This window comes from Streptomyces sp. NBC_01267, from assembly GCF_036241575.1.
Classification (GTDB): domain Bacteria; phylum Actinomycetota; class Actinomycetes; order Streptomycetales; family Streptomycetaceae; genus Streptomyces.
The window spans coordinates 339,602-454,944 of the sequence record NZ_CP108455.1 but is presented as its reverse complement, the minus strand read 5'-3'; the positions used below and the strand labels follow the sequence as shown (position 1 = coordinate 454,944).

95 protein-coding genes and 2 pseudogenes (2 of these 97 running past the window's edge) are annotated in these 115,343 nt (G+C 70.2%); 64 read left to right on the top strand and 33 right to left on the bottom strand.

From position 1 onward, the window contains the following. On the bottom strand, positions 1 to 527 hold the 5' portion of the coding sequence (locus OG709_RS02235; protein WP_250300009.1) for a LacI family DNA-binding transcriptional regulator. It extends 526 nt beyond the left edge of the window; the window shows 527 of its 1,053 coding nt (coding positions 1–527); the start codon lies at positions 525 to 527; its stop codon lies beyond the left edge, outside the window. Between the two features lie 174 nt (positions 528 to 701). Between OG709_RS02235 and OG709_RS02230 the strand changes: the two genes are divergently transcribed. The 8 genes from OG709_RS02230 to OG709_RS02195 all read left to right on the top strand — a co-directional run bounded on the left by OG709_RS02230 (position 702) and on the right by OG709_RS02195 (position 12,362). After that, positions 702 to 2,891, top strand: coding sequence for a glycogen debranching N-terminal domain-containing protein (locus OG709_RS02230; RefSeq protein ID WP_266644509.1), 2,190 nt, complete (start codon positions 702 to 704; stop codon positions 2,889 to 2,891). Further along, a complete protein-coding gene (locus OG709_RS02225; protein WP_266644511.1) occupies positions 2,882 to 3,892 on the top strand; it encodes an acetylxylan esterase in 1,011 nt (336 codons plus the stop codon). The genes OG709_RS02230 and OG709_RS02225 overlap by 10 nt, the downstream gene beginning before the upstream one ends. A gap of 195 nt (positions 3,893 to 4,087) precedes the next feature. Then, entirely contained in the window at positions 4,088 to 5,596 is a 1,509-nt protein-coding gene (locus OG709_RS02220; protein ID WP_329164569.1) for an aldehyde dehydrogenase family protein, read from the top strand. A gap of 71 nt (positions 5,597 to 5,667) precedes the next feature. Then, on the top strand, positions 5,668 to 7,227 hold the full coding sequence (locus OG709_RS02215; RefSeq protein ID WP_266644519.1) for a GMC family oxidoreductase: 1,560 nt from the start codon (positions 5,668 to 5,670) through the stop codon (positions 7,225 to 7,227). Then, a complete protein-coding gene (locus OG709_RS02210; RefSeq protein ID WP_266644521.1) occupies positions 7,227 to 8,309 on the top strand; it encodes a quaternary amine ABC transporter ATP-binding protein in 1,083 nt (360 codons plus the stop codon). The genes OG709_RS02215 and OG709_RS02210 overlap by 1 nt, the downstream gene beginning before the upstream one ends. Positions 8,310 to 8,367: 58 nt before the next feature. Next, complete coding sequence (locus OG709_RS02205) at positions 8,368 to 10,362, top strand: ABC transporter permease (protein ID WP_329164566.1); 1,995 nt, start codon at positions 8,368 to 8,370, stop codon at positions 10,360 to 10,362. 3 nt (positions 10,363 to 10,365) lie between these two features. After that, the gene (locus OG709_RS02200; protein WP_266644524.1) at positions 10,366 to 11,373 is read left to right on the top strand and encodes an ABC transporter substrate-binding protein; all 1,008 of its coding nucleotides are present in this window, start codon (positions 10,366 to 10,368) and stop codon (positions 11,371 to 11,373) included. A gap of 188 nt (positions 11,374 to 11,561) precedes the next feature. Continuing rightward, positions 11,562 to 12,362 carry a VOC family protein gene (locus tag OG709_RS02195; RefSeq protein WP_250299986.1) on the top strand — a complete coding sequence of 267 codons (801 nt, stop codon included), beginning with the start codon at positions 11,562 to 11,564 and terminating at the stop codon, positions 12,360 to 12,362. 49 nt (positions 12,363 to 12,411) lie between these two features. Here the strand turns inward: OG709_RS02195 and OG709_RS02190 are convergent, their stop codons facing one another. Then, on the bottom strand, positions 12,412 to 13,821 hold the full coding sequence (locus OG709_RS02190; protein ID WP_329164564.1) for a glycoside hydrolase family 76 protein: 1,410 nt from the start codon (positions 13,819 to 13,821) through the stop codon (positions 12,412 to 12,414). A 214-nt stretch (positions 13,822 to 14,035) separates the two neighbouring features. After that, positions 14,036 to 14,770 carry an SDR family NAD(P)-dependent oxidoreductase gene (locus OG709_RS02185; RefSeq protein WP_250299976.1) on the bottom strand — a complete coding sequence of 245 codons (735 nt, stop codon included), beginning with the start codon at positions 14,768 to 14,770 and terminating at the stop codon, positions 14,036 to 14,038. A gap of 304 nt (positions 14,771 to 15,074) precedes the next feature. Between OG709_RS02185 and OG709_RS02180 the strand changes: the two genes are divergently transcribed. From OG709_RS02180 to OG709_RS02135, 10 genes are all read left to right on the top strand, one after another. Further along, entirely contained in the window at positions 15,075 to 16,829 is a 1,755-nt protein-coding gene (locus tag OG709_RS02180) for a ricin-type beta-trefoil lectin domain protein (protein WP_250299973.1), read from the top strand. A gap of 256 nt (positions 16,830 to 17,085) precedes the next feature. Further along, on the top strand, positions 17,086 to 17,949 hold the full coding sequence (locus OG709_RS02175) for a universal stress protein (RefSeq protein WP_250299968.1): 864 nt from the start codon (positions 17,086 to 17,088) through the stop codon (positions 17,947 to 17,949). 116 nt (positions 17,950 to 18,065) lie between these two features. Continuing rightward, complete coding sequence (locus OG709_RS02170) at positions 18,066 to 20,465, top strand: phosphoketolase family protein (protein WP_329164561.1); 2,400 nt, start codon at positions 18,066 to 18,068, stop codon at positions 20,463 to 20,465. A 366-nt stretch (positions 20,466 to 20,831) separates the two neighbouring features. Continuing rightward, a complete protein-coding gene (locus tag OG709_RS02165; RefSeq protein ID WP_266644530.1) occupies positions 20,832 to 22,460 on the top strand; it encodes an ATP-binding protein in 1,629 nt (542 codons plus the stop codon). Positions 22,461 to 22,462: 2 nt separating this feature from the next. Beyond that, the gene (locus tag OG709_RS02160; protein WP_250299957.1) at positions 22,463 to 22,873 is read left to right on the top strand and encodes a roadblock/LC7 domain-containing protein; all 411 of its coding nucleotides are present in this window, start codon (positions 22,463 to 22,465) and stop codon (positions 22,871 to 22,873) included. Then, positions 22,870 to 23,235 carry a DUF742 domain-containing protein gene (locus tag OG709_RS02155; RefSeq protein ID WP_250299952.1) on the top strand — a complete coding sequence of 122 codons (366 nt, stop codon included), beginning with the start codon at positions 22,870 to 22,872 and terminating at the stop codon, positions 23,233 to 23,235. Before OG709_RS02160 ends, OG709_RS02155 begins: the two co-directional genes overlap by 4 nt. After that, positions 23,213 to 23,818: a GTP-binding protein gene (locus OG709_RS02150; protein WP_250299946.1), complete on the top strand. Its 606-nt coding sequence runs from the start codon at positions 23,213 to 23,215 to the stop codon at positions 23,816 to 23,818. Before OG709_RS02155 ends, OG709_RS02150 begins: the two co-directional genes overlap by 23 nt. Next, the gene (locus OG709_RS02145) at positions 23,818 to 25,095 is read left to right on the top strand and encodes a cytochrome P450 (protein ID WP_250299942.1); all 1,278 of its coding nucleotides are present in this window, start codon (positions 23,818 to 23,820) and stop codon (positions 25,093 to 25,095) included. Before OG709_RS02150 ends, OG709_RS02145 begins: the two co-directional genes overlap by 1 nt. A gap of 37 nt (positions 25,096 to 25,132) precedes the next feature. Beyond that, entirely contained in the window at positions 25,133 to 26,389 is a 1,257-nt protein-coding gene (locus OG709_RS02140) for a cytochrome P450 family protein (protein WP_250299938.1), read from the top strand. 168 nt (positions 26,390 to 26,557) lie between these two features. Further along, positions 26,558 to 28,216 carry an adenosine deaminase family protein gene (locus OG709_RS02135; RefSeq protein ID WP_250299934.1) on the top strand — a complete coding sequence of 553 codons (1,659 nt, stop codon included), beginning with the start codon at positions 26,558 to 26,560 and terminating at the stop codon, positions 28,214 to 28,216. Positions 28,217 to 28,277: 61 nt separating this feature from the next. Here OG709_RS02135 and OG709_RS02130 read toward each other — a convergent pair whose 3' ends face one another. Further along, complete coding sequence (locus OG709_RS02130) at positions 28,278 to 28,907, bottom strand: fibronectin type III domain-containing protein (RefSeq protein ID WP_329164557.1); 630 nt, start codon at positions 28,905 to 28,907, stop codon at positions 28,278 to 28,280. A gap of 209 nt (positions 28,908 to 29,116) precedes the next feature. Further along, positions 29,117 to 29,722 carry a hypothetical protein gene (locus OG709_RS02125; protein ID WP_250299927.1) on the bottom strand — a complete coding sequence of 202 codons (606 nt, stop codon included), beginning with the start codon at positions 29,720 to 29,722 and terminating at the stop codon, positions 29,117 to 29,119. 303 nt (positions 29,723 to 30,025) lie between these two features. Here OG709_RS02125 and OG709_RS02120 point away from each other — a divergent pair, with 303 nt between their 5' ends. The 13 genes from OG709_RS02120 to OG709_RS02060 all read left to right on the top strand — a co-directional run bounded on the left by OG709_RS02120 (position 30,026) and on the right by OG709_RS02060 (position 50,379). After that, entirely contained in the window at positions 30,026 to 30,730 is a 705-nt protein-coding gene (locus OG709_RS02120) for a TetR/AcrR family transcriptional regulator (RefSeq protein ID WP_329164554.1), read from the top strand. A 34-nt stretch (positions 30,731 to 30,764) separates the two neighbouring features. After that, on the top strand, positions 30,765 to 31,922 hold the full coding sequence (locus OG709_RS02115) for an FAD-dependent oxidoreductase (protein ID WP_329164552.1): 1,158 nt from the start codon (positions 30,765 to 30,767) through the stop codon (positions 31,920 to 31,922). Between the two features lie 666 nt (positions 31,923 to 32,588). After that, positions 32,589 to 34,976 (top strand): Ig domain-containing protein, encoded by a 2,388-nt coding sequence (locus tag OG709_RS02110; protein ID WP_326695416.1) that lies wholly within the window; start codon positions 32,589 to 32,591, stop codon positions 34,974 to 34,976. Between the two features lie 691 nt (positions 34,977 to 35,667). Then, on the top strand, positions 35,668 to 36,747 hold the full coding sequence (locus tag OG709_RS02105; protein WP_250299914.1) for an ABC transporter permease: 1,080 nt from the start codon (positions 35,668 to 35,670) through the stop codon (positions 36,745 to 36,747). Then, positions 36,744 to 37,664 (top strand): ABC transporter permease, encoded by a 921-nt coding sequence (locus OG709_RS02100; RefSeq protein WP_266644542.1) that lies wholly within the window; start codon positions 36,744 to 36,746, stop codon positions 37,662 to 37,664. The genes OG709_RS02105 and OG709_RS02100 overlap by 4 nt, the downstream gene beginning before the upstream one ends. A gap of 50 nt (positions 37,665 to 37,714) precedes the next feature. Further along, a complete protein-coding gene (locus OG709_RS02095; RefSeq protein ID WP_401275050.1) occupies positions 37,715 to 38,728 on the top strand; it encodes an ABC transporter ATP-binding protein in 1,014 nt (337 codons plus the stop codon). After that, positions 38,725 to 39,777, top strand: coding sequence for an ABC transporter ATP-binding protein (locus OG709_RS02090; RefSeq protein WP_401274331.1), 1,053 nt, complete (start codon positions 38,725 to 38,727; stop codon positions 39,775 to 39,777). Before OG709_RS02095 ends, OG709_RS02090 begins: the two co-directional genes overlap by 4 nt. Next, positions 39,774 to 41,420 carry an ABC transporter substrate-binding protein gene (locus tag OG709_RS02085; protein ID WP_266644547.1) on the top strand — a complete coding sequence of 549 codons (1,647 nt, stop codon included), beginning with the start codon at positions 39,774 to 39,776 and terminating at the stop codon, positions 41,418 to 41,420. Before OG709_RS02090 ends, OG709_RS02085 begins: the two co-directional genes overlap by 4 nt. A 94-nt stretch (positions 41,421 to 41,514) precedes the next feature. After that, positions 41,515 to 43,284, top strand: a complete 1,770-nt coding sequence (locus OG709_RS02080; RefSeq protein ID WP_329164546.1) for a glycoside hydrolase family 35 protein — start codon at positions 41,515 to 41,517, stop codon at positions 43,282 to 43,284. Positions 43,285 to 43,397: 113 nt separating this feature from the next. After that, positions 43,398 to 44,309 (top strand): TIGR03619 family F420-dependent LLM class oxidoreductase, encoded by a 912-nt coding sequence (locus tag OG709_RS02075; protein WP_266644550.1) that lies wholly within the window; start codon positions 43,398 to 43,400, stop codon positions 44,307 to 44,309. A 385-nt stretch (positions 44,310 to 44,694) separates the two neighbouring features. Next, complete coding sequence (locus tag OG709_RS02070; protein WP_329164544.1) at positions 44,695 to 45,588, top strand: serine hydrolase; 894 nt, start codon at positions 44,695 to 44,697, stop codon at positions 45,586 to 45,588. A gap of 126 nt (positions 45,589 to 45,714) precedes the next feature. Further along, entirely contained in the window at positions 45,715 to 47,313 is a 1,599-nt protein-coding gene (proP, locus tag OG709_RS02065) for a glycine betaine/L-proline transporter ProP (protein WP_374211245.1), read from the top strand. Between the two features lie 258 nt (positions 47,314 to 47,571). After that, positions 47,572 to 50,379 carry a right-handed parallel beta-helix repeat-containing protein gene (locus tag OG709_RS02060; RefSeq protein WP_266644554.1) on the top strand — a complete coding sequence of 936 codons (2,808 nt, stop codon included), beginning with the start codon at positions 47,572 to 47,574 and terminating at the stop codon, positions 50,377 to 50,379. Between the two features lie 181 nt (positions 50,380 to 50,560). On the opposite strand, the gene OG709_RS02055 is transcribed toward OG709_RS02060, so the two are convergent. Together OG709_RS02055 and OG709_RS02050 are read right to left on the bottom strand one after the other, a co-directional pair. Next, the gene (locus tag OG709_RS02055) at positions 50,561 to 54,379 is read right to left on the bottom strand and encodes a kelch repeat-containing protein (protein ID WP_329164542.1); all 3,819 of its coding nucleotides are present in this window, start codon (positions 54,377 to 54,379) and stop codon (positions 50,561 to 50,563) included. Between the two features lie 406 nt (positions 54,380 to 54,785). After that, positions 54,786 to 57,791, bottom strand: coding sequence for a helix-turn-helix transcriptional regulator (locus tag OG709_RS02050; protein WP_329164540.1), 3,006 nt, complete (start codon positions 57,789 to 57,791; stop codon positions 54,786 to 54,788). A 357-nt stretch (positions 57,792 to 58,148) separates the two neighbouring features. Here OG709_RS02050 and OG709_RS02045 point away from each other — a divergent pair, with 357 nt between their 5' ends. Continuing rightward, complete coding sequence (locus tag OG709_RS02045) at positions 58,149 to 58,880, top strand: chitinase (RefSeq protein WP_250299898.1); 732 nt, start codon at positions 58,149 to 58,151, stop codon at positions 58,878 to 58,880. A gap of 81 nt (positions 58,881 to 58,961) precedes the next feature. Here the strand turns inward: OG709_RS02045 and OG709_RS02040 are convergent, their stop codons facing one another. Both OG709_RS02040 and OG709_RS02035 read right to left on the bottom strand, forming a co-directional pair. After that, positions 58,962 to 60,017 (bottom strand): chitinase, encoded by a 1,056-nt coding sequence (locus tag OG709_RS02040; protein ID WP_401274315.1) that lies wholly within the window; start codon positions 60,015 to 60,017, stop codon positions 58,962 to 58,964. 210 nt (positions 60,018 to 60,227) lie between these two features. Next, positions 60,228 to 61,730 carry an FAD-dependent oxidoreductase gene (locus OG709_RS02035; protein ID WP_266644564.1) on the bottom strand — a complete coding sequence of 501 codons (1,503 nt, stop codon included), beginning with the start codon at positions 61,728 to 61,730 and terminating at the stop codon, positions 60,228 to 60,230. A gap of 188 nt (positions 61,731 to 61,918) precedes the next feature. Here OG709_RS02035 and OG709_RS02030 point away from each other — a divergent pair, with 188 nt between their 5' ends. The 5 genes and pseudogenes from OG709_RS02030 (at position 61,919) to OG709_RS02010 (ending at position 65,739) form a co-directional block, all read left to right on the top strand. After that, a complete protein-coding gene (locus OG709_RS02030; protein WP_250299894.1) occupies positions 61,919 to 62,788 on the top strand; it encodes an LLM class flavin-dependent oxidoreductase in 870 nt (289 codons plus the stop codon). A gap of 116 nt (positions 62,789 to 62,904) precedes the next feature. Continuing rightward, positions 62,905 to 63,501 (top strand): isochorismatase family protein, encoded by a 597-nt coding sequence (locus OG709_RS02025; protein WP_266644565.1) that lies wholly within the window; start codon positions 62,905 to 62,907, stop codon positions 63,499 to 63,501. A gap of 106 nt (positions 63,502 to 63,607) precedes the next feature. Further along, a pseudogene (locus OG709_RS02020) lies at positions 63,608 to 63,975 on the top strand (transposase); the annotation flags it as partial. A gap of 180 nt (positions 63,976 to 64,155) precedes the next feature. Next, a complete protein-coding gene (locus OG709_RS02015) occupies positions 64,156 to 64,707 on the top strand; it encodes an SMI1/KNR4 family protein (protein WP_329164533.1) in 552 nt (183 codons plus the stop codon). 441 nt (positions 64,708 to 65,148) lie between these two features. After that, a complete protein-coding gene (locus OG709_RS02010; protein ID WP_329164531.1) occupies positions 65,149 to 65,739 on the top strand; it encodes an immunity 21 family protein in 591 nt (196 codons plus the stop codon). 69 nt (positions 65,740 to 65,808) lie between these two features. Here OG709_RS02010 and OG709_RS02005 read toward each other — a convergent pair whose 3' ends face one another. The 6 genes from OG709_RS02005 to OG709_RS01980 form a co-directional block, all read right to left on the bottom strand. After that, positions 65,809 to 66,351: a DUF6882 domain-containing protein gene (locus tag OG709_RS02005; RefSeq protein ID WP_329164529.1), complete on the bottom strand. Its 543-nt coding sequence runs from the start codon at positions 66,349 to 66,351 to the stop codon at positions 65,809 to 65,811. A 13-nt stretch (positions 66,352 to 66,364) separates the two neighbouring features. Then, positions 66,365 to 66,706, bottom strand: a complete 342-nt coding sequence (locus tag OG709_RS02000; RefSeq protein ID WP_266644566.1) for a hypothetical protein — start codon at positions 66,704 to 66,706, stop codon at positions 66,365 to 66,367. Next, entirely contained in the window at positions 66,706 to 67,017 is a 312-nt protein-coding gene (locus OG709_RS01995) for a hypothetical protein (protein ID WP_250304892.1), read from the bottom strand. The genes OG709_RS02000 and OG709_RS01995 overlap by 1 nt, the downstream gene beginning before the upstream one ends. Before the next feature lie 67 nt (positions 67,018 to 67,084). Next, positions 67,085 to 67,507 carry a DUF6262 family protein gene (locus OG709_RS01990; protein WP_266644568.1) on the bottom strand — a complete coding sequence of 141 codons (423 nt, stop codon included), beginning with the start codon at positions 67,505 to 67,507 and terminating at the stop codon, positions 67,085 to 67,087. Beyond that, the gene (locus OG709_RS01985; RefSeq protein WP_250304894.1) at positions 67,497 to 67,901 is read right to left on the bottom strand and encodes a hypothetical protein; all 405 of its coding nucleotides are present in this window, start codon (positions 67,899 to 67,901) and stop codon (positions 67,497 to 67,499) included. Before OG709_RS01985 ends, OG709_RS01990 begins: the two co-directional genes overlap by 11 nt. Next, entirely contained in the window at positions 67,898 to 68,263 is a 366-nt protein-coding gene (locus OG709_RS01980) for an Lsr2 family DNA-binding protein (RefSeq protein WP_329164525.1), read from the bottom strand. Before OG709_RS01980 ends, OG709_RS01985 begins: the two co-directional genes overlap by 4 nt. A gap of 635 nt (positions 68,264 to 68,898) precedes the next feature. Here OG709_RS01980 and OG709_RS36020 point away from each other — a divergent pair. Together OG709_RS36020 and OG709_RS01975 are read left to right on the top strand one after the other, a co-directional pair. Beyond that, a pseudogene (locus OG709_RS36020) lies at positions 68,899 to 69,126 on the top strand (recombinase family protein); the annotation flags it as partial. A gap of 203 nt (positions 69,127 to 69,329) precedes the next feature. Next, positions 69,330 to 69,614, top strand: coding sequence for a hypothetical protein (locus OG709_RS01975; protein ID WP_329164523.1), 285 nt, complete (start codon positions 69,330 to 69,332; stop codon positions 69,612 to 69,614). 75 nt (positions 69,615 to 69,689) lie between these two features. Here the strand turns inward: OG709_RS01975 and bla are convergent, their stop codons facing one another. The 3 genes from bla to OG709_RS01960 form a co-directional block, all read right to left on the bottom strand. Continuing rightward, positions 69,690 to 70,634 carry a class A beta-lactamase gene (gene bla / locus OG709_RS01970; protein ID WP_250304897.1) on the bottom strand — a complete coding sequence of 315 codons (945 nt, stop codon included), beginning with the start codon at positions 70,632 to 70,634 and terminating at the stop codon, positions 69,690 to 69,692. A gap of 201 nt (positions 70,635 to 70,835) precedes the next feature. Then, positions 70,836 to 72,191, bottom strand: coding sequence for a carboxyl transferase domain-containing protein (locus OG709_RS01965; RefSeq protein ID WP_250304898.1), 1,356 nt, complete (start codon positions 72,189 to 72,191; stop codon positions 70,836 to 70,838). Then, the gene (locus OG709_RS01960) at positions 72,184 to 73,626 is read right to left on the bottom strand and encodes an acyl-CoA synthetase (RefSeq protein WP_266644576.1); all 1,443 of its coding nucleotides are present in this window, start codon (positions 73,624 to 73,626) and stop codon (positions 72,184 to 72,186) included. Before OG709_RS01960 ends, OG709_RS01965 begins: the two co-directional genes overlap by 8 nt. 339 nt (positions 73,627 to 73,965) lie before the next feature. Here OG709_RS01960 and OG709_RS01955 point away from each other — a divergent pair, with 339 nt between their 5' ends. Together OG709_RS01955 and OG709_RS01950 are read left to right on the top strand one after the other, a co-directional pair. Further along, a complete protein-coding gene (locus tag OG709_RS01955; RefSeq protein WP_250304900.1) occupies positions 73,966 to 74,565 on the top strand; it encodes a hypothetical protein in 600 nt (199 codons plus the stop codon). Then, positions 74,565 to 78,005, top strand: coding sequence for a GH116 family glycosyl-hydrolase (locus OG709_RS01950; protein ID WP_329164520.1), 3,441 nt, complete (start codon positions 74,565 to 74,567; stop codon positions 78,003 to 78,005). Before OG709_RS01955 ends, OG709_RS01950 begins: the two co-directional genes overlap by 1 nt. A 133-nt stretch (positions 78,006 to 78,138) precedes the next feature. Here OG709_RS01950 and OG709_RS01945 read toward each other — a convergent pair whose 3' ends face one another. Further along, positions 78,139 to 80,064, bottom strand: a complete 1,926-nt coding sequence (locus tag OG709_RS01945) for an N-acetylmuramoyl-L-alanine amidase (protein ID WP_329164518.1) — start codon at positions 80,062 to 80,064, stop codon at positions 78,139 to 78,141. A 360-nt stretch (positions 80,065 to 80,424) separates the two neighbouring features. Between OG709_RS01945 and OG709_RS01940 the strand changes: the two genes are divergently transcribed. Then, on the top strand, positions 80,425 to 81,528 hold the full coding sequence (locus OG709_RS01940) for a protein kinase family protein (protein WP_329164517.1): 1,104 nt from the start codon (positions 80,425 to 80,427) through the stop codon (positions 81,526 to 81,528). Positions 81,529 to 81,609: 81 nt separating this feature from the next. Here OG709_RS01940 and OG709_RS01935 read toward each other — a convergent pair whose 3' ends face one another. Genes OG709_RS01935 through OG709_RS01925 form a run of 3 tightly spaced genes read right to left on the bottom strand, consistent with a single transcriptional unit; the run spans position 81,610 to position 84,373 of the window. Next, positions 81,610 to 82,518 (bottom strand): alpha/beta hydrolase, encoded by a 909-nt coding sequence (locus tag OG709_RS01935; protein ID WP_329164516.1) that lies wholly within the window; start codon positions 82,516 to 82,518, stop codon positions 81,610 to 81,612. Continuing rightward, positions 82,515 to 83,243, bottom strand: a complete 729-nt coding sequence (locus OG709_RS01930) for a glucose 1-dehydrogenase (protein ID WP_250304905.1) — start codon at positions 83,241 to 83,243, stop codon at positions 82,515 to 82,517. The genes OG709_RS01935 and OG709_RS01930 overlap by 4 nt, the downstream gene beginning before the upstream one ends. Next, positions 83,240 to 84,373, bottom strand: a complete 1,134-nt coding sequence (locus OG709_RS01925) for an LLM class flavin-dependent oxidoreductase (RefSeq protein ID WP_329164514.1) — start codon at positions 84,371 to 84,373, stop codon at positions 83,240 to 83,242. The genes OG709_RS01930 and OG709_RS01925 overlap by 4 nt, the downstream gene beginning before the upstream one ends. 101 nt (positions 84,374 to 84,474) lie before the next feature. Between OG709_RS01925 and OG709_RS01920 the strand changes: the two genes are divergently transcribed. Then, entirely contained in the window at positions 84,475 to 85,065 is a 591-nt protein-coding gene (locus OG709_RS01920; protein ID WP_250304907.1) for a helix-turn-helix transcriptional regulator, read from the top strand. Here OG709_RS01920 and OG709_RS01915 read toward each other — a convergent pair. Beyond that, positions 84,993 to 85,550 carry a flavin reductase family protein gene (locus OG709_RS01915; protein ID WP_329164511.1) on the bottom strand — a complete coding sequence of 186 codons (558 nt, stop codon included), beginning with the start codon at positions 85,548 to 85,550 and terminating at the stop codon, positions 84,993 to 84,995. The two genes, OG709_RS01920 and OG709_RS01915, sit on opposite strands and share 73 nt — an antisense overlap. A gap of 110 nt (positions 85,551 to 85,660) precedes the next feature. Then, entirely contained in the window at positions 85,661 to 86,440 is a 780-nt protein-coding gene (locus tag OG709_RS01910) for an SDR family oxidoreductase (protein WP_266644588.1), read from the bottom strand. Positions 86,441 to 86,572: 132 nt separating this feature from the next. Here OG709_RS01910 and OG709_RS01905 point away from each other — a divergent pair, with 132 nt between their 5' ends. The 3 genes from OG709_RS01905 (at position 86,573) to OG709_RS01895 (ending at position 90,518) form a co-directional block, all read left to right on the top strand. Next, positions 86,573 to 88,183, top strand: a complete 1,611-nt coding sequence (locus tag OG709_RS01905) for a FadD3 family acyl-CoA ligase (protein WP_250304910.1) — start codon at positions 86,573 to 86,575, stop codon at positions 88,181 to 88,183. Then, positions 88,180 to 89,229 (top strand): acyl-CoA dehydrogenase family protein, encoded by a 1,050-nt coding sequence (locus OG709_RS01900; protein ID WP_250304911.1) that lies wholly within the window; start codon positions 88,180 to 88,182, stop codon positions 89,227 to 89,229. The genes OG709_RS01905 and OG709_RS01900 overlap by 4 nt, the downstream gene beginning before the upstream one ends. 86 nt (positions 89,230 to 89,315) lie before the next feature. Further along, on the top strand, positions 89,316 to 90,518 hold the full coding sequence (locus tag OG709_RS01895; protein ID WP_329164507.1) for an acyl-CoA dehydrogenase family protein: 1,203 nt from the start codon (positions 89,316 to 89,318) through the stop codon (positions 90,516 to 90,518). A gap of 10 nt (positions 90,519 to 90,528) precedes the next feature. Here the strand turns inward: OG709_RS01895 and OG709_RS01890 are convergent, their stop codons facing one another. Next, a complete protein-coding gene (locus OG709_RS01890) occupies positions 90,529 to 91,218 on the bottom strand; it encodes a TetR/AcrR family transcriptional regulator (protein ID WP_374211355.1) in 690 nt (229 codons plus the stop codon). 73 nt (positions 91,219 to 91,291) lie between these two features. On the opposite strand from OG709_RS01890, the gene OG709_RS01885 reads away from it, so the two are divergent. Then, on the top strand, positions 91,292 to 92,062 hold the full coding sequence (locus tag OG709_RS01885) for an SDR family NAD(P)-dependent oxidoreductase (RefSeq protein WP_250304914.1): 771 nt from the start codon (positions 91,292 to 91,294) through the stop codon (positions 92,060 to 92,062). Positions 92,063 to 92,071: 9 nt separating this feature from the next. Here the strand turns inward: OG709_RS01885 and OG709_RS01880 are convergent, their stop codons facing one another. Next, entirely contained in the window at positions 92,072 to 93,010 is a 939-nt protein-coding gene (locus OG709_RS01880; protein WP_266644589.1) for a tyrosine-protein phosphatase, read from the bottom strand. 338 nt (positions 93,011 to 93,348) lie between these two features. On the opposite strand from OG709_RS01880, the gene OG709_RS01875 reads away from it, so the two are divergent. The 6 genes from OG709_RS01875 to OG709_RS01850 are packed head-to-tail and all read left to right on the top strand — an operon-like array spanning position 93,349 to position 98,524. After that, positions 93,349 to 94,131: a 2-keto-4-pentenoate hydratase gene (locus OG709_RS01875; protein ID WP_266644591.1), complete on the top strand. Its 783-nt coding sequence runs from the start codon at positions 93,349 to 93,351 to the stop codon at positions 94,129 to 94,131. Between the two features lie 7 nt (positions 94,132 to 94,138). Then, positions 94,139 to 95,098 carry an acetaldehyde dehydrogenase (acetylating) gene (locus OG709_RS01870; protein ID WP_326695440.1) on the top strand — a complete coding sequence of 320 codons (960 nt, stop codon included), beginning with the start codon at positions 94,139 to 94,141 and terminating at the stop codon, positions 95,096 to 95,098. After that, on the top strand, positions 95,095 to 96,174 hold the full coding sequence (gene dmpG / locus OG709_RS01865) for a 4-hydroxy-2-oxovalerate aldolase (RefSeq protein ID WP_250304917.1): 1,080 nt from the start codon (positions 95,095 to 95,097) through the stop codon (positions 96,172 to 96,174). The genes OG709_RS01870 and dmpG overlap by 4 nt, the downstream gene beginning before the upstream one ends. Continuing rightward, positions 96,171 to 97,310 carry a Rieske 2Fe-2S domain-containing protein gene (locus OG709_RS01860; protein ID WP_250304918.1) on the top strand — a complete coding sequence of 380 codons (1,140 nt, stop codon included), beginning with the start codon at positions 96,171 to 96,173 and terminating at the stop codon, positions 97,308 to 97,310. The genes dmpG and OG709_RS01860 overlap by 4 nt, the downstream gene beginning before the upstream one ends. Position 97,311: 1 nt before the next feature. Continuing rightward, positions 97,312 to 97,539, top strand: a complete 228-nt coding sequence (locus OG709_RS01855) for a hypothetical protein (protein WP_250304919.1) — start codon at positions 97,312 to 97,314, stop codon at positions 97,537 to 97,539. Then, positions 97,532 to 98,524, top strand: a complete 993-nt coding sequence (locus OG709_RS01850) for a ferredoxin--NADP reductase (protein ID WP_329164500.1) — start codon at positions 97,532 to 97,534, stop codon at positions 98,522 to 98,524. Before OG709_RS01855 ends, OG709_RS01850 begins: the two co-directional genes overlap by 8 nt. A 63-nt stretch (positions 98,525 to 98,587) precedes the next feature. On the opposite strand, the gene OG709_RS01845 is transcribed toward OG709_RS01850, so the two are convergent. Further along, complete coding sequence (locus OG709_RS01845) at positions 98,588 to 99,508, bottom strand: IclR family transcriptional regulator (RefSeq protein ID WP_326695442.1); 921 nt, start codon at positions 99,506 to 99,508, stop codon at positions 98,588 to 98,590. 172 nt (positions 99,509 to 99,680) lie between these two features. Between OG709_RS01845 and hsaA the strand changes: the two genes are divergently transcribed. From hsaA to OG709_RS01820, 5 genes are read left to right on the top strand one after another with little or no spacing between them, the layout of a single operon-like run. Beyond that, a complete protein-coding gene (gene hsaA, locus OG709_RS01840) occupies positions 99,681 to 100,850 on the top strand; it encodes a 3-hydroxy-9,10-secoandrosta-1,3,5(10)-triene-9,17-dione monooxygenase oxygenase subunit (protein ID WP_266644594.1) in 1,170 nt (389 codons plus the stop codon). After that, on the top strand, positions 100,847 to 101,719 hold the full coding sequence (gene hsaD, locus OG709_RS01835; RefSeq protein ID WP_250304923.1) for a 4,5:9,10-diseco-3-hydroxy-5,9,17-trioxoandrosta-1(10),2-diene-4-oate hydrolase: 873 nt from the start codon (positions 100,847 to 100,849) through the stop codon (positions 101,717 to 101,719). The genes hsaA and hsaD overlap by 4 nt, the downstream gene beginning before the upstream one ends. Before the next feature lie 37 nt (positions 101,720 to 101,756). Then, positions 101,757 to 102,653, top strand: coding sequence for a VOC family protein (locus OG709_RS01830; RefSeq protein ID WP_250304924.1), 897 nt, complete (start codon positions 101,757 to 101,759; stop codon positions 102,651 to 102,653). Then, positions 102,641 to 103,126: a flavin reductase family protein gene (locus tag OG709_RS01825; RefSeq protein ID WP_329164498.1), complete on the top strand. Its 486-nt coding sequence runs from the start codon at positions 102,641 to 102,643 to the stop codon at positions 103,124 to 103,126. The genes OG709_RS01830 and OG709_RS01825 overlap by 13 nt, the downstream gene beginning before the upstream one ends. A gap of 36 nt (positions 103,127 to 103,162) precedes the next feature. Continuing rightward, positions 103,163 to 104,836 (top strand): FAD-dependent oxidoreductase, encoded by a 1,674-nt coding sequence (locus tag OG709_RS01820; protein ID WP_326695443.1) that lies wholly within the window; start codon positions 103,163 to 103,165, stop codon positions 104,834 to 104,836. Between the two features lie 128 nt (positions 104,837 to 104,964). On the opposite strand, the gene galE is transcribed toward OG709_RS01820, so the two are convergent. Continuing rightward, complete coding sequence (gene galE / locus OG709_RS01815) at positions 104,965 to 105,957, bottom strand: UDP-glucose 4-epimerase GalE (RefSeq protein WP_250304927.1); 993 nt, start codon at positions 105,955 to 105,957, stop codon at positions 104,965 to 104,967. A 113-nt stretch (positions 105,958 to 106,070) separates the two neighbouring features. After that, the gene (locus OG709_RS01810; protein WP_250304928.1) at positions 106,071 to 106,583 is read right to left on the bottom strand and encodes a hypothetical protein; all 513 of its coding nucleotides are present in this window, start codon (positions 106,581 to 106,583) and stop codon (positions 106,071 to 106,073) included. Positions 106,584 to 106,937: 354 nt separating this feature from the next. On the opposite strand from OG709_RS01810, the gene OG709_RS01805 reads away from it, so the two are divergent. The 3 genes from OG709_RS01805 (at position 106,938) to OG709_RS01795 (ending at position 108,886) form a co-directional block, all read left to right on the top strand. Further along, on the top strand, positions 106,938 to 107,249 hold the full coding sequence (locus tag OG709_RS01805; protein WP_250304929.1) for a chaplin family protein: 312 nt from the start codon (positions 106,938 to 106,940) through the stop codon (positions 107,247 to 107,249). Between the two features lie 9 nt (positions 107,250 to 107,258). After that, positions 107,259 to 108,458 (top strand): hypothetical protein, encoded by a 1,200-nt coding sequence (locus OG709_RS01800; protein WP_329164497.1) that lies wholly within the window; start codon positions 107,259 to 107,261, stop codon positions 108,456 to 108,458. Positions 108,459 to 108,553: 95 nt separating this feature from the next. Then, the gene (locus OG709_RS01795; protein ID WP_266644603.1) at positions 108,554 to 108,886 is read left to right on the top strand and encodes a DUF6191 domain-containing protein; all 333 of its coding nucleotides are present in this window, start codon (positions 108,554 to 108,556) and stop codon (positions 108,884 to 108,886) included. A gap of 156 nt (positions 108,887 to 109,042) precedes the next feature. On the opposite strand, the gene OG709_RS01790 is transcribed toward OG709_RS01795, so the two are convergent. Both OG709_RS01790 and OG709_RS01785 read right to left on the bottom strand, forming a co-directional pair. Continuing rightward, positions 109,043 to 111,214 carry a hypothetical protein gene (locus tag OG709_RS01790; RefSeq protein WP_329164494.1) on the bottom strand — a complete coding sequence of 724 codons (2,172 nt, stop codon included), beginning with the start codon at positions 111,212 to 111,214 and terminating at the stop codon, positions 109,043 to 109,045. A 64-nt stretch (positions 111,215 to 111,278) separates the two neighbouring features. After that, positions 111,279 to 111,407: a hypothetical protein gene (locus tag OG709_RS01785; RefSeq protein ID WP_284349619.1), complete on the bottom strand. Its 129-nt coding sequence runs from the start codon at positions 111,405 to 111,407 to the stop codon at positions 111,279 to 111,281. Positions 111,408 to 111,645: 238 nt separating this feature from the next. Here OG709_RS01785 and pip point away from each other — a divergent pair, with 238 nt between their 5' ends. Continuing rightward, positions 111,646 to 112,605: a prolyl aminopeptidase gene (pip, locus tag OG709_RS01780; protein ID WP_250304933.1), complete on the top strand. Its 960-nt coding sequence runs from the start codon at positions 111,646 to 111,648 to the stop codon at positions 112,603 to 112,605. Positions 112,606 to 112,608: 3 nt separating this feature from the next. On the opposite strand, the gene OG709_RS01775 is transcribed toward pip, so the two are convergent. Continuing rightward, positions 112,609 to 112,980 (bottom strand): hypothetical protein, encoded by a 372-nt coding sequence (locus OG709_RS01775; protein WP_266644608.1) that lies wholly within the window; start codon positions 112,978 to 112,980, stop codon positions 112,609 to 112,611. A 102-nt stretch (positions 112,981 to 113,082) separates the two neighbouring features. Here OG709_RS01775 and sigJ point away from each other — a divergent pair, with 102 nt between their 5' ends. Continuing rightward, a complete protein-coding gene (gene sigJ, locus OG709_RS01770) occupies positions 113,083 to 113,982 on the top strand; it encodes an RNA polymerase sigma factor SigJ (RefSeq protein ID WP_329164492.1) in 900 nt (299 codons plus the stop codon). Between the two features lie 61 nt (positions 113,983 to 114,043). Here sigJ and OG709_RS01765 read toward each other — a convergent pair whose 3' ends face one another. Further along, positions 114,044 to 114,847, bottom strand: a complete 804-nt coding sequence (locus OG709_RS01765; RefSeq protein ID WP_266644610.1) for a sulfite exporter TauE/SafE family protein — start codon at positions 114,845 to 114,847, stop codon at positions 114,044 to 114,046. Between the two features lie 85 nt (positions 114,848 to 114,932). Between OG709_RS01765 and OG709_RS01760 the strand changes: the two genes are divergently transcribed. Continuing rightward, positions 114,933 to 115,343, top strand: partial view of an AraC family transcriptional regulator gene (locus OG709_RS01760; protein ID WP_250304937.1) — the 5' portion only. It continues 372 nt past the right edge of the window; 411 of the gene's 783 nt are visible here — the first part of the coding sequence; it begins with the start codon at positions 114,933 to 114,935; the stop codon falls past the right edge of the window.

Genomic DNA, 115,343 nt, shown 5'->3' with positions numbered 1-115,343 from the left:
TCCACCCAGTCACTGATGTCGCGAGCGGCCCAGGTCCGGCCGAACGCGACGAAGGGAACGCCGTGTTTGTGCAACCAGGCGTGCCGGCGGTCGCCGCGGTAGGTGTTGCTGAGCACAAAGGCGTCGACCGAGTGTTCCCGCAGCAGATCGTCGTAACGCTCGGTCTCGTCGTCCCCGCCGATGGGGGCGGCGAACAGCAGCATGCGGTACCCGGCCTTGTCCGCCGAGTCCGACAGTGCGTGCAGGAAGTGATCGTGCACGGGCGTCGACAGACCCGGTGGCGTCGGCTGGATGCCGTATCCGATCAGCCGGCTCGAACGGGTGCGCAGCGAGCGGGCGGCCTGGTGCGGACGGTAGTCCAGCTCGGTGATCGCGGCCCGGACCCGCTCCAGTGTCCTCGGTGCCAGCAGCTCGGGGGAGTTGAGCGCGTTGGAGACCGTCTGCGTGGACACTCCCGCGCGCTGGGCTACCAGAGCCAGCGTGACCGGCGCGTTTCCGCGCCCGCCACCAGGGGTTGTACGTGCCACCAACAGCCTCCGTCATCCGTACGCCGCCCACTCGAAATGCGGCGCTGCATCTGCGATGGATCGATAAAACTCTCTTCAACACCAGCTTGGCAAGGGCTAGGGTGAATTTTGATCGATCCAAAATCCGCGGTCCGCAACCGCGATCCCATGAACGAGAGGCGCCACCCAGTGAACATGGCCGTCCAGGGACACCCCGCCGGGGGCCCTCCGCCCACGGACGTCGTCACCGAGGGTCTGCAGCCCTTCCTGCATGACACCTGCACCACGCTCTACGCCCCCAGCCTGGTGCTCTCCAGGTCGCACGGGGACTTCGCGGGCGGAGCCGACGGGTTCTTCCACGGCGATCGCCGGATGCTCGCGACGCTGTCCCTCCAGGTCCGGAACATCCCGCTGGCACCGGTCGGCACCGTGCTGATATCCGCCGAGCAGACCGTCTTCCGGGCAGTTCTGCGCGGTGTGGGTGAGCACACCGCCGACCCCGCGGTCACCCTCCTGCGCCGCCGCTCGGTCGACCCGGGCACCCTGCGCGAGGACGTGGAGATCACCAACGCCGGGCTCCAGGAGGTCCGGTTCGCGATGACCCTCACCGCGGGGACCGATCTGGCGCGGATGGCCGACGTCAAGGCAGGCCGGCCCCGTCCCGCGCTGCCCGCCCGTGCCGAGGGCGACGGCCTGGCCTGGAGCGACGGGGAGGTCACCGTCCGGCTGCGCCCCGCTTCCGGGTCCCCGCGGATCGAGCCCGCCGACGGCGCGCTGCACTACCAGGTGACGATTCCTTCCGGCGGTACCTGGCGGACGTCCGTCGAGTGCACCGTCGTCGACGCGGAGCCGGACCAGTTCCCGGCCGTGGCCCGTGACGCCGTACCGTGGTCGCCCGTCGAACTGCGCAGCGCCGACCGGCGCCTGGACCGGCTGCTCGCCCGGTCCGTGGACGATCTGGGGCGGCTGCTGCTGTCCGACCCGCTCGACCCGGGTGACCGCTTCCTCGCGGCCGGCTCCCCGTGGTTCCTCACGCTCTTCGGGCGGGACTCCCTCTGGGCCGCGCGGATGCTGCTGCCGCTCGGCACCGAACTGGCCGCGGGCACCCTGCGCACCCTCGCCCGGCGGCAGGGCGCGGTCACCGACCCGGACACCGAGGAACAGCCCGGCAAGATCCTGCACGAAGTCCGCCGCGACGAACGCGACTTGGCAGAGGGACCCGTTCTGCCGCCGGTCTACTACGGAACCGTGGACGCCACCCCCCTCTGGGTGATCCTGCTGCACGACGCCTGGCGCTGGGGTCTGGATCCCGAGCAGGTACGGGACTTGCTGCCGCACATGGAGGCCGCCCTGGAATGGCTCGCCACCCACGGCGACGCCGACGGGGACGGTCTGCTCGAATACATCGACACCACCGGCCACGGCCTCGCCAACCAGGGCTGGAAGGACTCCGGCGACTCCATCCGCTGGCGGGACGGCCGCCTCGCCGAGGCCCCCATCGCGCTGTGCGAGGTGCAGGCGTACGGCTACGAGGCCGCGCTCGCCGGGGCCGCGCTGCTCCGTGCCTTCGACCGGCCGGGCGCCGAACGCTGGGAGGAGTGGGCCGCCCGGCTGCGGGTCCGCTTCCGGGAGAGCTTCTGGGTCGAGGACGCGTCGGGCCGCTACCCGGCGGTGGCGCTGGACGCCGACAAGCGCCCGGTGGACGCGGTCACTTCGGGCTTCGGCCATCTCCTGGGCACCGGGCTGCTCGACCCGGAGGAGAGCGCCCTGCTCGCCGCCCGCCTCGCCGGACCCGAGCTGGACTCCGGCTTCGGACTGCGGACCCTCAGCACCGACTCCACCGGGTTCAACCCCTTCGGCTACCACATCGGTTCCATCTGGCCGCACGACACCGCCATCGCGGTGCACGGCCTGGTCAGGGCCGGATTCCCGCGCGAGGCCGCCTCGTTGGCCGCCGGACTGGTCGAGGCCTCCGCGGCCTTCGACGCCCGGCTCCCCGAACTGTTCGCGGGCCACGGATCCGCCGTCGACAGTTCCCCCGCGCCCTACCCGGCGTCCTGCCGCCCGCAGGCCTGGTCGGCGGCCTCGGTCGTACTGCTGCTCCAAGCGGCCCTCGGCCTGGAGGCGGACGTGCCCGGCGGCACGCTGCGCCTGGCCCCGCACGCCTCGGACGGCCTGGGCCCGCTGGACCTGAGCGGCTTCCAGGTCGCCGGCGCCCCCCTGTCCGTATCGCTCGACGCGGCGGGCCGGGCCCGGGTGGACGCACCGGACCAGCTCACCGTCCGGGGCGCCGAGCGCGGGGCGCACCCGAATCCGCCCCCGCACGACCCGGCCCGTCCGGAACACACCACCCCCGGAACCGGGGAGCTGCCCCCGTGCCGCTGATGGACAAACCCCTGGAGGAGCTGCGGAGTTACCTCCCGGACCGGGAGGAACCCGAGGACTTCGACGCCTTCTGGACCGAAACCCTCGCCGAGGCCCGCCGTCACGACCGGCCCGCGGTCTTCACCCCGTACGACGCCTGCCTGACCGAGGTGAACGTCTTCGACGTGAGCTTCCCCGGCTTCGGGGGCGACCCGGTGGCCGGCTGGCTGCTGGTCCCCGCCTCCGCCACCGGACCACTGCCCTGCGTGGTCGGCTTCCTCGGCTACGGCGGCGGGCGCGGCTTCCCGTACGAGTGGCTGACCTGGCCGTCCGCCGGGTACGCCCATCTGCTGATGGACACCCGCGGCCAGGGCGGCTCACTGCAGCCCGGTGCCACCGGCGACCCGCACGGCAGCGCCGGTTCGTCGTCGCCCGGCATGGTCACCCGCGGGATCCAGGACCCGGCCGACTACTACTACCGCCGGGTCTTCACCGACGCGGTACGCGCCGTGGACGCCGCCCGCAGCCACCCGTCGGTCGACCCCGAGCGCATCGTCATCGCCGGCGGCAGCCAGGGCGGCGGCATCGCGCTCGCCGCATCGGCACTGGCCGACGGGGTGACCGCCGCCCTGGTCGACCAGCCGTCCCTGTGCCACTTCCGACGGGCACTCGACGTGGTGGAAGGCAACGCCTACCGCGAGATCTGGACGTATCTGCGGACCCACCGCGACTCCGCGGAACAGGTCTTCCGGACCCTGTCCTACTTCGACGGGGTCAACTTCGCCGCGCGGGCGCACGTTCCCGCGCTGTTCTCGGTGGCGCTGATGGACGACATCTGCCCGCCGTCGACGGTCTTCGCCGCGTACAACCACTGGGCGGGGCCGCGCAGCATCCGGGTGTGGCCCTGGAACCGGCACGAAGGAGGGGGCTACTTCCAGGACCTGGAGCAGCTGCGGTTCCTGCGGGCACTGCGGTCGGACGGCCCCACGGGGCTCGACAACGGGCCGCTGTACACGGCCTGACGACGGAGCAGGTCAGGCCCGCCGGCCACGCACCAGTGCGTTCGCCGGGGCGGGCCGGACCGGTTCCGTACGTTCTTTCGGTGAGCCGGATCACTTTCCGGTGACATTCAGGAATAGGTAAAGAGCAATCGGGGAGGTGACCAAGTCGCTGGTCGGAACCAGTGGCAAGTGCTGGGTAAGGAAAGGCAGAACAACGTGTCGGCAGCAGAGACCATTCATGTAGACGGGGTGTGGCGAGCCGCCGCATCCGGCGCCGTACGGGAGGTTCTCGACCCCGCCGATGCCCGGCCGTTCCGTACCGTGGCGGAGGGCGGCGCGGCGGACGCCGACGCCGCGGTCCTGGCAGCGCACCGCGCCTTCGACGGCGGACAGGGCACCTGGCCGCGCACCCCGGTGGCCGAACGCGCCGCCCTGCTCCGCCGGGTCGCCGGACTGCTGCAGCGGGACCGTGAGGAGCTCGCGCTCATCGAGAGCCGCGACACCGGCAAGACCCTGGAAGAGGGCCGGGTGGACGTCGACGACGTCACGAACGCCTTCGGTTACTTCGCCGATCTGGTGACGAACGAGAGCGGCGGCCGGGTCGTGGACGCCGGATCGCCCGATGTGCACAGCGTGGTCGTGCACGAGCCGGTCGGCGTCTGCGCCCTCATCACGCCCTGGAACTACCCCCTGCTGCAGGCCAGCTGGAAGATCGCACCGGCTCTCGCGGCGGGCAACACCTTCGTCGTCAAGCCCAGCGAGGTCACCCCGCTGTCCACCGTGCACCTGGTGAAGCTGCTGGTGGAGGCCGGTCTGCCCGCCGGAGTGGCGAACATCGTCACCGGACCGGGCGTCCCCGTCGGCGCCCGGCTGGCCGAACACCCGCAGGTCGACCTGTTCTCCTTCACCGGCGGACTGGCCAGCGGCACCAGGGCCGCACAGTCCGCGGTCGCCGGGGCGAAGCGGATCGCACTGGAGCTGGGCGGCAAGAACCCCAATGTGGTCTTCGCCGACGCCTGCGCCACCGAGGACGGCTTCGACACCGCCGTCGACCAGGCCCTGAACGCCGCCTTCATCCACAGCGGCCAGGTCTGCTCGGCAGGCGCCCGGCTCATCGTCGAGGAGTCCGTCAAGGACCGCTTCGTCACCGAACTCGCCCACCGCGCCGAGAAGATCAGGCTCGGCCGGGGCACCGCCGACGGCGTCGAGTGCGGACCGCTGGTCTCCCAGCAGCAGCTCGACAAGGTCGAGGCGTACGTCGCCTCCGCGCTGGCCGAGGGCGCGAAGCTGCGCTGCGGCGGACAGCGCCCGGAACCGTCCGAACTGCGGCCCGCCACCGGCTACTTCTACCTGCCCACCGTCCTGGACGGCTGCCACCGCGAGATGAAGGTCGTCCGTGAGGAGACCTTCGGCCCCATCCTGACCGTGGAGTCCTTCCGCGACGAGGAGGAGGCCGTGGCCCTCGCCAACGACACCGAGTACGGACTGGCGGGCGCCGTCTGGTCGGGCGACACCGCCCGCGCCCGGCGCGTCGCCGCCCGGCTGCGGCACGGCACCGTCTGGATCAACGACTACCACCCCTACCTCCCGCAGGCGGAGTGGGGCGGCTTCGGCAAGTCGGGCATCGGCCGGGAACTGGGCCTCTCGGGCCTCGACGAGTACCGCGAGTCGAAGCACATCTACGAGAACCTGCGGCCCGCACCGGTCCGCTGGTTCGCGGGCTGAGCCCCTCTCTGTTCACCGCGTCACGTCTTCAGCGCGCCAGCACTTCGCAGAAGCAGAAGGAGCCACGCCTCATGCCCTCCGAGATATCCACGCTCACCGCCGACTACGTCGTCGTCGGCGGCGGCACCGCGGGTTCGGTGATCGCCTCCCGGCTCACCGAGGACCCCGGTGTCAGCGTCGTCGTCGTCGAAGGCGGCCCGACCGACATCGACCGCGACGACGTCCTCACCCTCCGGCGCTGGCTCGGCCTGCTGGGCGGCGACCTCGACTACGCGTACCCCACCACCGAGCAGCCGCGCGGCAATTCGCACATCCTGCACAGCCGCGCCCGGGTGCTCGGCGGCTGCTCGTCGCACAACACGCTGATCTCCTTCAAGCCGCTGCCCGGCGACTGGGACGAGTGGTCCGAGCGGGGCGCCGCCGGCTGGGACGCGAAGTCCATGGACCCCTACTTCGACAGGCTCCGCAACAACATCGTCGCCGTGGACGAGAAGGACCGGAACGCCATCGCCCGGGACTTCGTGGCGGCGGCCCAGCAGGCCGCGGACGTCCCGCGGGTCGAGGGGTTCAACAAGGAGCCCTTCCACGAGGGCGTCGGCTTCTTCGACCTCGCCTACCACCCGGAGAACAACAAGCGGTCCTCCGCGTCGGTGGCCTATCTCCACCCGCACATCGAGGCCGGGGACCGCCCCAACCTCCGCATCATGCTGGAGACCTGGGCCCACAAACTGGAACTGGCGGACAACCGGGTCACCGGCGTGCACGTCCGTACCAAGGACGGTGAGGAGATCCTCCTGCGGGCCGGGCGCGAAGTGCTCGTCTGCGCGGGCGCGGTGGACACGCCGCGGCTGCTGATGCTGTCCGGCATAGGCCCACAGCAGGACCTGGAAGCCCTGGGCATACCCGTCGTGCACGACCTGCCGGGCGTCGGCGAGAACCTCCTCGACCACCCCGAGTCGGTCATCGTCTGGGAGACCGACGGACCCATCCCGGAGAACTCCGCGATGGACTCGGACGCCGGGCTCTTCGTACGGCGTGACCCCGGATCCCGCGGGCCCGACCTGATGTTCCACTTCTACCAGATCCCGTTCACCGACAACCCCGAACGTCTCGGCTACGAGAAGCCCGAGCACGGAGTGTCGATGACACCCAACATCCCCAAGCCGCGCAGCCGCGGACGGCTCTACCTCACCAGCTCCGACCCCGAGGCCAAACCGGCCCTGGACTTCCGGTACTTCACCGACGAGGACGACTACGACGGCCGGACACTGGTCGACGGCATCCGCCTCGCCCGCGAGATCGCGAAGACCGAACCGCTGGCCCACTGGCTGAAGCGCGAGGTCTGCCCCGGCCCCGAGGTCACCTCCGACGAGGACCTCAGCGAGTACGCCCGCAAGGTCGCCCACACCGTCTACCACCCGGCGGGCACCTGCCGCATCGGCGCGGCCGACGACGCCCTGGCCGTGGTCGACCCCGAACTGCGGGTCCGCGGCCTGTCGGGCATCCGCATCGCCGACGCGTCGGTCTTCCCGACGATGCCCGCGGTCAACCCGATGATCGGCGTCCTCATGGTGGGCGAGAAGTGCGCCGAACTGCTGGCCGCGGCCCCGAAACCGGGAGGTGACGTCTGATGGCGACCACCGCACCCGCCCCCGAGCCCGCGACGGACCCCCGCGCACTCGTCTTCTCCGTCCGTAATCTGTGGAAGGTCTTCGGACCCAGGGCCGACCGGATCCCCGGCGACGCCTCGCTCACCGGACTGTCCGCCGAGGAACTGCGCGAGCGCACCGGATGCACCGCGGCCGTCCGCGATGTCTCCTTCGACGTCCACGAGGGCGAGGTCTTCGTGGTGATGGGGCTCTCCGGCTCCGGCAAGTCCACCCTGGTCCGCTGCCTGACCCGGCTCATCGAGCCCACCAGCGGCAGCCTCGGCATGGACGGCGAGGACGTCCGGGCCATGGACAAGGCCCAACTGCGAGAACTGCGCAGGCACCGGGCCGCCATGGTCTTCCAGCACTTCGGTCTGCTTCCGCACCGCACGGTCCTGGACAACGTCGGCTACGGGCTGGAGATCCAGGGGGTGGGCCGGGCCGAACGACGCGCCAGAGCAGCCGAGTTCATCCGGAAGGTCGGCCTCACGGGCCTGGAACAGCGACGGCCCAGCGAACTCTCCGGAGGCCAGCAGCAACGCGTCGGCCTTGCCCGCGCCCTGGCCGTGGACCCCGAAGTCCTGCTGTTCGACGAGCCGTTCAGCGCACTGGACCCGCTCATCCGGCGCGACATGCAGGAAGAGGTCGTCCGGCTGCATAAGGAAGAAGGCCGCACCATGGTCTTCATCACCCACGACCTGTCCGAGGCACTGACACTCGGCGACCGCATCGCCCTCATGCGCGACGGAAGGATCGTGCAACTCGGCACCCCCGAGGAGATCGTCGGATCCCCGGCCGACGACTACGTACGGGACTTCGTCCGTGACGTGCCGCGCGAACAGGTCCTCACCGTTCGCCGCGCCATGCGCCCGGCAGTCGGCGCGGAGGGCGACGAGGACGAGAGCCTCGACCCCACCGCGCTCATCAGTGACGCCATCGACGTCGTCGTCCGCGCGGGCCGTCCCGTCCGCGTCGTCCAGGACGGACGCTGCCTGGGCGTCGTGGACCACGCCTGTCTGCTCTCCGTCGTGTCCCGGCTGGACAGGGCGGAGGTGGCCGCCTGATGCGCCCGCATCCGACTCCGGGCACCACCCCCGCCCGTACCGTGCGGCGGAGGCGGGCATGACGGCCACCACCGCCGACTCCGCCGGCACCGGCACCCCGCGGTCCGCGAAGGACGGCGCGGAGCGGCTCCGGGCCGCGCTGCTCCACCGATGGCCGGGCAAACTCCTGGTACTCGCCGTCGTCGCGGCCGTCCTCGTGCCGGTCGCGAACGCCCACTGGGGCAGTGGACTGTGGCCCGGCGCGCTGACCGTGGACGTCTCCCGGCCCCTGGGAGATGTCAGTGACTGGATCATCGACAACCGCGACACCCACCCGCTGTTCCTGTACTTCCTCGGCTACCTCAGCAATGCCGTGATCATCGCCGTGCGAGCCGTGTACCTGCTGCTCCTCGCCCTGGGCTGGACCGGCGTCACCGCCGCCGCCACACTCGTGGCCTGGCGGGTCGCCGGACCGCGCATCGCCCTCACCGCGCTGATCTCGTTCCTGGTCAGCGGCCTGCTGGGCATGTGGGTGCCGACCATGCAGACACTCGCGCTGATGGTGGTGGCCGTCGTCGTCTCCGCCGTCGTAGGCGCTGTCCTGGGACTGGCGGGCGGTCTGTCCGACCGGCTCTTCCGGCTGCTGCGCCCTGTCCTGGACACCATGCAGGTGCTGCCCGCCTTCGCCTATCTGCTGCCGGTGGTCCTCGTCTTCGGCATCGGCGTGCCGGCCGCTCTGCTGGCCACCGTCGTTTACGCGGCCCCGCCGATGGCCCGGCTCACCGCGCTCGGACTGCGCGGCGCCGACGCCGGAGTGCTGGAGGCCGTCACCTCACTGGGCTCCACCGCCCGGCAGCGGCTCATCACCGCGCGGCTGCCGCTGGCCCGCAAGGAAATCCTGCTCGGGCTCAACCAGACCATCATGATGGCGCTCTCGATGGCCGTCATCGCCTCACTCATCGGCGCCGCGGGCCTCGGCGACCGTGTCTACCAGGCCCTGGCCTCCGTGGACGTCGGCGGCGCCCTGGCCGCCGCCGTCCCGATCGTGCTGCTGGCCGTCGTCATGGACCGCACCACCGCCGCCGCGGGCGCCCGGCTGGGCAGCGAACCCAGCGGTCCCCGGGCCGTACGCGGCCGGCGCGGCTGGGCCCTCGCGGTCGCCGTCACGGCCGTTGTGGCGGTCGCGGGCAGGCTGGCCGGATCCACGCTCTGGCCGAACGGCGCCACGATCGCCATCGCCCGGCCCGTCAACGACTTCAAGGGCTGGATGGTCGACCACCTCTACTCCGGTGTCCCGGTGGTCGGTGGCACCGCCGACTGGGCCGCGCACTTCACGTCCTGGGTCCTGGACCCGCTGCGGGACGGACTGACCGGCCTGCCCTGGTGGGGCGCGCTGCTGATCGTCGCCGCCCTGGCCTGGCTCATCGGCACCTGGCAGACGGCCCTCACCGCGGTGCTCGCGCTCTGCGCCATCGGCGTCCTCGGCATGTGGAAGCCCTCGATGGACACCCTCTCCCAGGTCCTGGCGGCCCTGGCGGTCACCCTCGTCGTCGGCTTCGGCATCGGGGTGCTCGCCGCGGGCAGTCGCCGGACCGAAGCCGTACTGCGGCCCGTCCTCGACGTCATGCAGACCATGCCGCAGTTCGTGTATCTCATCCCGGTCGTCGCGCTCTTCGCCGTGGGCCGCGCACCCGCCGCGGCGGCAGCAGTCGTCTACGCGCTGCCCGCCGTCATCCGCATCACCACCCAGGGTCTGCGACAGGTCGACCCCGCGGCGGTGGAGGCCGCCCGGTCGCTCGGTGCCACCCGCTGGCAGACGCTGCGCCAGGTCCAACTCCCGCTCGCCCGCCCGGCTCTGCTGCTCGCCGTCAACCAGGGCGTGGTCCTGGTGCTCGCCGTGGTCATCATCGGCGGCCTGGTGGGCGGCGGCGCCCTCGGCTACGACGTGGTCACCGGACTGGCGACGGGTGACCTCGCGGTCGGACTCGTCGCGGGCGTGGCCATCGTCTGCCTGGGGCTGATGCTCGACCGCGTCACCCAGCCCACCGAACGCCGTACCAGGAAGGGAGCCTGAGCCATGACCGGTACCCGCATCACAGACAGCCGTCGGGCCACGATCGCCGCGACGGCCCTGGCAGTGGGCGCCCTGCTGGTCGCGCTCAGCGGCTGCGGCGCGGCCGACATGACCAAGCAGTCCTCGCCGTTCGCCGCGGCCAAGGGCGCCAAGTCCGTGACGCTCTCGGTGCAGAGCTGGGTCGGGGCCCAGGCGAACGTCGCCGTGGCCACGTACCTGCTCGAACACGAGATGGACTACCGCGTCGACACCGTCCAGGTGGACGAGATCCCCGCCTGGGACGCGCTCAGCCAGGGCCGCGTCGACGCGATCCTGGAGGACTGGGGCCACGCGGACCAGGAGAAGCGGTACGTCGAGGAGAAGAAGACGATCACCGCCGGCGGAGATCTCGGAGTCACCGGCCACATCGGCTGGTTCGTGCCGAAGTACTGGGCGGACGCGCACCCCGACGTCACCGACTGGAAGAACCTCAACAAGTACGCCGGTCAGCTGCGTACGGCGGAGAGCGGCGGCAAGGGCCAGCTGATGGACGGCTCGCCGTCCTACGTCACCAACGACAAGGCGCTGGTGAAGAACCTCAAGCTGAACTTCGATGTGGTCTTCGCCGGGTCGGAGGCCGCGCAGATCACCCAGATCCAGCAGTTCGCCAAGGCGAGGAAGCCCTTCCTCACGTACTGGTACGAGCCGCAGTGGCTGTTCAACGAGGTACCGATGAAGGAGGTCGCACTCCCCGCCTACACCGCGAAGTGCGGGGACAAGGGGATCGAGGACCCGAAGTCCGTCGACTGCGCCTACCCGTCGACTCCGTTGCAGAAGTACTTCAACACGGAGTTCACCAGGACCGGTGGTGACGCCGCGACGTTCCTGAAGAACTTCAGGTGGACGAAGGACGATCAGAACAAGGTCTCCGCGATGATCGCCTCGCAGGGCCTGACCGCCGACGAGGCGGCCGAGCGCTGGGTGAAGCAGAATCCGGACATCTGGAAGAAGTGGCTTCCCGGCAGGAAGTGACCGTCGGGCCGTACGGGTGAGGATGGAGGTCCGTCCGCAGGCCCCGGACCCGCTTCCCGTTTCGGCAGGGGCGTGCGGCCGGTAACCATCGGACAAGAGCCGATGGCTGCCGTGCCCGTCGAGGAAGAGGCATTTCCGGGCCGCGGGCGGCGGGCGCCACCACCACCCGTACGACGGAGGATCTCCCCATGCTGACGACCGACTACGTCCCGGGCGCACCGAACTGGCTCGATCTCGGGTCCCCGGACACCGACGCCGCTGTCGCCTTCTACACCGCCGTGTTCGGCTGGACCTTCGAGCCCGCGGGTCCGGACGCGGGCGGCTACGGCTTCTTCCAGCGGGACGGCAAGGTGGTCGCGGCCGTCGGCCCGTTGACGGAGAAGGGGGCGGCATCCGCCTGGACCGTCTACTTCCACACGCCGGACGCCGACAGCACCCGCAACGCCGTCGAGCAGGGGGGAGGCAAGGTCCGCGTCCCCCCGACGGACGTCTTCACCGCGGGGCGGATGGCGGCGTTCACGGATCCGACGGGCGGTGAGTTCGGAGTGTGGCAGCCGGGCGAGAACGCTGGCCTTCAGACGGTCATGGAACCCAACTCGCTCTGCTGGACCGAGCTGCACACCACCGACGCGCAGGCGGCGAAGGGCTTCTACCGGTCGGTCTTCTCCTGGCAGTACGAGGACATGCCCATGGGCGACGGAATGGTCTACACCGTCGTGTCCGCGGCGGGCGGCGGCAAGGACGACGACACGTCACAGGGCGGCATCATGGCCCTCCCCAAGGAGAACGTCCGGGCCGGCTCGACATCGGAGTGGCACCCGTACTTCGGGGTCGAGGACTGCGACGCCACCTTCGCGGCGGCCACCGAGCGAGGTGCCACGACCCTGATGCCGCCGAGCAACGCGCCGGGCGTCGGACGGCTGGCGCTGCTGAAGGACCCCGCCGGGGCGGTCTTCGCGCTGATCAAGGGCGACCCGTCGATGACCTGACCGGATACGCGGGGGCAGTCGAGTGCCCCCGCGCGGTCGGCCCGTCGGCTCAGCCCGCGGGAGCCGCGTCGAGCAGATCGAGCGTGCTCTGCTGGCAGCCGTAGTCGGGCGTACCGGCCCACGGCCCGTTCCAGTGCGGCCCGTACATGTCGAGGGCGTTGCGGTCCTTGTCGTGGGCGGCGTTCGCCCACCGGGCCAGCGGCGTGTCGTAGGGGTGGCCGGTCAGCTCGCCGTTGAGCTTGCCGAGACCGCGGACGTAGGCGCCCTTGAAGGAGGGGCCGTCACCGGTGCAGTCGTCGGACTCACCGGGCTCGCGCAGCACCCCGTCGGTCTCCAGCCGGGTGGTGGAGGCGTCGGCCAGGGTGCGCGCGGTGTCCAGCAGGGTGTTGTCCCCGGTGGCCCGGTGCAGTTCGGCCAGCCCGCCGAGGATCACGCCCTGGTTGTACGTCCAGGTCTGCTGCCCGTTGTTCGAACAGCCGTCGTCCAGGCCGTCGTTGATCATGTGGTCGGAGTTGATCATGCCGCTCGCGCTGAACCACGACCACTCCTTCTCGGCGCGGTCCAGATAGGCCGAGTCGCCGGGGATGCGGTTGTGCAGTGCGGCGTTGAGCTGGAGGAACAGCTCGTTGGTGATGGCGTTCTTGTAGGTCTTGTTCTCGTTCCAGAGAACACCGCCTCCGCAGGCGCCCGTCCAGTTGGCGAACATGTGGTCGGCGTCGGCCCGCGCGGTGTCGAGGTACCGGCTGTCGCCGGTCAGGTCGTACGCGGCCACCCAGGCCAGCCCCCACCACCCGGTGTCGTCGAGATAGTCGTTGGTGAAGTTGCCGCCCTGCGCGTCGATGTTCTTGTCGTAGGTGCTGGAGACGGCGTACGTGTAGCTGGGCATCCCGCTGACGCGGATGTTGTCGATGACCGCCGTCAGCGCGTTGGCGCTCGTCCACCAGCCGTTTCCCCCGAACAGGCCGGAGTTGCGGTCGAAGGACATCATCAGTGCGGTCGCGGCGGCGGTGCTCCTGCTTCCGGCGTTCCAGTCGACACGCGCCCACCCGGTACAGGCGATCTCCGGGCGGTCCCCGGCCTTGCCGCAGGCCCGGAGCGCGCCCACCCCCGCGGTGTTCCAGTCGTCGACGTTGTACATCTGGGAGCGCCAACCCCCCGATCCCTGGGGTGTCCTGGTGTCACCCAGTTTGCTGCCGGAGGCCCAGGTCCGGCCGCCGTCGAAGGAGCGGTCCAGCCAGACCTCGTCCCCGGGGTTGCCGTTGTCGATCGAGGCCCATCCCATGACATCGTTGTCGGAGAGGTGCAGTTGGATGCTGCGCGAGTAGATGGTGGTGTTCACCGGGACCCGGTCGGACGAGGCCGCCGAGGGGTCGCGGGCGTCGCAGTACTTGTTGCAGAGGGCGGACCGGGCGTCGGCGGACGCCACGGACGGGAGCGAACCGAGCAGCAGGCACGACATCACTGCCAACAGTGCGCTGCGTCTACGTGGTGAGGGCATGTGAGCCTTTCCGGGTCGGTGGGCTGACCGGGGCCTCGCGCGAAAGGGCGGGGCCGGCGAGGGCGTGCCCGGGACGGAACGGGCGATCAAAATATCAGGAACATGTCAATCTTGGGGGTGCCGGTCCCCGGCCGGGCGCGGGGCGGGGAGCGGCCGGGCGCCCGGCCGGATCGGACTACCGGCCTCCGGCCACCCGCAGGACGGCCCCCGTGGTGTACGAGGCGTCGTCCGACAGGAGCCACGAGACGGCGCCGGCGATCTCGTCCGGGTTGCCCGCCCGCCCCAGGGGTACGGTCGAGGCCAGTTTGTCGGGGCGCTCGGGGTCTTCGTGGAATTCGGTCCGGACGAGGCCGGGCGCCACGGCGTTCACCCGGATCCCGGCAGCCGCGACCTCCTTCGAGAGGCCGACGGTCAGCGCGTCGACGGCGGCTTTGGCCGCGGCGTAGTGGACGTACTCTCCCGGGCTGCCGAGGGTCGCCGCGGCGGACGAGATGTTCACGACGGCCCCGCCGCCGGTCCGGGTCAGGTCGCGGACGGCCCGGCGGGCGCAGAGCAGGTATCCCATGACGTTGACGTCCAGGGCGTGGCGGATGCCGGCCGCGTCCGCTTCGGCGAGCGGACCGAGCGGACCGCCGACTCCGGCGTTGTTCACCAGGCCGGTGACCGGGCCGAGTTCGGAGGCCGCGGTCTCGAAGATCCGGTCGACCGCGGCCTCGTCGGTGGTGTCGACGCGTACGGTCACGCAACGGCGGCCCGTCTCGCGCACCGAGGCGGCCACGGTCTCGGCCGCTGCGGCGTCGGAGCGGTATCCGAGAGCGACATGGTGACCGTCGTCGGCCAGCCGCCTGCAGATGGCCGCGCCGATGCCGCGGCTGCCGCCTGTGACCACAGTGACCAACTGCCGGCTCATGGGATACCTCTGGCTTTCGTGCGGATGACGTGACGGACCGGGGCCGGCGCGGGGTTCGCGCCGGGGCTTCCACCCTACGGAGCGGCTGTGGACCGCTGTCGGCGGGACGCGGAAGCGCGCCCGGTGCGACTGTGCGGCCTTCTCCCGGTCGCGACGATCGCAGCTCGGTCTGAGCTGAAAATGATCGGTACTGCTCGAAGTGGCGGAGTTTCAATCACCTATTGACGTAGGGCCGTTGGTGCGTTGCACTGATGGCCATCTGATTCGTTGTCATGCACGCGTATCAATGTCAGGAGTCGAAACCATGAGGAGCCGACATCAGTCGCGGCGCCCGAGACGTGTCGCCTTGACGGCGACGGTGGCAGCGGCACTGGTGGGCGCGCTGCTGGCCCCCGCGGCAGAAGCGTCCACGACCGCCACCAGTCCGCAGGGCCACGCGCTGGCGGTGACCCCACCGATGGGCTTCAACAACTGGGCCCGGTTCGGCTGCGGGCCCGACGCCCCCAATCCCGGTGACACCGGCCCCACCGAGAGCCTGATCCTCGGTCAGGCCCGCGCTCTGGTGGACAACGGGCTTGCGGCCAAGGGCTACCGGACCGTCACGGTCGACGACTGCTGGATGACCCACGCACGCGACGCGCAGGGCGCCCTGGTCACCGACACCGGCAAGTTCCCCCGGGGCATGGCCGACCTGGGCCGCCGACTGCACGACATGGGGCTGAAGTTCGGCATCTACGAGGACATCGGCACGTACACCTGCGGTGGTTTCCCCGGCAGTTGGAACCACTTCCAGCAGGACGCCGACCAGTTCGCCGCCTGGGGCGTGGACTACATCAAGCTCGACGGCTGCAACATGCCGTCGGAGGCGGACAGCGCGAGCGGTTACATCAAGGCGTACAAGGACTTCGGCGCCGCGATGAAGGCCAACTCCTCCAAGCGGGACATGGTGTTCTCGGAGTCGTCGCCCGCGTACTTCTCCATCGGCGTCTCCGACCTGTCCGACTGGTACACGGTCATCGACGGAGCCTCGCAGAGCGGGCAGCTGTGGCGCGAGGGCAATGACGTCAAGATGTTGCACATGGGCGGCTCGGCCTGGGACAAGACGTCCAACGGCAGCGGAGTGATGACCCAGTACGGGTACAACTCGCTGCTCGCGCGGTACTCGGGGCCGGGTGACTGGAACGACCCGGACTTCCTGATCACCGGGGACGGGCTGACCGACGCCGAGTCGCGGACCCAGGTGTCGCTCTGGGCGATGATGGCCTCGCCGCTGATCCTCAGCACCGATGTCGCAGCGCTGTCCGCGCCGTCGCTGAAGACCCTCGGCAACAAGGACGTCATCGCGGTCGACCAGGACGGTCTGGGGCGGCAGGCGGGTGTCGTCTCGCGTGACGGCACGGTGGACGTCCTCGCACGGCCGCTCGCCAACGGCGACCGGGCCGTCGCACTCCTCAACCGCGGTACCACCGCGGTCCCCGCGAGCACCACGCTGGCCGGGGTCGGATTCACCGGAAGCCAGTGCCGGGCCAAGGTCAAGGACCTCTGGACGGGCGCCACTTCGACCACCGACGGAACCATCGGCGCCACCCTCGACGCCCACAGCACCGCCGTCTTCCGGGTCACTCCCGGAGCGGGCTGCACCGGTCAGCAGCCCACCGGCCAGCTCACCGGGATCGGCGGCAAGTGCGTCGACGACAGCGGTTCGGGCACCGCGGCCGGCAATCCGGTGGTCCTCCACAACTGCGACGCGGGCACCAACCAGCGGTGGACGCTGCCCGGCGACGGCACGGTGCGCACCCTCGGCCAGTGCCTGGACGCCTCGTACCGGAACGACGACAGCAGGTACACCGGCTACTGGGCGGTACTGGAGCCCTGCGACGGCCGTGCCACCCAGAAGTGGTCCTACCAGCGCAACGGTTTCCTCCAGAACACCGGCCTGACCGGCCTGTGCCTGGACGATTACGCCTCTCTCACCGCCGACGACAACCCGCTCATCGTCGGCGACTGCGGCACCTCCCGGCCGAACCAGCAGAATCAGATCTGGGCCCTGCCCACCTGATCCGCGCCGCACAGGTCAAAGATCGAGCGAGCCGGAAACGGGGCCGGGACGGCGCATCCGCTGTCCCGGCCCTCCGCTGTCCCGGCCCTACGGCGTCGGGGCGTCCGGCGTGAGGCTCCGGACACCGGCACCCGGAGCCGGAGCGAGAGGCGGTTCGTCCCGGTGCGGTGCAGAATGTGAGGCGGCTGCCCGCGGTCGAAACGGCGGATCCACCGGAGCGTCGACGAGGCGGACCCGCCGGGAACGGAGCATCGACATGACGCCGATCGTCACCGTCGGCCTGGACAGCACGTCCGAGGCGTTGTCCGCCGCCCACTGGGCGGCCCAGGAAGCAGAGTCGCGCCACGCGACCCTGCGCGTGCTGCACGCGTGGGTACCGGTACCCGAGGACCCGGCCCGGCAGGCCGTGGAGGGCGACCGGAACGACTGGCCCCAGTGGATCGTGGACCGGGCGCGCCGCGTCATCGAGGAGCGCTACCCGGGCCTGTCCGTCATGGAGGACCTGATCGCCGAGGACCCGGCGCACGCGCTGCTGGAAGCCGCCGGGGAGTCGGAGCTGCTGGTCCTCGGCTCGCGGGACATGGCGCCGCTGGCCAGCTACTTCCTCGGCGACATCGGTCTGCACGTGGTGGCACGGGCCGGGTGCCCGACCGTTCTCGTCCGTGCGCGCCGGGACACCGGGCCCGTGGCCCAGGACGGTGACGTGGTGGTGGGGCTGGGTCTGCACGGCCCGTACGACGCCGTGTTCGAGTTCGCCTTCGAGGCCGCGGCCAGACGGGGCGTCGCACTGCGCGCCGTGCACGGCAGAAGCCTCCCGGCACCCGCCTACACCCGTGACGGGATCGACCCCTTCGTGTCGGGTGAGGTCGCCAAGGAAGCCCAGCGGGAACTCACCGAGGCGCTGCGCCCCTGGCGGGCGAAGTTCCCCGGAGTGCGCACGGTCGACCGGGTGCTGATGGAGAGCCCCGCGAGCGCCGTCGTACGGGGCGCCGCGGGCGGCGGACTGCTGGTCGTCGGCCGCCGCAGGAACCGTCCCACCTGGTCGTCCCCGGTGGGACACGTCCTGTCGGCAGCCGTGCACCACGCGCCCTGCCCGGTGGCGGTCGTCCCGCACGGATGAGCCGGTACGGGCGCCCGGCCGTTCCGGCCCGGTGGCCCGGACGGTCCCGGCGGGTCGCGGGCGCCGCCCGCTCGGCGTAAGGCTGGCAAGGACATCCACCGCAGCGGAGGAATGCCATGGGCGACACCGGCACGGAAGCACGCGCATCGGTCGGCGACGAGGAGCTGGCCTCGCTGATCGCCCACTGGCGCGCCGCGAACTACCTGGCGGTCGGCCAGATCTACCTCATGAGCAATCCGCTGCTCACCGAGGAGCTGCGGCCCGAACACATCAAACCCCGCCTGCTCGGTCACTGGGGCACTTCTCCCGGGCTGAACCTGGTCCACACCCACCTCAACCGTGTCGTCAAGGCGCGCGGACAGGACGCGGTCTGCGTCTGGGGTCCCGGACACGGCGGCCCGGCCGTGCTGGCCAACTCCTGGCTGGAGGGCAGCTACTCCGAGACGTATCCGGACATCGGCCGGGACGGCGACGGCATGGCCCGGCTCTTCCGCCAGTTCTCCTTCCCCGGAGGAGTCCCCAGCCATGTCGCACCCGAGACACCGGGATCGATCCACGAGGGCGGCGAGCTGGGCTACTCCCTCTCCCACGCCTACGGAGCCGCGCTCGACCATCCGGACCTGCTGGTCGCGTGTGTGATCGGTGACGGCGAGGCGGAGACCGGCCCGCTCGCCGCGTCCTGGCACTCCAACAAGTTCCTCGACCCGGTGCACGACGGCGCCGTGCTGCCGATCCTGCACCTCAACGGCTACAAGATCGCCAATCCGACCGTGCTCGCCCGCGTCCCCGAGGCGGAACTGGACGAGCTGCTCCGCGGCTACGGCCACGACGTACTCCATGTCACCGGCGACGACCCCGAATCGGTCCACCGTGCCATGGCCGCGGCCATGGACACCGCGCTGGACCGCATCGCACGGATCCAGCGCGCCGCCCGGGAGGCCGGGGCCACCGTGCGTCCGCGCTGGCCCATGATCGTCCTGAGCACGCCCAAGGGCTGGACCGGGCCGGTGAGCGTCGACGGGCTGCCGGTCGAAGGCACCTGGCGCGCCCACCAGGTGCCGCTGCCGAACGTACGCGAAAACCCGCAACACCTCCGGCAGTTGGAGGACTGGCTGCGTTCGTACCGGCCCGCGGAACTGTTCGACGACAACGGCAGCCCCCGCCCGCAGGTCCTGGCCTGCGTCCCTGACGGCGCCCGTCGGCTCGGCGCCACCCCGTACGCCAACGGCGGACTGCTGCTCCGCCGGCTCCCCGTGCCGCCCCTGGACGGGTACGCCGTGCGGGTCGACCGGCCGGGCGCGACCTTCCACGAACCGACCCGGGTCCTGGGGGAGTTGCTGGAAGCGGTCATGGACGCCACGAAGGAGCGCCGCGACTTCCGTGTCGTCGGCCCGGACGAGACGGCCTCCAACCGGCTCCAGGCCCTGTACGGGGCCACCGGAAAGGCCTGGCAGGCCCGGACCAGCGACGTCGACGAGAACCTCGACCGGCACGGCCGCGTGATGGAGATCCTGTCCGAACACACCTGCCAGGGCTGGCTGGAGGGCTATCTCCTCACCGGCAGGCACGGGCTCTTCTCCTGCTACGAAGCCTTCGTGCACATCGTCGACTCCATGGTGAACCAGCACATCAAGTGGCTGAAGGTGTCCCGCACGCTGCCCTGGCGCCGCCCGATCGCCTCCCTCAACTACCTGCTCACCTCGCACGTATGGCGCCAGGACCACAACGGCTTCTCCCACCAGGACCCCGGCTTCGTCGACCACGTGCTCAACAAGGCGCCCGAGGTCGTACGGGTGTACCTGCCGCCGGACACCAACACGCTGCTCTCGGTGGCCGAACACGTCCTGCACAGCCGTGACTACGTCAATGTGGTCATCGCCGGGAAGCAGCCGACCTTCGACTGGCTCACGCTGGACGAGGCACGGGCCCACTGCGCGCGGGGGGCGGGCGTCTGGGAGTGGGCCGGTACCGAGCGGGAGGGCGAGGAACCCGATGTCGTGCTGGCCTGCGCGGGTGACGTCCCGACCCAGGAGGTTCTGGCAGCCGCCCTGTTGCTCCGCCGTCATCTGCCGCAGCTCGCCGTCCGCGTCGTCAATGTCGTCGACCTCGCCCGGCTGCTCCCCGAGTCGGAGCACCCGCACGGACTGTCCGCCAGGCAGTACGACGCGCTGTTCACCCGCGACAAGCCGGTGATCTTCGCCTACCACGGCTACCCGTGGCTCATCCACCGCCTCGCCTACCGCCAGGCCGGACACCGGAACCTGCACGTGCGGGGGTACAAGGAATCGGGGACGACCACCACGCCCTTCGACATGGTGGTACGCAACGACCTGGACCGCTACCGGCTCGTTCTGGACGTCATCGACCGGGTGCCGGGCCTCGCGGTCCGCGCGACGCACACCCGGCAGGTGATGGAGGACGCCCGGCTGCGGCACCACTCCTGGATCCGGGAACACGGCACCGACCTGCCCGAGGTGGCCGACTGGACCTGGCAGCCGCTGCCTCTGGAGACCTGAGGTGTGTTCCGGCGGCACTTCTCACGGCGCGGCCCGCAAGCTGTAACTGCCGGAGAGCCGGGGGCCGGACGGGTGCGCCGTCGCCTCCCGCGTCCCAAGGTGACCGAAGGACCGAAGAGTGGCTGAAAAGCGCTCTGGGGATATGCAAGGCGACTATACGATCTCGCTAAGCCGTCCGGTAGACGGACAGATGAGCCGTAGTGCGGGGTGAAAGCTTGTCAGAGTGCCGACGGGGCAGGCCCGTACCAGGTCTGTTCCTGATGGATGCGTCGGCGCCGTAGCGTTGTAGTGCCCCCGTGGGGGCCGTTGTTCTCCCCAACTGAGCAGCGGTTCCCAGCCAATTCGAAGCCGATTCAAAGGTTCTTCATGGCCCGTTCCTCCGCGTCCGTACCCCCACCACGCCGGACGCAGTACCTCTGGCCGACGGCTCTGGTCCTCACGTTCCTCGTGTTCGCGGCGCCGCTGGTGTCCGGCACGACCAGCGGTCCCGTAGCCGTCGTGATCTACGTAGTGGTCGCCCTGTCGGATCTCGCGCTCCTGGTCGGACTGCGCGGGCAGTACGGAAAGGCCCGGTCCGAGGCGGCGAGCCATCTGCGCGACGCCGGGGAGCGCGCGGACGACACGGCCCGCCTCGACGCCGAATGGCGCCGCAGGTCCCAGCAGCAGAACAGCCTGATCCAGGCCGAGGTCGAGCACGTCGTCAAGGAGCGGCTGCCCGCCGCGCTCGACGGCAGGCAGGACCCGGGCCCGCTGTCCGGCGGGTGGCCGCTGGACGAGACCGTGGCCGGACTCCTGGACCGGCTGCTGGCCGAGGTGCACGAAGCCGTCGAACACCGCGAGGAGTCGCAGCGACTGGCCCTGGTCGAACTGGCCAGCCGCGTCCAGACGTCGGCCCACCGGATCCAGGCCGCCGTGACGGGGCTGGCGGACCGGTATCCGACCGACGCCGAACTGCTCGAATCCACCATGCAGGTGGACCACGCGGCCACCCAGCAGGCCCGTCACGCCCAGAGCCTCAAGGTGCTGTGCGGTGAGTGGCCCGGCCAGCAGTGGCAGATGCCGCTGGCCCTGGTGGACGCGGTACGGGCCGCCTCCGGACGGATCGTCGCCTACACCCGCATCGAGGTGTCCGGCGACCCGGACGTGGGCATCGCCGCACCCGTCGTCGAGCCGCTGATCCATCTGATGGCGGAGCTGCTCGCCAATGCGACCGAGTACTCCCCGCCGAGCACCGCGGTCCCGGTGACGGTGCGGACCGTGCAGCGCGGCGCCGTCATCGAGGTGGACGACGGCGGCCTGGGTCTGGACGAGTACCGGCTCGCCGAAGCACGCGAAGTCGCCTCGGGCCGCAGGCTGCTGGGTGTCGGTGACGTCGGTGAGATTCCGCAGACCGGCTTCGCGGTGGTCGGCCGGTTCGCCCAACGCCACGGCTTCCACGTCGACTTGGGCCCCTCACCCTACGGAGGTGTTCGCGGCGTCGTACTGATCCCCACGGACGTCCTGGAGACGATCGCCCCGGCCGGCAGCTCCGCCGACCGCTCCCTCGTCGTACCGCCGCCCGCATCACCGCCCGGGGCCACGGCAGGAACGACGGAGGGAACAGGCCCGGCGCCGACCGTACCGGGTCAGGCCTCCCGTACACCGGCGACGGTGTACGGCGAGGAGCACGCCCCCCGGCCCGCCCCGGACACCACCGCCCCCGGGCCCGGGGCGGACGACGCCCCCGGCCACGCCCGGCACGCCGCGCCGGACCCTTCGCGGGCCGGCCGGCTCCCGCGCCGGCGTTCGCGCCGCGACGAGTTCCGTCCCGGGACCGGAACGGCCGGAGAAACCGCTGCCCCCGCCATGTCGTCGGCGACACCCGACGAGGCGGGTGACTGGATGGAGGCCTTCTTCGAAGGCGGCCGTTCGGTGCCCGACCCCCGCTCCGGACCGCACGTCGGCGAGGACGGATCTTCCCCCCACACCCCCGATTCCATAGAAGGACAGGCGTGAGCATGAGTTACGTGGAGAACCCGGAGCAGCGAGGCTGGATGATCTCGGAGGTCGCCGCCGTGCCGGGCGTGCGACAGGCGATCGTCTTCAGCGCCGACGGCCTGCTTCTGGTCAGCTCCGAGGGCATGGACCGGGACTCCGCCGACCGGCTGTCGGCGAACTGCTCGGGTCTGCAGTCCCTGGGCCGCAGCCTCGGCCGGGAGTTCGGGGAGGAGGGCGGCGCCGTGCACCAGCAGATGGTCGAGTTCAACGGCGGCTTCCTGTTCATGCGCAGCGCCGACAACGTCCATCTCGCCGTGGTGACCGGCCCGGTGGTGGACCCGAAGCTCGTCGCCCGGCAGATGCAGGCCCAGGTGATGAGGATCGGCGCCGCCAATCTGAGCAGCCCGCCGAGGCCGGGCTCCGTTCTGTGAGCGACCCGGAGGGGGAGTACGCGGACCGGGCGTTACGTCCCTATGTGATCAGCAAGGGGCGTTCCCGTCCCACCCGTAACACCATCGGTATCGAGACACTTCTCATCGCCGTCGACCCTCCACGCGACCTGCCCGTCTCCGCCACCCGGGAAGAACGCGCCCTCATGCGGATGTGCCGGCGGCTGCTCTCCCTGGTGGAGGCGGCCGCCCACCTCCAACTGCCGGTCAGCCTGGTCAAGGTGCTGGTGTCCGATCTCGTCGACAGCGGTCATCTGTCGGCGCGCTCCGGTGTCCCACAGGCCGTTCCGCCCGACAGACAACTGCTCCAGGAGGTACTCGATGGTCTCCGCCGACTCCGCTGACCGCTATTTGGCCAACACCGTCCAGCAGGCCGTCAAGATCCTCGTCGTCGGCGCCTTCGGCGTCGGGAAGACCACCCTGGTCGGATCGGTCAGCGAGATCGAGCCGCTGCGCACCGAGGAGGTGATGACCCAGGCGAGCATCGGGGTGGACGACCTCGCCGGAATGGGAACGAAGACCACCACGACCGTCGCGATGGACTTCGGGCGGATCACCGTCACCTCCCGGCTGGTCCTCTATCTTTTCGGGACCCCCGGCCAGCGCCGGTTCTGGGACCTGTGGGAGGGACTGGCCGAAGGGGCCATCGGGGTGCTCGTGCTCGTCGACACCCGCAGGATCGAGGACAGCTTCGACGTACTGGAGCAACTGGAGATCCGCGGGCTGCCGTTCGCCGTCGCGGTCAACCAGTTCCCCGACAGCGAGTACTACTCCACCGAAGAGCTGCGGACGGCCCTCGATCTGCTGCCGGACACCCCCGTGGTGATCTGCGACGCACGCGAGCGGACCTCGTCACTCGACGCCCTGATCAGCCTGGTCCACTACGTGATGAGCGCCGACACGGCGCGTGTGACGGAGAACGTCTGATGAGCCACCCCCTTCCTCCGGCGACGTGTCCGGCACACGGCCTCACGACCGGCCTGCTCCCGCTGGCCGAAGCGGTCGGCTCCAAGGATCCACAGGGTGCCTACCGCCGGCTGCGTGAGCAGTGGGGGAGCGTCGCCAAGGTGGAACTGGAGCCCGGCGTCCCCGCCTGGCTCGTCATGGGCTACCGCGAGTTGCTGACGATCACCCGCCAGGAACAGGTCTACTCCCGGGACGCCCGGAACTGGCGCGACCTCGACGACGGTGTGGTCTCGCCGGACTCGGGCCTGCTCCCGATGATGGCCTGGCGGGCCAATGTCATCGGGGCCGACGGCCCCGAACACCGCAGACTGCGCCAGCCGCTCGACGACGGAGTCGCCCGGATCGACCAGCGCAGAACACGGCGCCAGGTCGAGGCCATGTGCGCCAAACTCATCGGCGAGTTCTCCGGGCGCGGCCACGCGGACCTGGTGAACGAGTACGCCACGATCATCCCGATGCTCTCCCTGGCCTCCCTGTTCGGACTGGACAGCGGTGAAGGACGCGAACTGCTGCGCGCGCTCATCGCGCTGTTCGGCAGCGCCGACGACTCACAGGTCGGCAACCGTCACTTCGAGGAGATCCTCGCGGACACCCTGCGGGCCCGCCGTGACGAGCCGAAGGACGATCTGACGACCGCTCTGCTCCGTCACCCGAACCTGCGGGACGAGGCCGAACACCTCCAGTCGATGGTGGTGATGATCTCCGCGGGCAACGAGACGGTCACCGCCTGGATCTCCCACACCCTGCGGCTGATGCTCACCGATCCGCGCTTCGCGGCCCGGATGCACGGTGGCCGGCTGGGAGTGGACGACGCGCTGGACGAGGCGCTGTGGCGTGACCCGCCGATGAACAACATGCCGGCCCGCTACGCGCTGCGCGACACCGAGCTCGGCGGCCAGCAGATCAGACGCGGCGACGTCCTCATCCTCGGGATCGGAGCGGCCAACGACGACCCCGCGGTCCGGTCGGCCACCGGCGGCGTGGAGCCCGGCAACCGCGCGCATCTGGCGTTCTCCTCAGGTGCGCACGTATGCCCCGCCCAGGTACCCGCCCGGCTGATCACCCGTACCGCGGTCAACACCGTGCTGCACCTGCTGCCCGACATGCGGCTCAGCATCCCCGCCGAGGACGTGGCCTGGCGCCCCTCGCCCTGGACACGCGTCCCCGTCTCGCTGCCCGTCGACTTCTCCGCGCAGTACGGAGCGGTTGCCGAGGCAGGCGCCGAGACATCCCAGTGACCGGACACCCATCCCTCGCGTCAGCTTGGAGAGACACATGACCTCGCACTCGGTGCCCCCGTCCCCGGAGGTCCCGGTCATCACCCTGGACCCGCACGGAACCGATCACCATGCGGAGGCGGCGCTGCTCCGTGAGAGCGGTCCTGTCGTACGGGTGCGGCTGCCCGGAGACGTCCTGGCCTGGTCGGTCACCGATCACGGCCTGCTGAACGACCTGGTCGCGGACCCCCGTTTCAGTAAGGACTGGCACCACTGGAACGCCGTCCTGCGCGGCGAGATATCGGACGACTGGCCGCTCATAGGCATGGTGAAGGTCACCAACATGGTGACCGCGGACGGCCAGGAGCACCGCAGGCTGCGCAGGCTGGTGACCGAGACCTTCACCCCCCGCCGGGTGCAGGAACTGCGGCCCCGCATCGAGAAGATCGTGCAGGACCTGCTGGACGCGCTGCCCTCGCAGGCCGGCCCGGACGGCACCGTCGATCTGCGTCTGCACTTCGCCCATCCGGTGCCCATGCAGGTCATCTGTGAACTGTTCGGCGTCCCGGAGCACGAACGGCCGCGCCTGCGTGAACTGATGGACAACATCTTCCGCTCGGACCTCTCCCCGGAGGAGGTCGGAGCGAGCCAGATCGAGCAGTACCAGCTCCTCGCCCGGGTGGTCGAAACGCGGCGGAAGCAGCCCGGCGACGACCTGACGAGCGCCCTCGTGGCCGCCCGCGAGGCGGACCCCGACGCGCTGAGCGAGGAAGAGCTCGTGGGCACGCTGCTGGTGATGCTCTCCGCAGGGCAGGAGACCACACTCAGCCTCATCACCAATGCGGTACGTGCGCTGCTGACCCACCCCGAACAGCGGGCGTTCGCCGAGCAGGGCGACGCGTCGGTCTGGGCGAACGTGGTGGAGGAGACCCTCCGCTGGGACGCCCCGATCGGGAACTTCCCCTTCAGGTACCCGCTGGAGGACGTCGAGATCGCCGGGGTCCGGATCCCCAAGGGGGAGGCGATCATGGCCCCGTACAGTGCGGTGGGCCGGGACGAGCAGCACCACGGCGAGGACGCCACGAGCTTCGACATCACCCGGGAGCAGCGCAAGCACCTGGCCTTCGGCCACGGCCCGCACTTCTGCCTCGGCGCCCCGCTGGCCAGGCTGGAGGCCGCGGTGGCGCTGCCGGCCGTCTTCGCCCGGTACCCGGGCCTGACCCTCGCCGCGGACCCGGAGCGGCTGCCCCCCGTCCCGTCGCTGTTCTCGAACAGCACCGCCACGCTCCCGGTGCGGCTGACCCCGCAGGACTGACGCCGCTGCACACTGCCGCCGTACACCCCGGCACGGAGGGGAGTACGGCGGCAGCCGCGTTCCGGAAACCGAACGGTCCAGCCGGACAGGCGGGTTCATCATCACTCTTATCGGGGGGCACGGGCCTGTTCCACCGGAATGTGGATCAAGATCGGGTATTCCTTGCGCATGAACACAAGAGGACCCCTCCGATCCGTCTCGGCGCGCACCGCCAGAGCTGCCCAACGGGCCCGCACCCGGGCCGCTTTCCGCGTCGGCGCGTCGCTCCTCGCCGCCGCCACGGCCGCTCTGGTGGCCGCCGTGCCCAGTGCGTCGGCAACCGTCCTCCCGGCGAACAAGCCTGCCGCGGACCGCACTTGGGCGGACGGCGCTTGGGCGGACGGCGCCACCGGAACGCAGCGGTACCTGGACAGGGTGCGGGACAACCCCGAGCGGCTCCGGGACTTCCTGCGCCCGATGCCCAAGGGCGGAGACCTCCACACGCATCTCTCCGGCGCCGTACCCGCCGAGGCCCTGATCCGCTTCGCCGCGGACGACGGGCTGTGCATCGACGCGACCACCTTCACCGCGGTCGCGGCGCCTTGCGCCGCCGGCACCCGCCCGGCCCGCGACGCCGTCTCCGACCACGACTTCAGGCAGAGCGTGATCCGCGCCTGGACCATGGAGGACTTCAAGGAGTCCGCCACCGAGAGCGGCCACGACCACTTCTTCGCCACCTTCGGCAAGTTCAAGGCCGTCACCGGGTCGCACCGCGGCAGGCTGGTCGCCGAGGTCGCCAAGGTGGCCGCCGAGAACCACCAGGACTACGTGGAACCGCTCTTCACCCCGCAGGGCGGCGCCCTGTGGGATCTCGGAGCGGACGTGAAGTGGAGCCCCGACTTCGCCGCCGTACGCGCCTCGCTGCTGGCGGACGGCAAGTTGAGCCGCATCCTCGGTGACGCGAAGGCGGAGACCGACAGGGAGCTCGCCGAGGAGCGCGACGTGCTCGGCTGCGGAACGGCCGATCCGCAGCGGGCCTGCGGCGTGCAGGTGCGATTCGACTTCCAGGTCGGCCGCGCCGCCGATCCGCAGTACGTGTTCACCCAGCTCCTCGCCGGGTTCGAGATGGCCGAGCAGGACCCCCGCTACGTGGGCGTGAACCTGGTCCAGGCCGAGGACGCGCCGATCGCCCTGCGCGACTACCGGCTGCAGATGCGCATGATCAAGTACCTGCGCTCCGTCTACGGCAAGGCCCATGTCACGCTCCACGCGGGCGAACTGACCAGCAAGGTCGCCCCGCGTGAGGATCTGCGCTTCCATGTCCGGGACGCCATCGAGACGGCCGGAGCCGAACGCATCGGCCACGGCGTGGACATCATGAGCGAGGACCGGCCGCAGGAACTGCTGCGCACCATGGCCCGCAGGCACATCGCCGTCGAGGTTCCGCTGACGAGCAACTGCCAGATCCTGGAAGTGTGCGGTGACGACCACCCGTTGAGGCGTTACCTGGCCGCCGGGGTTCCCGTCGCCCTGTCCACGGACGACCAGGGGGTGTCCCGTACCGACATCACCCTTGAGTACGCGCGAGCCGTCACCGACCACCACCTGTCGTACCGGCAGCTGCGGGACAGCGCCCGCACCTCGCTGGAGCACGCGTTCATCCAGGGCCGCAGCCTGTGGCGCGCCGTGGGTGACCACCGTCCCGCCAGGGCCTGCGCGACGAGCGATCCGCGCACCGGCAGGGTCACCGCGAGCTGCCGTGCGCTGCTGAACGCCAGCCCGAAGGCGTCCCTGCAGTGGCGGTACGAGGTCGAGCGGGCCGAGTTCGAGGCCAGTCACCAGGCGTGAGCCGAACCGGGCCCTGCCCGTCCGGGCCGTGGCGAGCAGCCGTGGTCCGGCCGGGCAGGGCCTACTGCCCGTCCGGGGCCCTGCCGGTCGTCACGTGCACCGTGCGGGAACGCTTGCCGTAGTAGAACGCCCGGACCCGGTACGAGGCGTGCTTCTCGTCCGGCAGGGTGCTCAGTCCGAAGGAGTCGATGTCGGGGGCGAGTACGGCGACGACCCGGTAGCGGGCACTGCCTCGTGCCCTGTCCTCCAGCAGGTACCCCTGCTCGTCCCGGGCATGGTCGGTCCAGGTGAACTTGATGCCGTTCGCCTGCATCACGGTTGCCGTGAGACCCGTCGGGGCGCCCTCGCCGGGCACGTGCAGCGACCGGGTGGACACCTTGCTCCTGCCGTGCACCGTCCGGGGTTCGGCCCAGACGTTGTCGTCCCTCTTGTCCTGCTTGCCGGGTCCGCCCGCCGGCAGGTCGACGTCCACCGCCCGCGAGGCCGGTCCGTAGTACGGGCGGAGCCGGTAGTAGAAGGGGGTCTGCGGCATCAGGTCGGGGTGGTGGTAGGTGTGCTGCCCGGCCGGTACGTAACTCAGCAGTGTGTAGGGGCCGCCGGGAGCGGTCGCGAACTCCACCGCCTGCCCGGCGACGCCCCGGCCGCCGTCCGTCCAGGTGAGAGTCGTGTCGACCGGCGATGTGAGTGTCACGTGGAGAGTCCCCGCGACCGGTACCGCGGCGGGAGCTGTTCGGCCCCCGTCCCGGGCCGAACAGCTCACCAGCCCCCCGCAGACGAGCAGCGCGGCAAGGGCGGGGAGCAGAGAGCGGAATCGGCGGTTCAAGGCAGGGACCTCGCAGGCACTCGGTGGCCGGGGGAGTGGCCGCCTCCGGAGCGGACCGAACCGGGGGCGGCCCGTGCTCACTTGCTCCAGAACTTCACATTGCTCCACGTGACAGTGATCGGCCCGTTCCCGCTGCTGGTGCGGTAGGCGCCGATCTTGTCGTAGTAACTGCCGGACGGGCTGGCCACCGTGTTGACCAGTGATCCGTTGATGTACGTCCGATGTGTCTTGCCGACCTCGTTGACGGTGTTGACGCGAACCGTGGCCCCGACCGTGCCCGCATCGGACAGGGTGGTGCCCCCCTCCACGCTGTACAGACGCCCACCGTTCTCCACGGCCATCAGGAAGTACGGCCCCTGGTTGCCGCTGGTGTCCCGGAAGGTCTGCTTGAGGCTGATGCGGCTGCCGCCCATGCTGGAGATGCGGAAGTAGCCCTCGAACTGGTGCGTACCGCCGGTGTAGGTGGCGTACCGCCGCTCACCGCGCTGCTCGCCGCTCGTGTCGCCGCACGTCAGGGTGAAGGTCAGTCCGTCGACCTGACCGCAACCCCTCTCCTGGACGGTGAAGGACGGGGACTGAGCGGTCCAGCCCCCCGGTTCGACCTCGGCATTCGCCTGCGGTGCGGCCAAGAGCAGCCCGCACGTGGCCGCGAGACCGGCGGCCAGTCGGTACCTTTTCAACATCACTCACTCCCACTTTCCGACTTCATGGCAGATGGAGCGGAACGTCAGCCGGTTGAGGCTGCGCACAGCGTAGGAGTGTCGCCATGACGCGACAAGGCTTTGCGACGAATGTGAAATCGGTTCCGGTACTTGAACGTGTATTCCTTGCGAAGTGAATGAAGCAGACTTTTCTGCGTTCTGTTTCGACGGAAGTGTTCATCAGGTTGAACGTGCTGGGTGACTTGCGACGGGATTCCGCAGGAGTGTGACGAACATGTTCGTCAGAAACTTGTACGTAACGAACATGTTCGTTACGGTCGAGGCATGACAGCCCGCACCCCAGCACCCCGCAGTCGCCGCGAGCGGCCGGCGAAGCCGGCCCTGACCCGGGACGGCATCATCGCGACCGCTGTCGAACTGCTGCGTGCCGAAGGCATGCAGCGGGTCACCATGCGCCGCCTGGCGCAGGAGCTCGACACCGGACCGGCATCGCTGTACGTCTACGTCCGCAACACCGCCGAACTGCACGCGGCGGTCCTCGACGAGCTGCTCGGCGAGGTCGACCTCGGCCCGGCCACGGCGGCGGGGGACTGGCAGGAACGGCTGGTGCAGGTCCTCACGTCGTACACATCCGTCCTGCTCGAACACCCCAGCCTCGCCAGATCGGCGCTGGTGGCCCGCCCTTCAGGGGAGCGCTATCTGAATCTGCTGGAGGCGCTGCTGTCGCTGCTCGACCAGGGGGGCGTACCGACCGGCCGGGCGGCCTGGGGCGTGGACGTCCTGCTCCAGTACGCGACCGCGACAGCGGCCGAGCAGGCCGACAGGGGCCGGAACCCCGACTCCCGGGACGAATGGAACGCGCTCGTAGGGGCGGTGCGGGGCGTCTCCGACGAGACGCACCCCCACCTTGCCGCCCTCGGCGCCGAACTGTTCTCCGGGTCGGGGCAGGCCCGTCTCGCCTGGGGATTCCACATGTTGATCAACGGAACGCTGCACACGCCCACCCCCGAAAGCCCCGAGGGCCGCTGAACGTTCGCGGCCCCCTCCCGGAAGAGGTAGCAGAATGTCGGCCGAAACGCCCCACCACCCCATCGCCGTGATCGGTGCGGGACTCGCCGGACTCACGTTCGCCCGCGTCCTGCACACCCATGGGATCGATGCGACCGTGCACGACCTCGACGCGTCGCCCACCACCCGCGCGCAGGGCGGCATGCTGGACATCCATGAGGACTCGGGCCAGACCGCGTTGCGCGCTGCCGGGCTCTACGAGGAGTTCCTCCGGATCGTCCATCCCGGGGGCGAGGCGATGCGCATCCTCGACAAGCAGGCCCGGGTCCGGCTGGCGGACGAAGGCGGAGGCGACCGGCCCGAGGTGCACCGGAGCGCCCTGCGCGATCTGCTCCTCGCCGGCCTGCCCGCGGGGACGGTCCGGTGGGGCGCCAAGTGCACCGGAGCCCGCCCGCTCGGCGACGGCCGTCACGAGGTGACACTCGCCGACGGCTCCGCCTTCACCACCGATCTGCTGATCGGCGCCGACGGAGCCTGGTCGAAGGTGCGCCCGCTGGTCTCCGACGCCGTACCCGTGTACACCGGGATCACCTTCGTCGAGGCGCACCTGGACGACGTCGACACCCGCCACCCGGAGAGCGCGGCCCTGGTCGGGGGTGGCTCCCTGTTCGCCCTCGCGGAGGAGAAGGGGCTCGTCGGCCACCGCGACAGCGACGGCCGGGTGCACTTCTACATCGCGCTGAAGGTGCCTGCCGACTGGGCGTCCTCCGGCGGGATCGACTTCGGCGACACCGAGGTGGCCAGGACGGAACTGCTCAAGCACTTCGACGGCTGGGACGCGAAGTTGCGCGCGCTCGTCGAGGGCGCCGACGGTGCTTTCGTTCCACGGCCGCTCCACGTCCTGCCGGCCGGTCACAGCTGGACCTGGGTTCCCGGGGTGACTCTGCTCGGCGACGCGGCGCACCTGATGTCTCCGTTCGCGGGCGAGGGCGCCAATCTCGCGATGCTCGACGGCGCCGAACTGGCGGCTGCCGTCGTGGCGCACCCCGGCGACACGGAATCGGCACTTGCCGTGTACGAACAGGCGTTGTTCCCGCGCAGTGAGCCCTCCGCCGAGGTGTCCGCGGCCAACCTGCAGATCTCCTTCCGTCCGGACGCGCCGCAGGGGCTGCTCGATCTGATGGACTCGTACCGCGGCCCGGAACGGTCTTAGCACCTGTCCGGTCGGTCGTCTCCTCCTCGGTGACCTGACCACCGCTACCAGGTCGCAGGTCTATGTGATGTGCGCTCTCAAGATGTATCGGATCTATTGTTCATCGCTTCTTGACGTGCTCGCGATTAAACCGCACACTTTTTCTGGGTCACGGGCGCTTGAAGGCGGGGTGCCGGGCGCGAGAGCGTCATCCAGGCCTGTACGGCAATCAAAAGAGTCTAAACAATATGGACTCTCCTCGATCGATTGTTCAAGTCATCTGCCCCGTCGTCTCGGGAGGATGCTCCACCGGTCCCGCACCGGCCCCCGCTCGGAACGCGCACGAACCTCCAGGAACGAGCCCTTCGAGAACGCTTGGAGCCCGCCATAAGATCCCGCCCCGAGACGCTCCGGGTGTCTGCTCTCCCCGCGTCCACCCCCGTCAACGCCACGCTCACGGTGGGACCTGTCCTCCGGAAGTGGCGGGGCGGTGCCGGCTCCTTGGGTCTGCGCCGGTACAGCCGCATCGTGCTGCGCCGTACGCCGCGGGGGCCTCCGCGACGTACGCACATCGTCCTTCGGCTGCTCGTTCTCCGGCGATTCGAGGCCCGGGTCACGAGTCCGTGACAGCACCTGCACCTGCACCTGCACTGGCACCTGCACTGATCACTACCACCAGGAGGAATCATGGACAGGCGGAGTTTCCTGATCGCGGGCGGGGCGAGTTCGCTGGCGGCGGTTGCCCTCCCGGCGCTGGCCGAACCGGCCTTCGCGGCACAGGAGTCCAGCGGATCCAGTCGATCCGGCGGATCCGGCGCACTGCGTATCAGGGCGGGCTTTCTGTCGATAGGCCTTGACCGGACGGGCCGAGTGGCCGGCCTCGTGGACCTGCGCAACGGCACCGACTACGTGGCGGCGGACAGAACGGGCCCCTTGGTCTCCGTCGTCCTGGCGGACGGGACGCACGAAGTCCCTGCCCGGGTGCAGGCGTCGCGACGAGATCCGCGGGTGCTGGTGTTCAGCAGCGACAAGGTGACCGTGGAGGTCAAGGCCGTCTCGCACGCGGCCTACTCGACGCTGGAGGTCGTGGGTCTCGACGCCGCGTCGGGCGTCGAGGTGCAGACGCTGCTGTGGGGGCCGCTCGCGTCACGCGTCAACCAGACGGTGGGCGAGAGCGTCGGCGCCGTCGGCGACAGCAGTTTCGTGCTCGGCATCCACCCCCTCAACGACAAGACTGTCGGTGCCTGGCCCAAGGAGTTCGCCGAGTTCGGATTCGGCGCGGACGTCGAGGCCAATCCGTACGGGCAGAGCGGGACCCAGAACGACTGGAGCGCCGGCGCCAGGACGTCCTGGGGCAGCATCCTGCGCGCCTACACCTACGACTACACCAGGACCAGGATCAGGGACGGACAGATCCCGACCGGCCCGCTCTCCGGATCCGAAGCGAAGATCGTCGGGTCGAAGCTCGCGGTCTACGGCAGCGCACCGGATCTCGTGCTCACCGTGCTCAGCCAGGTCGCGCAGGACGCGGACCTGCCGTACCCGACCATCGACGGGCAGTGGCAGAAGGTGGCCGAGGCGACCCGGCAGCCGTTCCTCGTGCTGCACGACCTGAGCACCACCAACCTGGCTGCCGCCGTTGCGTTCGCCCAGCAGGCAGGCATCAAGAACGTCTACTCCGTCGAGGGGGCCGCAGGGCCCTGGAAGTCGACCGGCCACTACCAGTTCAACGGCAATTTCGGCGGCTCGGACGCCACCGCGACCCAGATGGCGACGACGGCCGCCGCGAGCGGTGTGCGGGTCGGTGTGCACACCTTGTCCAACTTCATTGCCTCCAACGACACGTACATCGTCCCGGCGCCGGCCGACAAGCGGTTCACGGCCGGCCGGACGGTGCAGCTGACGCGCCCTCTCGCCGCCGCCGACACGACCCTGTACGCCGACGGTGACTCGGGCGGTGGCGGGTACGTCCTCGGTGCCCGCCTGCGCCTCGGCGACGAGTTCGTCACCTTCTCCAGCGTGTCCCAAGTCGGCTCAGGAGAATGGCAGTTCACCGGTGTCAAGCGCGCCCAGTGGGGCTCGGTCGCGGCGTCCTACGCGCAGGGGACCAACGCCGTCCGGATCTCCGAGAACCAGTACGGCGGAGCACGGGGCGACCTGCCGGTCGTCGATGAGATCGCCACCCGCCTCGCCACGGCATGCAACACCACCGGCATCAGGAACATCTCGTTCGACGGGCTCGAAGAGGTGGCCTGGAGCGGCTGGAGCGGACAGGGCTTCGCACACATGCTCAACGGCTTCCACCGTCAGCTGAAGTCCCAGGACAACTTCATCTCCGAAGCCTCCAACCCGTCGTCCAACTCCTGGCAGGCCCAGTCACGGGTCAGCTGGGGCGGCATCGGCTGGTCCGACTCCAACTACGACCAGGTGTCCAGGAACGTCAACTTCTACCGTGCCAACTACCTTCCCCTGATGGGTGGTTCGCTCCCGATCGACGGCGGGTCGAAGACGCTCGACATCGAGACCAACCTGGCGCGGGGCGCGTCCCTCGGAGTGAACTTCGGCTGGTTCGAGACGAGCATGGGCAGCCTGTCCCAGGGGGGCAACACCACAGCGGTCCTCGCTGTCATCAAGACCTGGAACGCCGCGATCGCGGCCGGTGCCTTCACCTCCGCTCAGCAGCAGCTCATGGCGGACAAGAGCAAGTACTGGCACCTGGGCGAGGAGAGCGCCGGCAGCCGCTGGTCGCTGCAGGAGATGGACACGGACAACAACCCGGTCGGCGCCCCGCAGGTGGTGCAGGCGCCGCGGCCCGGCTTCACCACGCCCGCGCCTCCCGGGGCCAAGGTCGGTGAGCTGTACACGTTCAAGGTCACCTCGAACACGCCCCGGACGGTGCGCTACGAGATCACGTCCGGCGCCCTGCCGGCCGGGCTGACCCTCAACAAGGACACCGGCGGGATCACCGGAGTACCCACCCGTTCCGGCACCAGGGCCTTCGCCATCACGGCCCGCAACGGAGGCGGAGTGCCCGACGCATCCGTGAACCACCGGATCAAGGTCACGGTGAATTAGGCGAGTTGGCGGTTGTCCGGCGATGGCGGAAGACCGCTCTCTCGTTACGGAGAGAGCGGTCTTCGCCTGCGGTCACCCGTGTGCGGGCGGGGGTACCCCCGCCCGCACACGGGTCCAGCGAACAGCCGGAGAACGCCGGCGAGTACGTCCGGGCGGGGTTGCCGGTGAAGGTGATCGCGCGCCGGTACCCGAGGCGGTCCCGAAGGCTGTGGTGCCCAGGAAGCCGCGCGTGCTGCCCGATCCTGTGACCGCGGACGTCTGTCCGCCCATGCCCGTTGTCCGGCTTGCCGTCCTGGCCCGGACGCCCTCAATGTCTCCTATACATGGGCCGATCGAGACTCGGTGAATCACATCCAAACCCTTGACGCCGGGACTCGATAACTCCAGACTCTTCCCGTCCCGGTCGGGTTGCTCTGTAAGGGAGTTGACGTGAAGGGCGCCCCGCGGTGACCGCTGTCGAACCTTCCGTACCTGTGACGATCAGCCCCTCAGGTCGACGTACTCCGCCTCGCGGAGTGAAATGCATCAGATCTATCTGTCTTCAGTTCCTGCGCTCATGACCGCCCAAGCGCTCCTGTTCCGTCCGCGCCGAGGTGGCCTCGGGGATCACCGTGCCGGGCGCAGGCCGCTGATCCCCGAGGCCGCGGCACCGACCGGTTCCACCACTGCACCACCGACGAAAGGAGCGGGGATGGCTGCGACACGCGCCGCGCCCGTGCCGGCGCCGACACCGCGGGGCAAGTCCCGTGGCCCACGCACCGGGTCGCACGCCGGCTGGACCTTCCTGCTGCGCCGCCTGGGGTTCTACCTGGTCACCGCGTGGGCCGCGATCACACTGAACTTCCTGATCCCGCGCTTCATGCCGGGCGACCCCGCGGTCGCGCTGTTGAAGAACCTCCAGCAGACCACCGGCGCTGCGCCGAACACGGCGGCGGTGCGGGCGGTGCGGATGTTCTACGGCGATCCGACGCGCAACCTCCTCCAGCAGTACCTGGACTACTGGAACAACCTCGCGCACTTCGACTTCGGACTCTCGGTGAGCCACTACCCGACCCCGGTCTCCGGCATCGTGCTCGACGCACTGCCGTGGACCGTGCTCCTCGCCGGTACCACCACCGTGATCGGCTGGCTGCTCGGCACCCTGCTGGGCGCCTTCGTCGGGTGGAAGCCGGGCGGCCGGGCCGACTCGCTGCTGACCCCGATCACCGCCTTCCTCTACTCGTTGCCGCCGTTCTGGCTTGCGCTCCTGGCGGTCTACGTATTCGGCTTCACCCTCGGCTGGTTCCCGATCTCCGGCGGCTACGACCCGGATGTCCCGTTCCAGCTGAACAACCTGTGGTTCCTGCTCAGCGTGTTGCGCTACGGCGCGCTCCCGGCCTTCACGCTGATCTTCATCGGGATCAACGGCTGGATGTTCGCCATGCGCAACGTCATGGCCGGCACCGTCAGCGAGGACTACGTGCTGCTCGCCCACGCCAAGGGCCTGCGCCCGCGCCGCGTGATGCTGCGGTACGCCGCACGCAACGCGCTCCTGCCCAACGTCAGCGGCCTCGCCCTGGCCCTCGGCAGCATCTTCGGCGGCGTCGTCTTCGCCGAGATCGTCTTCACCTACCCCGGGCTGGGCTACGTACTGTTCCAGGCCGTCAGCAGCCACGACTACCCGTTGATGCAGACGATCTTTCTGCTGATCACGCTGGGTGTGCTGGCCGCCAACCTGATTGCCGACTCGACCTACGTGCTGCTCGACCCACGCACCCGGGAGGAGCGATGAGGCAGTTCCTGACCAACGGCAAGGTCCGCGTCGGGCTGGTGATCCTCGGTGGCTTCCTGCTGCTCGCTCTCGTCGGGCCGTGGCTGGTGAGTTCCGTCCTGGGCACGGACCCGCACCGGATCGACTACGACGCCCTGGGGGTGGGGCCCGGCGCGGACCATCTGCTCGGCACCACCAGCTCGGGTCAGGACGTACTGGCTCAGTTGCTCACCGGGTGCCGGGGGTCGGTCGAGGTGGGCCTGCTCTCCGGCGTCCTGGCCGTCGGGGTGGCCGCCCTCATCGGCGTGACCGGCGGCTTCCTCGGCGGGCGCACCGACCAACTGCTCACCGCGGTCACCAACATCTTCGCCACCCTGCCCAGCTTGCCGCTGATGCTGATCGTGGCCGGATACATGACCCGGGTGGATTCGGTCGTCATCGCCCTGCTGATCGGCCTGTTCGAGTGGCCGGTCTGCGCCCGCTATCTACGTGCCCAGACCCTTTCGCTGCGCGGGCGGGACTTCGTCCAGGCCCTGCGCATGGTCGGCGAGAGCCGCTGGCGGATGGTGCTCGTGGAGATCATGCCGCACCTGAGCGGCGTCCTCTCCTCGCTGTTCCTGCGGGCCGTGGTGACCGGGGTGTTCGCCGAAGCGGGGCTGCGCTTCCTGGGTATCGGCGGCGGTGACAGCGTCACCTGGGGAACCATGATCGCCTTCGCTCAGCAGCAGGACGGCGTGCTGCGGGGCATGTGGTGGTGGTTCGTGCCGCCGGGCCTGTTCATCGCGCTGCTCGGGACGGCCACCGCACTGGTCAACTTCGGCCTCGACGAGATCGGCAATCCGGTGCTGCGACACAGCGGACGAGCCGCGATACGGCGCGCCCGCGCACACCTGGCCGCACGCCGGGACCGTACGAACACCGTAGAGGTGACCTCATGACTGCCCGCCCCCTCGACACCACCCGGCCGACGAGCACACCTCCCTCTCCGCTGCGCGGCGAGCCGCTCCTCGACGTGTCGCGGCTGACGGTGGAGTACGTCACCGAGCGCGGGGAGGTACCGGCCTGCAACGAGGTGTCCTTCACCCTGCGACGCGGCGAGATCCTCGGCCTGGCGGGGGAGTCAGGCTCCGGGAAGAGCAGCCTGATCACCGCGTTGGCCAGACTTCAGCGGCCACCCGCGCTGACCACCGGCGGCGAGATCCGCTATCACACCCGCGACGGGCACGTGCTCGACCTGGTCACCCTGGACGAACGCCGGATGCGCGCACTGCGCTGGACCGACCTGGCGATCGTGCTGCAGAGCGCGATGGCCGCGCTCAACCCGGTGATGCGGCTTCAGGCACAGTTCGCCGACGTGATGGCCGAGCACCAGCCCGGCATCACCCGCGACGAGGTGGCCGAGCGGACCGGCCGACTGCTGCGCATGGTGGGCATCGCGCCCGAACGCAAGCGCTCCTACCCGCACGAACTGTCCGGCGGGATGCGCCAGCGAGCCCTCATCGCGCTCGCCCTGGCCTGCGAACCCGAGCTCGTCCTCATGGACGAACCCACCACCGCCGTCGATGTGGTGATGCAACGTCAGATCATGGGCCAGATCCTGCGCCTGCAGCGCCGACTGGGCTTCGCCGTGGTCTTCGTGACCCACGACCTGTCCTTGCTGATGGAGATCGCCGACCGGATCGCCATCATGTACGCCGGCCGGATCGTGGAGGTCGGCGCGCCCGACCAGCTCTACGCTGATCCGCTGCACCCGTACACCCGCGGGCTGCGCGACGCCTTCCCGCCCCTGCACGCACCGCTCAGACACCTCACCGGCATCCCGGGAAGCCCGCCCGACCTGCGCGACCTCCCGCCCGGCTGTGCCTTCCACCCCCGTTGCGGCCGGCGCCTGCCGGAGTGCGCGCAGGTCGTGCCGCGTCTGCATCAGGTCCCGTCGCACGGCGGCGAGCGGCAGGCGGCGTGTCTGCTGCACGACACCACCGACCCCGAGGGCGCCCGATGACATCGATGTCCCGAACCTCCGACACGTTCGACGAGCCCGCGCTGCTGGCGGCGGTGGACGTCAGCAAACACTTCACCGTGCGCGACCAGTTGGGCCGCAAGGCCACCGTGCGCGCCGTCGAGCACGCCTCGGTGGCGCTGCACCGAGGCCGCGTGGTGGCCCTGGTCGGCGAGAGCGGCAGTGGGAAGACCACGTTGGCCCGGATGCTGGCCCAGTTCCACCCGGTCAGCTCCGGGGAGATCCGACTGGCAGGGCAGCCGGCACCGCCCGCCGGGCGCGACTACTTCCGCCAGGTGCAGCTGATCTTCCAGGACCCCTTCTCCTCGTTGAACACCCTCCATCCGGTGCGGCACATCCTCGGGCGGGTTCTGCGCCTCCACGGCCACGCTCGCACCCGCGCCGAGGCGGACGAGCAGGTCCTCGCCCTGTTGAACCGCGTCAACCTCACCCCCGCCGAGGAGTTCATCGACAAGCGTCCGCGCGAGATGTCCGGGGGCCAGCTGCAACGTGTGGCCATCGCCCGAGCACTGGCGGTACGCCCGACCGTGCTCCTCGGCGACGAGCCGATCAGCATGCTCGACGTCTCCATCCGCCTCGACGTGCTCAACCTGCTGGCCCGGCTGCGCGACGAGGAGGGCCTGGCACTGCTCTACATCACCCACGACATCGCCGGCGCGCGCTATCTGTGCGACGAGGTGCAGGTGATGTACGCCGGGCAGACGGTGGAGGGCGGGCCCAAGGAAGCGGTGATCCAGTCGCCCAAGCACCCGTACACCCGCCTGCTGATCGACTCCTCGCCCGACCCCGGCCGGACCGGACGCGGCCTGGGCGACCAGGACGACGCCGAGGACCTGGGGGAGCCGCCCAACCTGACCGCGCCGCCCGGTGGCTGCCGCTTCCACCCCCGCTGCCCGTTCGTCATGGACGACTGCCGGCGCGCCTTCCCCGACCGCACCACCTTCGCCGACGGCCAGTGGGCGCACTGCTGGCTGCACCAGCACGGCCGCACGGCCGAGCTCGACAGAACACCCGCAAAGGAGCTTCCATGAAGCGCTCGACGGCCGCAGCCGCCGCGGTACTGGCCACCGCCGGTCTGCTGACCGGCTGCAGCACTGCCAAGTCGGACGGATCCGGTTCCGGGGCCACGAGCACCGTGCGCCTCACCACCCACCCGACGCAGGCCTTCCAGGCCGGGTGGAACCCGTTCGCGGCCCAGCCAAACGCCGGAGTTTCCTTCTTCTACGAGCCGCTGATACGGGTCAACCCCCAGAAGCCCTCGCCACAGCCGTGGCTGGCGGATTCCTGGAAGTTCAGCGACGGCGGCAGGACCCTCACCTTCCGCCTGCACCCCGGAGTGAAGTGGTCGGACGGCAAACCACTCACTGCCGAGGACGTCAAGTACAGCTTGGACGTGCCTCTGGAACACCGCGAGTTGAACCTCTCGGGCGTGCCCTACACCTCGGTCGACGCACCCGACGGGACCACGGTGGTAGTGCACTACCCGAAGGTCGGCTACAGCGACCTCGGGGCCTTCAAGAACCGCAACATCTACCCCCGGCACATCTGGAGCGGCAGGAATCTGAAGACGGATCAGAATCTCGAACCGGTCGGCAGCGGCCCGGTCACCCTGGACTCCTTCAGCCCGCAGCAGATCACCCTGAAGATCCGCAAGGACTACTGGAACGGTTCGTTCCCGGCCGTCAGGAAGGTCGCCATCGTCGCGGCGCAGGAGTCCAGCACACGCAGCCTGCTCCTGAAGGACAAGCTGGACTGGAGCACCATGTCCTGGCAGGGCGCGGACAAGAACTACGTGGCTGCGGACCCCGAGCACCACAAGTACCAGGTCTATCCGCTGCTGGGGTCCGAGGGCGTGCTGTTCAACACGGCGAAGGGCCCGACCGCCGATGTGCACGTCCGCCGCGCCCTGACCAAGGCAGTCGACGTGACCAGGGTGCTCAAGGTGATGGGGACGGGGCAACCCGCGGTCAACCCGGCCGGGCTGAACAACAAGGTCGGTGCCGCCTGGCTGCCCGCCGACCTGGCCGGCCGGACCCTGAAGCAGGACGCCGCCGGTGCCCGCGCCGAACTCGCCGCCGGCGGCTGGACCGTACGGCACGGAGAACTCAGCAAGGACGGGAAGAGCCACCCGCTGACGCTGAACGTCTTCCAGCCCTACGCGAACTGGGTCGACATGGGCACCGCCCTGAAGGACCAGTGGAAAACGGTCCTGGGCCTGGACGTCACGGTCGACAACATGCCGGAGGCCACCTTCACGCAGAAGGAGCCGGTCGGTGACTTCTCGATGGAGACCGCGTTCACCCCGCCCTCCGGTGACGGCAGCATCTTCGGAGCCCTGAACGCCTTCAGCGGCGACTACTACACCCCGCTCGACAAGCCGGCCGTCAATAACTTCGGCCGCTTCAACGACCCGGACTACAATGCCCAGTTGAAGAAAATGGCTACCGTCGACCCTGCCGACTCCGCCCGGCTCAAGCAACTGGCCGACCCGGCGGTGAGAATCCTCGCCCAGCAGGCGCCGTTCATCCCGATCGGCGGCTCGGCCTCGTTCGTCGACATCAACTCCAGCCGCTTCACCGGCTGGCCGACCCCGGAAACCGCCACGTACACGCCGTACACCTCCGCCGGTCCGGACACCACGCTGACCTTGCAGAATCTGCGCCCGGCCTCCTGAAGGCCCGGTGGGGCGGGCGGCGCAGAGGCCGTCGCCCGCCCCACCGCCACGACGACTGTCAGCACCTGAAACCACTCGACCACAGGGAGTAGTTGTGGCCCGTCTTCGCCCTGACGCCGAACTGACCACGACCGACCACGGGTTCCTGCGCGGTGGCCGCCCCCACCAGATCATCTCCGCCGCCATCCACTACTTCCGGGTCCACCCCGAGCTGTGGGAGGACCGGCTGCGCCGACTGCGCGCCATGGGCGTCAACACCATCGAGACCTACATCGCCTGGAACCTGCACCAGCCGACCCCCGACCGGACCGACTTCTCCGGTCAGGCCGACATCACCCGCTTCATCCGCACCGCCGCACACCTCGACCTGGACGTGATCGTGCGGCCCGGCCCCTACATCTGCGCCGAGTGGGAGTTCGGCGGCCTGCCGGCCTGGCTCCTCGCCGATCCCACGCTGCGCCTGCGCCGCAGCGACCCGCGCTATCTGGCCGCCGTGGACGCCTGGTTCGACCAGCTGGTCCCCGTTCTGCGCCCGCTCCTCGCCGGCCGGGGTGGGCGAGTGGTCGCCGTCCAGATCGAGAACGAGTACGGCAGTTACGGCACCGACACCGCCTACCTCGACCACCTGCGGCAGGGCTTGCGCCAACGCGGTGTGGACTGCCTGCTGTTCACGGCCGACGGTCCCACCGATGGAGTGCTGCGCGGTGGCATCCTGCCCGGTACCTTGGCCACCGCGACGTTCGGCTCGCAGCCGGAGGAGGCGCTCGACACCCTGCGCCGCCACCAGCCGGCCGGCCCGCTGATGTGCTCCGAGTACTGGCACGGGTGGTTCGACCACTGGGGCGAGCACCACCACGTCCGCGACCCGCGCGAGGCCGGCGCGGAACTTGACCGGATGCTGTCCCGGGGCGCCTCGGTCAACCTCTACATGGGCCACGGCGGCACCAACTTCGGCTGGTGGAACGGCGCCAACCGCGACGAATCCGACTACCGGTCCACCTGCACGAGCTACGACTACGACGCTCCGGTCGGGGAGGCGGGGGAGCTGACCGAGAAGTTCCACGTCTTCCGCGAGGTCATCGAGCGGTACCGCGGCCCGATCGGGCACGAGGCGCCCGCGCAGCCGGCCCGGCTCGCCCCGCAAACGGTCGGCCCGAGCGGGACGGTGGCGCTGCTGAACTGCCTGGACGAGCTGTCCACCCCGCACCACCGGCTCTCGCCCGAGCCGATGGAGGCGCTGGGCCAGTCACTCGGCCTGATCCACTACCGCACCCGACTGCGCGGGCCGTTCCCCGAATCGACCCTGCGCGTGCACGGCCTGGCCGACCGGGCCCAGGTGTTCCTGGACGGAGAGCCGATCGGTCTCCTGGAGCGTGACGGGCCACTGGACGCGCTGGCGATCAGCGTTCCCGGGACCGGAGCCCAGCTCGACCTGCTGGTGGAGAACATGGGGCGGGTCAACTACGGCCCCTGGCTGGAGGATCGCAAGGGCATCAGCGGCGGGGTCCGGATCGACACCCAGTACCAGTCCGGCTGGGAGATCCGCCCTCTCCCGCTGACCGATCCGAGCGCCCTGCGGTTCGGGGCACCCGAAGCCGTCGAAGGCCCGGCCTTCCACCGGGCAGAGGTGGAGATCCCGGCTCCGGCCGATGGTTTCCTCGCCCTGCCGGGCTGGACCAAGGGCCAGGTCTGGCTCAACGGTTTCGCCCTGGGCCGCTATTGGGACCGCGGCCCCCAGCGCACGCTCTACGCCCCCGCGCCGGTGTGGCGGGCCGGCCGCAACGAGCTCGTGATCCTCGAACTGCACCGGCCGGGCGAGCGGATCGAGATCCTCGACACGGCAGATCTGGGCCCCCAGGGCTGAACCGCCGGCCGTCCCACCGGCACCGGTCCGTTCCCTCCACGGGCCGGGGCCATGCGGGACTGTCGGATCAGGCGAGACCGCGAGGGCGGAGGCCGGGTTGTTAGGCTCTGCGGATGAAATTCGGCGTGAACATTCTCAACTTCGGCCCCGGTACCGTTCCTGCCACACTCCTGCAACAGGCAGTGGACGCAAGGGAATTGGGGTATTCGTTCGCGATGATCTCCGACCACGTCGCGGTGACCGCCGATGTGCAAGAGGCGTACCCGGCCCCGTTCTACGACCAGTTCGTGCTCGCGTCCCACATCGCGGGACGGGTGCCCGGACTCACACTCGGGACCACGGTGACCGTGATCCCCTACCGGCACCCGCTGCACACCGCCCGGCTGGCCGCCAACATCGACTGCCTGAACGCCGACGGGTTCATCCTCGGCGCGGGCGTCGGCTGGTCGCGGGCCGAATACGCCGCTCTGGGCGTGCCGTTCGCCGAGCGGGGCCGCATCACGGACGAGTACCTGACCGCGATCCGCGCCGCCTGGTCCGAAGACCCCACCACCTTCCGGGGCGAGTACGTCTCGTACGAGGGGGTGCGCACCGCTCCGGCCCCCGCGACCGCGCCGCGGCTGCCGGTCTGGGTGGGCGGCAACTCGGCGACGGCGCTCGGGCGTGCCGCCCGGCTCGGCGAGGGCTGGCACCCCTATCTGGCGACCCTGTCCGCGATGCGCGCGGCGCTCCCGGTGCTCGCGGAGCAGGCGGAACGCGCGGAGCGGCCGACGCCCGCGCTCGTACCCCGGCTCCAGGTGCGGATCACCGAGGCGCGGCTCGACGGGGAGCACCCGGTCGGGCACGGCACGGTCGACCAGATCCGCGAGGACCTCACCGCCCTCGCCGAGCTGGGCGCCACCCACCTGCTTCTCGACACCAACCCGGACTCGCCCGGCCTGCGCGGTACGGCGGCCGACGACCGCCGCCTCCTGGAACTCCTCACGGAGAAGGTCCTGGACCCGGCAACGGGAACCATCCGCTGAGCCCGCCACGCCTCCGGCGCTGTTCCCCTGCGCGGACAGCGCCGGAGGCCCGGGTGCACGCGCCGACCCGACGGCCGCGCGGGTTGATGAACATCACGTAGCGACATACTTCTCATTTCGGACAAATAGCCCGAATTTCTCGCTGTGTCCGTCCGGGCTGCCCGTACGGTTGTCCTGACCCATGAACGGGACCCGAGCCGAGCTGCACGGCGGATCGGCCTCCCGGATCGGCGACCTCCTCCACGGGCCCCGCGACGCCGGACGGCCCGTTCGGCCCCCTTGCCGGGCGTGACTCCGGCAGGACAGCGGCAGACCGGCGCTCCAGCCGGCCGTGCGAGGTCCGGCCGTACGGCCCCCGACCCACAGCGGGACAGGACACACGCTCATGCACCGATCACGTATATCGCGCTGCGCACGGCGCGGACTGGCCGCTTCCCTGGCCGCCGGGGCAGTGCTCACCGCGCTCACCGCCGCGGCCCCGGCCCCTGCCGCGAGTACCTCCGTGGGGGGCTCGCCGGTCGTATGCACCTCGAAGGTGCCGGGTCTGGCCCCCGAACTGTCGCGTGACATCGCCCACGCGCTCAAGGGACGCCAAGGCGCATCGGCGCTGGCCGTCTATGACCGGAGCACCGGCACCAGCTGTGAGCTCAGGGCGGACACGCATTTCGACTCGGCCAGTGTGGTGAAGGTCACGGTGCTCGGCGCGCTGCTGCGGCAGGCCGGGGAGGCGCACCGCGATCTCACACCGCGCGAGGTGAAACTGACCACCGCGATGATCACCGAGTCGGACAACGACTCGACCTCCGCCCTGTGGCGCCAGATCGGGCCGAAGGGCATCCAGCACTTCCTGGACCTGGCCAAGATGCGGGACACGGTCCCGGGCGCGGGCGGATCGTGGGGCCTCACCCAGATCACCGCCGCCGACCAGGTCACCCTGATGCGGCTGCTGACCACGGAGAACGCGGTGCTCGACACATCGGCACGCAACTACGCCCTCGGGCTGATGAGCCATGTCGCCGCCGACCAGCGCTGGGGCGTCCCCGCGGGATCTCCCGCCTCGGCCACGGCCCACGTCAAGAACGGCTGGCTGTCGCGGACGACCGACGACGCATGGCGGGTCCACAGCGTCGGCGCATTCACCGGGAGCGGCCACGACTACGGCATGGCCGTGCTGTCGAGCGGCAACAAGACCATGAAGTACGGCGTCGGCACCATCGAGACGGCATCCCGCGTCATCCACCAGGACCTGAACGGAGCGTCCGCGACAGCGAACCGCTGATCCCGCAGTTCAGTCGTACCCGAAGGCGCGCCGCCGCGCGGATTCCCGCGGTTCTCCGCTGAAACTGGTCGGAGGGGGACCGGAGCGAGGACGAACGCGGCGAAGCCGCCCGACGGACGGGATCACATGAGCACGGGACGCCCCCGACGAGGCACACGCCCGGCCGGTCGAGCCGGTTCCGCGAACGACCGGCTGCTTCGCATCCTGCTGCGGCGGCGCAAGAGGTCGCTGAGCGCCGGGGACGTGACGGTCACCGACAAGCCTGAGGTGCGCCGGGCCGTGTCGGCGTCCGCGCTCGGCAACATGATGGAGTGGTTCGACTTCGGGGTGTACGCCTATCTGGCGGGCATCCTGGGTGAAGTGTTCTTCCCGTCGAGCTCGCCGGGGACCCAGGTGGTCTCCACCTTCGCGACCTTCGCCGCGGCCTTCCTCGTCCGGCCCCTGGGCGGTTTGGTGTTCGGTCCGCTCGGCGACCGGATCGGCCGCAAACGGGTACTCGCCGCCACCATGATCATGATGGCGATCAGCACGTTCGCCGTCGCCTTCCTGCCGAGTTACGACTCGATCGGGTTCACCGCACCGATCCTGCTGCTCGTCTGCCGACTCGTCCAGGGCTTCTCCACGGGCGGTGAATACGCAGGCGCCACCACCTACATCGCCGAGTACTCACCGGACAAGAGGCGCGGATTCCTGGGCAGTTGGCTGGACTTCGGCACGTTCGTCGGCTACTCGCTCGGCTCCGGCATCGTCACGGTACTCACCGCCGCCCTCGGCCACGACGGGATGGTGCACTGGGGCTGGCGGCTGCCCTTCCTGATCGCCGGACCACTCGGGCTGATCGGCCTGTACATGCGGCTGCGGCTGGAGGAGACCCCGGCCTTCAAGCAGCAGGCGGAGGAGAACGCCGCCCAGTACGCGCGCGAACCCCACCCGGAGGGCGACGAGGACCCCGTGGAGGTGGCCCGGCAGTCCGGCAAGGGGCGGCTGAAGGAGATCTTCACCCAGCACTGGCAGGCGGTACTCGTCTGCATGGGGCTGGTCCTGCTCTACAACGTCACCAACTACATGGTGACCTCGTACCTGCCGACCTTCATGACGGAGACGCTCGGTCAGGACGCCCTCACCGCCCAGCTGCTGGTGCTCGGCACCATGATCGTGGTGGTGCTCACCATCACCACCGTGGGCCGTACCTCCGACCGCTGGGGGCGCCGGCCCGTCTTCATGGCGGGCAGCATCGCACTGATCGTCCTGGCGTTCCCGGCGATGCTCCTGATCCGCGAGGGCGGCATTCTGCTGCCCGCGTTCGGCTGCCTCATCCTGGGGCTGCTGCTGGTGTGCTTCGCCGGTACCTCGGCGTCCACGCTCCCCGCGCTCTTCCCGACCCGGCTGCGCTACGGGGCCCTGTCGATCTCGTTCAACGTATCGGTCTCCCTCTTCGGCGGTACGACGCCCCTGGTCGCCTCGGCGCTGGTGGAGGCGACCGGGAACGACATGGTTCCTGCTTACTACTTGATGGTCGCGGGCGTCGTCGGACTCGTCTCCACCTACTTCCTGCACGAGACGGCGGGCAAGCCGCTGCTGGGATCCGGCCCCATGGTGGAGAGCGTCGACCAGGCGCGCTCGCTCGTCGCGGCCAGCCGCACCGAGGCCGGACGGCGGGCCCGGGACGTCTGGATCCACCTGCGGCACCCATGGGCCCGGCACAACGGTACGAAGCACGAGTAGAGCGGCAGTGACGTATCCCTGACCGGTAGTCATCGGAGCACTGGCCGAGCATTGCCGTGATCATCCTGGATTTGGGGCGATATCCCGCATGCAACGTCGGATCTATTGACACTCAATGGCGACGGAGAGCAGAGTTCCGCACCATCGCGTCCGTACGGCGACGCGGAGTTCGGCCTACCTTGTCAGGGAGTGTCAGACGTGCACCGCAGCTCAACTCGCAGACCAGGAGGCAGAGCCGCCCCGAAGCGGCTTGCCGCAGTGGCGGTACTCGCGGCCGTGGCGCTGGGCGCCCCCGCGCTCACCGCGACCGACGCGTGGGCGGCCCACGGGCCGTCAGGGACCAGCCTCTACGTGTCTACCAGCGGCAACGACCACAACTCCGGGTCCCTGCACAAGCCGTTCCGGACCCTGGCGGCTGCCCGGACCGCCGCACGGAAGGCAACCAGGAAGGGCCGAGCGGTCCACGTATGGGTCCGCGGCGGCACCTACCACCTCGCCGGCACGCTGACGTTCGACGAAGCGGACTCCGGCACGGCGTCCGCCCCCGTGACGTACTCCTCCTACCCGGGCGAGAAGGCCGTACTGAGCGGAGGGCGGCGGGTGACGGCCGCATGGTCGGCCGACCCGCACAACTCCGCGGTCCAGGTCGCGAAGGTCGGCGCCGGCCTGAAGATCGACGGGCTGTTCGTGGGCGGAACCCAGCAGGTGCTCGCCCGGTTCCCGAACTTCGACCCCAACACCGCGGTGCTGGGCGGCTCCACCACCATGGCCACCCTGAACGCACGCTCCGCGGCCTGGAAGAACCCCACCACCGGCGACATCCGCGGACTGCACTCGTCCGACTGGGGCGGCAACGACTACACGATCACCGGGCGCAGCAACTCCGCCCTGCAGACCAAGTGGGTCGGCGACAACAACCGCGGTGGCGACGTGGACACCAACCACGTCGTGGCGGAAGGCATCTTCGAGGAACTCGACGCGCCCGGCGAGTGGTTCTACGACAAGGCTGCCGGGAAGCTGTACGTGATACCCCCGGCCGGGACCGATCTCTCCTCGGCCACCGTGGAAACGGCGGAACTGGACGAACTCGTCCGTGTCGAAGGCTCGTCCGCCGCGAAGCCGGTGCACGACCTCACGTTCGACGGCTTCACCTACACCGAGACACACCGGACACTGTTCGACACCCCCTACGAGCCGCTGCAACTCGGCGACTGGGCCATAGCGCGGGCCGGCGCCGTCCATCTCAAGAACGCCAGGAACATCACCGTCTCCCGCTCCGCCTTCGCCCAGGTCGGCGGCAACGGCGTCTTTGTCGACGGGTACAACAAGGGCGACGTCATCACCAGGAACCGCTTCACCGGCTCCGGTGCCAGCGACGTCCAGGTCGTCGGCTCCACCGAGGCGGTGCGCAATCCCTCGACCTGGGCGCACATGGTCGATCCGCCCACCGACCTGACCCCCGGTCCGAGAACCGAGGACTACCCCCGCGACATCACTGTCAGCTACAACAGCATGGCCGACATGGGCCGCTTCGAGAAGCAGAGCGCCGGCGTCAACATCTCGATGAGCAGCCGGGTCACGGTCGCCCACAACACCATTCACGGCAGTCCCCGGTCGGGCGTCAACATCAACGACGGCACCTGGGGCGGCCACCGGATCCAGTACAACGACATCTTCGACTGCGTGAAGGAGACCTCGGACCACGGGCCGATCAACGCCTGGGGCCGGGACAGGTACTGGCCCATCGCCGGTCCGAGCATCAACCCCAGCGCGGAGTCGGACGCCCTGCAGAAGAGCTATGCACTGCTCGATGTCGTCCAGCCGATCACCATCAGCAACAACCGCATCTGGCACAACAGCGAATGGGCCATCGACCTGGACGACGGCTCCAGCAACTACATCGTGAAGAACAACCTCCTGCTCAACGCCGGCATCAAACTGCGTGACGGTTTCCGCCGGACGGTCAGCAACAACATCCTGGTCAACGGATCGGTCTACGAGCAGATCTCGCACCGCGACAACGACGACTCCCTCACCAGGAACGTCATCCTGACCGGCTCGCCCTACTCGCTCACCGGGAGCGATCCGGCCGCCGCGAAGTACACCGTGGACAAGAACCTGTTCTGGGACAACGACCGGCCGGTCGCACTGCCCGACGTGTGGAGCGCCGCCAAGCTGGACGCCCATTCCGTCACCGCGGACCCGCAGTTCACCCACGGATCTCCCTGGGACTCTCCCGGGATGACGGACTACACCCTCGCGTCCGGCTCTCCCGCGGTGGCCCTCGGCTTCGTCAACTTCCCCATGGACCGGTTCGGCACCGGAACCGCCGGAGAGGCGACACCTCCCGCGGTCACCTGGCCGGCCGCTCCCGTACCCGACACCGTGATCCAGACGCAGCCCGAACCGCTCATGGGAGCCACTGTCCGGCAGGTCTACGACAAGGCCACCCAGTCCGCCGTCGGGCTCGGCGACTTCGACGGTCTCTACCTGCAGGCCGTGCCCTCCACCTCGTACGCCTACGGGCAGGGACTGCGGCCCCTCGACGTGATCCGGGAGGTGAACGGGACCGCGGTGACGGACCGCGACAGCTTCTGGACGGTCTACAACCGGCTCGCCCCCGGCAGCACCGTCACCGCGCTGATCTGGCGCGCCCAGTCCGCGACCACCGTCACCTTCGTCAAGCCCACCGGCGCCCAGCAGTACAACAACACAGCCGGTGTCACCTACACGGGGGCCGGCTGGGGATGGAGGGGCGCACGGGCGGGCGGTCTGAACTCCTTCCAGGACGACATCGACGCGACCACCGCCGTGGGCGATTCCTTCTCCTTCACCTTCAACGGGACCGGAGCGGACCTCCTCACCGAGCTCAACGCGGACGAGGGGACCATCGACATCTCCGTCGACGGGGTCTTCCGGAAGACCGTCGACGCCACCAGCGATACGCGCGAGTACCAGAAGACGCTCTACTCGGTCAGCGGGCTCTCCCCGGGCGTGCACACCCTCACGGGCGTGATGAAGAGCGGCCAGTACATGATCGTCGACGGCTTCACCGTACGGAGCTGACCGAAGCTTCCTGCCCGCCGGCGCCGTCGAGCCGCCGGGCGAACGACGGACCGCCCGCCGGAACCCCGCCGCCGCCCCGGAGAAGGGGCGACGGAACGAGGAACTCCCGGCGGGCGGTCAGGGCTGTGCAGGGGCCTGTGCAGGGGGCTGTGCTGGGGGTTGTGCAGGGCCCTTCACGGGGTCAGTGGTGATGTCCCTTCGCCGGGTCGGCCTGCAGGACGACCGCAATGGTCTGGCCGGTGTACGGGGAGTCGGTGCCGACGGTCAGTTCCGCCTTGTACCGGCCGGGCGAGGCGACCGCTCCGGCGTCCGCGGTCACGCGGACCTCGACCGAGTGACCGGGGGCGATGGTGAACCGGGTGCGGTTCTCCGACAGCCAGGACACGTCGTCGCCCTCGCACTGGTCGTAACCGGGAAGCAACTGGGCGCCCGTGGTGCCCACGTTGGTGGACTTGCCGCTCCCGCCACCGCCGATCCGGTACAGGCCGCAAGCCGAGGCGGCGCGCCATGACGCCTGGCCGGTGGCGGGCATCCGGGTCCAGCGGTTGGACACCGGGTCGTACTCGGCCGCGTCCCTGAGGGACGCGCCCACCTCGTAGCCGCCCATGACCTGCAGCCTGCCGTTGGCACCCACGACGGACGCCGCAGCCGCGGTGAACGGTGCGTCGGGCAGCCTGGTCCAGGTGTTGGTCCGCGGGTGGTAGGAGTATCCCGCCGCCGTGGCGCCCTCCGAACCGTAGCCACCGACGCAGTCGATCGCGTCGGAGACACCGGCGCAGCCCGCCCAGTCGATGGCCAGCGGACGGTCGGCCAGACGGGTCCAGTGGTCGGCGGCCGGGTCGTAGCGGTAGAGCGACGCGAGCGGGGTGGCGCAGCTCTCCCCGGTGCAGCCGCCCACGACGTAGAGCTTGCCGTCGATGACCGCGGAGCCCGCCGTCGCGACGGCCGTCGGCAGGTCGGCGGCCCTGGTCCAGCTGTTGCTCGGCGGGTGGTAGGCGTACACCGCTGACCGCGGCTGCTGTTCGTCCCCGCCGATGCCGCCCGCCACGTACAGCGTGCCGTCGAGGAAGCCCCCGGCCGTCGCGGACAGCGGCTCCGGCAGGTCGGCGATCCTGCTCCAGGAGTCGGATGCCGGGTCGTGGACGTAACCGTGCCGGGTGATGGTCGCTCCGACGACCCGGTTGATCCCGCCTACGGAGTAGAGCTTGCCCTGGTAGGTGCCGCCGATGTTGTCCATGACCGGCTCGGGGTAGTCGGCGATCGTGCGCCAGGCGCTCGGGGCCGCCGAACCCGCGCTCGGCGCGGTGGTCTGCTCGCCGAGAGCGACCCGTACCGGCGCCCTGCCGGTGTTGGTGAGGGTGACGGTCCTGGTCGCCCGGCGGCCCTGTTCGGCGTCGAGGGACACCCGGGAGGTGGCGACCACGTGACCGGTCTGCAAGGGCAGTTCCACCTGGGCCAGTTGGTCGGTACCGGCCTTGACCGTACGGGTCGACGTCGCGTACCGGGCCGCGGCGGTGGCGAGGGTGTGCCGGCCGGTGCCGGGGACGAAGAGTGTGTAGCGGCCGTCCGCGGTGGCCTGGTCGTCCGGGGTGGCCGTGCTGACGGCGGGGGCGTCGGAAGCGGCCTTGTCGGTCACGGTCGCACCGTTGACGGGCTTACCGGTGTTGGCGTCCGAGACGGTTCCGGTGAGCAATGCGCCGGGGGTGGCCGTGCACGAACCGATGTGGATGTCGTCGATCTGCCACAGGGTCGTCCCGCTCCCCTTGTAGTGGAAGCGGACCTGGACACGGGACCGGTCGGCGGCGTGCGGCAGCGGGACGGTGAGATGACCGCCCGCGCTCTCCGCGCCGTGCCACTCGGTGGTCCACGTCCGGCCGCCGTCAGTGGTCACATCGATGTCCGCGGAGCTGGTGTCGGACATCAGGTAAGCGGTGTCGAGCTGGAGCTCCGGTGTCCGGCCGCGCAGATCCACGACCGGCGACACCAGGGTGGTGTCCTCGCTGCCGGAGTCGTACGCGAGGGGGGCCGCAGCCGCGAAGTTGCCGTCGCCCCCCGTGAGGTTCGGCAGGTTCCCCGGGGCGTCGAACTCCCAGCCGTGAGCCGCTCCGCCGCCCGTCACGCTCCAGCCCTTGCCCGCCTCGGTGCCGGTCCAGCCCTCGAAGTCGGCGCTGCCCGCGAAGGAGTAGCCGGGTGCCACACACGTTGACCTGTCCACCACGGCCTTGACGTCGCTCCGTACGTCCGCCGTGTCGACGGGGACGCTGAGATCGGTGCGCTCGTACCCGGGTGAGACCGGAGTGACGTGCAGCCGGTAGGTGGCGCCGTCCGGCAGATCGACTGAGTACTTGCCGGTGGCCGGGTCGGTGAAGACCGTGCCGTAGGGGTAGCCGTCCACGGTGATGCCCGCGTACAGCGGCCAGCCGTGGCCGGAGTTGTCGGTCACCTTGCCGGTGACCCGGTGGCGGGGTGTCCTGGACAGGGCGAGGTCCGTGCCGGTCGAGGTGTCCTTGGTGACCTCGACGCCCGACTGCACGGACCGTCCGTAGCCGAACACGGAAGCTGTCACGTCGTAGGTGCCTACCGCGGCGGGCAGGGTGTACCGGCCGTCCGGGCCGGTGAGTGTGTGGTAGCTGCGGCCGTCGGCCTTGTCCTCGGCGAGCACGGTGGCGCCGGCGACCGGGTCACCGGACGCCTTGTCGGTGATGCGTCCGGTGAGCGTCCCGCTGACGCCGAACGTCAGCGCGCGCAGACCGTCCGGGGTGCCCAGACCGGTGGGGCCGTCGTAGCCGTCCCCCGCGGTGCAGGTGATGTCCTCGCAGGTGCCGTCGGAGTCGTTGCCGCCCTTGGTGACATCGTTGAGCCCGGTGCCGTTCAGATACGGGTAGGTCACCGGGTAGGTACCCGGCTCGGGGTCACCGGCCAGCGCGTACATGGCGGCGACCAGCGGCGAGGAGAGGCTGGTGCCCCCCACCTGCAACCAGCCGTCGCTGCCGAGGGTGTCGTAGATGCCGAGGCCGGACGCGGGGTCGGCGTCGGCGGAGATGTCCGCCGTCGACCGGGTGTCGCACCCGGTGACCAGGTTCTGCTGGTACGCCGGTTCGGCCTCGTAGAGCGAGCAGCCGGAGCCGCCGGACGCCCACGCGGACTCGTCCCAACCGCGGTCACTGCCCGGCTCCCGGACCAGTGTGGTGCCGCCGACGGAGACGACCCGCGGATTCACCGCGGGCCAGTTCTGCACATGGCCGGTGTCTCCGGTGGAAGCGGTGATGGCGACGCCGGGATGGTCGTAGTGCTGGTCGTACGTGGCCTCTTCGGGGGTCTCGCCCGCGATGCCGTACGAGTTCGACACGTACTTGGCGCCGAGCCGGACAGCGGTGTCGACCCCGGCGCCGAGATCGTTCACATCGGCCGAATCGCCCTGCACCAGAAGGATCTTGCAGGCCGGGCAGGCGGCGGAGACCGCGTCGATGTCGAGCGCGGTCTCGGTGGCCCAGCCGGTGTCGTCGGCGGGGTAGTCCGTGCCGCCGTTCTGGTCGACCTTGCGGAAGCAGCCGTTGGCGGTGGTGCACGCGGGGAGCCCGTAGTGCTTCCGGAAGGCGGCCAGGTCGTCCTCGGCGTGGGAGTCACCGAAGGCGTCGACGATCGCCACCGTCCGGCCCTCGCCGCCGTCGGGCAGGTGGTAGGCGGCCTTGATGTCGGCCGGGCCGAGGGCGGTGGCCGGCGGACCCGAGACGGCCGACCTGATCGCGTGGTTCGAGCCGGTCCTCACCATGGCGAAGCAGCGGGCCACGCCCTGTGCGACATCGGGGGAGTTGCAGCCGGCGGGTGCGTAGTCGGGCCGGTCCAGTCCGCCGGCCGGGGCCTCGGGGGCGGTCGGGGCGGAGCCGGAGCGGGTGGCCGGGTCGGCCGAGGCCGGTCCGGCGGACAGGACGGCGAAGCCGAGACATCCGGCCAGCAGCAGGCACGTTCGGGCGCGTATGCGCCCTCGACTGGGTCTCAAGGCGAGCAGCCTTTCAGCACGGGGAAGAACACGGGGGGAGAACACGGAGGGGAAGTCGGTGGGGAAGTGGCGGCCGTTCAGAGCGGTTCGTAGCCGCCGTCCGTGGCTGCGGACGGCGGCTGCTGCCGGGGACCGGAAGCGTCGGACGGCTCCACCGCGGGGGCCTCGGCGGAATCGCTCGGATCGGGGAGTGGTTCGGGACGAGGGTCCTGACCGTCGGTGCGACGGGAGGCGTCGCCTGGGGTGCTCACAGGATCGGTTTCGCTCTCGCGGGGGAGTTGGGGACAGGTGGTCCGCACAGGAGTATGGGCGGCGCGGCACGGGCTTTGCGATGCGGCGGATGACCCAAAAAACCTTCCGCGAGGCCGGTCGGCGGTTCGTCCTGTCGCCGGTCCCGCCCCGGCCGCTACGAGATGTCCGGGTCCGCCGGAGTCACTCCGGCGCGCGCCGCTCCCAGGGCCAACGCCGTCCGCGAGGTCACCCCGTGCTTGCGCATCGCCGAATTCAGCTGCGTCGCGACGGTCTTGGGCGAGCGGCACAGCACGGCCGCGATCTCACGATTGGTCAGGCCGTTGAGCAGCAGCCTGACCACCTCCGTCTCGCGCGGCGAGAGCCGGTCACCGTACCCCCGTCGGCCGCCACGCCACACCGGCCGGGGTTCTCTGCCGTGTTCCCGGAGTGTGCCGGCGATCCGCTCGGCGTCACCACGCGCCCCCAGAGTGACCAACTGGCCGTGCAGTGAGCTCAGTTGATCCAAGCAGTCCGCGCTGCTTTCCGGGCTGCCGTTCGCGCTGCTATCGGCGCTGCCCTCGGTGCTGCCGTTCGCCGTGAGCCGGCAGAGCGCCGCCCGTTCCGAGGCGAGCAGCGCATCGTACGGGCGGGGGAGTGCCCGCCACGCCGCAGCAGCGCTCTCCCATGCTTCGGCGGCCTCACGGTGGCGCCCCGGGCCTTCGGTGAGCAGCGCCCGGCAGACGGCGAGCGCCGCTGCGGGCGCCGCCGCATCACAGTCCAGCAGCCCGCGTGCGAAACCCTCCGCGATCCGCTCGGCCTCCTCGGACCGGCCCGCGGCCAGCAGCCCCTGGACGCGCACCGGCAGTACCTCGGTGCCCCACAGCCAGATCTCCTTGCCCACCACGACCCGCACCGCGTTGTCGGTGAGCGCGAGCGCCTGGTCGGTGTCGCCGCGGGCGAGGGCTATACCGGCGAGTGCGGCGGCCGGTTCGAGCTGCATCTCGATGACGTCGCGCCGCAGACCCTCCTGGAACACCTCGTCGAGGTTCTCCTCCGCGGCCCGCAGGTCGCCGTCGGCGCGGCTCCGCAGACCGGTCAGGAGCATTCCCTCCAGCCGGACCCGCGGCTCCGAGCCGACATCGGCCAGCGCCGCCGCGCGTCCGGCCAGGCCGTCCCAGCGGCCGGTGAACCAGTCCAGGTGGACCCGGGTCGCCCTGATCAGATCGTGCAGTCCCTGGAAGTGGTGGCGCTCGGCACGGTCGAGTGCGTCGTCGAGCCACCGGCCGGCCTGTTCGTAGCGGCCCCAGTGCATGGCGGCGTCGCCCGCGTTGAGCTTGCTGCGGTCCAGGTGCAGTACGTGGTCGGCGTCAGCGGAGTCCTCGGGGAGCGCAGCGAGACCGGCCCAGCCGTCGGACTGTCCGAGACTGAGCAGCGCGTTGGAGTGGTCGACCAGGAACGGCAGGCGCGCGGCGGGCGGGACCTCACGTTCGACGAGCTCCGCGGCGCGGTCGAGCCAGCGCCGGTGGTGGGCGGCGGGCACCGGGGAACCGGTGGGTACCCCGAGCACGGTCATGGCGCGGGCCACGACGAGTGGTTCGTCGGACAGGCCGGGCAGCGCCCGTTCGAGTTCGGCTGTCCCGGCCCCGTACTCCCCGGCGTCGATCAGCAGCCGGCCGAGCTGGGCACGGACCTCCGCGCTGTCGCGCGGGGACAGGGCGCCGCTGCCGAGGAAGGCGCGCAGCGTACGGATCAACGCGGCCCGGTCGGGAAAGCCGCCGATGGCGAGCAGCGGGATCTTCTGTACGAGGCGCGTGACGGCCGGGGCGGGCAGACCGGGGCGGGCCAGCAGGTCCTTGAGGAAGGCGACGGCGGTGGCGTGGTCACCCGCGGCGAGGGCCAGATCGGCGGCCTGTTCGCCGTACCTCCCCCATCGTCCGGTGTCGCCCGCCTCACGGAAGTGCCGGGCCAGCCGGGAAGCGGACGGCTGCCCGACGGTCTCCAGCGCGTCCCCGGCCCTGCGGTGCAGCCGGCGCCGGTCGGTCGCGGTCAGGCCGTCGTATACCGCCCGCACGGCGAGCACGTGCCGGAAGGCGACCCGGCCGAAGTCGTCGTCGGTCAGCAGCCCGCTGCGGATCGCCGCCTCGACGGCGGAGCGGGCGCGTTCCTCCGGCAGGCCGCTCACGCTGAACAGCACGGACTCCTCGGCGGGTTCGCCGATCACGGCGGCAGCCTGGAGGAGACGTCCGGCATCGGGCCCCAGCCGGGCGGCGCGCTCGCTGACCGCGTCGCGGATGGTCGGCGGGACGGCGATGTCCGCGAGCGCGTGACGTACCCACTCGTCGTCGCGTCGGACCAGGTCGGCACGGTCGCGCAGCAGCCGGACCGATTCCTCCAGCGCGAGCGGGATGCCGTCGGTGCGCTCCCGCAGGAAGGCGGAGAAGGCCTCGGAGACCCGCTCGTCGTCAAGCATGGAGGAGACCAGCTCGGCGGTGCGCGACACGTCGAGCGGACCGAGGGTGATGCGGGTCTGGCGGACGCCCGCGCTCGGCCGGGACGTCAGGCGGGGCAGCAGCGAGTCGGAGGGGACGTCCTCGGGGCGGTAGGTGAGGACGAGGCCGAGGTCGCGAGTGGGACTGGAGGTGAGGAAGAGCAGGAAGTCGAGGGTGGCGTCGTCCGCCCAGTGGACATCTTCGATCACGAGAGGGGAGACGCCGAGGCGGTCGAGGAGTTCGGCGAGTGCCCGTAACAGGCGGTGCCGGGCCGCGCCCGCGTCGGCAGCCGGTTCGGGCGCGGCCGGGAGGTCGTCGGCCCACTCGGGCAGGAGGGGCCGCAGCGCGCCCGCGAGGGGAGTCAGCGCGAGGCCCGCGACCCCGTCGGGACAGGCGTCCCGGACCGCGTCCACCAGGGGGCCGAGGGTGAGAGCTTCGCGGAACGGCGGACATACGGCGATCAGCGGGCGCCCCGTGCCGCAGTGCCCGGCGAGCGCCTCGCGCACCAGGCGGCTCTTGCCGATCCCGGCTTCCCCCTCGACCAGTACCACGGCCGGTGGCTGCGCCAACGCGTCGGTGAAGGAACGGAGTTCGTCCTCGCGGCCGACGAGCCTGGGCGGGCGCAGCACGGGGAGGAGGCCGGACGGGTCGCCTGCTGCGCTGTGTCTGTCCGCCTGCGCCCTGGCGCGCATAGCTCGTGCCTCCGTACCGCCGTGTGCGCCGGACGGCCCGGCAGCCACATTCTCACCTTGCCGAATACATATGCGCCAGAGGGGGCGGGGCCGTGGCCGTCGCGAGGCGTGCGGGCGGCCGGAGACGGGTGGGCGGCGATGCGCGCGGCGCCGGAGAGGATCGGGTCCCGGTCAACCGGGCGCGGAACACGGCTGGTTGGCGCCGTGCCCGGCAACTCACCCAAGAGAGTGGTTCATTTCTTTTGCCCTTGATGTCTGGAAGATCTGCGGACGATCATCGGGTGTCTCGCTCCGGGACCCGGAGAAATCCGATCGATCGGCTTCGGCGGCTCATCCAGCCGCGCAAGGAGTATGAAAATGTCCGTACGCCGTATCACTGCCTTGATGGCCTCCGCTGCCCTCGCCGGTTCGCTCACTCTGGTCGGGCAGCTGACTGCCTCGGCTGCCACCGGATCCGAGAGCGTCCGCGCCGGGTTCGTGGTCAGCGAGGGCCAGTTCAACCAGATGTTCCCGGGCCGCAATTCCTTCTACACGTACCAGGGGCTCACCGCCGCCCTGGGGGCCTACCCCGGCTTCGCCAATACCGGTGACGAGACGACCAAGAAGCGTGAGGCGGCGGCCTTCCTCGCGAACGTCAGCCATGAGACCGGCGGTCTGAAGTATGTCGTCGAGCAGAACAAGGCCAACTACAGCCACTACTGCGACGCCTCGCAGCCGTACGGCTGTCCGGCCGGGCAGAGCGCCTACTACGGGCGCGGCCCGCTGCAGCTGAGCTGGAACTTCAACTACAAGGCTGCCGGTGACGCGCTGCACATCGACCTGCTGCACGACCCGTACAAGGTGGAGCGGGACGCCGCGGTCTCGTGGAAGACCGGTCTGTGGTTCTGGAACAGCCAGAAGGGCGCGGGCAGCATGACCGCGCACGACGCGATGGTCCACAACAAGGGCTTCGGCGAGACGATCCGCAGCATCAACGGCGCCCTGGAGTGCAACGGCAAGAACCCGGGCGAGCGCCAGGACCGCATCAACCTCTATCAGAAGTTCGTCGGGGTCCTCGGCACGAGTGCGGGCGGTAACTTGTCCTGCTGATCGGCCGCCGCCGTAGCGGTGGTGGGTGCGGCCGACCTCCGCACCCACCGCGCCGTCACGGGCCGATCCTTGTACTGGATATCAACGCCCCTGCAGGGACTTGACGTTGTCGCCGAATGTCCAGTTCGCCGACCCGTCCCAGTTGAGCGACCAGGTCATGAGCCCCTTGAGGCCGTTGTTGTAGTTGCCCCAGGCCTGGGCGACCTGGCCGGTCGACATGTAGCCGCCACCGGCGCCGGGTTGGGCGGGGAGTCCCGGCACCTGCTTGTCGTAGGGAACCTTGATCGTGGTGCCCTGGACGACGAGCCCCTTGTCGAGGCAGTCCGTCTGCGCGGTGAAGCCCTCCACCGTTCCGGCCGAGTACGAGTCGCCGGAGCAGCCGTACATGCTGCCGTTGTAGTACTGCATGTTCAGCCACCAGAGCCGGCCGTTGTCCGCGTACTTCTTCACGATGGGCAGGTACGCGCCCCAGATCGAGCCGTACGTCACGCTGCCCCCGGTGACGTAGGCGGTCTCGGGTGCCATCGTGAGGCCGAAGTTCGAGGGCATCTGGGCGAGCACGCCGTCGATGATGCGGATGAGGTTGGCCTGCGAGGCCGACAGTTCGTTGATGTTGCCGCTGCCGGTGAGGCCGGTCTCGATGTCGATGTCGATGCCGTCGAAGTTGTACTTCTTCAGGATCGGTACCACCGTCGCGACGAACCGGTCGGCGACAGCGCTGGAGCTGAGGTCGATACCGGCTGTCGCCCCGCCGATGGACATCAGGGTCGTGAGGCCGGACGCCTTGGCCTGGCACATCTCCGTCGGCGTCGGGACCTTCACGGTCGAGTCCATGCCGTCCTCCCACAGCACGGTGCCGTCGGAACGGATGACCGGGAAGGCCGCGTTGATCACGTTGTAGCCGTGGTCGGTGATGCGGGAATCGGTGACCGGGATCCAGCCCAGCGGCGGGTGCACACCGTTGGACGCGCCGTCCCAGTTCTCCCAGTACCCCTGGAGCACCTTGCCGGCGGGCCTCGACTTGACCGCGCAGGTGTCGTCGCTCGGGGTGGAGCGGGGCGCTGCTGCGACGAGCATCTGCACGGCGGCGGCCGTCGCGAGGCCGACCCCCAGGAGGCGTGTCGTACGACGGATCATGTCGTGTCCCTTCGTGAACCGGAAACAAGAAATGGCGTGGACCTGACAAATGGACGCGAGGGCTCCGCGATCCACTCAACGTAAAGTGGTCCAGACCTGCCGTCAATAGGTCTGGACCAGCTTGGCCGGGGTCGGCCCAGGGGCTTCGCTCCCGACCGTCCGGACCACGGAGAACGCCGCGAAAGCCACCGGGAACGCGGCGACCCGGGATCAGCCGTCCACGGACTCGGGCCGCAAGGGCGGTTCCGTCAGCGCGGGGCGGAGCGCGCCGAAGAGGGTCGCGCGCACCACGGCGGGTGCGAAGAGTGCGCTGGTCGGTTCGGCCAGCGCACAGACGCCACGGAACGCCGTGCCGATCACCGGGTTGTTCGGAGCCCGCTCGACCACCCGGGCCATGTACCAGACCGCGGGCCGTTCGACCGCACGTCCGGCGCGTACGTTGCCCCGGGCGGCCGGCAGGTTCTTGTCGGCGCCGGCCGCGATGTCCCATGCCTGCCGCGAGGCCTGGAGCAGCGCCTTCTGGACGCGCCGTGTGGTAGGCGTCCGACGTCGGTCGGCCAGAGCGTCCCGCAGTGCGAGCGCACCGAACGCGGCAACCGTCATACCTTGCCCGTACACCGGGTTGAAGGCGCACAGCGCGTCCCCGGTGGCGAGGAATCCGGCCGGGCGGCGGCCTGGACGGTCGTAGCGGCGCCGGACATTGGCCGTCGAGCGGAAGGAATGTACGGCGGACTCGGGCCGGGCCTTCGACAGCCACTCGTACAGCACCGGATGGGCGAGCCGCGCGGTGAATTCGGTGAAGGCGTCCTCGTCCGAAGGCGGCTCACACCCACGGAGCCCCGACAGGGTGACGAGATATCTGCCGTCCTCGAACGGCAGGGCGACCGCGCCCCGTTCGGTTCCGCCACCGGGGATGAAGTAGTAGCCGGCGGTCTCCACTCCCTCCGCGTCCTCGGGGCTCCGGTAGATCCTGGTCGCGTAGGACAGGCCCGTGTCGATCCGCTCCTCGTGTGCGGGATCGGCGCCGATGGCAGCCAGCCACTGCGGGGCGCGCGACCCGCGACCCGAGGCGTCCACGACCAGATCGGCGGTCAGTGACCGTACATCGGTACGGGTGCGCGCGCCGCGCTCACGCAGTTGGACGCCCCGTACGCGAGCCGCGTCGCCGAGCAGTCCCACGACCTCCGTGCCCTCCATCACGGTGATCCGCGGATCGGCCAGGACGCGTCGCCGGACCAGCCACTCCAGCAAGGGGCGGGAGCCGGTGAGGAGATCGGCCGTCGTGGTGGTACGGCGGTAGAAGCGTCCGGCCTGCCACTGCACGAGGTCCCGGGGCATTCCGACCCGGGGTGCGCCGTGCTCGCTCAACTCGGCGACGATGCCGGGCAGTAGTTCCTCCATGGCCCGTGCGCCGCCCTCCAGCAGGACATGGATGTGCCTGCCCTGCGGCACACCCGCACGTTGCCCGGGACCGTCCGGGAAGCGGTCACGTTCGACGACGGTCACCCGGTCGGCATGCCCGACCAGTGCCCGAGCGGTCAGCAGGGCCGCGATACTTCCGCCGACGACCACCGCATGGCGCTGCCGGTGCCCTGGCGAACGGGTGGCCGTGCCGCTGGTGAACACGGCACGGCTGCCGCCCTTTTCGCCGCCGCCGAGGTGGTCGTTCCCGCCGTCGTGGGCGGCTGATCGCGCAGCTGCTGGGTCCGCCATGCTCGTACCTCCGGCCGGTGTCGCCAACGCCCCTGTCGGCCCTGGCTGCCCCTGATGTCACAGTATTCAGGTGACACGGTGTCTTCTTCACGATCACTGTGCGCCAATTCCGGCCCGGTGGACGGGGCGTGGCGGCATTACGCCCTCAACCGATTGCCGTGACCGTCGCGGCGGAGCAGTATGCAGGAATGCGCTTCTCGATCAACATTCCGAACTTCGGGGACTTCGCCGACGCCAGGACGGTGGCGAAGGTGGCGGTCGCGGCCGAACAGGCGGGCTGGGACGGGCTGTTCGTCTGGGACCACGTCGTGCACGACAAACGCATGCACCAGGGCCGGGCCTTCGGGGACCCCTGGATGTTGCTGACCGCCGCGGCGTTGGCGACGTCCCGAATCAGGCTGGGCACTCTGGTCACACCGGTAGCCCGTCGGCGCCCGCATCAACTCGCCCGCCAGGTCGCCACCTTGGACGGCCTCAGTAACGGGAGAGTGATCTTCGCCGCGGGTCTCGGCGGCCCGATCGAGGACGAGTACGGAAGCTTCGGCGAGACCACCGACCCCGCCGTACTCGCGGAACGCCTGGACGAGGGCCTGGACCTGCTGCAACGCTACTGGTCGGGTGAGGCGGTGAACCACCACGGACGGCACTACCAGGTCCGGGACGTGACACTGCTGCCCGCTTCGGTGCAGCGCCCCCGTCCCCCTGTCTGGATCGCCGGATTCTGGCCGAACCGCCCGCCGATGCGCCGAGCGGCCCGCTGGGACGGCGCGGTCCCGCTGTTCACCTCCGCCAGGCACGGGCAGGTTCCGCCGGCCGATCAGGTCCGGGATCTGGTGGCGTACGTCGGGCAGCACCGCGACGCCCAGGACGACCGGCCCTTCGAGGTGGTTCTCGGTGGTGTCAGCCCCGCGGCCCCGGCCAAGGCGCACGACCTGATCGGGCCGCTGATCGATGCCGGTGCCACCTGGTGGGACGAACGGCAGCTGCAGAGCGGCGACGACCTCGACCGGCTCGCACCCGTGCTGCACCGCATCGAGCAAGGCCCACCGGTCTTCTAGAGCAGCGGCCCTGGACTGCGCGGTCGTCGGCGTGCGGGATGAGCCCGAGAGCGTGGGCCGCCGGGGATGATCCGAAATCACTGGAAGGGCGCGGCGCCCGCGTTCATGATGACGCCATGGACCATCGCGCGCTTCCCGCTGATGCATTGATCGTTGATGCCCTGATCGTGGTGGATGTCCAGTCGGCCGCTGTCTCCGGGGCCAGGGCGGTTCCCGGGGCGGCCCGGCTCCTGGACCGGACGACGGACCTGATCAGGCGGGCGCGAAGCAGCGGGGCGCTCGTCGTCCACGTGCAGAACGACGGGCGGCCCGGAGCGGACGACGAGCCACACACGCCCGGCTGGGCACTCCACCACCCCGTCGAGCCCGGCCTCACGGAGGCCGTGATCCGCAAGACCAGGGACGACGGCTTCGAAGGGACGTCACTGGGTGGCCTGTTGGCCGAATCGGGCGTACGGTCGCTCGCCGTCTGCGGCACGATGTCGGAGATGTGCGTCCAGGCGACGGCCCGCACGGCCCTGGCCCGGGGGTACCGCGTCGTCCTGCCGTACGACGCCCACGCGACACACGACGTCCCGGCAGCGCCCGGGATCAGTGAGGAGATCCCGGCCGCTGCGGTCTCACGGGTCGCCGCATGGGCCCTGGGCAGCGAGGCCGAGGTCACCGTTCGGGCCGCGGACGTCACGTTCGCGGCCCCGGCTTCGTGGTCCTGACACGGCGTTGGGGACCAGCGGTACAGCCGTTGGCGCTAAGGACTTGATCTTGGTCGCCTGGGCCGTGTATCGAAAATGGATCTTGAGTAATGGATGATCCCGGTTCATGGGGCGTGGAGATCTCACGGACGAGCAGTGGACGGTGCTGGAGCCGTTGTGCCTCGCGCACGCGATCGGGACGGCCACGTGTCCGCCCCGATCGCGTGCGCGCTGACAAGGCGTACGCCGCCCGCGCGAACCGCGCCTACCTATGCCGCCGCGGCATCCGCTGCACCATCCCTGACAAGGCCGACCAGGCGCGCAACCGAAGAATAGGCGGCTCCCGTGGCGGCCGGCCGCCACGTTTCGACCCGGTCGACTACCGTGAGCGCCACGCTGTCGAGTGCGGTATCAAACCGCCTCAAGAGACACCGAGCTGTGGCCACGAGGTACGACAAGCTCGCGGTCCGCTACGAGGCGACCGTCCTCATCTCGCGGCCGTCAACGAGTGGCTGTGACCCTCGGCTGTCATGCGGTGGGATCCAGGTTTCATGCCGCAGAACACACAGCCGAAGTCGCCCTCGCGCACGACGTTGCGCTCCTGGGGTGCTTCGCTGCTGGGCCGTAGGGTGCGCCGTCAGGCCGTGAGGTAGACGTTCAGAGGAAGGAATGACCATGGGGGACGTGCAGTTGGCGTGGCAGCGATTGGTGGACTGGCTGGAGACGAATGCACCGACGACTGCGTCGTCGATCCTTGCTCCCGCTCCGCCGGCAGCGATCACTGCGGCTGAGGAGCGCATGTGCGTCGTTTTCCCGGTCGAGCTTCGGACGTGGCTCCAGGCATCCGGGTCCGACAATGACCCTGAGGGTGTCACGGAGGGGGTCGTGCCCGGCAACCGCGATTTGCTGGGACTCGCGGCCATGGAACGGACGTACCACTTCAAGATGGAGATCGAGCGCGACGACCCGTCCGACGATCCGGAGTTTCCCTTCTGGCATGAGCAGTGGATTCCGATCATCTCGGACGATGATGCTTGTTACGGCAAGTTCCTGGATGTGCGTAGCGGTCAGATCGGTTCATTCGGCGATGGGGATGCGCCATCCTTCGGAGTTCACGAGTCACTGACCGTTCTGTTCAGCGAGACGGTCGTCCTCATGGAGCAGATTTCTGCGGGGGTGCAGGGCGCAACTGGACGCGTTCAGGGCGGCAGGCTGATCTGGGACTGATGATCGGCGTACGCACGTAGGCCCACGGTGCCGACCGACACCACGGGCCCACTGCTGCTTCTGTTGTGCTACTGCGGCTGTGTCGATCGGGTCCCGGTCGCCGTCAATGACTGATCTACTTTGGATCTCCCACCGCGATTTGAACCTTCGCCGCACCGTTCGAGATCCACTTCCGATACACGGCCTAGCACAGGTGATCGGTGCGGTGCGGGGTTCTCCGGAAGATCCTCGATCACTGGTGGGGGCTGGCTACCGTCCGCCGCATGCCGGTGGAATTTCTGACTGATGAACAGGCCGTTATCTGTACCTGGCCTGGAAAAGAGCCAAGCTGAGCAGGTCATCTACTTCGCTGACAGTGTCAGCGATGCGGCTCCGGGGAAAGGGGCCAATCCCTGGTCAACCTGGTGGAGCATTGTCAGTGGCAGAGGGCAGACTCGCAACATGAGCACACCCTCATCCACCCAAGCCGGTTCAGCCCAGCGTTCCCACCCCTGGGTGGAGTCGATGGGCGGCCCGCTGATAGTCGTCCCTGTTTCCGCACTGGCCAGATGGGGCGGCTGCACGGAAACGGGGATGGTCATCAGCGACGCGGACACCCCGGACGACTACGACCGCGCTTGCGAGGTGGACGGTCTGGCCGGGGTGATTGCCGTGGGCGAGGACGGTGCGCGGGCACTGATCTTGGCAGACGAGCCCGCTAGCACCTGCTACCTCCCGCGGCACCATGCCTTCCTCCGCTGGCTCGCTGCTGACTCCGAGGCCGATCTGCTCGCTGTGGCCGAGGCCGTCCTCGCCGACCCCGCTGTCGAGTGGGAGGAGTGCGGCACCTGGGAGACGGACGGGCCGGCGGTGCTCGTGGACTCCGTCACCGCAGGGACCGAACTGAACGTCGAGTACCCCAATGGCGGTGGGCTGCCCGACCAAGGACCCGTCCCGCTGCCCGGCGGTCGCTGGACGGTTCGCGCCGTTCACGCTGAGGTCGACGAGCGGACCTGGGTTGGCCTGATCCAACTCCTGCGCGCCGACGCCTGAGACCGATAGCCGCAGCGATGGCTGCACTCCCACTGGGTGCCGGGTGGGCGCGGCTCTCCGGTCGGGGCGTCAGCCGATATCAATCTTGAAGGTTGATGTCGTGCCGTCCTCGGCGGTCAGAGTCACGGCTCCGAAGGTGATGATCGGGATCGATGTACTGCCGGTGCCTCGGTAGAAGCCTGTGGCCTCAGTGATCCTGAGGGCGAGTGCAGCGAGCGTGGCGGCCTTGCCCTCGTCGGCGTCGACCTTCGGTTGGGTAAGCGCGAGGTGGCCGTGGTCCTTCGCCCAGTCGCGGACGGTGCGAGCGTCTCGGCTCATCTCGGGGAGGATGCTCTCATTGGCCCATGCCCAGAGCCAGGAGGCCGCTGAGGGGTTGTAGCTGCCGATGATCTGCGCCGGCGCGGTGGCGGTCTTGTCGGGGAAGGTCCAGGTGATGATTCCGGTGCGCTGGTCGAGTCCCCATCGGTCCGCTGAGCCGAGTCCCCAGGACATGTGTGCTTGTGCCAGCTGCTCGATCATGTCTTCGCCCTGCAGGAGCAGGGTGCTCAGTTCAGTTTGATCGGATTCTGCCGCAACACCGTCTGGCCTGCTGTTTCGCTTGAACAATCCCATGCGGCGAAGTCTCTCAGGGAGCTCCTGGGAGGTGCTCATTGGCCAGGGGTTCCCGCTGCTCCACCGCGGTTCCGGACCGGGTTGCGGTGACATCCCCTGTCCACCAGTCCGGTTTGTCGGTGGGCGTCCAGGCCATGGTGACCGGCCGTTGGAAGGTGTCCTCGATCCAGCGGTGCATAGCCTCCTGAGCGGACTCGGGGGAACCGCCGGGCGATTCGTTGGGAAGCGCGCCGTCCAGAACACCGCCGGGCTCGGCGAGGTAGACCGCGAAGCGCCACTTGAGTGGGGTCCTGAACAGGACGACCGCGGCGGGTCGGCCCAGTCGGCTGCACCAGTCCTGCCTGGGCCTAGGCATCAGGTACTTGCCTTCCATTCGTCGAGCTTGATCTTCACCTGGTAGTTGTGGTCGGCATGCCAGATGACTTCGCCGCTGACGCGGGTTCCGATGAGCGGGAGCACGGCATCCCTGGGCATCGCCATGATCTCGGCCAGGCCGATCACGTCTGGGGCGTTGTCGATGGTGATGAAGACGCCGAAGGGCTGGCGGCCGATGACCTTGCCGGTCACCGAGGTTCCGACGGGCAGGGCCAGGCAGGTCGCGCACCAGGCTGCCTGGGAGCGAGCTCCGGCCTCGACGCCGTTGTCCGGCCACGAGTATTCGTCCATGCGCCGATCATGACATGCGCCGGTTTCACCTCGGACGCGTTCGTCCAGCGTCCGGGCTGGGAGAGCGTCAGTCGCGTTGGGCCGCGGACTGTGTGGGGATGCGGCGGCGGAGGTCGCGGATCTGCCCGAGTGCGACGGCGAGCTCGTTGCGGAGGCGCTCGTTCTCCTCGTTGAGCTTTCGGTTGGCTCCCCGCAGCGCGCGCACGACGGCCTCGTGGGACTTGGTGGTGATGCGCTCCTTGTCGGGCAGGGCGGGTCGGCCCGAGGCGGGCTGTCGGCTGGCGAGGCCCCGCAGTCTGGCCAGCAGGGTTGCCTGGGCGTCGTCGTAGAGGAATGTCCGGGAGACCCCGGCTCGGGAGGCGACCCCGGAGACGGTGACCGGACCGCCATCGTGTTCCAGGCTGTCGAGAACACAATTAACGCGCTCGATGCAGTCCAGGCGGCGTTGTTGGGCGGCCTCGACCAAGTGGTCCGAGTTGTCAGCCCGCATCGGTTGCCCTTTCGGTCGCCTGGTGACCGGTGTCGCCCGCGTCCAGTGTCGGGGCCAGGCCATCGTGGTCCTGGTCAGTGATACGGGCGATGACGTGCTCGACGGCGGTGGCCAGTCGCTCGTTGACGGCGACAGCGCGGGGCCGTTCCGCCGCTTCGGCACCGGCCTGCAGCTCGCGGGTGCGGGCGAGGGTGTCGAGGTGGATCGGCAGGAACTGTCGATCGGTCTGGAAGTCCTCGCAGAAGTAACAGCCGTCGGCGGCAGTCTTGGGGCAGGGGCGCGCGATGTGCCGTCCGCACCAGCCGCCGGCCACCGCGTGAAGACGGCGACCGATCTTCTCGGCAAGCCACTCGACGCCGGACAGGTCGGCGTCGAGGCCAATCACGACGCTCACAGTGATGCTTCGTACGCCTCGCGGATGAAGGCGGGGATGCGCCCCTTGTCATTAACGAGGTAGCCGTTCGCGCGGGCCCAGAGGCGTATCGCCTCGCCCTCCGGACCGCGGTCGCGCATAGGGCCCCCGGCGGTTTCTCTCGCGTTGACCGAGGAGACTCCCTCCAGGTGGTCCGCTGCATCCTGGACGAAGGCGAACAGCGAGGGAAACTTTCCTTCTTCGGGGTAGGAGCCCTCGGTCCAAGACCCGATGCTTCCAGTGCGTGTGTTCAAGAACCGCCCATAGAAGCCGTCGCTCTCCGCGGCGATCGGCACCCATTCTTGGCGCCAGGACGGATAGTCAGGGTCGTCGGACGGTTCCATCTCCCCCACACCCCAGCGCCACCAGGCACGAGTGGGCATCGGGTTTTCTCCCGGCACCGACGTCGTTCGACAGAAGCCACTGCCACATTTCTCTCGGCAGCTTCAGGCTCATGCGGTCTTCAGTACCGCTGAGGGCTGTCGGGCTGCCCGGGTCGCCAAGCTCAGCAAAGACGTCGGGAGTGTGCTGTTCGAGCCACTTGGTGACCCGGCCCCATGGCTGTCGTACGTCTTCTGCCTCGTGCGTCGGCATTTCGCTCATGCGTGATCTCCAACGGACGGAGCACGCCGAACCGCGTTGCTGGCCCCCAGGAACGGCAGAACGGACTCCCAGGTTCTGACGTCGTCTATCAGAGGGCGACCGCTGATCATCCATGGGCAGACCGTACGCGGGGCCACTGACATCGAACCCTGTCGGGGTCTCCATGTTGCTGCGGGCTACCTACCTGCGCGCGGCGGGCGGTCTCCGGCAACGGACATCACACATGGTCATTCTCAGAAATGGTCATCTGTGAGAGTTCTGCGAGAGGCCCGGAAGCGATTACGTTTCACCAGGTCGCCATTCGCAAAAGTCCTCTCGAAACCCGCACGTTGTGCGAGGCACTTCTGAGAGGCTGCCGTCATGGATTTGACACCCGATCAGGCCGCATTGGCTCGAAGCCCTCCGCCGGGCGGAGTGCCACAAAGTCTTCTCCGAGCAAATCAGCACCCGGGTCAAGGCCCGGCGCGAGCTGGAGAAGGCGCTCGCGCTGGCCCACCAGTTCAAGGAGGCCGCGCCCGAGACCCCCGTCATCTTCACCGTCCACGAACTCAAGCGCCTCGCCCACAACGCCGCCGAGCTGATGACGCTGTCCGCCGAACTCCAGGCCGGCGGCATCCAGCTCGAACTCCTCACCGGCCCGCTCACCGGCATCTACGACCCCAACGGCATGGGCGCCATGTTTTCGCTGTCCTCGCCGTCACCGGGCAGATCGAGCGCAACTACATCCGGGAGAAGACCCTCGAAGGCCAGGTCATCGCCGCGTCCAAGGGCAACCACGGAGGACGCCCGAAGGTCATCGACGACGACATGCTCACCTTCGCCGTCGCACTCAAGGACAAGGGCGTCCCCGTCCCCGAGATCGCAAAGAAACTCACCATCAAGGTCGGGAAGAACGCGGGCAAGTCCCCATCGGTCGCCTCGCTCTACCGAGCCCTGGCCGAAGCCGAGGCCGCCACGGTGGACGACGGCCTGCCGCTCAGGCCCAAGCCCGTACGCATCCGCCGCCCTGAGGACCCACTCACCCCAGAAGAGAGCGACCTCCGCGAACGCCTCCAGGCCCAGCCCCACCCGAACGCGGAGACCCGCAGCTAGCGACCATGATCAAGGGCTTAGCGCCAACGGCTGTACCGATGGTCCCCAAGGCCGTGACAGGTCACGCCTGACGCATCACGCCTGACGCATCAGGGCCGATGCCAGGACGGTGGCGGTCTCGGCGATCAGGGAATCGTCCGCCGTGGCGTCGGCGACATGCTTGGTGGACAGGACGGCCAGCACGATCGGCCCCTGGCCGGGTGGCCAGGCGATGCCCACGTCGTTGGCGGTGCCGTAGCTGCCGGTTCCGGTCTTGTCGCCGACGGTCCACTCCTCGGGGAGGCCCGCGCGCAGCCGCTTGTCCCCGGTGGTGTTGGCCAGCAGCCACCCTGTCAACCGTTCCCGGTCCGCCGCCTCCAGGGCGTTCCCGAGAGCGAGGCGCGCGTAAGTCATCCCGATGGCGTGAGGAGTGGTGGTGTCGGTCGTACGGCCCGGCTCCGCCGAGTTCAACTCCGGCTCCCAGCGGTCGAGTCGGGTCACCGTGTCACCGAGTGACCGGCAGAATCGGGTGACGGACGCCGGTCCGCCGAGTTCGGCCAGCAGGAGGTTGATCGCGGTGTTGTCGCTGTACGAGAGGGCCGCCCCGCACAGGTCCTCGACGGTCATTCCCCGGGCAAGATTATCCGGCAGGCCGGTGATCGGGGCGCCCCCGGACCTGTCGATGTCCTGCTGGGTGTAGTGAATGACCTTCCGGAGGAAGGAACCGTCCCGGTCGAGGTCTCTCAGTACGGCTCCGACCGCGGGCGTCTTGGACGTCGAGCACAGCGGGAAGAGTTCGTCCGCCCGATAGGAGACCCGTCGGCCGGTCGCCGTGTTCCAGCCGAACGCGCCCAGACGGGCGTCGTGTTCCTGTTCCAGGTCGCGCAGCTTCCGTACTGCTTCGCCGCCGGGGACCGAAGCGTATGCCGCGGACGCCGACGGAACGACGGTCAGTGCCGCCCCGAGACCACCGGCCAGCACCGCGCGGCGGGACGCACCCGCCACCCTGATCGACTCCAAGATGTCCAGCCTTCCTCTCACGCTGCCACTTCCTGCACAGGACGCCTCCCGCGGCTCACCGGTTCCACGGTGGGTGCTGCCGGGTTCAGCCCTCGGCGGCCTGCACGGTGCCTGCCGGAGCAACAGCGCCGTCGTCAACGGGCCCACGCCACCGAGAGCGGGGGTGAGGGCGCCCGCCCGATCGACCGGGCGGGTCACCCGCCGTGCGTGTCGGCCCGAGCCCTACGAAGGAGGGAACAGGCTCACCACCCCACGTGCGATCCCCAGCTCCACCAGATCGTGGGGGCGCAGGCGCAACTGGTCGGCGGTCTCCCCGGCCCGGTCCGGGGCGCGCTTGAGGATGGCGGCAGCGGCCTCCGGGGCGATCACCGAGAAGTAACTGTCCGGCGTGGCCCAGGTGTTGCCCGGTGCGGCCAGTGCGAGCGCACCGCCCGAGCCGCCCTCGCCGATGAGGAGTGTGGTGAGCGGGACGCGGGCGGTGGCCATGGCCGTGAAGAGACCGGCGATGGCCGCGCCCGCGCCGGATCGCTCCGCTTCGGCGTCGTTGGCGGCGCCGGGCGTGTCGATGAGGGTGAGCACCGGGACGCCGAGGGCGTCGGCGAGGCGGACCAGGCGGGTGGCGGTGCGGTATCCGGCCGGACGGGTCGCGGTGCCGCACTGTGCGGCGTACGCGACGGTCCGGCCCCGGTGGATGCCGAAGCCGCAGCGCATACCCGGATCGGTGCCGCCGCAGCGGTCCCCGCTGATCTCCCGGACGCGGCCGTCGAAGTAGGCGGCGAGGTACGCGGCGGCACGCGGGCGACCGGGGGAGCGGGCCAGGGCAACGGCTTCCTGGCCGGAGGTGGCGCGGTCCGGTTCCCCGACGGGTGTGCCGGGCGGCTCGGGCGGTCCGGCGTCCCGTGGCCCGGCGAGCAGCAACAGCCAGTCGGCCAGGGCGGTGCGCAGTTCCCCGGGGCGAACCAGTGCGTCGACATGCCCGGCGGTCAGTTGGCCCTCGGCGGTGTACGCGGTGGGATCGGCGCCCGGCGGCCGTACCCGCGATCCGGCGAAGCCCACCTGCGCGCCGGGCAGCGCGAGGACGACATCCGCTCCCGCGCCGAGGGTGGCCCAGCCGCCGCCGGTCGTGGGGTCTCGCAGGACCGCGATCTGTGGGGTGCCGGAGTCCCGCAGCAGCGCGGACTGACGTGTCACGCGCTGGAGTTGGGCCAGTGCGCGCATGCCCTCCTGCATCCGGCTGCCGCCGGTGGCGATCAGCGAGACCAGCGGGGTGCGCCGCTCACGGGCCAGGGTGAAGGCGGCTTCCAGGAGGTCGCCCGTGGGTTCCCCCAGCGAGCCGCCGAGGAAGCCGAACTCGAAGGAGACGAGAACCGCCGCCCGGCCGCCGATCGACGCGGTCCCGCAGACGACGGACTCGCGCTCGCCGGTGCGCGCCGCGGCCCGTACGGTCGACTCGTCGTACCCGGGCCAGCCGAGCGGGCCGTCGCACTCGCGGACGTGCGGCGAGTGCGGCACGTCGCTGAAGGAACCCGGATCCGCCACCGCACCGATCGCCTCGCGGGCCGTCCACAGGTCAGCCATGCAACGCCCGCTTCATGATCTTGCCCATGTCGTTGCGGGGCAGCGCGTCGAGCAGCCGTACCTCGCGGGGCCGCTTGTGGGGGGCCAGCTGCCGCGCCACGTGCCGGGCCAACTCATCTACCGTGGGCGGGAGTTGGGCGTCCACCGGGACGATCCAGGCGACGATCCGCTCGCCCAGGTCCTGGTCGGGCTCGCCGGTGACCGCGGCCTCGCGTACCGCAGGATGGTCCAGGAGGGCGTTCTCGATCTCGCCCGCACCGATCTTGTAGCCGCCGCTCTTGATGAGGTCGGTGGCCTTCCGGCCGACGATGCGGACAGCGCCGTCCGGATCGCGGGTGGCCATGTCGCCGGTACGGAACCACGCGCCGTCGAAGGCCGCGGCGGTCGCGTCCGGCCGGTTCAGGTACTCGGTGAACAGGTTCGGGCCGCACACCTGGATCTCGCCGACGGTCTCGCTGTCGTACGCCGTGATCTCCTCGCCCGACTCCTCGACCAGTCGCACCTTCACCCCGCTCAGCGGCACGCCGACCGTGCCCGGCCGCGGCTCGCCGTCGGCGCGGACGCTCGTGTTCATCAGGGTCTCGGTCATGCCGTACCGCTCGATGACCCGTCGGCCGGTCGCGGAGGCGATGCGCTCGTGGTCGTACACCGGCAGCGCGGCCGACCCCGATACCAGCAGCCGCGCGCCGGACAGGGCCTTGACCAGTGCCGGTTCCTGGGGGAGTGCCTCGGCGATGCGGTGGTACATGGTGGGGACACCGAAGAACATCGTGCCGTGAGCGGCCAGTTCGCGGGCGACCGCGTCCGTCTCGAAGCGGCCGAGATGGTGCACGGCGCCACCCCGGCGCAGCGGGCCCAGGATGCCGAGGATCAGCCCGTGGACGTGGAAGAGGGGAAGGGAGTGGACCAGCACGTCGTCGCCTGTCCACTCCCAGGCGTCGGCCAGCGCGTCCAGGGTGGAGGTGATCGCCCGGCGCGGCAGGACGACACCCTTGGGCGGCCCGGTGGTGCCGGAGGTGTAGACGATCAGGGCGGGTGCCTCGTCGGACGGCTCACCGGGGAGCGCGTGGGGACCGGAGGCCGCCCGTACGTCGATGTCCACCCGGTCCAACGCGGCGAGCACCGGCGGGAGTTCGTCGCCGGGCGCCGCCAGGACCAGAGAGGGCGCGCTGTCGGACAGGATGTGCGCCAGCTCGCGCTCACCGGTCCGCGGGTTGAGCGGCACGGCGGGCACCCCGGCGAGCAGTGCGGCGACGACGCCCACGGCGGTCTCCAGGGTGGGCGTGGCCCAGACGGCGACCCGCCCGGCCCCGCCGAGCAGGGCCGCCGCCGCTCCCGCTGCGGCGGCCAGCTCGGCATGACTGAGCGACCGGTCGCCGAAGCGCAGCGCCGGGCGGGCCGAGCCCGCGGTCAGTGCCGGGAAGAGAGGAGGCATACGTCGAACTCCTTGGCCGAGGCGGCAGAGAGAGTGGTGCGCGTCGGTGACAGGATATTTTCGGGGCCGGGCTGATTCAGGCTCTTCTCCTCTCAGGCCACCCCGACCCGCGACCCTATGCGGTCCGGGGGCGGGCCGGTGATCGTGACGCAGCCACAGCTTGCGGCCGACTCGCGCGAAGCCCAGGACGGGACCTGTCCCAGCCATTGGCAGGTGCATGACTCAGCGTCTAGGCTCGGCACCTGGATTGATCGGATCTATATCCCCTCATGAGTCTTCAGTTTCATCTGCGTGTCGAAACTGTGCGCCGAAGAGGCCAATTCATCGGAGGTACTGCGTATGCGCTCACTCCGTTTCACCATCGTCGCCCCAGTCGTCGCACTGGCTGCTCTCGCCGCGGGGGCGCTCGCCCTCGCTCCGGGGGATGCCGCGTCGGCAGCCACCCGGGCGACCGGGAACGGCTCCGGCAGTTCCTGGCAGCGGCAGCTCAGCACGGCGCTGCCCTCGCTGGGGCACCGCAACTGGATCGTGGTCACCGACTCCGCCTACCCGCAGCAGACCAGCCCGGGTGTCAGGACGATCGTCACCGGCGGCCACCAGGTCGATGTCGTCAAGGACGTCGTGGGCATGCTGGACAGGCAGCCGCACGTGAAGGCCCACATCCAGCTCGACAAGGAGCTGTCCTACGTACCGGAGAAGTCGGCGCCGGGCATCACCGCCTACCGCAAGGACCTCGGCAAGGCACTCGCCGGCCAGGAGACGAAGTCCCTGCTGCACGACGACCTGATCGGGAAACTCGACGACGCGGGCAAGGAGTTCGGCGTCATCATCCTGAAGACCGACCTCACGCTGCCCTACACCTCGGTATTCTTCGAGCTGGACGCCAAGTACTGGGACGCGGACCGCGAGGCCGACCTGCGCAAGCGGATGGCAGGCTGATGACTGTGGCGCCTCTCCCCGCCGGGCGCGCACGCCGCTCCCGTACTCTCACCACCGCCCTGATAGCCGTTTCGGCCCTGATCGGCACGGGAGCACTCACCGGAGCCTCCCCCGTGGACGCCGTGGGCTCCGCAACCGCCCCCGCTTTCACCGAGGGGTTCGAGGGCGGCGTGCTGCCGGAGGGCTGGCGCGTCGCGTCCGGTGCGTTCGGACAACTGGTCACGGACCGCGCCCGGTTCCACAACTCGGACGCCCCCTACCTCAAGGAGGGCACCTGGTTCCTCTCCACCCTGGAGACCGCCGGACAGCAGCCCAGCGACAGCTACACCGGCACGGTCGTCTCACCGAAGTTCACCCTGGCCCGGCCCACCGTGACGATGCTCGTCGGCGGCGGTTCCGGCGCGAACACGTACGTGGCGCTCTGCGCGTACGACGCGACCGCCGCCGACGGCTGCGGCAAGGAGGTCGCGCGCGCGAGCGGCGCCGACTCCGAGGTGATGGCCTACCGCACGCTCGACGGTTCGTCGCTCGTCGGCAAGGACGTCGTCCTGAAGGTCGTCGACAAGTCCACGGCGGCGTGGGGCCATGTCACCCTCGACGACGTCCGGGCGAACGTGCCGCCCGCCCCGACCGCGCCCCGTACCACCCGCACCGCCGACGCGGTCTCCCTGACCTGGCAGGCGGCGCCCGACCCGCAGGTCACCGGATACGAGGTGTACCGCTCCACCGCGCAGGACGGCGCCTACACGAAGGTGGCGACCGTCAAGTCCCCCTCCTACCAGGACCGTTCGGCGGGCAAGGAAGGAACCTGGTTCTACCGGGTCGTCGCGCTCGACGCGGACGGCGGGGAGTCCGAACCGGTCACCACGCTCGCCCGGCCGTACACGGACCTCTCGGGCAAGGGTGCGCCCGCGACCTACAGCGGGGACCATCTCACCGACACGCGCTTCCCCGTCGGACCGCTCGGTTCGGCAGGCATCGTCCACGACGGCACCGGCGCCCGGCCCACCTGGTGGATCTTCAACAACATCGGCAAGCTCTCGCCCGGCAGCTGGCAGCTCGACGAGGACACCTACACCCAGGGCAAGCTGCCGAACAGCTTCTTCGGGGTGCGCGCCCAGGCACAGGGGGGCCGCCCGGTGGTGCGGGCGCTCCAGACGAAGGCTGTCGGCGACACCGCGTTCCCCGCCATGAAGTCGCTGACGCAGCAGGGCGAATACCCGCAATTGGGGTACGACTTCAAGGACGACCAGCTTCCCGTGCGGGTCTCGGAGGACGTCGTCAACCCGATGATTCCGGGCGATGCCAAGGACTCCGCGATCCCGACCGCGATCTACCGCTTCACACTCGACAACCCCACCCGTAAACCCGTCAAGGTGTCGCTGCTCGCGTCGCAGCAGAACGCCGTCGGTTTCAACGGTTACGACACCGTCGGCGGCGCCGACGACCGCGTCGTCGACGGCTACGGCGCCAACCGCACCCGGGTGACCGCAGCCTCGGGCGCTCAGGGACCGCAGACCGGCCTGAGCATGTCCGGCAAGGATGGCGCGGGCACCATGAACCTCACCGCGTACGGGAAGAACGTATCGGCGACGGCCTCCTGGGACTCGCTGAGTTCGCTCTCCGCGGACCTCGCCGACGACGGGAAGCTGAGCGGGTCGAAGGACGCGTCGAGCCCGGCCGACCGGACGACGGTCGACGGCGCGCTCTCGGTATCCGTAACCCTGGAACCGGGCGGACACACCACCGTGCCCATCGCCCTGAACTGGCACTTCCCCGGCGCCAAGAACTACAACGGCGGGGACGGCCGCCAGTACGAGAACTGGTGGAACTCCGCCGACGACGTCTCCTCGTACGTCACCCGGAACTACGACCGGCTGCTCGCCGACACCACCGCGTACCACGACTCCCTCTACGACTCGAACCTGCCGCGCTATCTCATCGACCGGGTGTCCGCGGCCACCGCCGTGCTGCACTCGCCTTCCGTGTGGTGGGCGAAGAACGGCTTCTTCGGCGCACGCGAGGGCTGGGGCTGCTGCCCCGGCATGCCGACACACGTCTTCCACTACGCCCAGGCGCAGGCCTGGCTGTGGCCGGAGGTCGGCCGGCGCTGGACGCAGCAGTGGCTCGACAACGCCGACAGCTCCGGCAAGATCCCGATGCGGTTCGACGGCGACAGCAGCTTCACGATGGACGGCCAGACGGGCGTTCTTCTCTCCGCCTACCGGACCTATCAGACCACCGACAAGAAGTGGCTGGACGCCAACTGGGCGAAGGTCGAGAAGTCCATGGACTACGTCGTCGGGCTCGGCGACGCCGACCACGACGGCATCCTGACCGGCAGCTTCAACACCACCCTCGACGGCGGCGAGACGGGCAACGGCTCCTGGCTGGGCTCGATGTACCTCGCCTCGGTGCACGCCTCGCAGAAGATGGCCGAGGCGGAGGGCGACACCAAGGCCGCCCAGCTGTACGCCTCGATCTACGAGAAGGGCCGCACAGCCGGTGAGAAGGCCTACTTCAACGGCGAGTACTACACCGAGGTCAACTCGGGCGTCGGCGCCTCGTACGGCAACGGCTCCGAGGTGGACATGCTGCTCGGCCAGTGGTGGTCCACCCAGCTCGGCCTCGGCGACATCTACGACAGCGCGCACATGGACCTCGCCGCGAAGAACCTCTTCAAGAACAACTACCGCGACAACCTCCTCGGCGACACCCCGTACTCCGGCTACAACTACGCGCACCAGTTCCGCCAGTACGCCCTCGAAACCGACGGCGGTCTGCAGATGACGACCTGGCCGCACGGCGACAAGCCGTCCAACACCCCGCTCTACTACGACGAGTTGATGTCGGGCTTCGAGTACTCGGCGGCGGCTCTGATGCTTCAGCGCGGACAGACGGCGGAGGGTCTCAGGGCCGTGAAGGCGATCTCCGACCGCTACGACGGAAAGGCGCGCAAGGGCCCGTACATCAGCATGGGCACCTGCTCGACCGGCGACGGCACGGGCAGCCCGTTCGGCGACGACGAGTGCGGCAAGTACTACGGCCGCACGCTCTCCTCCTGGTCGCTGCTGACGGCGGCTCAGGGCTTCTCCTCCAACGGTCCGGAAGGCGCCCTCACCTTCGCACCCACCTGGCGGCCGGCCGACCACCGCTCGTTCTTCAGTACGGGCGCGGCCTGGGGCACGTTCACGCAGAAGCGGGCGGGTGGAGTCCAGACGGACAGCGTTCTGGTGCGGCACGGGTCGCTCGCCGTGCGCCGGCTGACACTCCAGGTGCCGCAAGGCACCCGGACCGTACGGCTGCGTACGTCGGGGAGCGCCGGGGAACTGCGGGGCGCCGAGGTGACGCTCTCCGGCACCACGGCCACCGTGCGGTTCGCGAAGCCGCTCACCGTGCGGCACGCGCCGCTGACGGTACGGCTCGCGTACGGGCCCTGACGGACACCGGGCGGCGCGCGAGACGCCCTGACCGTGCGTGTCCACGGCCCCGAACCGGTCCGTGAACACCGAGTGGGCCTGCCGTCCCTGCTGCCGGAGACGGCAGGCCCACCCCGAGGAACGCGCCCGGCTGTCAGCGCCCCGGCGTGTGCGTGGCCGTGACGTCCGCGGCGTTCACCAGGACGTAGCGGTGGTTGAACTGGACCGTGTAGTAGTGCTTGGCCCCCGTGACCACCTGCCCGCCCGAGGGGAAGAAGTCGGCGCTCGCGGCGGGCGGCTGGTCGGCGACATAGGCCTGGCCGACCGGGATCACGTAGTTCTTCGCCGTCAGGGGTGCCTGCGTCGACGGGGACAGCCCGGCCGGGTACTCGGCGGCGTCCGGGTAGGCGGTGCCGTACACCGGCGCGGCGCCGTCGCCCACCGCCCTGATGATCCGTACACCCGTGGCGGGAGTGGTGTTCATACCGTGCGGGTCGTGGATCCAGCCCTTCTGGCCGTCGTACCAGATGGCCGTCCAACTGCCCCGGCGGTCGGCGACGACGAACTGCTGGCCGGCCTGGACGGTGACACTCCAGTCGTTGACCCTGTCCGTACCGCCCTTGGCGGCCGGGTCGGGGTGCACGACCGGGTCGAGGACGAGCGGAGCGTCGCTGCTGGGGGCGGTGCGCACGAACAGCGCGCTCGACGGCCCGGTGACCGGCGTGCAGGCGGTGACGGTGCCCGACGGGTCGTCCGCGGGGCAGACCGTGTACGTCTGCCGGTTGCGGTGGAAGCCGGGAGTGATCGTCACTGCCGATCCGACCGCTCCGACCCCGTGGCGACCGTTGTCGACCGGAGCGCCGAGCATCCGCAGGAAGCGGGTCCAGTCCCACCCGTCGGCCGGGTCCCAGTGCATGCCGGTGAGTGTGCCGGCGGAGGGGCCGGGAACATTGTCGTGCCCGAGGATGTGCTGGCGGTCCAGCGGGATGTCGTACCGGTCGGCCAGATACTTCACCAGCTCGGCCGTCTGCCGGTACGCCGCCGTCGTGTACCAGTCCGCACCGTGCGCGGAGAATCCCTCGTGCTCGATCTGGACCGAGTGGAGGTTGCTGTCGTAGTTGCCGTCACCGAACGCGATGTCCTTGTCGGGCACCATCTGGGTGACGGCGCCGTCCGACGAGCGCATCACGTAGTGCGCGGAGGAACCCCCCGGTGTCCGGAAGGCCTTGACGGCGCCGTCGTACGACCCCTCCGTGGTGTGGATGATGACCTGGGAGATCCTCATGCCGTTGGCCGGACGGTCGGAGACCTGACCGTTGGACGGGGCCGCCGCGGTGAACCGGCAGTTCATCGACTCGGGGCACTCGGCCTGCGGGGCTGCGGTGTCCTTGAGAGCGAGTGCGCGCAGCTGGCCGGGGGCGGGCTTCGCCGACGGAACGGCCGCCAGGGTGACCGGCGTTCCCGCCGGGGACTCCTGCCGGGCACCGGACCTGAGGGTGGCGAACACGTCGTCGACGTACGACGTGGCCGCCTTCTTGTCGGACAGCCTGCTGTACCTGGCGATCGCGGCGGTCCACTCCGACGGGTCGTCGGAGGTGCGACCGGTGAGCTTCTTCTGGTACGAGGCGAGCAGGGCGGCTCCACCACGGAGGTTGTCGAGCCGGTCGTTCCGGAGCTTCTCGGCGGGGAGACCGGTCAGTTCAGCGGCGGCCCGCAGGGTGTGCAGTTCGGGGCGGCCGGTGAACGAGGCGAGGTCGGAACGTCCGGAAGCGCCCGCGGCGCCGTCGACGGCCATCGCGGACGTCACATCGGTGAGGTTCATCAGTCCCCACCCGCCGGTGTTGCTGTAGCCGGTGTGCTGCTGCCAGCCGGATTCCTCGTGGGCGACGCCCAGCAGCACGGGCAGCGGCACCTCGAACTCGGCTGCGGCTGCCGAGAAATCGGCCTGGGCGGTGGGTTGCTGCGCTTCGCCGTCGTTCTGAGCCTGCGCGATGGTCGGGAGGAAGGCGAGAGCGCCTGCGGCGAGCGTGCCGCTCAGGGCGGCTGCGGGCAGCCACCGCTTCCTTTCTCGTCGGTGCAAGGGATTCCCTTCGGGACAACGGTGTTCCGGGTCTCTTCGGCAGGACGGTCACCATGCCTTTCCGCGGGCACCGGGTGGGAGATGGCGCGTGGATCCGCCCCGTACCCATGGAGTCAGCCGGTGACCGCCCCGCAGGGGGACGGATCTCGGCGTCAGGTGACATCAGTTCAGAAGCTTGCTATGAGGGAGCGGCCGGGGGCGGCTGCGGCTCGCCGGTAGATTGTGCGAACGGAGAGCGCGTCCCGCGGGAAGAGCCTGACGGGCGAGAGCGCGGTCGCGTCCCGTGAGGCACTGACGGAGGATCCCGTGAGGCACACAGCTGACGGAGGATCAGAGAACGATGTCCGGACGGAGGCAGCAGTGAAGTGCACCGACCTGTCGCGCAGCGCGCGTCTCACCGCCCATGGAGCCGTCTCCACCTCCCTGGCCCTGCACAGCGATCAGGCACTGGGTGACCTCGTGGACGCGGCCGAGCCGATCGGTTCCGGCATCGGCGGGAAGTCGGCGCTGCTGGAGATCGACGGAACACCGGTCTTCGTGAAACGGGTGCCCCTCACCGACCTGGAGAGGCAGCCCGGACACGTCCGGTCCACGGCGAACCTGTTCGAGCTGCCCGTCTTCTGCCAGTACGGTGTCGGCACCATCGGCGGGCCGGGCTGCGGGGCCTGGCGGGAACTCGCCGTGCACACGATGACGACGAACTGGGTACTCGCGGGGGAATGCGAGAGCTTCCCCCTGATGTACCACTGGCGGGTACTTCCGGACTCGACGCCGCTGCCCGGGGAACTGGCCGACGTCGAACGGGCCGTCGCCTACTGGGGCGGCGGATCGCAGATACGCCGCCGGATCGAGGGGCTCCAGCAGTCATCGGCGAGCGTCGCGCTGTTCCTGGAGTACATCCCGCAGAACCTGCACCAGTGGCTGGGGGAGCAGTTGGAGGGAGGCGGCGAGGCAGCCGACCGGGCCTGCACCTTGGTCGAGAGGGGCCTGGAAGCCGGCACCTCGTTCATGAACAGCCGGGGCCTCCTCCACTTCGACCTCCACTTCGAGAACATCCTGACCGATGGCCGGCGCCTCTTCTTCGCGGACTACGGCCTCGCGCTCTCGTCCCGGTTCGAGCTCTCGCGGGACGAGGCCGCCTTCTTCGACCGGCACCAGTCCTACGACCGCTGCTACGCGGTTACCTACCTCGCGAACTGGCTGGTGACCGCCCTGTTCGGGTACGGGAGGGACGACCGCGAGGCGCAGGTGCGCGCGTATGCCCGAGGCGAGCGCCCCACGGGAATCCCGGAGGCGGCTGCGGCGATCCTCACCCGGCGTGCGCCGCTCGCCGTGGTGCTGTCGGACTTCTTCCGCGAGTTCCAGTACGGGAACAGGGAGGCGCCGTATCCGGTGGAGCAGATCCGCCGGACCGAGCGCGCTCCCGGTCACGGGTCCGCCCGCCATGACGGCCGAGCCCCGTGACCGGGTGCGTATGCCGTTCGCATGCGGTCCGCCCCGTGGTGCCGGGGACGGGGACCCTGCCGCGTGGCGAAGTGGAGCGCTTCAGGGCCTCGCCGCTTCCGGGGCCGGCGCCTTCGCGGTCGTGGCCGTGACCCAGGCCGCCGCGCCCGCCAGCGCGCTGTCCGCCTGCGGGAGCGTGCCGACGGCGCCGAGGAAACCGTGGAACACGCCGGTGTGCAGGTGCACTTCGGCCCCCGTGCGCCGGGCGTACGCCAGACCCTCGTCGCGCAGCGGGTCGCAGTCGGCGAGGACGAGCAGGGTGGGTGGCAGGCGGCTGAGATCCGGGGCCAGCCCCGGGGACGCGTAAGGGTGACCGGCGTCCCGGCCCGGCGCGTACTGCTGCCAGTACCAGCGCATGCAGGCGGTGGTGTGGAAGTAACCCTCGGCGAATTCGCGGGCCGACGCCGTCGTCAGACGGTGGTCGAGGGCGGGGTAGAGGAGCAGCTGGGCGGTGATGCGGGGGCCGCTCTCGTCGCGGGCGCGCAGGCTGCACGCGGCGGCGAGGTTGCCGCCGCTGGAGTCCCCGGCGAGGAGCAGCTGGTGACGGGGGTGGTTGCGGGCTGCCCAGGTGAGCACGGTGTACGCGTCGTCGGCGGCGGCCGGGAAGGGGTGCTCCGGAGCACGCCGGTAGTCGGCCGAGATCACCAGTGCCCCGGTGCGGGCGGCGAGTTCGCGGCAGAGGCCGTCGTGGGTGTCCAGGCCGCAGAGGACCCAGCCGCCGCCGTGGAAGAACACGATCACGGTGGTCGGCGCGGGGGACGGGGAGTAGAGCCGTACGGGGATTCCGTCCGCCGTGTCGTCGCGCACATCGGCGACCGGGCGCACCGGGCGGGCCGCCGCGCCCGCCTCGGTCGCGGCGCGCAGGGCCTCGACGCCGACTGCCGGACCGGGGAAGGCCGCGGACATGGCATCGCACACCCGGCGGGCCAGGGGAGTCAGTGAGTCGGTCATCCGGTGGTCAGCCCTCCGTCGACGGGGAACTCGGTGCCGGTGATGTAGGAGGAGGCATCGGAGACCAGGAAACGGACGAGTTCTCCGACCTCCTGCGGGCGGCCCATCCGGCGCAGGGGAACATGTGACCAGTCCCGTCCGGCGACGTCCGCCGTCATGGGGGTGTCGATCGCACCCGGGTGGACGGAGTTGACACGGATCCCGTACTTCGCGAGGTCCAGGGCGCAGGAACGGGTGAGGCCGCGGAGGCCGAACTTCGTCGAGCCGTACGCCGCGTGGCCCGGGATGCCGACCAGACCGGCCGTCGAGGAGATGTTCACGACGGAGCCGCCGCCCGCCTCCCGGAGGGAGGGGAGGACCGCCTTGATGCCGAGGAACGGGCCGAGGAGGTTGACCTGGACCAGGGCGGTGAAGTTCGCCAGGGTCTCGTCCTCGACGGCGGCGACGCGCCACAGTGCCGCGTTGTTCACCAGGGCGTCGATGCGCCCGAAACGGGCCCGCGCGGCGCCGACGACTTCCGACCAACTGGCGGGTTCGGCCACGTCGTGCCGTACGAACAGGGCCTGGTCGCCCAGGGAATCGGCGACCTCGGCGCCCTCGTCCTCCCGCACGTCCGTGAGGACGACCCGGGCGCCGTCCGCCACGAAGAGACGGGCCTCCGCCGCACCCTGACCGCGGCCGGCACCGGTGATGACGACGACCTTGCCGTCGAGTCCGGTGGTCACTGCTGCTCCAGCGCGCGGAAGTGCGGGATGACCGTCTCGCCCCACTGGCGGATGGTCTCCAGACAGGCATCCTGCGGGACCGTGCCCATCTGGATCAGGCACATGACCTCGTCGACGCCGATCTCCCGGAGCTGCTCGACGTAGGCGATCGCGGTCTGCGCGTCGCCGTAGGCGTGGTCCGCGTTGTAGGTGCCGGTGTCGACCGGCCGGGCCGGGATGTTCGCCTCGTGCAGCCTGGCGACGAGATCGTCGCGGTCCTTGGCGAGCGCGGCGAGATGGTCCGCGGTGTCCTCGGAGTCGGAGTAGCCGGTGGGCGCGGGGGAGTTGCCGTACCAGTGGGCGATCGACTCGGCGAAGAAGCGCTGGCCACGGGTGCCCAGACGCAGGGCGCGCTCGCTGTCGTCGAGGACGACGGTGGGGCACAGCGCGGAGAGGTGGTTGTTGGCCTCGGTCGAGACGAAGCGCGCTCCGGTGCGGGCCGCTATGGCCTCGTCGTACACCTTGCGCATCTCGCGTACGTCGGCGGCGCCCGCGAAGCCCATCACCAGGGCGCCGACGCCCAGTTCGGCGGCGAGCCTGAGGGTGTCGTGCTTGGAGCAGGCCATGAAGAGCGGCGGATGCGGGTCCTGGACGGGCCGGGGGAGGATCGCGCCGGGACCGATGTCGATCGACCCGTGCCACTCGAACTGCTCCGCACGCCAGGCCGAGGAGAAGATCCGCAGGGCCTCTTCCATCTGGGGGTAGGTGTCCTCGGGCCGTACGCCGAACATGCGCAGTTCCTGCTGGGTGGCGCCGCGTCCCGCGCCGATGTCGACCCGGCCGCCGGAGAGGACGTCGAGCATGGCGGCGCGTTCGGCGACACGTACCGGGTGCTGGTAGCCGAAGGGCATCGTGACGACGCCGTGGCCGATCCGGATCCGCTCGGTCCGGGCGGCGACCCAGGTCAGGAAGATCTCGGAGGCGCTCATGTGGGCGTACTGGGTGAGGGAGTGGTGCTCGACCGCCCAGATGCGGTCGAAGCCCATCTCCTCGGCGAGGACGGCCTGTTCGACGCAGTCGTGGATGACCTGGCGTTCGCGCTCCGGGGTCGGATCGGCGAGCTGTGCCTCGAAGATCATGGAGAACTTCATGCGGGTGAACCTCTCTGGTGTATTCCTAATAGGAATATCTCTAGCAGTCATGGGTGGATGAGGGAAGAGGGTCGGCGCCCCCTGGTCGTAGACTTCCTGGCGTGGCGGAGAAGAAGCAGGTGAAGGAGGGGCGTCCGGCGCTCCCGGCGACCAGCTGGGCGGTCCTGGGGCTGCTCTCGTTCGGCGAGGAACTGTCCGGCTACGACCTGAAGAAGTGGTCGGACCAGTCGCTGCGCTTCTTCTACTGGAGCCCGTCGTTCAGCCAGATCTACAGCGAGCTGAAGCGGCTCGAAGGCGTCGGATACGTCTCGTCGCGGATGGTCGCGCAGGAGACCGGCACCCGGGACAAACGCGTCTACCTCATCACGGACGAGGGGATGGACGCGGTGCGGGAGTGGGCGCGAGAGGCGCCCGTCGATCCGCCGGTCCTCAAGCACGGGCCGATGCTGCGGATGTGGCTCGGGCATCTGCTGGAGCCCGAGCAGATGCGTGAAGTGCTCGCCCGGCACCAGGAGTTCGCGCAGTCCATGCGGCGGCGGGCGGCGGCCGACGTCAAGGGTGCCGAGGCCCGGGAGGAGTGGGCGTTTCCGACGCTCACCCTGAAGTGGGCCGAGCGGTACTACGCGGCGGAGTGCGAACTCGCGGAGGCGATGCTCGCGGACATCGAGGAGTTGGAGAAGAAGCGGCCGTAGCGGCGGCGGAAGTAGAGCAGGGGCCCCGCGGACGGCCGGTGGGTGGCCAGCGTGGTGACCCGGCCGAGTGCGATGGCGTGATCGCCGCCTTCCAGCGAGATGTGCAGGTCGCACTCGACGGTGGCCAGGGCCCCGTCGAGGACGGGTGCCCCGTTGGCGCCCGGGGCCCAGCGGGCGCCGGTGAACTTGTCGCCGCCGGTCACCGCGAACCGGCGGCAGAGGTCCTGCTGGTCGGCGGCGAGGATGTTCGCGGTGAAGCGGCCCGCGGCCCGGATCTTCGGCCAGGTGCTTGAGGTCAGCGCGGGGCAGAAGGCGACCAGGGGCGGATCCAGCGAGACCGGGGTGAAGGACTGTACGGCCATTCCGGCGGGGCTGCCGTCGGGAGCGATGGCGGTGATGACGGCGACGCCGGTGCAGAAGGCGCTGAGGACCTCACGCATCCGGGACGTGTCCGTGGTGGACGGTGTGGCGGGGGAGGTGTTCATTCCGGCTCCAGTATTCCTGGTAGGAATATGCCTAATCGAAACACCGTGATTGCATACCCCCGCCGCCGATCCGTCAAGAGGCCGCCGTGCGCCCGATCGGCCGGGGCCGGTCAGCGCTGGGTGAGCCCGGCGACCGTGGGGCCGACGGTCCAGCCGCCGTCCACGGCGAGTTCGGCGCCCGTGATGTACGAGGCCGCGTCGGAGAGGAGGAAGACGACCGCCGAGGCGATCTCCGCGGGTTCGCCGACCCGGCCCATGGGGGTGCCGGGGAAGTTGCCCTCGCCGGGAACGAAGCCCTCGGCGGACGTCATCGGGGTGTAGGTCACGCCGGGGTGGACGGAGTTGACGCGGACGCGGGACCCGGCCAGCTCCACCGCGCCGATCTTCGTGAGGCCGCGCACACCCCACTTCGCCGCGCCGTAACTCCCGGTCATCGCCAGCCCCATGAGGCCGGCGGCCGACGAGATGTTCACGATCGAGCCACCGCCGTCCTGCCCGGCCATGACGGGGATCGCGGTGCGCAGGCCGATGAAGGTGCCGGTGAGGTTGGTCTCCAGGACCTTGCGGAAGTGGGCCACCGACTCCTCGTGGAGCAGACCGCCGGTCGAGATCCCCGCATTGTTGACCAGGGAGTCGAGTCGTCCGCCGCCGAACTCGCGGGCCGTGCCGACGGCCGTCGCCCACTGCTCCTCGCTGGTCACGTCGTGCGTGACGAACCGGGCCCGGTCGCCCAATTCCTGTGCGGCCCGCGCGCCTTCCTCGCTCAGGACGTCGGCGAGGGTGACGCGGGCGCCCGCCGCCACGCACTGGCGGGCCATTTCCAGGCCGAGACCGCGGGCGGCGCCGGTGATGAGTACGGACTTGTCGCCGAGGGGCGGGGTGGGAGTCATGGTGAGTGCTTCCTGCCGTAGGGCTATGCCTATTAGAAACACTGTGATTTGATGCCGGGCACGTCGGCCCTGTCAAGGGCCGCGCTGCACGCGGGCCAGTCCGCCGCCTTCCCGCAAAGGAGCAGCAGGGGCATGAACACCGCACCCCTCCCCACCACGCTCGCTGAGTTGCCAGGTTTCGCCGCCGAACGGTACGCGGACCAGGAGGCCCTCAGTGACCAGCAAGGACGCCTCACCTTCGGTGAGTTGAGAGAGGAGATCAACCTCTGCGCGCGGGCCGCCGTGGCCTGCGGGATCGCGCACGGCGACCGGGTGGCCGTCTGGGCCGCCAACAGCCGCGAATGGATCACCGCCGTACTCGGCGCGGTGTCGGTCGGCGCCGTCGTCGTGCCGCTCAACACCCGCTACAAGGGCGCCGAGGCCGCCGACATCATCCGCCGGAGCGGGGCCTCGTACCTGCTCACCGAACGCGGCTTCCTCGGCATCGACTACCCCGCGATGCTGGGGGAGTTGACCGGATCCCTGCGCGCCACCGTGCTCCTCCGGGGTACCGCAGGTCAGGGAGAACTGGACTTCGCGCAGTACCTCGCCGCCGGGAAGACCGTCGGCGAACCCGAACGCGCCCGGCGCGCCGGCGCCGTCCGCGCGGACGACCTCTGCGACATCATCTTCACCTCCGGCACCACCGGACGGCCCAAGGGCGTCATGGTCACGCACGGGCAGACCATCCGCGTCTACCGGGAGTGGTCACGCAACGCCCGGCTCCGGCCCGGCGACCGCTATCTGCTGATGAACCCGTTCTTCCACACCTTCGGCTACAAGGCGGGCATCCTCGTCTGCCTCCTCAACGGCGCGGTCATGGTTCCGGAAGCGGTGTACGACCCCGCCCGGGTGCTCGCGCTGATCGCGCAGGAACGGATCAGCGTGCTGATGGGACCGCCCACGCTCTTCCACACCCTGCTGCGCCACCCCGGGCGCGGGGACCGGGACCTCACATCGCTCCGGCTCGCCGGACTGGGCGCCGCTACCATCGCGCCCGAGCTGATCGAGGAGATCCGCGCCGAACTCGGCATCGCGTACGTCTTCAACGCCTACGGGCTCACCGAGTCGTGCGGCGTCGCCACCATGTGTCCGCCGGACGAACGGGCCGAGCTCATCGCCCGCTCGGCGGGCGTCGCGCTCCCGGGCACGGAGGTGCGTACGGCCCGCGCCGACGGAAGCGAGGCCCCGCCCGGCGAACCGGGAGAGGTCCAGGTGCGCGGGTACAACGTGATGGTCGGCTATCTCGACGACCCGGCCGCCACCGCCGAAGCCCTCGCCGACGGCGGCTGGCTGCGCACCGGTGACATCGGGGTGCGGGACGAACGCGGCTATCTGACCGTCACCGACCGGCTCAAGGACATGTACGTGGTCGGCGGGTTCAACGCCTACCCGGCCGAGGTCGAGCACACCCTGATCGCCCATGAGGGAATCGCCGATGTCGCGGTCGTCGGGGCGCCGGACGCACGGCTGGGTGAGGTCGGGGTCGCCTACTACGTACCGGCGGCGGGCCGGGGCGCGGGACCGGAGGAACTCACCGCCTGGACGAGGGAACGGCTCGCCAACTTCAAGGTCCCCCGCCGCTTCGTCGCGGTGGACACGCTGCCCCGGAACGCCGGCGGAAAGCTGCTCAAGGCCGAACTGCGGCGCAGAGCCCGGGAAGAGGCCGACCGGAGGGCGGGCGAAGCGGGGGAGCGGACATGAGGGAGACCGAGGAGCAGTCCGGGCTGCGGGAGGCGGTGCGCGCCGTCCTGGCCCGCCACGAGGGCGCGGCCGCCTGGGAACCGCTGACCCGTCAGATCGGCGTGGCCGCACTCGGCGTTCCGGAGACGTACGGGGGGCTCGGCTGCGGGCCCGCCGAGGTCCATGTGGTGATGGAGGAACTGGGGCGTTCGCTCAGCCCGGTGCCGTATCTGGGATCGGCGGTGCTGGCGGCGCAGGCTCTGGTCGCCGCGGGGGAGTCCGCCGAGGAACTGGCCGCGGACCGGATCGGCGCGCTGGCCTGGGCGGAGAACGGCTCGTGGGAGCCCGGCGCGATCCGCTCCCTCGCCGCACCGGACGGTGGGCGCTGGCTGCTGACCGGCGTCAAGGAGCATGTGCTGTGCGGCGATTCGGCCTCGGTGCTGCTCGCCTTCGCCCGGATGCCGGGAGGCCGGCTCGGTCTCTTCCGGCTCGACGGGGCGGGGGTGCGCCGGGAACCGTGCGGGGTGCTGGACCGGACCCGGCCGCAGGCACGGCTGGTGCTGGACCGGGCCCCCGCGGCGCTCGTCGGCCCGGCCGGCGCCGAGGGCGCGCGCATCCTCGCGCGGGTACGGGACCTGGCCTGCACGGCACTGGCCGCGGAGTCGGTGGGCGCCGCCGCGCGCTGCCTGGAGCTGACCGTCGCGTACGCAGGGCAACGGGTGCAGTTCGGCCGGACGATCGGCTCGTTCCAGGCGGTCAAGCACCGGCTGGCCGATGTGTACACGGCAGTCGAGGCCGCCCGCTCACTGGCGCTCGGCGCCGCGCACGCCGATGCCGAACCCGTGCTGGCCGCCGCGGCCAGGTCGGCGTGTTCCGAGGCGCTGTCACTGGCCGCCGCCGAGATGATCCAGCTGCACGGCGGCATGGGGATCACCTGGGAACACGATGCCCACCGCTACTTCAAGCGGGCACACGGCGACGCCCACCTGCTCGGTACCCCCGCTGCGCACCGCCGCCGGATCGGCTCCGCCGTGCTGGCCGGTCTTCGGACGGGGGACGGCCCGTGAGAGGGGCGTTCGGGCGGACGGCCGGCGGCGCCACCCGGGGACGGTCGCACGGACATGCGGATGAACACGTGAGGAGAGACGGCGCCGTGGCGTTGGACGAATTCAGGGCCGAGGTCCGCGCCTGGCTGCGCGACCACCTGGAAGGCGGGTTCCGCGAGGTCAAGGGGCTCGGCGGGCCGGGCCGCGAACACGAGGCCTTCGCCGAGAGGCTGGCCTGGGAGCGGCACATGGCGGCGCACGGATGGACCTGCGTGGGCTGGCCCGAGGAGTACGGCGGACGTGGCGCCACCCTGGAACAGCAGGTCGTCTTCCACGAGGAGTACGCACTCGCGGACGCGCCCGCCCGCGTCAACCACATCGGTGAGCAACTCCTCGGGCCGACCCTCATCGCCTTCGGCACCGAGGAGCAGAAGCAGCGCTTCCTGCCGCCGGTCGTCGCCGTACGCGAACTGTGGTGCCAGGGGTACAGCGAGCCCGACGCAGGCTCCGACCTGGCCGGGGTACGGACACGGGCCGAACGGGACACCGGCCGCGGCGAGTGGGTGGTCAACGGCCAGAAGACCTGGACCTCGCTCGCCCACGAGTCGCAGTGGTGCTTCGTACTGGCCCGCACCGAGCCGGGATCCGAGCGGCACACCGGCCTCTCGTATCTGCTCGTCCCCATGGACCAGCCGGGCGTGGTGGTCCGGCCCATCGTCCAGCTCACCGGGACCAGCGAGTTCAACGAGGTCTTCTTCGACGACGCCCGCACCGCCGCCTCCTGCGTGGTGGGCGCGCCCGGCGACGGCTGGCGGACCGCGATGGCCACGCTGGGCTTCGAGCGGGGCGTCTCCACTCTCGGCCAGCAAGTGGGCTTCCGCCGTGAGCTGGCCGCGATCGTCGCGCTGGCCGAACGCAACGGCGCGATCGATGATCCGCTGATCCGCGACCGGCTGGTCCGGGCCTGGATCGGACTGGAGACCATCTGCTTCAACGCACTGCGCATGCTGGACGGTGCGGCAGCCGGGGCCTCCGGGCCCGAGGCGTCCATCGGCAAGATCTACTGGGCGACCTGGCACCGGGCGCTCGGCGAGCTCGCCATGGAGGTCAGCGGCGCCGCCGGGATGCTCACCGGTTCCGGCCCCGGCGCGGGTCCGGACGGACTCGACGACCGGCAGCGGCTGTTCCTGTTCTCCCGCGCCGACACCATCTACGCGGGCTCCAACGAGATCCAGCGCAACATCATCGCCGAGCGGGTGCTCGGACTGCCGAAGGAGGCGCGGGGCCAGGCCGTCCGAGGCCGCCACTGACGCGGATTCCTCACCCGTCCAGGAGCTTTGTCCCGCCGAGCAGTTCGCGCAGACAGCGGACGGCCAGCTCGGCGGGTGAACCGGCCCCGGTGAGCGGCGCATCGGTCTCGGCCCAGGCCTCCAGGGCGACCCGGATCGCGTCCGTCGCGGCAGCCGCGGCGAGTCGCACCTCCAGCGGGTCCGCGTCCTCGCCCGCCAGCCGGGTCAGGACCGGCAGCAGCCGCTCCTCGGACTCCTGGTTGATCCGGTACCAGACCGCACGCAGAGCGGGGTCGTCCTGTGCGGCGCGCAACAGGCCCCGGGTCCAGTTCAGTTGCTCCGCTGCTTCCGCACCCCGCGCGGTGAGGGCTTCGGCAGCGGCCCGTTCCAGCGCGGTGGGCAGCCCCGTCCCCGGCTCGGCCTCCGCGAGCAGCGCGCGCCAGCGGTCGGCGCCGCCGGAGAGGAGCGGGCCGACGGCGTCCTGCTTGTTGCGGAAGTACCGGTAGAAGGTCCGCAGTGCGACCCCCGACCGGTGGGCGATGGCCTCCGCGGTGGTGCCGTCGGGCCCGGCCTCGGCGAAGAGGGCGGCAGCGGCGCGGGCGATGTCGAGCTGGGTCGCCGTTCTGCGGCGCTCGGTCAGGGTCGGCTGGTTGCTCACTCCAAGAGGGTACGTCGGCGGGCGTGGATCCGCACGGATTGCCGTGATGGCAAAACGTGCCATGAAGGCGTATTGTGACGTGTAGGTAACGATGCCGACCGGCATCGGCACGCGTACGAGAAACCGGAGACACCCCATGAACCGCTACGAAGGCCGCCGCGTACTGATCACCGGCGGCGGCTCGGGCATCGGCCAGGCCACCGTGCACCGCATCCTCGACGAGGGCGGTCGCGTCGTGGCCGTCGATGTCGACGAGGCCGGACTCAGGACCACGGCCGACCGCGCCGCTGCCGACGGTCACGCGGACCGCCTCACCACCGCCCTGCTCGACATCTCCGACGAGGCGTCGGTCAAGGCCGGTGTGGCCGCCGCCGTCGAGACCCTCGGCGGAATGGACGTACTGGTCAACGCGGCAGGCATCCTCCGCTCCGGGCACACCGCCACGACGACCCTCGACTTCTGGAACAAGGTCATCGGGGTCAACCTGACCGGCACCTTCCTGATGATCCGCGAATCGCTCCCGGCGCTGCTGGCGGGCGAGAAGCCGGTCGTCGTCAACTTCAGCTCGACCTCGGCGAGCTTCGCGCACCCCTACATGTCGGCGTACGCGGCGTCGAAGGGCGGCATCCAGGCCATGACCCACAGCATCGCGAGCGAGTACAGCAAGCAGGGGCTGCGCGCCGTCTCGGTCGCGCCCGGCTCCATCGCCTCCGGCATGACCAGCGGCAAGGGGCCGGGCCTGCCGGAGGACACCGACTGGAGCCTGTTCGCGAAGCTCTCACCGGCCATCGGCGAGGGCTACGCGGGCCCGGAGGCCGTCGCGAGTGTCGTCGCCATGCTCGGCTCGCAGGACGGCGCGTTCATCACCGGCACGGAGATCCGCATAGACGGCGGAACGCACTTCTGAGCTGCCGGTTCAGTGCAGGAGACGGGCCTGGAGCGCTGCGAGCGTGCGGTGGTCCAGGCCCAGCCCCCGGGTGAGGTAGTGGTCCAGGCTGCCGTAGTCCCGCCGCACCTGATCGAGGGCGGCGTCGAGATAGGCGGGCCGTACCTCCTGGACCGGGATGAGGAGGCCGGGATCCTGCATGAGCCCCGCTGACCTGAGCCCCGCCCGGGTCTGCGCGTCGGCGGCGGACCGGTACGTGTTGGACGCCAGGTAGTCGGCCTCGGCGGTGCGCTGCGGTACGCCGAGGATCCGTAGGAGGAGGTAACTCATCCAGCCCGTACGGTCCTTGCCCGACGAGCAGTGGAAGAGCAGCGGGCCGGAGTCGTGGCGCGCGAGGTCGCGCAGTGTGGCGGCGAACCGGGCGCTGCTGCCCGGGTCGCTGACGAAGCCACGGTAGAGACCGCGCATCAGGGCCTCGGCCGCACCACCACCGAGCGCCTTACGCTGCGCCACCGGATCGCGGGTCGCGATGACGGCGTCGACCTCGGCGGAGAGCCCGCTGTCATCGACCGGTCGGGCGGTCACGGCGAGCCCCTCGGGCAGCCGGTCGGCGCCGTCCCGCGCCACCTCCGTGGACGTCCGGAAGTCCACGACCTCACGCATCCCGAGGCCGGCGAGCCGGGTGCGGCCGGTAGCGGTGAGCTGGTTCAGGGCGTCGGCACGGAAGACCAGGCCGTGGCGCACGGTGCGCCCGTCATGGCTGCGGTACCCGCCCAGATCGCGCACGTTGACCGCGCCGTCGAGCAGCACCTGACGGCCGGCTGCCGGCTGGTGCTGCTGCTGGTGGTGGCCGGGCGGCGCGGTCGCCGCCGTGGCGACCCCTGCCGACAGGGTGCAGACCCCGGCCGACAGGACGCAGCAGAGGGTGAGCGCACAGGTGCCGATGGTCCGGACGGTGTGATGCGTCATGGCAGTACTCCCGCGTTGGTGGTGAAGAGCTGAGTAGCACCGCACGGTGCAAGAGAGAAGGTGTACGGGCGCCTTCGTCCCTCGGCTTCCCGCTTGGCGGGAGCGTGCGGACGCAGGGTCAGCGGGGGAGCGCACACCGTGCTGTCGTCGTCGCCCGGCACGGTCCTTGTCCGCCCCCGGGCCCGCGTGACCGCCGGACGGAGCGGGGGAGTTCGCCGCGTCTTCCCGGTCAGCGGGAATCCGGGCTCACGGGAAGCGGCCGGTCCGGCCTACCGTCGCCCGACCAGCTGCCGAGCGCTGGTCCCGGCACAATCCCCGCCCCGTTCCGAGGAGCAACGATGCTCGACGACCGCCGCAGGCAGGACGCAGCCGAACTGCTGCGTTCCGCCGAGCACCGCAGGACGCCTGTCGCTCCGCTCGTCGATACCTTCACCGGGATCGGTACCGAGGACGCGTACGGGATCCAGCTGATCAACATCCGGCGACGGATCGCCGGAGGGGCAAGGATCAGCGGGCACAAAGTAGGGCTCTCCTCACCCGTCATGCAGCAGATGATGGGGGTCGACGAACCCGACTACGGTCACCTCCTCGATGACATGGAGTTGTACGCGGACCGGCCCGTGTCCGTCACCCGGTACTGCGCACCCAGGATCGAGGTCGAGGTCGGCTTCGTGCTCGGTGCCGATCTGCCGGGCGAGGGCTGCACCGAGCGGGACGTGCTGGACGCGACCGCACAGGTCGTACCCGCCCTGGAGCTGATCGACAGCCGGATCGCCGACTGGCGCATCTCCATCGCCGACACGATCGCCGACAACGCCTCGTCGGCCGGCTATGTCATCGGCGAGGGACGTGACCCGCGCGAACTGGACCTCAGGAGCATCGAGGCCCGGCTGAGCGCCGACGGTGAGCTCATCGCCGAAGGGCGCAGCGACGCCGTCCTCGGTGACCCCGCGGCCTCCGTCAGCTGGCTGGCCCGGACCGTCGCCCGGTTCGGGGTGCCGCTGAAGAAGGGGCAGCTGGTGCTGCCCGGCTCCTGCACCCGGGCGGCGGACGTCACCGCGGGAGAGACGTTCACCGCCGATTTCGCCGGGCTCGGCTCCGTATCCCTCTCGTTCTGTTGAGGACTTCATGACCACGAAAAAGGCAACGGCCGCCATCGTCGGTTCCGGGAACATCGGCACCGACCTGCTCCACAAGCTCCTGCGCTCGCCGCACATCGAACCGCGCTGGATGATCGGCGTCGACCCGGACAGCGAAGGCCTCGCACGGGCCGGAGCGTTCGGGCTCGACGCCAGTCACCAAGGCGTCGACTGGCTGCTCGCCCGGGAGGAGAAGCCGGACCTGGTGTTCGAGGCGACCAGCGCCCAGGTCCACCGGGCGAACGCACCCCGCTACCGCGAACTCGGCATCAAAGCCGTCGACCTCACTCCGGCCGCGATCGGGCCCGCCGTCATCCCACCGGCGAATCTCACCGCACACCTCGACGCCGACAACGTCAACATGATCACGTGCGGCGGCCAGGCCACCATTCCCATGGTGTACGCGGTCTCGCGCGTCGTCCCGGTCGCGTACGCGGAAATCGTCGCCTCCGTGGCTTCGGTCTCGGCCGGACCCGGAACCCGGGCGAACATCGACGAGTTCACCCGGACCACCGCCCGGGGCATCGAGGAGATCGGCGGTGCCGAGCGCGGCAAGGCGATCATCATCCTCAACCCCGCCGACCCGCCGGTGATCATGCGGGACACGGTCTTCTGTGCGATTCCCGAGGACGCCGACCGTGACGCCATCGCCGTATCGATCAAGCAGATGGCCGCCGACGTGGCCTCGTACGTGCCCGGCTACCGGCTGCGCGCCGAGCCGCAGTTCGACGATCCGTCCGACGGGAACGGCGGGATGGCCAGGGTCGCGATCTTCCTGGAAGTGGAGGGCGCGGGAGACTTCCTGCCGCCCTACGCCGGAAATCTCGACATCATGACCGCCGCCGCCACCAAGGTCGGCGAGGAGTTCGCGAAGGTGATCACCCGGCAGCGGACCGGCCGGAGAGAGACCGGCCAGAGGGAGAGCGACCAGAAGGAGAGCAACCAGTGAAGGCGTACAGCGGGACGCTCGACATCAGAGTGACCGACTCCTCGCTGCGTGACGGTTCGCACGCGAAGCGGCACCAGTTCACCCCGGCCGACGTACGGTCGGTGGTCGCCGCCCTCGACGACGCGGGTGTTCCCGTCATCGAGGTGACCCACGGCGACGGGCTCGGTGGGTCCTCGTTCAACTACGGGTTCTCCAGGACACCCGAGCAGGAACTCATCACCGTGGCGGTCGAGACGGCCCGGCGGGCCAGGATCGCGTTCCTGATGCTGCCGGGTCTCGGCGTGAAGGACGACATCAAGCGGGCGCAGGCGAACGGGGCCGCCATCTGCCGCATCGCCACCCACTGCACCGAGGCGGACATCTCCGTCCAGCACTTCGGACTCGCCCGCGAACTCGGCCTGGAGACCGTCGGCTTCCTGATGATGGCCCACTCCACACCGCCCGGAGAGCTGGCCCGGCAGGCCCGGATCATGGCGGACGCCGGCTGCCAGTGCGTGTACGTCGTCGACTCGGCCGGCGCCATGGTCATGGACGACGTCACGGACCGGGTGGCCGCGCTGACCGCCGAGCTCGGCGACGACGCCCAGGTCGGCTTCCACGGCCACGAGAACCTCGCCCTGGGCGTGGGCAATTCGGTCGCCGCGATCCGGGCGGGCGCCAGCCAGATCGACGGCTCGACCCGCCGGCTCGGCGCGGGCGCGGGCAACACGCCCGTCGAGGCCCTGGCCGCGGTCTGCGACCGCATGGGCATCCGTACCGGCATCGACGTCATCAAGATCATCGATGCGGCCGAGGACGTCGTACGGCCCGTCATGGACGAGGAATGCACGCTCGACCGGCTCGCTCTGATGATGGGCCACGCCGGCGTGTACTCCAGCTTCCTCAAGCACGCCTACCGGCAGGCCGGCCGCTACGGGGTACCGGGCGCCGACATCCTCCTCCGCGCGGGCGAACGCCGCCTCGTCGGCGGGCAGGAGGACCAGCTCATCGACATCGCCGTCGAACTCGCGGCGCAGCAAAGGACGAAACAGATGAGGCAGATGAAGCAGACGGAGCAAGGGAGTCAAGGACGATGACCGCACTCGACGAAGAGGCCCGTGTCATCGAGGCAGCCGCTCTGCCCACCCGCTTCGCGCGCGGCTGGCACTGTCTCGGCCTCGCCGACGCCTTCAAGGACGGCGAGCCGCACGGGATCGAGGCCTTCGGCACCGAACTCGTCGTGTTCCAGGGCGCCGACGACGGCGAACTGCACGTCCTCAACGCCTACTGCCCGCACATGGGCGGCAATCTGGCCCGCGGCACCGTCAAGGGTGACGCCGTCGCCTGCCCCTTCCACGACTGGCGCTGGGCGGGCAACGGCCGCTGCGCCGGGATCCCTTACGCCCGCCGCGTCCCGCCGCGCGCCAGGACCCGTGCCTGGACCACGCTGGAGCGCAACAAGCAGCTGTACGTGTGGCACGACCCCGAGGGCAACCCGCCGCCGCCCGGCGTCACCATCCCCGAACTCGACGGCATCCACGGCCCCGACGCCGGGCAGTGGTCCGACTGGTCCTGGAACGCCCTGCGGGTGGAGAACTCCAACTGCCGCGAGATAGTCGACAACGTCGTGGACATGGCGCACTTCTACTACGTCCACTTCGCGTTCCCGAACTACTTCAAGAACGTCTTCGACGGCCATGTCGCCACCCAGTACATGGAGTCCAGCCCGCGCGGCGACATCGACCTCGGCACTCTCTCCACGCCGCTGCGCTCCGACGCCTCGTACCACGGACCCTCGTACATGATCGACAGACTGTGGACGGAGGTCGCCCCCGGCCTGGAGATGGAGGCCGTACTGATCAACTGCCACTACCCGATCGACTCCAACAGCTTCATGCTGATGTACGGCGCCCTCGTCAAGAAGCTCCCCGGGATGAGCGACACCGAGGCGGCTGCCGCCGCGCAGCTGACCTCCGACGGCCTCCGGGTGGGCTTCGAGCAGGACGTCGAGATCTGGCAGAACAAGACCCGGATCGACAATCCGCTGCTCACCGAGGAAGACGGACCGGTCTACCAGCTCCGCCGCTGGTACGAGCAGTTCTACGTGGACGCCGCCGCCGTGACCGACGAGATGGTCCGGCGCTTCGAGTTCGAGATCGACACCACCCGGGCCAACGAGGCCTGGCGCGCCGAGGTCGAGGAGAATCTGGCCCGCCGCAAGGGCGAGGCCTGAGATGCGCCCCGTCGAGTGCGGCACCTGCGGGAACCAGGTGCTGTGCGAGAAGTTCAGCCCCGCCCACACGCAGATCCAGTGGACGGCGGAGGCGGCTGCCGTCTGCCCGGTGATCGGCGAACTGGTCGCGGCGGGTGAGCTGTCGGCGCGCGTCCGCTCCTGTGCGGCGCTCCGCGACAGCATCGACGCTGCTGTCGCATCGGGGCAGCTGGAGGCGAGTGGTGGCTGAGGTGCGCATGCGGGTCGCCGGGGTCGTACGGGAGACGGCCGACGCGGTCTCCCTGGTACTGGCTCCGGAGCCGGGCACGGAACTCGCCTACCGGCCGGGCCAGTTCCTGACCCTGCGGGTGCCGGGCGGCGCGGCCCGCTGCTACTCGCTCGCCAGCTCCCCGCACACCGGGGAACCGCCACGGATCACCGTCAAGAAGATCCCCGGCGGGCGCGGCTCCGCCTGGGTGTGCGAGCGGGTGGCGGTGGGTGACGAGATCCAGGCACTGCCCCCGGCCGGCACCTTCACCCCGGACGATCTCGACCGCGACCTGCTGCTCGTGGCGGGCGGCAGCGGCATCACGCCGGTGCTGTCCATCGCCAAGTCGGCACTGACCGCGGGCCGGGCGAACGTCACCCTGCTGTACGCCAACCGCGACCCGGACGCCGTCATCTTCCGCGAGGAACTCCACGGCCTCGCGACGGCCCACCCCGGCCGGTTCACGGTCGTGCACTGGCTGGAATGCCTGCAAGGGCTGCCCACCACGGATCAGTTGGCGGCCGTCCTCGCCCCGTACGCCGGCCGCGACGTGTTTCTCTGCGGCCCGGTCCCGCTGATGGACGCCGCCGAGCAGGCGATCGGCCGGGCCGGGGGCAGCAGCATTCACCGGGAACGGTACTTCTCCCTCGCCGACGACGTGTTCGGCGCACCGGTGCGCGACCCGGGCGACGGCGCGCACACCGCGCAGGTCGAACTCGACGGCGCGTGGCACGAAATCCCCTGGGGCGCCGGCACCCCGCTGCTCGACGCGATGCTCGCCGCCGGTCTCGACGCTCCGTACTCCTGCCGCGAGGGCGCGTGCAGCGCCTGCTGCTGCCGGGTGACCGACGGCGAGACCGCGCTGCTCCGCAACGAGGTACTCGACCCGGAGGACCTCGCCGACGGCTACATCCTGGCCTGCCAGGCCGTGCCGTTGACCGACCGCGTCACGGTCTCCTACGAGTAGGCGGCCGGACACGGCCGCCGGGCCGGAGCGCCGGGAACGGGCCCGGCCGTCTCCGAAGCGGCGTCACATCCATTCGCTGAAGCGGAGCCAGCCCATCATGCTGCTCATGGCCCCTTCGGAGATGTCCGGGTCCCGGACGCCGCGCGTCCGCTCACGGACCGCCCGGCCGGGGCCGTACAGCTCACGCCAGATGGTGCCGGCGCAGGCCCGGACGGCCGGACCGTGCTGCTCGACGCCCTGATGGGAGCTGCGGCGGGTGACCGAGATCGCGGCCACGGCCCGCCCGGCCCCGCGCAGCGGCGCGGCGACACAGCAGACGCCGCGCCAGCTCTCCTCACGGTCGTAGGCGATCCCGCGTTCGCGGGTCGCGGCGAGTTCACTGCGCAGGACGGCGGGGCGGACCACGGTGCGGGGCGTACGGGCGGGCAGCTCGCCGGCCAGGACACCGGTGACGTCGGCCTGGGTGCCGAAGGCGAGCATCGCCTTGCCCGCCGCCGTGCAGTACGCGGGCATTCTGGCGCCCACCCGGGGCGGCAACTGCGCGTCGTCGGATCCGCCGATGCGCTCCAGACAGACGACCTCGCCCGCGTCGAGCACCGCGAGATGCACCACGTGGCCGGTCGTCTCGTGCAGGGCGTGCAGATGCGGGAGCGCGGCGCGGCGCAGCCGGTTGTGGTGCGAGGCGAGCGCCCCCAACTCCAGCATGCCCATGCCCAGCCGGTAGTCCCGCCCGTCCCGGTCCAGCCAGCGCAACTGCACCAGCTGGTCGAGGATGCGGTGGGTGGAGGAGCGGGGCAGCCCCGAGCGGCGTACGACCTCGGTGAGGGAGAGCCGGGGCTCGGGGCCGGCGAACGTACTCAGGACGCGTGCGGCCTTCTCGAGCAGCGAGAGCGGTGATCGCTCGGCGGTGGCGGCCAGTGCGGGCACGACAAACCCCCAGGTCTGCGTGTGGTCACCGGACGTTTTCCGGCGTTGCTCGGACACTGCCACGCGTTCCGGCCGGAGGGAATACGCGGGAGCTGTGTATTTCGTTCAGGCATACCTTTTGGGGTTCCCGCTCAGCGGGAACCGGCGGTGTCGTTGCTCGCGTGCACCGTCGTACGGTCCTCAGCACTTCACCCCGCAGATCTCACGAAGACAGGAAAAGGGGACCCGCATGAGCGACGAGGAAGTCCTTCAGGCAGTCCGCGCACTCGCCCCCGCACTCCACGAACGCACCGACCGGGCCGAGGCGCAGCGCAAGGTGCCAGAGGAGACGATCAAGGAACTGGAGCAGACGGGCTTCTTCCAGCTGCTCCAGCCGAAGGCCTACGGAGGGCGCGCCGCGCACCCCGCGGTCTTCTACGAAGCCGTCAAGGAGATCGCGACGGTCTGCGGCTCCACCGGCTGGGTCGCCTCGGTCCTGGGCGTCCACCCCTGGCATGTCGCACTCTTCGACCCACGCGCCCAGGAGGAGGTGTGGGGAACGTCCCCGCTGACCCGGATCGCCTCCTCGTACGCCCCGAGCGGCAAGGTGACGGTTGCCGACGGCGGCTTCCGGATCACCGGCCGCTGGCACTTCTCCTCCGGCTGCGACCATGCCGAATGGGTACTCCTGGGCGGGCTCGTCACGGACGACGAGGGCCGGACCGTCGACATGCGGACCTTCCTCCTGCCGCTCGGTGACTACCGGGTCGACGACGTCTGGGACACCGTCGGCCTGCGCGGCACCGGCTCCAACGACATCGTCGTGGAGGACGCCTTCGTGCCCGAGCACCGCGCGCTGAGCTTCGGCCCGGTGAGCGCACTGAAGGTGCCGGGACACGAGCTCAACCCCGAACCCGTCTACCGGCTCCCCTACGCCACCGTCTTCACCACCACGATCTCCACACCGATCGTCGGCATCGCCCAGGGCGCGTACGAGTCGTACACCGCCGCCACCCGTGAGCGCTTCCGGGTCAGCTACGGCCAGAAGGTCGCCGAGGACCCCTTCGCGCAGGTACGCATCTCCCGCGCGTCCAGCGACGTCGACGCCACCTGGCTCCAACTCATGCGCAACGTGGGCGAGATGTACGCCGTCGCCGAGCGCGGCGACGAGCTCTCCATGCTGCTGCGCGCCCGTGCCCGCCGCGACCAGGTCCTCGCCACCGAACGCTCGGTCGCGGCCGTGGACCTGCTGATGGAGAACGCCGGGGGCAACGCCATGCGCACCGGCCCCAACCCGGTCCAGCGCGCCTGGCGCGACGTGCACACCGGCCGTGGTCACGCGGCCAACGACCCCGAGCGTGCCCTCGTACTCCACGGCCAGGCCGCCCTCGGCCTCGACATCCAGGACCCGATGCTGTGAGCACCCCTGTGACCCTCACCCCCGAGAACACCTCACGTACCGCAGAGGCGGGCGGCCTGACCCTGCACTACCACGAGGCCGGACCCGCGGACGCGCCCGTGGCCGTGCTGCTGCACGGTGGCGGGCCCGGCGCCTCGGCCTGGTCGAACTTCGGCCGCAACCTGCCCGTCTTCGCCCAGCACTTCCGCACCCTCCTGATCGACCAGCCCTGCTTCGGCCGCTCCGACAAGACCGAACCCGACCGCGACTACTTCAGCTTCGCCGCGCACGCCGTGGCCGCGCTCCTGGACGAACTCGGCATTCCGCAGGCGTACTTCGTCGGGAACTCGCTCGGCGGCGGAACCGTGACCCGCCTCGCCCTCGACCACCCGGAGAAGGTCGCCAAGCTGGTCCTGATGGGCCCCGGCGGCATCTCGGTCAACCTCTTCGCACCCGATCCGACCGAAGGCATCAAGCAGCTCTTCGCCTTCTCGCTGGCCGCCGAGCCGACCCGTGAGCAGATGCGGACCTTCCTCACCACGCTCGCCCACGACTCCTCGATCGTCACCGACGACTTCGTCGAGGAGCGGTACGCGCAGGCCACCGACCCCGACGCCAGGCTGGGCAACGCCCGGATGGCCGCCGCGTTCGCCAAGTGGCCCGAGGGCACCATGCTGTGGCGCGAGGCCCACCGCATCACCCAGCCGACGCTGCTCACCTGGGGGCGGGAGGACAGGGTCAATCCGCTCGACGGCGCCCTGCTCGCCCTCAAGACGATTCCCGACGCGCGCCTGCACGTCTTCCCGCACTGCGGCCACTGGGCCCAGACGGAACGCTTCGACGAGTTCAACCGCCTGGCCATCGACTTCTTCTCTCACCGATCCCACTGACTCCGCTGATCCCACTGATCCCACTGAGGGGTTCATCATGGACATTCGCTCGCTGGGCTACCTGCGCATCGGGACCACCGACCTCGCCGAATGGCGTACGTACGTCCTCGACATCCTGGGCATGGCCGAAGGCGCCGACTCCACGGACACCGTCCTCAACGCCCGTATGGACGACCGGATCCGCCGCCTCTCCTTCGTCGCGGACGAGGCCGACCGCCTGCTCTGCGCGGGCTTCGAAGTGGCGGGCGCCCGCGCCCTGGCGGAGGCCGCAGCCGAGCTCGAAGCGGCCGGCGTCACCGTCAAGGCCGCCGACGACGCGACGCTCGCCGAGCGCCGAGTCCAGGGGCTCATCCACTTCGAGGACCCCGCCGGAAACCCCCTGGAGCTGTACTGGGGCCAGGCCCAGGACCACACCCCGCTCCACACCCCGTACGGCAACCGCTTCGTCACCGGCGACCGGCTCGGCCTCGGCCATGTCGTCCTGCCCGCCCCGGACATGGAGACCACCGCCGACTTCTACGAGAACATCCTGGGCTTCCAGCTCCGTGACCGCATGAAACTGCCGCCCGCCGCCGTACCGACCGGTGAACCCGGCCGCGACTTCTACTGGATGAACTTTCTCAGCCCCAACCAGCGCCACCACAGCCTCGGGCTCTACCCCGGCGCACTGCCGCCCGGCATCGTCCACTTCATGGTCGAACTGGAGACCCTCGACGACGTCGGCTTCTGCCTGGACCGGATGAACAAGGCGGGCATCCCGATCGCGTCCACCCTCGGCCGCCACTCCAACGACCACATGGTCTCCTTCTACGCCGCAGCCCCGGGCGGCTTCCAGGTCGAGTACGGATGGGACGGCCTGATCGTCGACCCGGCGGCCTGGACCGCCAAGGAGATCACCGCGGACAGCTTCTGGGGCCACCAGTGGAACGGCTGATCTCCCAGGACGACTTCAGGGAGGTGCTCGGCCGGTTCGCCAGCGGCCTCACGGTCGTCGCCGCCGTCGACAGCACCGGCCGGCCGGCGGGCCTGGTCTGCCAGTCCTTCGCCTCGCTCTCCCTGGATCCGCCGCTGGTCCTGCTCTGCGTCGGCAGGACCTCGTCCAGCTGGCCGAGGATCGAGGCCGCCGGGCGTTTCACGGTCAACGTCCTCGCCGGGGACCAGCAGGCGGTGTGCACGGCGCTCGGCCGCAGCGGCGACGACAAATTCGCGGGCGTCGACTGGACGCCCTCGGACCACGGTGGTGTCCGCCTCGACGGCGCCCTCGCCACCATCGACTGCGAGCTGTACGGGATGCACGAGGCCGGTGACCACTACGTCGTCACCGCCCGCGTCCTGGACCTCGACGCCCGCGAGGACGGCAGCCCGCTGCTGTACTTCCGGAGCGCTTACGGACAGGGGACGTTCTGATGCCGGCCGACGCCGCAGGAGAGAGGAGCAGCTGAGATGGCTTCCCAGGAACACCCGTGCACGTACGACGTGGTGGTCGTCGGCTCCGGCGCCGCCGGATTCGCCGCCGCGATCACTGCCAGGCTGCGCGGCCTGACCGCGCTGATCGTCGAGAAGACCGACCGCTACGGCGGTTCCACCGCACTGTCCGGTGGTGCGATATGGGTCCCCGGCAACTTCCACCTGGACGCCGCCGCACTCGGCGACACACGCGAGAAGGCCCGCGCGTACCTCGACGCCACCGTCGGGGACCGGGTACCGGGCGCACGCAAGGACGCCTATCTGACCCACGGGCCCCGCATGGTCGAGGAGTTCCACCAGAAGACCGAGGTGCGCTTCATGTACACCCCGGGCTACTCGGACTACTACCCGGAGCGGCTCGGCGGCATGGCCCTCGGCCGCTCCGTCGAACCACGGATCGTCGACCTCAAGCGGCTCGGCGAGGCCCGGCACACCCTGCGCCGGGCGGGACTTCCCACGTACGGCCTCACCATCACCTCGTACGACTTCCGCTTTCTGAACATGTCGGGCCGCACCTGGGCGGGCCGCCGCAAGGCGCTCCGCTTGGCCGGACGTGCGGCCGGGGCGCTGCTCAGGGGACGGAAACTGCTCTCGCTCGGCGAGGCACTGATCGCCCGGATGCGGCTGTCGTACGACAGACTCGGCGGCGAACTGTGGCTGCGGACCCCGCTCACCGGCCTCGTCACGCAGGACGGCAAGGTGACCGGCATACGGGTCCAGCGCGACGGCCGGGAACAGACGATCCACGCCAGGGGCGGTGTGGTGCTCGCCTCCGGCGGCTTCTCGCACGACCAGCGGCTGCGCGAGAAGTACCTGCCCGCACCGACCTCGGCCGACTGGACCCACGCCTCGGAGGGCCAGACCGGCGACGCGCTGCTGCTCGGCGAGGAACTGGGCGCCGCTACCGGCCTGCTCGACAAGGTGTGGGGTGCGCCGTCGCTCTGCCCGCCCGGGGAGAAGCCGTTCTTCCTGGTCGCGGACCGGGGCATCCCCGGCATGGTGATCGTCAACGCGGCGGGGGAGCGGTACGCCAACGAGGCCGCCCCGTACCACGATTTCGTGGACCGCATGTATGCCTGTGACCGCCCCGACGCGACCACCGTCCCGTCCTGGATGATCCTCGACGCCTCCTCCAGGGCCCGCTACATCTTCGCCGGCCTCCTCCCCGGACAGCCCTTCCCGAAGGCCTGGCGGGAGAGCGGCTTCCTGCGGCAGGCGCCGACTCTCGACCAACTGGCCGGGCAGCTCGGGGCGCCCGAACTGCCCGCCACCGTAAGCCGTTTCAACGGCTTCGCAGCCGCCGCCAAGGATGAGGACTTCGGCCGGGGTGACAGCGTCTACGACCGCTACTACGGCGACCCGACCCTCCCCAACCCCAACCTGGCACCCTTGGCGAAGGGCCCCTTCTACGCGGTCCCCGTCCACCCCGGGGACATCGGCACCAAGGGCGGGCTGATCACCGACCCCGACGCGCGGGTGCTGCGGGAGGACGGCACACCCGTCGACGGACTGTACGCCTCGGGAAACTGCGCGGCGGCGGTGATGGGTGCGACCTATCCGGGTCCGGGGGCGACCATCGGCCCGGCAATGGTCTTCAGCTGGGTGGCAGTCAACGCGATCACCGAGAGGCTGCACCGGGCCGCACCGTAGACATCGGGCACAGCCGGGCGGTATCTGTCACCACGGGCGGTACCTGTCCTTACGGTGATGCCCGGACGGCGACACCCGACGGATACCGGGCCCTCGGGGCTGCGCTGTGGGGCCGGGGTGCCGCGGAGCTACCCGGCGAGCCGCTGGTCGCGGACCCCGGCCCAGCGCAGCGAGTCGCGGATGCCTTCCGCGACGCTGAACTTCGGCACCCAGCCGAGCAACTGCTCGGCCCGGTCGCTGCGGGTGAAGGCGCCTGCCACGTCGCCCGGCCGCGGGCCGGTCTCGACCACCGCGACCGGCGGGGTGACCACGCTGTTGAAGGCGTCGACCAACTCGGTGACGGTGGTGCCCGTACCGGTGCCGAGGTTGATCACCGAGGACCTGGCGCCGTCCAGCGCGGCCTCGAACCGCTGGAGCGCGGCCACGTGCGCGGTGGCCAGGTCCCAGACGTGCACGTAGTCGCGGATGCCGGAACCGTCCCGGGTGGGCCAGCCGTTCCCGGTGATCCGGAACGGCACACCCTCGTCATGTGCCTCGATCAGCTTGCCGAGCGCGTGACTGGGCCGCCGCAACTGGAGACCGGTGCGCAGCTCGGGGTCCGCGCCGATCGGGTTGAAGTAGCGCAGGGACAGGATCCGGATCGGCTGTGTGGCCGCGATGTCGGCGAACATGCCCTCGCAGACCGCTTTGGTGCGCGCGTACGGGCTCTGCGGCGCGATCCCGGACTCCTCGTCCACGCTGAAGTCCTCGCCCGGCAGATAGATCGAGCCGGAGGAGCTGAAGATCATCTTCTGGCAGCCGTTGCGGATCAGGTGACCGGCGAAATCCAGGCTCTTGGCCACGTTCGCCCGGTAGTAACCGATCGGGTCAGCGACCGAATCGGGCACCACGATCAGCGCCGCGCAGTGCACGACCGCCTCGATGTCCGGGTGTTCGACGAAGATCCGGTCCACCAGCTCGCCGTCAGCGATGTCGCCCTGGTAGAACGCGCGGTCCTCGGCGAACTCCCGACGGCCCGTCACCAGACTGTCCAGGATCACCGGTGTGATGCCCGCGTCCAGGCAGGCGGAGGAGACCGTGCTGCCGATGTACCCGGCCCCGCCCGAGATCAGTACCTTCATGTCTGGGTTCAACTCCTTCTGTCCGCCCGTTGACCAGGTGGTTCGTACCGTGAGCCTAGCCCGGCCGGAGCCGACGGCACGGGTGGTGACCGGCCGGAGCGGATCATGGTGAATCACACGCCGAGGTCGTCACGCATGGCGCGTCTCATCGCACGGAGCACGTCCCAGATCTCGTACTGGGCCCGGCTCGCCGTCTCCATCGCTTCGCCCGGTCCGGGAGCATCCTGCTCCAGGCGCTTGACCTGCCCGTAGACCTTGGTCAGGGCCTGGTTGACGGCACTCGCCCGTCCGAGTACCGCTTCGGGAGCGATCATCTGTGCTTCGGAGTAGCGGTCGCGGTGCGCGTTCTTCGCCTTGTCGAGTGCGTCGATGTCGGCGTCCTCCGCGCCGCGTTCCCTCAAGACGTGCAGGTGGTGATTGAGCGCGGTGGTGAACTGCCGGGCGTCACGGTTGAGATCTGTGTAACAGGTGCGCCGCAGTGAACGGTTCTCGCGCATCTCCTCATGACTACGAACAAGATCTATTTCCCGGCGCTTCGCTCGTTCGGAGCCGCGCTGGGTGAGGAGCGATCCCCCCAGGGTTCCTGCGACACCCGCCACCGCGATGATCACTGAGCTGAGATCCACCGACGCACTCCGCCCCCGTCTTCGGCCACGTGCCCGCTACACATGGCCCGGAGCGACAAGTCTGCCGCTCCTCGGTGTGCCGGGGCCGCCCTTCTCGAAGTGGGTCGGGACGGCTGTACCGGAGTTGGGGGCGGGCGGTGACCACCAGTCACGCCCCACCTGTCGTCCACCCCATACATCAGGGCACGAGGACACGGCGGCACCGACCCGTTCGGGTGTCCGCCGTGTCGGGGTTCGAGGCCGGTCGTTGATCGGGATGCGGCCCGGTCGACGTGGATCGGGCCGCATCCCGTGAGACACGGCGGGCACGGTCTGTACGAGCACCGGGGCCTGTCCCGGGCGGGGAGGAACTCGATGAAGGTGGACATGCTGGGTACGGGCAGCAAGGCGGCGAAGGCCGGTGTGCGAGCCGCGGTGCTGGGTGCGGTGGCAGGGGCCACGCTGCTTCCGGCCGGTGCCGCGCACGCGAGCGTCATCGGGGTCGGTGACGCGGTGTTCGGCAACGCCTGCGTCAACCAGGACCACGGGGTGCGCGCTGCCGGTGCCACGGTGACCGGGAGCGGAGTGGGCGGCGGCAACCACGCCGCTCTGCCGTTGAGCCTGCCACGCAACCACTGCGGCTCCAGCGGCATCGTCTGTACCGCCGTTTTCGGCTCCAGCGTCTGACCTGCCGGGATGGGCGAGTGGCGAACGACCGACCGGACGGCGCCGAGCGTCGCGGAGGGCGCGCTGGTGGGGGAACGTGCGCTCGCGGAGCTGCTGGCGCTGGGCGGTCGGGCGCTGCCTCTGCTCCGCCGGTGGACGGCCTCGGATCCGGCGTGCGGTGTCGCGAGGCTGACCCTGGCGACCTGCGACAGTCTGGGCGACGCGGCACTCAAGGAGCAGTTGGTGGTCGCACACCGGGACGCGCAGACCGCAGGTGAGCGGGAAGCGAGCCTGGTGTACGGCGTGTTCCTCTTCTCGCACCGGCAGTACCGACTGACGGCCGACCACCTGGCGGCGCACTTCGTCCGGTGGCCCGCCGACGAGGTGGCCGGGCTGATGCTGGGGGCCTTCCACGCCTGCGGAGACCCCGTCTACCGTGCGTACGGCGACGCCCTGGTCGAGGAGCAGACGGCCTCGGCCGGCCCGGACAACTGGGCGTGGGTGAGCTGGCTGGCCGCGATCCGGGCCGAACAGGGCCGCATCCAGGAGGCGTACGAGCTGGCCGGACAGGCCCTGGCCCTGAACCCCCGCTCAGGGGTGGCCGTCCACGCCCTCGCGCACACGGAGCACGAACGGGGCACCGGCCACGACGCCGTCGTCTTGCTGGACAGCTGGCTCACCAGCGACCCGCAGGCGGCGCAGTCCCGGCATCTGAACCGGCACGCCGACGGCCGGCCTCCCCTCGTCTTCCACCACCGGGACATCCGCGACCGGATCGTCGGCCAGATCCGCGCCCTCACCCAGCCCGCAGACCCCGTGGGCTCGCTGCCCGAGCACCTCGTCTACCGCGACATCCTCACCGCCCTGCCCACTCTGGACGCCCGCATCACTCTCGCGCTGACCGACCCCGGCTTCCCCGGTACGGAAGAAGCGCGTCGCAGCCGATGGCTGCTGCACCATCCGGCGGTCTGCGTCATCACCCACGAGGAACTCGCAGGCCCCGATCACGGCGGCACCATCCACGCCCGCGCACAGGCACTCACCCGACTCCTGACCGCCATCAGCCACCCCGACCCGTCAGCGGTCCCGACGGCACCACCACCAGCTGCTCCCGGCGCCGAGGATCTGGCCATCGGCACGGACGGGCGTTGTTCACCCCCGCCCACGAACGCCTCCTCGACCGCCACCACAGCCACTGAGCCGTCCGTATTCGCCCTCCGGGTCCCGTGAGACGGTCGCTGCCCCAGCTGTCCCCCGTGGGCCCGGCCCCGGAAGTTCTCCGCACCACCAGGGGTGATCCTGGGACGCGCCGCGATACTGGGGGTATGGAATTCGTCGTCTTCATGACTCTGCCAGGACTGGTCATCCTGCTGACCGTGCTGGCCTTCGTCGACCAGCTGTTGTTGCGCGCCGGGCGGGCCGGCGTCCTGCCGTGGCGGAACTGGGCGCGGCAGGGCCAGATATCGGCAACCGGGTTCGAGCAACTGCACGCGACCATGTCGGCGGGGAAGCAGAACGAACTGAAGGAACGGCAATCGGCACTCGTGATGCGGGACGACGAGGAGGACGGGGCGCCGCCGAACCGGACGACGGTGGATCTGGAGCGGGGGACCGTCGTCGTCCGCATGTCGCGGACCGGGCGTCTTCGTACGTCGTAGGGGCAGTCCGGGCCGATGCCGGCTTCGGGAGACGACGACGCCGGAGTGCTGTTAGGTACTCCGGCGTGACGTCGGGGGCAAGGAAAGCGGAGGGACTAATTTCAGTGAGGTGAGAAGGAAGTCCGTCCATGGCCTCGCCCGGGCCAACGGTAGCAGTCAGCCCGGGATCAGGGCACGCAGATTTTCCGGAGTGATCGTCCGGGAATCGGGGTGCAGGCCGTCCGGGCGTTCCATGCCGATGTAGGTGACGGGGCCGTCCGGGACCGTCGAGCCGTCCCACAGTGTGGTGGCCGTGGCACGGTCGGCCATCAGATCGATGAAATGACGAACCGTCAGGTACTCGCGCTCGACGATGCCGCGCAGCAGCGTGGCGACCGACACCCGGTTCTCCTCGACCCGGTTGGCGCTCGGGTTGCCCTGGAGGTACAGGTGGAGCCACTTGGCGCGCCAGCGGCCGTCGTGCCCGCGCAGGAAGGCCATCGGCAGCGCGACCCTGCCCGGCCCGCGGACCTCGGACTTCATGCGTACGGTGCGCGGCTCGAAGGGGCGGCCCCGCTGCTCGGCACCGCGCAGCATGAAGCCGAAGAACGACTCCTCGACGGTTTCGAAGCTCTCGCCCGAGAAGATGTTGACCTGCGGGACGATGAAGGTGCCACGCACGGCGTTCAGCCGCAGGTCGATGAACTCCGATGCGCCTTCGGGCGCTTCCGTGATGTCGCCGGAGTGTTCGCCCTCGACCTCGGTGAGGGCGGTGTACGAGAGCCAGCAGACTGTCGCGTACTCGGAGTCGAGCATCAGCGCCGACAGGTCGAAGTCGGTGTCGTGGCTCTTCTGCTTCCAGTGGACGAAGAAGCGCAGCAGTTCCCCCTCGACGGGCGAGAGGGAGCCACGTGGCAGCACGCCGAGTCCGGCAGCCGTCGCCTTGCCGCTGAGCGGCAGCGCGACATCGAGGATGTCGGGGTCGATGAGCAGGTGCCCCGGGTCGGGCAGGCGGCGGCGCGTCTCGGAGTCAAGGATGTCGATGAGGCGGATGCGCTCGGGCGGCAGCACGAGGGGGCGGTTGTCGGCGGTGACCCAGGCCCTGCCACGGCTGTTGACGAAGACGCGGCGCTCGCCGGTCTCCCGGGCCCGGTTGTGCAGGTGCTCGCGCACCGACAGCAGGACCCGGCCGGAGACCTGCGGAGCGACCTGTTCGGCGGCGGCTACGACAGCGTCGCGCTCCTCCTGGGTGAGGCACGTGCGCAGCAGCCGGTCCAGGGAGCGGAACAGTTTGCCCGGGGCGGCCGTCAGCAGACGCACCGCCCCGAGGATGTCGTTCGCGCCGAGCAGTTCTTCGAGGTGGCTGTCGAAGGACCGGGCCTCCTTCTCGCCGCGGGCGACGGCGAACACGTCGGCGGCGTACGGCCATTGCGGGTACTCGTGCGGGTGGAGGCGCTCACCGAGGCGCTTGAACGCCTCACGGTGCGTGGATACGTCGGCGAGTTTGGCGGGGGCCTTCTCGATCACCGAGTCGAGTCCGGCGAGCAGCGCGCGGCGGACCCGCCGGGCCGAGACCCGGAAGCGGGTCGGTTCCACGAGGGTCAGGTCACCGCCGGAGAGCGCACAGGCCAGCCGCAGCACGTCGGTGACGGTGTCCAGCAGGAGGTCCCGCCCGGCGTGCAGGCGGACGACGTTGATGACGGCGCGGTTCTCCCGTACGGGGATCGCCTCGGGCTGGGCGCTGTCCACGCAGTGCTCGGCCAGCGAACGGAGGCCGCGCAGACCCTCCTCGCCGAGTGGGGTGGTGCTGCCGGCCAGGGCCAGGTACAGAGCGGTGACCTCGTCGTCCGGGGCGCCGCCCAGATGCAGGACCGTCGTGCGGTCGCCCGCGGCGGCGATCAACTCGTCGTGAGCGGCCAGCATCTCGGCGTACGTGTGCTGGTAGGTGCCGTACGAGGGCAGGGTCAGCAGGTCGACCACACCGGTACGGAGCTGGGCGAGGGTGCCGTCACGCGAGGCGTCGTCGGCGAGCGCCTCGGCGATGCACCGCGTCCAGAAGTCGAAGGTGTCCGGCACGTTGGCGGGGAAGTCGAGGAAGTAGACGTTGTGCTGGACGTGGGCACCGGTGATCTCGCGGACGTTCTCCAGCGTGCGCGTGGCGGTGTCGACGACGGTTTCCTCGGACAGCCCCGACAGATGCTCCAGCAGGGCCGACGAGAGCTTGAAGCCCACGGACATCAGCGCGACATCGAACTGCCGCGCCGCGACATCGCCGTGCCCGGCAGGTCCGGAGGGGGCGGGCAGACGCCGAGCGTGCCGGATGACCAGGGGTTCGAGAGGATGGGACATCCGGGCATGTTCCCAGAACTCCGTGGGGCGGCGCATGCGGGTTTTCGAACGCAGCGCGACGGGTTCAGACGGAGCCGAGCGGCGGGGGCGCCTGGAAGATGCGGCGCAACCACTCGTCGAGGGTGACGAAGTCCGATCCGATGAGGCCCTGGCATGGGTCGACACGATGGCGCAGGGCATGTCCACCGGTCACCGCTGCACGAGAGTGGCTCGTCCTGGGAGCAGCGTTCCCCTCGACAGTACGTCGGCGACGCAGGTGGCAGTACGGAGATGTCGGCCGGGCGCGCGACCTGCCGGTTTCCCGGCAGGCGGCCTGACGCCCATTTCGGAGATGGGCGGGGTGAGCGCGAACGCCAGCGCAACGCCTGTTTCCACAAGGCGTGTTGAAAGGGAAGGCGCTCAACCACGATCGTTCTGTAGGGTCGACGCCCATGGTTGATTTCTACCCTCCCACCAGCCCCTACGACCATGGATTTCTCGACACCGGAGACGGCAACCGCATCTACTACGAGCAGCTCGGGAACCCTGAGGGCAAGCCTGCCCTGAACATTCACGGAGGTCCGGGCGGGGGAGCGCCGCGGCGGCCGACGAGGGCCTGGGACCCCGAGTGCTACCGCGTCATCCGCTTCGACCAGCGGAACTGCGGCCGCAGCACCCCGCACGCCGGCGACCCGGTGGCGGACATGAGTCTGAACACCACGCAGCACCTGATCGACGACATGGAGCGGCTGCGCGAACACCTGGGCATCGAGCGGTGGCTGCTGAACGGCGCCTCCTGGGGGACGACCCTCGCCCTGGCATACGCGCAACAGCACCCCGAGCGGGTCAGCGAGATGGTCGTCCAGTCGGTGACGACGGCCCGCCGCACCGAGATCGACTGGCTCTACCGGGGCGCCGGGTGGTTCTACCCCGAGGCGTGGGACCGGTTCCGGGACGGCGTCCCCGAGGCCGAGCGCGGCGGCGACCTGCTCGCGGCCTACGCGCGCCTGATGGAGCACCCCGACCGGTCGGTCCGGGAGAGGGCCGCTGCCGATTGGCTCGCCTGGGAGGACGCCGTCATCTCGAACGAACCCAACGGTGTACCCGGCATGTACAGCGATCGCGACATCGAAGCGCAGATCGCGTTCGTCCGGATCTGTGCCCACTTCTTCAGCAACGGTGCGTGGCTGGAGGAGGAGCAACTGATCCGGGACGCACACAAGCTGGCCGGTATCCCGGCGGTGCTGGTCCATGGCCGGCACGACATGGGCTGTCCGGTGCAGACGGTGTGGGAGCTGGCGAAGGTGTGGCCGGGCGCGCGGCTCCACATCATCGAGGACTCGGGGCACTCCGGGAGCGACACCCTGGGGGAGACGGTCCGGGCGGCCATCGAGGAGTTCAAGCACCGGTGATCCTCAGTGTGTGTGGCGCCGCGTCAGCGCCAGCACGCTCAGTCCGAACATCAGGACACCCAGGGGGAGATGGACCGACGGTATGTGCGCGATGCCCAGCACGACCTGGACCGAGGCGAGGACGAGGAAACCGGACGCGTGCCAGACGGGCCGGGGCGACCCGCCGCCCGGCTTCCACGCCAGCACCGCCGCGAGCACGTACAGCATCGACGCCCCGTACATCACACGGGCTCCGGCACTGTGCAGCGTCTCTCCGTACGACGAGGTCAGCAGCAGTCCGGCGGAGACCGCTTGAAGGAAGATGGTGAGCGTCTGCAGGGCGATCGCGATCTGCAGAAACGAGAAGCGCCGTTGTGCCGTCGCCTGGGTTGCCATGCCTCGGTCCTCTTTTCCGCCCGGAGGGCGGTAGATCGATAAGGTCTCACCAGCCCGACGACGCGGGCGTGCGAAAGGTAAGGCGAGGGGGCGGTCGGGAGCATGGGGACGGCTGGGACGAGCACCGACGGGACGGCCGGTGAGCGGCGCCAACTGATCAATGTCGCCTACCGGTTGCTCGGTTCGCTGGCCGAGTCCGAGGACGCCGTACAGGAGGCCTACGCGCGCTGGTACGCGCTGCCACGGAGCCGGCAGGACGAGATCGTGTCCCCCGGCGCCTGGCTGACGACGGTGACCGGCCGCATCTGCCTGGACGTGCTCGGCTCGGCGCGGGCCCGGCGCGAACGCTATGTCGGCGCATGGCTGCCCGATCCGCTGCCCGACCACGCCGAGCGGGACCACGGCCATGACACCGACCCGGCCGCCCAGATGGTTCTGGACGAATCGGTGACCATGGCCTTCCTCGTCGTCCTGGAGTCGATGACACCCGCCGAGCGAGTGGCATTCGTCCTGCACGACGTCTTCCGGTACCCCTTCGCCGAGATCGCCGGCGTCCTCGGCCGGACCCCAGCGGCCTGCAAGCAGCTCGCGGCCTCCGCCCGGCGGCGGGTGCGCGTCGAGCGGACTCCGGTGACGGCGGCAGGGCAGGCCGGTGTGGTGCGGCAGGTCAAAGAGGCATGGGAGACCAAGGACATCGCGGCCCTCGTCGAACTCCTCGACCCGGCCGCCGTGATGACCGCCGACGGCGGCGGCCTGGTCGGTACCGTCCTGCGCCCGATCGAAGGCGGCGCGCGCATCGCCCAGTACATGGTCGCCATCGCCGACAGGGCTCCGGGCCTCGAACTCCTGGAGCGGTCGGTCAACGGTGTGCCGGGCCTGGTGGCCCAGCGTGCGGGCGCCGTCATGACCGTTGCCTCGTTCGATGTCACCGACGGGCGCGTCACCCGGATCTGGGCGGTCCGCAATCCGGAGAAACTGCGGCCGTGGGTGCGGGACGAGTAGGACTTCTCCGGCGGACCAGGGTCGGACAAGCTCTGGACCGACGGACCGACGGACCGACGGCCTAGACCGGGAGCAGCATCGCGACCGTCACCGTGGCGAGCAGCCCCGTGTACGCCCAGGCGTAGGTGCGGTCGGGGATCCGCGGCGGGCGCCGCCGCAGCACCGCGATCACGGGCAGAGCCCCGAGGAGCAGCGCCGAGGCGGCGCGGAGGTCGATGAGACCCACCAGGTGCACGTGCGCGTCCGCGGCGGCCGGGACCGCGGCGCCGCCCAGGGACAGTGCGGTGGCAGGCAACGCGATGGCGAGGGTCAGAGGGTTGGCCAGCGCCGTCGCCACGTGCATCGTGTGCCCGGCCCGCCGCATCGCGGGAACGGTCATGACGCTGCCTCCCACGCCGAGGAAGGCGGCGACCGCGCCGACCGGCGCACCGAGGACGGCCGGCAGCGGACGCGGAGCTTCGGAGGCCGCCTCGGCCCGGGTGCGCGGGCGCAGGAAGCCGGGCCGCAGGAGCAGGTCGGCAATGGTGAGAACGATGTACGCGACGAACGCCCAGCGGGCCGGACCGGCCGGGGTGAAGCGGGTGGCGAGCGAGCCGGCCGAGGCCCCGACCGCCAGCAGCAGGAGCAGCGGGCCGCTGCCGCGGAGGGCGAGAAGCACCCGCCGCGGTGTGACGGCCGTCGCGAACCCCGCGTTCACCACCATCACCAGGGCGGAGGTGGCCGTCGCCACCCGCATCGCGTCCGCGCCGAGCGTGGCGTCCACCCACACCACGACCGGCACCGCGACGAACCCGCCGCCGAAACCGAACAACACGGTCGTCACTCCGGTGAGGAGCCCGATCCCGATCAATCCCACAACGTCCATGGGTTCCACTTCACCAGCCCCCACAGGCTTCCCGCATGCGATGGTCGGCACCATTCCTTCGCGTCTCGGCCAGTAGAATGGCCGGGTGAAGAACGTCTCGCTGGACGGCGTCGACCACGTCGACCGGGCCGTCCTGCCGATCGGCACCGACTACCCGCCCGGCCATGTACTGGACTGGCACGAGCACCGGCGCGCGCAGTTCCTCTACGGCGCCACCGGCGTCATGGTCGTCGACACCGCCGAGGGCAGCTGGACCGTCCCGCCCGAGCGCGCCGTACTGATTCCGGCCGCCACCCGGCACCGGGTCCGCATGATGGGGGTGAGTACCCGGAGTCTGTACATCGAGCCGGACGCCGTCCCCTGGTGGCCCGTCTCCTGCACGGTCGTGGACGTTTCGCCGCTGCTGCGCGAACTGCTCCTGGCCGCCGTCGAGTTCGAGGCCGACTACCGCCTTTCCGGGCGCGAGGGAAGCATCGCCGCGCTCCTCCTGTACGAG

Bases quoted from the DNA above. Each gene is read 5' to 3' on its own strand.
- OG709_RS02185 (WP_250299976.1), bottom strand. From the start codon at position 14,770: ATGAGCCGGCAGTTGGTCACTGTGGTCACAGGCGGCAGCCGCGGCATC.
- OG709_RS02215 (WP_266644519.1), top strand. From the start codon at position 5,668: ATGCCCTCCGAGATATCCACGCTCACCGCCGACTACGTCGTCGTCGGC.
- OG709_RS01905 (WP_250304910.1), top strand. From the start codon at position 86,573: ATGAACACCGCACCCCTCCCCACCACGCTCGCTGAGTTGCCAGGTTTC.
- OG709_RS01950 (WP_329164520.1), top strand. From the start codon at position 74,565: ATGACTGTGGCGCCTCTCCCCGCCGGGCGCGCACGCCGCTCCCGTACT.
- OG709_RS02090 (WP_401274331.1), top strand. From the start codon at position 38,725: ATGACATCGATGTCCCGAACCTCCGACACGTTCGACGAGCCCGCGCTG.
- OG709_RS01980 (WP_329164525.1), bottom strand. From the start codon at position 68,263: ATGGAACCGTCCGACGACCCTGACTATCCGTCCTGGCGCCAAGAATGG.
- OG709_RS02045 (WP_250299898.1), top strand. From the start codon at position 58,149: ATGTCCGTACGCCGTATCACTGCCTTGATGGCCTCCGCTGCCCTCGCC.
- OG709_RS02100 (WP_266644542.1), top strand. From the start codon at position 36,744: ATGAGGCAGTTCCTGACCAACGGCAAGGTCCGCGTCGGGCTGGTGATC.
- OG709_RS01975 (WP_329164523.1), top strand. From the start codon at position 69,330: ATGCTCACCTTCGCCGTCGCACTCAAGGACAAGGGCGTCCCCGTCCCC.
- OG709_RS01885 (WP_250304914.1), top strand. From the start codon at position 91,292: ATGAACCGCTACGAAGGCCGCCGCGTACTGATCACCGGCGGCGGCTCG.
- OG709_RS02040 (WP_401274315.1), bottom strand. From the start codon at position 60,017: ATGATCCGTCGTACGACACGCCTCCTGGGGGTCGGCCTCGCGACGGCC.
- OG709_RS02125 (WP_250299927.1), bottom strand. From the start codon at position 29,722: ATGTTGAAAAGGTACCGACTGGCCGCCGGTCTCGCGGCCACGTGCGGG.
- pip (WP_250304933.1), top strand. From the start codon at position 111,646: ATGGTTGATTTCTACCCTCCCACCAGCCCCTACGACCATGGATTTCTC.
- OG709_RS02175 (WP_250299968.1), top strand. From the start codon at position 17,086: ATGACGCCGATCGTCACCGTCGGCCTGGACAGCACGTCCGAGGCGTTG.
- OG709_RS02145 (WP_250299942.1), top strand. From the start codon at position 23,818: ATGAGCCACCCCCTTCCTCCGGCGACGTGTCCGGCACACGGCCTCACG.
- OG709_RS02030 (WP_250299894.1), top strand. From the start codon at position 61,919: ATGCGCTTCTCGATCAACATTCCGAACTTCGGGGACTTCGCCGACGCC.
- hsaA (WP_266644594.1), top strand. From the start codon at position 99,681: ATGAGCGACGAGGAAGTCCTTCAGGCAGTCCGCGCACTCGCCCCCGCA.
- OG709_RS02195 (WP_250299986.1), top strand. From the start codon at position 11,562: ATGCTGACGACCGACTACGTCCCGGGCGCACCGAACTGGCTCGATCTC.
- sigJ (WP_329164492.1), top strand. From the start codon at position 113,083: ATGGGGACGGCTGGGACGAGCACCGACGGGACGGCCGGTGAGCGGCGC.
- OG709_RS01890 (WP_374211355.1), bottom strand. From the start codon at position 91,218: ATGGCACGTTTTGCCATCACGGCAATCCGTGCGGATCCACGCCCGCCG.
- OG709_RS02070 (WP_329164544.1), top strand. From the start codon at position 44,695: ATGCACCGATCACGTATATCGCGCTGCGCACGGCGCGGACTGGCCGCT.
- OG709_RS01935 (WP_329164516.1), bottom strand. From the start codon at position 82,518: ATGACCGACTCACTGACTCCCCTGGCCCGCCGGGTGTGCGATGCCATG.
- OG709_RS01910 (WP_266644588.1), bottom strand. From the start codon at position 86,440: ATGACTCCCACCCCGCCCCTCGGCGACAAGTCCGTACTCATCACCGGC.
- OG709_RS01790 (WP_329164494.1), bottom strand. From the start codon at position 111,214: ATGTCCCATCCTCTCGAACCCCTGGTCATCCGGCACGCTCGGCGTCTG.
- OG709_RS01875 (WP_266644591.1), top strand. From the start codon at position 93,349: ATGCTCGACGACCGCCGCAGGCAGGACGCAGCCGAACTGCTGCGTTCC.
- proP (WP_374211245.1), top strand. From the start codon at position 45,715: ATGAGCACGGGACGCCCCCGACGAGGCACACGCCCGGCCGGTCGAGCC.
- OG709_RS02000 (WP_266644566.1), bottom strand. From the start codon at position 66,706: ATGCCTAGGCCCAGGCAGGACTGGTGCAGCCGACTGGGCCGACCCGCC.
- OG709_RS02015 (WP_329164533.1), top strand. From the start codon at position 64,156: ATGGGGGACGTGCAGTTGGCGTGGCAGCGATTGGTGGACTGGCTGGAG.
- OG709_RS02165 (WP_266644530.1), top strand. From the start codon at position 20,832: ATGGCCCGTTCCTCCGCGTCCGTACCCCCACCACGCCGGACGCAGTAC.
- OG709_RS01855 (WP_250304919.1), top strand. From the start codon at position 97,312: ATGCGCCCCGTCGAGTGCGGCACCTGCGGGAACCAGGTGCTGTGCGAG.
- OG709_RS01990 (WP_266644568.1), bottom strand. From the start codon at position 67,507: ATGCGGGCTGACAACTCGGACCACTTGGTCGAGGCCGCCCAACAACGC.
- OG709_RS02205 (WP_329164566.1), top strand. From the start codon at position 8,368: ATGACGGCCACCACCGCCGACTCCGCCGGCACCGGCACCCCGCGGTCC.
- OG709_RS02200 (WP_266644524.1), top strand. From the start codon at position 10,366: ATGACCGGTACCCGCATCACAGACAGCCGTCGGGCCACGATCGCCGCG.
- OG709_RS02180 (WP_250299973.1), top strand. From the start codon at position 15,075: ATGAGGAGCCGACATCAGTCGCGGCGCCCGAGACGTGTCGCCTTGACG.
- OG709_RS01960 (WP_266644576.1), bottom strand. From the start codon at position 73,626: ATGCCTCCTCTCTTCCCGGCACTGACCGCGGGCTCGGCCCGCCCGGCG.
- OG709_RS01955 (WP_250304900.1), top strand. From the start codon at position 73,966: ATGCGCTCACTCCGTTTCACCATCGTCGCCCCAGTCGTCGCACTGGCT.
- OG709_RS01900 (WP_250304911.1), top strand. From the start codon at position 88,180: ATGAGGGAGACCGAGGAGCAGTCCGGGCTGCGGGAGGCGGTGCGCGCC.
- OG709_RS01860 (WP_250304918.1), top strand. From the start codon at position 96,171: ATGACCGCACTCGACGAAGAGGCCCGTGTCATCGAGGCAGCCGCTCTG.
- OG709_RS02110 (WP_326695416.1), top strand. From the start codon at position 32,589: ATGGACAGGCGGAGTTTCCTGATCGCGGGCGGGGCGAGTTCGCTGGCG.
- OG709_RS02085 (WP_266644547.1), top strand. From the start codon at position 39,774: ATGAAGCGCTCGACGGCCGCAGCCGCCGCGGTACTGGCCACCGCCGGT.
- OG709_RS02050 (WP_329164540.1), bottom strand. From the start codon at position 57,791: ATGCGCGCCAGGGCGCAGGCGGACAGACACAGCGCAGCAGGCGACCCG.
- OG709_RS01820 (WP_326695443.1), top strand. From the start codon at position 103,163: ATGGCTTCCCAGGAACACCCGTGCACGTACGACGTGGTGGTCGTCGGC.
- OG709_RS02135 (WP_250299934.1), top strand. From the start codon at position 26,558: ATGAACACAAGAGGACCCCTCCGATCCGTCTCGGCGCGCACCGCCAGA.
- OG709_RS02075 (WP_266644550.1), top strand. From the start codon at position 43,398: ATGAAATTCGGCGTGAACATTCTCAACTTCGGCCCCGGTACCGTTCCT.
- OG709_RS01795 (WP_266644603.1), top strand. From the start codon at position 108,554: ATGGAATTCGTCGTCTTCATGACTCTGCCAGGACTGGTCATCCTGCTG.
- OG709_RS02025 (WP_266644565.1), top strand. From the start codon at position 62,905: ATGGACCATCGCGCGCTTCCCGCTGATGCATTGATCGTTGATGCCCTG.
- OG709_RS01805 (WP_250304929.1), top strand. From the start codon at position 106,938: ATGAAGGTGGACATGCTGGGTACGGGCAGCAAGGCGGCGAAGGCCGGT.
- OG709_RS02035 (WP_266644564.1), bottom strand. From the start codon at position 61,730: ATGGCGGACCCAGCAGCTGCGCGATCAGCCGCCCACGACGGCGGGAAC.
- OG709_RS02230 (WP_266644509.1), top strand. From the start codon at position 702: ATGGCCGTCCAGGGACACCCCGCCGGGGGCCCTCCGCCCACGGACGTC.
- OG709_RS01925 (WP_329164514.1), bottom strand. From the start codon at position 84,373: ATGAAGTTCTCCATGATCTTCGAGGCACAGCTCGCCGATCCGACCCCG.
- OG709_RS01765 (WP_266644610.1), bottom strand. From the start codon at position 114,847: ATGGACGTTGTGGGATTGATCGGGATCGGGCTCCTCACCGGAGTGACG.
- OG709_RS02170 (WP_329164561.1), top strand. From the start codon at position 18,066: ATGGGCGACACCGGCACGGAAGCACGCGCATCGGTCGGCGACGAGGAG.
- OG709_RS02190 (WP_329164564.1), bottom strand. From the start codon at position 13,821: ATGTCGTGCCTGCTGCTCGGTTCGCTCCCGTCCGTGGCGTCCGCCGAC.
- OG709_RS01870 (WP_326695440.1), top strand. From the start codon at position 94,139: ATGACCACGAAAAAGGCAACGGCCGCCATCGTCGGTTCCGGGAACATC.
- OG709_RS01995 (WP_250304892.1), bottom strand. From the start codon at position 67,017: ATGGACGAATACTCGTGGCCGGACAACGGCGTCGAGGCCGGAGCTCGC.
- OG709_RS01800 (WP_329164497.1), top strand. From the start codon at position 107,259: ATGGGCGAGTGGCGAACGACCGACCGGACGGCGCCGAGCGTCGCGGAG.
- OG709_RS02150 (WP_250299946.1), top strand. From the start codon at position 23,213: ATGGTCTCCGCCGACTCCGCTGACCGCTATTTGGCCAACACCGTCCAG.
- OG709_RS01965 (WP_250304898.1), bottom strand. From the start codon at position 72,191: ATGGCTGACCTGTGGACGGCCCGCGAGGCGATCGGTGCGGTGGCGGAT.
- OG709_RS02120 (WP_329164554.1), top strand. From the start codon at position 30,026: ATGACAGCCCGCACCCCAGCACCCCGCAGTCGCCGCGAGCGGCCGGCG.
- OG709_RS02005 (WP_329164529.1), bottom strand. From the start codon at position 66,351: ATGGGATTGTTCAAGCGAAACAGCAGGCCAGACGGTGTTGCGGCAGAA.
- OG709_RS01775 (WP_266644608.1), bottom strand. From the start codon at position 112,980: ATGGCAACCCAGGCGACGGCACAACGGCGCTTCTCGTTTCTGCAGATC.
- galE (WP_250304927.1), bottom strand. From the start codon at position 105,957: ATGAAGGTACTGATCTCGGGCGGGGCCGGGTACATCGGCAGCACGGTC.
- OG709_RS02010 (WP_329164531.1), top strand. From the start codon at position 65,149: ATGAGCACACCCTCATCCACCCAAGCCGGTTCAGCCCAGCGTTCCCAC.
- OG709_RS01880 (WP_266644589.1), bottom strand. From the start codon at position 93,010: ATGACGCATCACACCGTCCGGACCATCGGCACCTGTGCGCTCACCCTC.
- OG709_RS01830 (WP_250304924.1), top strand. From the start codon at position 101,757: ATGGACATTCGCTCGCTGGGCTACCTGCGCATCGGGACCACCGACCTC.
- OG709_RS02210 (WP_266644521.1), top strand. From the start codon at position 7,227: ATGGCGACCACCGCACCCGCCCCCGAGCCCGCGACGGACCCCCGCGCA.
- OG709_RS02115 (WP_329164552.1), top strand. From the start codon at position 30,765: ATGTCGGCCGAAACGCCCCACCACCCCATCGCCGTGATCGGTGCGGGA.
- OG709_RS01915 (WP_329164511.1), bottom strand. From the start codon at position 85,550: ATGAACACCTCCCCCGCCACACCGTCCACCACGGACACGTCCCGGATG.
- OG709_RS02160 (WP_250299957.1), top strand. From the start codon at position 22,463: ATGAGTTACGTGGAGAACCCGGAGCAGCGAGGCTGGATGATCTCGGAG.
- OG709_RS02140 (WP_250299938.1), top strand. From the start codon at position 25,133: ATGACCTCGCACTCGGTGCCCCCGTCCCCGGAGGTCCCGGTCATCACC.
- OG709_RS02105 (WP_250299914.1), top strand. From the start codon at position 35,668: ATGGCTGCGACACGCGCCGCGCCCGTGCCGGCGCCGACACCGCGGGGC.